At 60.3% G+C, this 109,171-nt stretch carries 118 protein-coding genes (1 of these 118 cut by a window edge); 48 read left to right on the top strand and 70 right to left on the bottom strand.

The features are described 5' to 3' along the window. Positions 1 to 123: 123 nt before the first annotated feature. The 8 genes from FBZ99_RS10040 to FBZ99_RS10075 all read right to left on the bottom strand — a co-directional run bounded on the left by FBZ99_RS10040 (position 124) and on the right by FBZ99_RS10075 (position 7,626). A complete protein-coding gene (locus tag FBZ99_RS10040; RefSeq protein ID WP_145632850.1) occupies positions 124 to 2,112 on the bottom strand; it encodes a heme lyase CcmF/NrfE family subunit in 1,989 nt (662 codons plus the stop codon). Next, a complete protein-coding gene (gene ccmE / locus FBZ99_RS10045) occupies positions 2,109 to 2,558 on the bottom strand; it encodes a cytochrome c maturation protein CcmE (RefSeq protein ID WP_095434308.1) in 450 nt (149 codons plus the stop codon). The genes FBZ99_RS10040 and ccmE overlap by 4 nt, the downstream gene beginning before the upstream one ends. Continuing rightward, positions 2,555 to 3,697, bottom strand: coding sequence for a c-type cytochrome biogenesis protein CcmI (gene ccmI, locus FBZ99_RS10050; RefSeq protein WP_145632853.1), 1,143 nt, complete (start codon positions 3,695 to 3,697; stop codon positions 2,555 to 2,557). Before ccmI ends, ccmE begins: the two co-directional genes overlap by 4 nt. 95 nt (positions 3,698 to 3,792) lie before the next feature. Next, complete coding sequence (locus tag FBZ99_RS10055) at positions 3,793 to 4,224, bottom strand: hypothetical protein (protein ID WP_069616086.1); 432 nt, start codon at positions 4,222 to 4,224, stop codon at positions 3,793 to 3,795. A gap of 91 nt (positions 4,225 to 4,315) precedes the next feature. After that, a complete protein-coding gene (locus tag FBZ99_RS10060; protein WP_113354024.1) occupies positions 4,316 to 5,713 on the bottom strand; it encodes an ATP-binding protein in 1,398 nt (465 codons plus the stop codon). Continuing rightward, entirely contained in the window at positions 5,703 to 6,374 is a 672-nt protein-coding gene (locus FBZ99_RS10065) for a response regulator transcription factor (RefSeq protein ID WP_069616084.1), read from the bottom strand. Before FBZ99_RS10065 ends, FBZ99_RS10060 begins: the two co-directional genes overlap by 11 nt. A gap of 123 nt (positions 6,375 to 6,497) precedes the next feature. After that, positions 6,498 to 6,752, bottom strand: a complete 255-nt coding sequence (locus tag FBZ99_RS10070; RefSeq protein ID WP_069616083.1) for a hypothetical protein — start codon at positions 6,750 to 6,752, stop codon at positions 6,498 to 6,500. 565 nt (positions 6,753 to 7,317) lie between these two features. Then, on the bottom strand, positions 7,318 to 7,626 hold the full coding sequence (locus tag FBZ99_RS10075) for a Dabb family protein (RefSeq protein ID WP_113354023.1): 309 nt from the start codon (positions 7,624 to 7,626) through the stop codon (positions 7,318 to 7,320). Positions 7,627 to 7,778: 152 nt separating this feature from the next. Here FBZ99_RS10075 and FBZ99_RS10080 point away from each other — a divergent pair, with 152 nt between their 5' ends. Continuing rightward, entirely contained in the window at positions 7,779 to 8,108 is a 330-nt protein-coding gene (locus FBZ99_RS10080; protein ID WP_145632856.1) for an MmcQ/YjbR family DNA-binding protein, read from the top strand. Here FBZ99_RS10080 and FBZ99_RS10085 read toward each other — a convergent pair. Further along, positions 8,086 to 8,574, bottom strand: a complete 489-nt coding sequence (locus FBZ99_RS10085) for a YcgN family cysteine cluster protein (RefSeq protein ID WP_069616308.1) — start codon at positions 8,572 to 8,574, stop codon at positions 8,086 to 8,088. The genes FBZ99_RS10080 and FBZ99_RS10085 overlap by 23 nt on opposite strands. Positions 8,575 to 8,740: 166 nt before the next feature. Here FBZ99_RS10085 and FBZ99_RS10090 point away from each other — a divergent pair, with 166 nt between their 5' ends. From FBZ99_RS10090 to FBZ99_RS10100, 3 genes are all read left to right on the top strand, one after another. Further along, entirely contained in the window at positions 8,741 to 10,960 is a 2,220-nt protein-coding gene (locus tag FBZ99_RS10090) for a transglycosylase domain-containing protein (RefSeq protein ID WP_145632859.1), read from the top strand. 215 nt (positions 10,961 to 11,175) lie between these two features. Then, positions 11,176 to 11,763, top strand: coding sequence for a DUF1214 domain-containing protein (locus FBZ99_RS10095; protein WP_113330798.1), 588 nt, complete (start codon positions 11,176 to 11,178; stop codon positions 11,761 to 11,763). After that, entirely contained in the window at positions 11,756 to 12,304 is a 549-nt protein-coding gene (locus FBZ99_RS10100) for a DUF1254 domain-containing protein (protein WP_113330797.1), read from the top strand. The genes FBZ99_RS10095 and FBZ99_RS10100 overlap by 8 nt, the downstream gene beginning before the upstream one ends. Positions 12,305 to 12,469: 165 nt before the next feature. Here FBZ99_RS10100 and FBZ99_RS33075 read toward each other — a convergent pair whose 3' ends face one another. Next, positions 12,470 to 12,637, bottom strand: a complete 168-nt coding sequence (locus FBZ99_RS33075) for a hypothetical protein (RefSeq protein WP_167459816.1) — start codon at positions 12,635 to 12,637, stop codon at positions 12,470 to 12,472. Positions 12,638 to 13,162: 525 nt separating this feature from the next. Here FBZ99_RS33075 and FBZ99_RS10105 point away from each other — a divergent pair. After that, on the top strand, positions 13,163 to 13,369 hold the full coding sequence (locus tag FBZ99_RS10105; protein WP_113330796.1) for a hypothetical protein: 207 nt from the start codon (positions 13,163 to 13,165) through the stop codon (positions 13,367 to 13,369). Between the two features lie 442 nt (positions 13,370 to 13,811). Then, positions 13,812 to 14,819: a DUF2336 domain-containing protein gene (locus FBZ99_RS10110; RefSeq protein WP_186450299.1), complete on the top strand. Its 1,008-nt coding sequence runs from the start codon at positions 13,812 to 13,814 to the stop codon at positions 14,817 to 14,819. A 7-nt stretch (positions 14,820 to 14,826) separates the two neighbouring features. Here FBZ99_RS10110 and FBZ99_RS10115 read toward each other — a convergent pair whose 3' ends face one another. The 3 genes from FBZ99_RS10115 to FBZ99_RS10125 form a co-directional block, all read right to left on the bottom strand. Beyond that, positions 14,827 to 15,186 (bottom strand): DUF1491 family protein, encoded by a 360-nt coding sequence (locus FBZ99_RS10115; RefSeq protein ID WP_069616307.1) that lies wholly within the window; start codon positions 15,184 to 15,186, stop codon positions 14,827 to 14,829. 97 nt (positions 15,187 to 15,283) lie between these two features. Then, positions 15,284 to 16,309, bottom strand: coding sequence for a peptidoglycan-binding domain-containing protein (locus tag FBZ99_RS10120; protein WP_113354019.1), 1,026 nt, complete (start codon positions 16,307 to 16,309; stop codon positions 15,284 to 15,286). Further along, the gene (locus FBZ99_RS10125; RefSeq protein ID WP_113354018.1) at positions 16,281 to 17,834 is read right to left on the bottom strand and encodes a sensor histidine kinase; all 1,554 of its coding nucleotides are present in this window, start codon (positions 17,832 to 17,834) and stop codon (positions 16,281 to 16,283) included. The genes FBZ99_RS10120 and FBZ99_RS10125 overlap by 29 nt, the downstream gene beginning before the upstream one ends. A gap of 453 nt (positions 17,835 to 18,287) precedes the next feature. Between FBZ99_RS10125 and FBZ99_RS10130 the strand changes: the two genes are divergently transcribed. Together FBZ99_RS10130 and FBZ99_RS10135 are read left to right on the top strand one after the other, a co-directional pair. Further along, positions 18,288 to 18,752, top strand: coding sequence for a DUF5330 domain-containing protein (locus FBZ99_RS10130; protein WP_113330793.1), 465 nt, complete (start codon positions 18,288 to 18,290; stop codon positions 18,750 to 18,752). Between the two features lie 129 nt (positions 18,753 to 18,881). Further along, complete coding sequence (locus FBZ99_RS10135) at positions 18,882 to 19,304, top strand: SufE family protein (RefSeq protein ID WP_092710230.1); 423 nt, start codon at positions 18,882 to 18,884, stop codon at positions 19,302 to 19,304. Positions 19,305 to 19,376: 72 nt separating this feature from the next. Here FBZ99_RS10135 and FBZ99_RS10140 read toward each other — a convergent pair whose 3' ends face one another. The 8 genes from FBZ99_RS10140 to FBZ99_RS10175 all read right to left on the bottom strand — a co-directional run bounded on the left by FBZ99_RS10140 (position 19,377) and on the right by FBZ99_RS10175 (position 26,302). Continuing rightward, a complete protein-coding gene (locus FBZ99_RS10140) occupies positions 19,377 to 19,805 on the bottom strand; it encodes a MucR family transcriptional regulator (RefSeq protein ID WP_069616071.1) in 429 nt (142 codons plus the stop codon). A 531-nt stretch (positions 19,806 to 20,336) separates the two neighbouring features. Continuing rightward, positions 20,337 to 20,702, bottom strand: coding sequence for a monovalent cation/H(+) antiporter subunit G (gene mnhG / locus FBZ99_RS10145; protein WP_145632864.1), 366 nt, complete (start codon positions 20,700 to 20,702; stop codon positions 20,337 to 20,339). Continuing rightward, a complete protein-coding gene (locus FBZ99_RS10150) occupies positions 20,702 to 21,076 on the bottom strand; it encodes a cation:proton antiporter (protein ID WP_145632869.1) in 375 nt (124 codons plus the stop codon). The genes mnhG and FBZ99_RS10150 overlap by 1 nt, the downstream gene beginning before the upstream one ends. Further along, positions 21,076 to 21,549, bottom strand: coding sequence for a Na+/H+ antiporter subunit E (locus FBZ99_RS10155; protein WP_145632872.1), 474 nt, complete (start codon positions 21,547 to 21,549; stop codon positions 21,076 to 21,078). Before FBZ99_RS10155 ends, FBZ99_RS10150 begins: the two co-directional genes overlap by 1 nt. After that, positions 21,546 to 23,108 (bottom strand): Na+/H+ antiporter subunit D, encoded by a 1,563-nt coding sequence (locus FBZ99_RS10160; RefSeq protein ID WP_145632875.1) that lies wholly within the window; start codon positions 23,106 to 23,108, stop codon positions 21,546 to 21,548. Before FBZ99_RS10160 ends, FBZ99_RS10155 begins: the two co-directional genes overlap by 4 nt. A gap of 4 nt (positions 23,109 to 23,112) precedes the next feature. Next, positions 23,113 to 23,490, bottom strand: coding sequence for a Na+/H+ antiporter subunit C (locus FBZ99_RS10165; RefSeq protein WP_145632878.1), 378 nt, complete (start codon positions 23,488 to 23,490; stop codon positions 23,113 to 23,115). Further along, a complete protein-coding gene (locus FBZ99_RS10170; RefSeq protein ID WP_069616065.1) occupies positions 23,490 to 23,909 on the bottom strand; it encodes a Na+/H+ antiporter subunit B in 420 nt (139 codons plus the stop codon). Before FBZ99_RS10170 ends, FBZ99_RS10165 begins: the two co-directional genes overlap by 1 nt. Continuing rightward, a complete protein-coding gene (locus FBZ99_RS10175; RefSeq protein WP_145632881.1) occupies positions 23,906 to 26,302 on the bottom strand; it encodes a putative monovalent cation/H+ antiporter subunit A in 2,397 nt (798 codons plus the stop codon). The genes FBZ99_RS10170 and FBZ99_RS10175 overlap by 4 nt, the downstream gene beginning before the upstream one ends. Positions 26,303 to 26,661: 359 nt before the next feature. Here FBZ99_RS10175 and FBZ99_RS10180 point away from each other — a divergent pair, with 359 nt between their 5' ends. Next, on the top strand, positions 26,662 to 27,177 hold the full coding sequence (locus FBZ99_RS10180; RefSeq protein ID WP_113330786.1) for a hypothetical protein: 516 nt from the start codon (positions 26,662 to 26,664) through the stop codon (positions 27,175 to 27,177). Here the strand turns inward: FBZ99_RS10180 and trhA are convergent. After that, the gene (gene trhA, locus FBZ99_RS10185) at positions 27,152 to 27,820 is read right to left on the bottom strand and encodes a PAQR family membrane homeostasis protein TrhA (protein ID WP_145632884.1); all 669 of its coding nucleotides are present in this window, start codon (positions 27,818 to 27,820) and stop codon (positions 27,152 to 27,154) included. The genes FBZ99_RS10180 and trhA overlap by 26 nt on opposite strands. Positions 27,821 to 28,146: 326 nt before the next feature. On the opposite strand from trhA, the gene FBZ99_RS10190 reads away from it, so the two are divergent. Then, positions 28,147 to 29,013 carry a VOC family protein gene (locus tag FBZ99_RS10190; RefSeq protein ID WP_145632886.1) on the top strand — a complete coding sequence of 289 codons (867 nt, stop codon included), beginning with the start codon at positions 28,147 to 28,149 and terminating at the stop codon, positions 29,011 to 29,013. Between the two features lie 103 nt (positions 29,014 to 29,116). Continuing rightward, positions 29,117 to 30,289 carry an AI-2E family transporter gene (locus tag FBZ99_RS10195; protein ID WP_145632889.1) on the top strand — a complete coding sequence of 391 codons (1,173 nt, stop codon included), beginning with the start codon at positions 29,117 to 29,119 and terminating at the stop codon, positions 30,287 to 30,289. 11 nt (positions 30,290 to 30,300) lie between these two features. Here the strand turns inward: FBZ99_RS10195 and FBZ99_RS10200 are convergent, their stop codons facing one another. Beyond that, positions 30,301 to 31,092: a polysaccharide deacetylase family protein gene (locus tag FBZ99_RS10200; protein ID WP_145632892.1), complete on the bottom strand. Its 792-nt coding sequence runs from the start codon at positions 31,090 to 31,092 to the stop codon at positions 30,301 to 30,303. Positions 31,093 to 31,352: 260 nt separating this feature from the next. Here FBZ99_RS10200 and FBZ99_RS10205 point away from each other — a divergent pair, with 260 nt between their 5' ends. Continuing rightward, positions 31,353 to 32,264, top strand: coding sequence for a DnaJ C-terminal domain-containing protein (locus FBZ99_RS10205; RefSeq protein ID WP_145632895.1), 912 nt, complete (start codon positions 31,353 to 31,355; stop codon positions 32,262 to 32,264). 3 nt (positions 32,265 to 32,267) lie between these two features. After that, a complete protein-coding gene (locus FBZ99_RS10210) occupies positions 32,268 to 32,600 on the top strand; it encodes a chaperone modulator CbpM (protein WP_145632898.1) in 333 nt (110 codons plus the stop codon). Positions 32,601 to 32,677: 77 nt separating this feature from the next. Here FBZ99_RS10210 and FBZ99_RS10215 read toward each other — a convergent pair whose 3' ends face one another. Further along, on the bottom strand, positions 32,678 to 33,067 hold the full coding sequence (locus FBZ99_RS10215; RefSeq protein ID WP_069616056.1) for a DUF930 domain-containing protein: 390 nt from the start codon (positions 33,065 to 33,067) through the stop codon (positions 32,678 to 32,680). Continuing rightward, positions 33,030 to 33,368: a hypothetical protein gene (locus FBZ99_RS33080; RefSeq protein ID WP_186450300.1), complete on the bottom strand. Its 339-nt coding sequence runs from the start codon at positions 33,366 to 33,368 to the stop codon at positions 33,030 to 33,032. The genes FBZ99_RS10215 and FBZ99_RS33080 overlap by 38 nt, the downstream gene beginning before the upstream one ends. Between FBZ99_RS33080 and FBZ99_RS10220 the strand changes: the two genes are divergently transcribed. Together FBZ99_RS10220 and FBZ99_RS10225 are read left to right on the top strand one after the other, a co-directional pair. Then, a complete protein-coding gene (locus FBZ99_RS10220) occupies positions 33,355 to 35,448 on the top strand; it encodes a S9 family peptidase (RefSeq protein ID WP_145632901.1) in 2,094 nt (697 codons plus the stop codon). The two genes, FBZ99_RS33080 and FBZ99_RS10220, sit on opposite strands and share 14 nt — an antisense overlap. A 21-nt stretch (positions 35,449 to 35,469) precedes the next feature. Beyond that, positions 35,470 to 35,991, top strand: coding sequence for a DUF1697 domain-containing protein (locus FBZ99_RS10225; protein ID WP_145632902.1), 522 nt, complete (start codon positions 35,470 to 35,472; stop codon positions 35,989 to 35,991). On the opposite strand, the gene FBZ99_RS10230 is transcribed toward FBZ99_RS10225, so the two are convergent. Further along, positions 35,988 to 36,299 (bottom strand): type II toxin-antitoxin system RelE/ParE family toxin, encoded by a 312-nt coding sequence (locus tag FBZ99_RS10230; protein ID WP_145632904.1) that lies wholly within the window; start codon positions 36,297 to 36,299, stop codon positions 35,988 to 35,990. The genes FBZ99_RS10225 and FBZ99_RS10230 overlap by 4 nt on opposite strands. A 2-nt stretch (positions 36,300 to 36,301) precedes the next feature. Then, on the bottom strand, positions 36,302 to 36,562 hold the full coding sequence (locus FBZ99_RS10235; RefSeq protein WP_113354008.1) for a ribbon-helix-helix domain-containing protein: 261 nt from the start codon (positions 36,560 to 36,562) through the stop codon (positions 36,302 to 36,304). Between the two features lie 95 nt (positions 36,563 to 36,657). Here FBZ99_RS10235 and FBZ99_RS10240 point away from each other — a divergent pair, with 95 nt between their 5' ends. After that, on the top strand, positions 36,658 to 38,163 hold the full coding sequence (locus tag FBZ99_RS10240; protein WP_145632907.1) for a protein adenylyltransferase SelO: 1,506 nt from the start codon (positions 36,658 to 36,660) through the stop codon (positions 38,161 to 38,163). Positions 38,164 to 38,230: 67 nt separating this feature from the next. Continuing rightward, positions 38,231 to 38,767 carry a hypothetical protein gene (locus FBZ99_RS10245; RefSeq protein WP_246661094.1) on the top strand — a complete coding sequence of 179 codons (537 nt, stop codon included), beginning with the start codon at positions 38,231 to 38,233 and terminating at the stop codon, positions 38,765 to 38,767. Positions 38,768 to 38,848: 81 nt separating this feature from the next. Here the strand turns inward: FBZ99_RS10245 and bla are convergent, their stop codons facing one another. From bla to dmeR, 3 genes are all read right to left on the bottom strand, one after another. Beyond that, a complete protein-coding gene (gene bla, locus FBZ99_RS10250; RefSeq protein ID WP_145632910.1) occupies positions 38,849 to 39,850 on the bottom strand; it encodes a class A beta-lactamase in 1,002 nt (333 codons plus the stop codon). Positions 39,851 to 39,935: 85 nt separating this feature from the next. Further along, positions 39,936 to 40,937 carry a CDF family Co(II)/Ni(II) efflux transporter DmeF gene (dmeF, locus tag FBZ99_RS10255; RefSeq protein WP_113330774.1) on the bottom strand — a complete coding sequence of 334 codons (1,002 nt, stop codon included), beginning with the start codon at positions 40,935 to 40,937 and terminating at the stop codon, positions 39,936 to 39,938. A gap of 31 nt (positions 40,938 to 40,968) precedes the next feature. Next, positions 40,969 to 41,241: a Ni(II)/Co(II)-sensing transcriptional repressor DmeR gene (gene dmeR / locus FBZ99_RS10260; protein WP_113330773.1), complete on the bottom strand. Its 273-nt coding sequence runs from the start codon at positions 41,239 to 41,241 to the stop codon at positions 40,969 to 40,971. Positions 41,242 to 41,433: 192 nt separating this feature from the next. Here dmeR and FBZ99_RS10265 point away from each other — a divergent pair, with 192 nt between their 5' ends. Beyond that, on the top strand, positions 41,434 to 41,847 hold the full coding sequence (locus tag FBZ99_RS10265; RefSeq protein ID WP_015339186.1) for a MerR family transcriptional regulator: 414 nt from the start codon (positions 41,434 to 41,436) through the stop codon (positions 41,845 to 41,847). Between the two features lie 198 nt (positions 41,848 to 42,045). Then, entirely contained in the window at positions 42,046 to 42,534 is a 489-nt protein-coding gene (locus tag FBZ99_RS10270; RefSeq protein ID WP_069616046.1) for a GNAT family N-acetyltransferase, read from the top strand. A gap of 98 nt (positions 42,535 to 42,632) precedes the next feature. Here FBZ99_RS10270 and FBZ99_RS10275 read toward each other — a convergent pair whose 3' ends face one another. Then, complete coding sequence (locus tag FBZ99_RS10275; RefSeq protein ID WP_145632913.1) at positions 42,633 to 43,283, bottom strand: C39 family peptidase; 651 nt, start codon at positions 43,281 to 43,283, stop codon at positions 42,633 to 42,635. Between the two features lie 75 nt (positions 43,284 to 43,358). On the opposite strand from FBZ99_RS10275, the gene FBZ99_RS10280 reads away from it, so the two are divergent. Further along, positions 43,359 to 44,138 (top strand): class I SAM-dependent methyltransferase, encoded by a 780-nt coding sequence (locus tag FBZ99_RS10280; RefSeq protein WP_113354002.1) that lies wholly within the window; start codon positions 43,359 to 43,361, stop codon positions 44,136 to 44,138. Positions 44,139 to 44,147: 9 nt separating this feature from the next. On the opposite strand, the gene FBZ99_RS10285 is transcribed toward FBZ99_RS10280, so the two are convergent. The 3 genes from FBZ99_RS10285 to FBZ99_RS10295 all read right to left on the bottom strand — a co-directional run bounded on the left by FBZ99_RS10285 (position 44,148) and on the right by FBZ99_RS10295 (position 46,393). Next, entirely contained in the window at positions 44,148 to 45,062 is a 915-nt protein-coding gene (locus tag FBZ99_RS10285; protein ID WP_145632916.1) for a cytochrome c, read from the bottom strand. A gap of 87 nt (positions 45,063 to 45,149) precedes the next feature. Then, on the bottom strand, positions 45,150 to 45,593 hold the full coding sequence (locus FBZ99_RS10290; protein ID WP_069616043.1) for a c-type cytochrome: 444 nt from the start codon (positions 45,591 to 45,593) through the stop codon (positions 45,150 to 45,152). 164 nt (positions 45,594 to 45,757) lie between these two features. Beyond that, entirely contained in the window at positions 45,758 to 46,393 is a 636-nt protein-coding gene (locus FBZ99_RS10295; protein WP_145632919.1) for a LysE family translocator, read from the bottom strand. Positions 46,394 to 46,521: 128 nt separating this feature from the next. Between FBZ99_RS10295 and FBZ99_RS10300 the strand changes: the two genes are divergently transcribed. Continuing rightward, a complete protein-coding gene (locus FBZ99_RS10300) occupies positions 46,522 to 47,223 on the top strand; it encodes a helix-turn-helix transcriptional regulator (RefSeq protein WP_145632922.1) in 702 nt (233 codons plus the stop codon). Between the two features lie 34 nt (positions 47,224 to 47,257). On the opposite strand, the gene FBZ99_RS10305 is transcribed toward FBZ99_RS10300, so the two are convergent. Further along, entirely contained in the window at positions 47,258 to 48,040 is a 783-nt protein-coding gene (locus tag FBZ99_RS10305; protein ID WP_145632925.1) for an SDR family NAD(P)-dependent oxidoreductase, read from the bottom strand. 161 nt (positions 48,041 to 48,201) lie between these two features. On the opposite strand from FBZ99_RS10305, the gene FBZ99_RS10310 reads away from it, so the two are divergent. After that, positions 48,202 to 49,098 (top strand): AraC family transcriptional regulator, encoded by an 897-nt coding sequence (locus FBZ99_RS10310; RefSeq protein ID WP_113353997.1) that lies wholly within the window; start codon positions 48,202 to 48,204, stop codon positions 49,096 to 49,098. A gap of 30 nt (positions 49,099 to 49,128) precedes the next feature. Here FBZ99_RS10310 and FBZ99_RS10315 read toward each other — a convergent pair whose 3' ends face one another. The 3 genes from FBZ99_RS10315 to FBZ99_RS10325 all read right to left on the bottom strand — a co-directional run bounded on the left by FBZ99_RS10315 (position 49,129) and on the right by FBZ99_RS10325 (position 51,294). Next, on the bottom strand, positions 49,129 to 49,635 hold the full coding sequence (locus FBZ99_RS10315; protein WP_113353996.1) for an anthrone oxygenase family protein: 507 nt from the start codon (positions 49,633 to 49,635) through the stop codon (positions 49,129 to 49,131). 82 nt (positions 49,636 to 49,717) lie between these two features. Beyond that, positions 49,718 to 50,566: a metallophosphoesterase gene (locus tag FBZ99_RS10320; RefSeq protein WP_145632928.1), complete on the bottom strand. Its 849-nt coding sequence runs from the start codon at positions 50,564 to 50,566 to the stop codon at positions 49,718 to 49,720. A gap of 125 nt (positions 50,567 to 50,691) precedes the next feature. Continuing rightward, entirely contained in the window at positions 50,692 to 51,294 is a 603-nt protein-coding gene (locus tag FBZ99_RS10325; protein ID WP_015339177.1) for a superoxide dismutase, read from the bottom strand. A gap of 265 nt (positions 51,295 to 51,559) precedes the next feature. Here FBZ99_RS10325 and FBZ99_RS10330 point away from each other — a divergent pair, with 265 nt between their 5' ends. Continuing rightward, complete coding sequence (locus FBZ99_RS10330) at positions 51,560 to 52,216, top strand: aspartate/glutamate racemase family protein (RefSeq protein ID WP_246661095.1); 657 nt, start codon at positions 51,560 to 51,562, stop codon at positions 52,214 to 52,216. Positions 52,217 to 52,220: 4 nt separating this feature from the next. Here the strand turns inward: FBZ99_RS10330 and FBZ99_RS10335 are convergent, their stop codons facing one another. Further along, the gene (locus FBZ99_RS10335; RefSeq protein WP_113390341.1) at positions 52,221 to 52,565 is read right to left on the bottom strand and encodes a nuclear transport factor 2 family protein; all 345 of its coding nucleotides are present in this window, start codon (positions 52,563 to 52,565) and stop codon (positions 52,221 to 52,223) included. A 179-nt stretch (positions 52,566 to 52,744) separates the two neighbouring features. Here FBZ99_RS10335 and FBZ99_RS10340 point away from each other — a divergent pair, with 179 nt between their 5' ends. From FBZ99_RS10340 to FBZ99_RS10355, 4 genes are all read left to right on the top strand, one after another. Continuing rightward, entirely contained in the window at positions 52,745 to 53,560 is an 816-nt protein-coding gene (locus tag FBZ99_RS10340) for a helix-turn-helix domain-containing protein (RefSeq protein ID WP_145632936.1), read from the top strand. A gap of 106 nt (positions 53,561 to 53,666) precedes the next feature. Further along, the gene (locus FBZ99_RS10345) at positions 53,667 to 54,353 is read left to right on the top strand and encodes a YbhB/YbcL family Raf kinase inhibitor-like protein (RefSeq protein ID WP_113330758.1); all 687 of its coding nucleotides are present in this window, start codon (positions 53,667 to 53,669) and stop codon (positions 54,351 to 54,353) included. After that, a complete protein-coding gene (locus FBZ99_RS10350; RefSeq protein ID WP_113353993.1) occupies positions 54,350 to 55,579 on the top strand; it encodes an MFS transporter in 1,230 nt (409 codons plus the stop codon). Before FBZ99_RS10345 ends, FBZ99_RS10350 begins: the two co-directional genes overlap by 4 nt. Positions 55,580 to 55,712: 133 nt before the next feature. Continuing rightward, entirely contained in the window at positions 55,713 to 56,252 is a 540-nt protein-coding gene (locus FBZ99_RS10355; protein ID WP_113353992.1) for a GNAT family N-acetyltransferase, read from the top strand. 14 nt (positions 56,253 to 56,266) lie between these two features. Here FBZ99_RS10355 and FBZ99_RS10360 read toward each other — a convergent pair whose 3' ends face one another. Next, positions 56,267 to 56,878, bottom strand: coding sequence for a TetR/AcrR family transcriptional regulator (locus FBZ99_RS10360; RefSeq protein ID WP_113353991.1), 612 nt, complete (start codon positions 56,876 to 56,878; stop codon positions 56,267 to 56,269). 116 nt (positions 56,879 to 56,994) lie between these two features. On the opposite strand from FBZ99_RS10360, the gene FBZ99_RS10365 reads away from it, so the two are divergent. After that, positions 56,995 to 57,678, top strand: coding sequence for a glutathione S-transferase N-terminal domain-containing protein (locus tag FBZ99_RS10365; protein ID WP_113353990.1), 684 nt, complete (start codon positions 56,995 to 56,997; stop codon positions 57,676 to 57,678). A gap of 43 nt (positions 57,679 to 57,721) precedes the next feature. Here FBZ99_RS10365 and FBZ99_RS10370 read toward each other — a convergent pair whose 3' ends face one another. Then, positions 57,722 to 58,609, bottom strand: coding sequence for a branched-chain amino acid aminotransferase (locus FBZ99_RS10370; protein WP_113330753.1), 888 nt, complete (start codon positions 58,607 to 58,609; stop codon positions 57,722 to 57,724). Positions 58,610 to 58,916: 307 nt separating this feature from the next. Here FBZ99_RS10370 and FBZ99_RS10380 point away from each other — a divergent pair, with 307 nt between their 5' ends. The 3 genes from FBZ99_RS10380 (at position 58,917) to zwf (ending at position 62,477) form a co-directional block, all read left to right on the top strand. After that, positions 58,917 to 59,957 carry a zinc-dependent alcohol dehydrogenase family protein gene (locus FBZ99_RS10380; protein ID WP_145632942.1) on the top strand — a complete coding sequence of 347 codons (1,041 nt, stop codon included), beginning with the start codon at positions 58,917 to 58,919 and terminating at the stop codon, positions 59,955 to 59,957. 56 nt (positions 59,958 to 60,013) lie between these two features. Beyond that, positions 60,014 to 60,784, top strand: coding sequence for a trans-aconitate 2-methyltransferase (gene tam, locus FBZ99_RS10385; RefSeq protein ID WP_145632945.1), 771 nt, complete (start codon positions 60,014 to 60,016; stop codon positions 60,782 to 60,784). A 172-nt stretch (positions 60,785 to 60,956) separates the two neighbouring features. Next, the gene (gene zwf, locus FBZ99_RS10390) at positions 60,957 to 62,477 is read left to right on the top strand and encodes a glucose-6-phosphate dehydrogenase (protein ID WP_113330750.1); all 1,521 of its coding nucleotides are present in this window, start codon (positions 60,957 to 60,959) and stop codon (positions 62,475 to 62,477) included. Between the two features lie 51 nt (positions 62,478 to 62,528). On the opposite strand, the gene FBZ99_RS10395 is transcribed toward zwf, so the two are convergent. Further along, positions 62,529 to 62,855 carry a hypothetical protein gene (locus FBZ99_RS10395; RefSeq protein ID WP_246661097.1) on the bottom strand — a complete coding sequence of 109 codons (327 nt, stop codon included), beginning with the start codon at positions 62,853 to 62,855 and terminating at the stop codon, positions 62,529 to 62,531. A gap of 315 nt (positions 62,856 to 63,170) precedes the next feature. Next, entirely contained in the window at positions 63,171 to 63,566 is a 396-nt protein-coding gene (locus tag FBZ99_RS10400; protein ID WP_113353985.1) for a hypothetical protein, read from the bottom strand. Positions 63,567 to 63,997: 431 nt separating this feature from the next. Here FBZ99_RS10400 and FBZ99_RS10405 point away from each other — a divergent pair, with 431 nt between their 5' ends. Then, positions 63,998 to 65,509, top strand: coding sequence for a helicase HerA-like C-terminal domain-containing protein (locus FBZ99_RS10405; RefSeq protein ID WP_145632948.1), 1,512 nt, complete (start codon positions 63,998 to 64,000; stop codon positions 65,507 to 65,509). A gap of 159 nt (positions 65,510 to 65,668) precedes the next feature. On the opposite strand, the gene FBZ99_RS10410 is transcribed toward FBZ99_RS10405, so the two are convergent. Further along, positions 65,669 to 66,445 (bottom strand): VOC family protein, encoded by a 777-nt coding sequence (locus FBZ99_RS10410; protein WP_113331877.1) that lies wholly within the window; start codon positions 66,443 to 66,445, stop codon positions 65,669 to 65,671. A 219-nt stretch (positions 66,446 to 66,664) separates the two neighbouring features. Beyond that, entirely contained in the window at positions 66,665 to 67,390 is a 726-nt protein-coding gene (locus FBZ99_RS10415; protein ID WP_145632951.1) for a DUF899 domain-containing protein, read from the bottom strand. Between the two features lie 71 nt (positions 67,391 to 67,461). Between FBZ99_RS10415 and FBZ99_RS10420 the strand changes: the two genes are divergently transcribed. Continuing rightward, positions 67,462 to 67,908: a MarR family winged helix-turn-helix transcriptional regulator gene (locus FBZ99_RS10420; protein ID WP_145632954.1), complete on the top strand. Its 447-nt coding sequence runs from the start codon at positions 67,462 to 67,464 to the stop codon at positions 67,906 to 67,908. On the opposite strand, the gene FBZ99_RS10425 is transcribed toward FBZ99_RS10420, so the two are convergent. The 5 genes from FBZ99_RS10425 to FBZ99_RS10445 form a co-directional block, all read right to left on the bottom strand. Next, positions 67,895 to 68,665, bottom strand: coding sequence for an RES family NAD+ phosphorylase (locus FBZ99_RS10425; protein WP_113331880.1), 771 nt, complete (start codon positions 68,663 to 68,665; stop codon positions 67,895 to 67,897). The two genes, FBZ99_RS10420 and FBZ99_RS10425, sit on opposite strands and share 14 nt — an antisense overlap. Next, positions 68,625 to 69,008 (bottom strand): MbcA/ParS/Xre antitoxin family protein, encoded by a 384-nt coding sequence (locus tag FBZ99_RS10430; protein WP_113353982.1) that lies wholly within the window; start codon positions 69,006 to 69,008, stop codon positions 68,625 to 68,627. Before FBZ99_RS10430 ends, FBZ99_RS10425 begins: the two co-directional genes overlap by 41 nt. Before the next feature lie 132 nt (positions 69,009 to 69,140). Further along, a complete protein-coding gene (locus FBZ99_RS10435) occupies positions 69,141 to 69,563 on the bottom strand; it encodes an organic hydroperoxide resistance protein (RefSeq protein ID WP_069613858.1) in 423 nt (140 codons plus the stop codon). A 273-nt stretch (positions 69,564 to 69,836) separates the two neighbouring features. Further along, positions 69,837 to 70,568 carry a L,D-transpeptidase family protein gene (locus tag FBZ99_RS10440; RefSeq protein WP_113331882.1) on the bottom strand — a complete coding sequence of 244 codons (732 nt, stop codon included), beginning with the start codon at positions 70,566 to 70,568 and terminating at the stop codon, positions 69,837 to 69,839. A gap of 161 nt (positions 70,569 to 70,729) precedes the next feature. Then, entirely contained in the window at positions 70,730 to 71,533 is an 804-nt protein-coding gene (locus FBZ99_RS10445; RefSeq protein ID WP_113353981.1) for a L,D-transpeptidase, read from the bottom strand. Positions 71,534 to 71,704: 171 nt separating this feature from the next. Between FBZ99_RS10445 and FBZ99_RS10450 the strand changes: the two genes are divergently transcribed. Together FBZ99_RS10450 and scpA are read left to right on the top strand one after the other, a co-directional pair. Further along, a complete protein-coding gene (locus tag FBZ99_RS10450) occupies positions 71,705 to 73,054 on the top strand; it encodes a methylmalonyl-CoA mutase family protein (protein ID WP_145632957.1) in 1,350 nt (449 codons plus the stop codon). Positions 73,055 to 73,307: 253 nt separating this feature from the next. Then, complete coding sequence (gene scpA / locus FBZ99_RS10455; RefSeq protein WP_145632960.1) at positions 73,308 to 75,440, top strand: methylmalonyl-CoA mutase; 2,133 nt, start codon at positions 73,308 to 73,310, stop codon at positions 75,438 to 75,440. A gap of 57 nt (positions 75,441 to 75,497) precedes the next feature. Here scpA and FBZ99_RS10460 read toward each other — a convergent pair whose 3' ends face one another. The 4 genes from FBZ99_RS10460 to FBZ99_RS10475 form a co-directional block, all read right to left on the bottom strand. Next, entirely contained in the window at positions 75,498 to 76,478 is a 981-nt protein-coding gene (locus tag FBZ99_RS10460; RefSeq protein WP_145632965.1) for an alpha/beta hydrolase family protein, read from the bottom strand. Between the two features lie 95 nt (positions 76,479 to 76,573). After that, on the bottom strand, positions 76,574 to 78,211 hold the full coding sequence (locus FBZ99_RS10465; RefSeq protein WP_145632968.1) for a cisplatin damage response ATP-dependent DNA ligase: 1,638 nt from the start codon (positions 78,209 to 78,211) through the stop codon (positions 76,574 to 76,576). A 227-nt stretch (positions 78,212 to 78,438) separates the two neighbouring features. Next, on the bottom strand, positions 78,439 to 79,449 hold the full coding sequence (locus FBZ99_RS10470) for a ligase-associated DNA damage response exonuclease (RefSeq protein WP_113353976.1): 1,011 nt from the start codon (positions 79,447 to 79,449) through the stop codon (positions 78,439 to 78,441). 29 nt (positions 79,450 to 79,478) lie between these two features. Continuing rightward, positions 79,479 to 80,249, bottom strand: a complete 771-nt coding sequence (locus FBZ99_RS10475; RefSeq protein WP_145632971.1) for a carbon-nitrogen hydrolase family protein — start codon at positions 80,247 to 80,249, stop codon at positions 79,479 to 79,481. Positions 80,250 to 80,456: 207 nt separating this feature from the next. Between FBZ99_RS10475 and FBZ99_RS10480 the strand changes: the two genes are divergently transcribed. Continuing rightward, positions 80,457 to 81,827 carry a TIGR03808 family TAT-translocated repetitive protein gene (locus FBZ99_RS10480; protein WP_145632974.1) on the top strand — a complete coding sequence of 457 codons (1,371 nt, stop codon included), beginning with the start codon at positions 80,457 to 80,459 and terminating at the stop codon, positions 81,825 to 81,827. On the opposite strand, the gene FBZ99_RS10485 is transcribed toward FBZ99_RS10480, so the two are convergent. From FBZ99_RS10485 to FBZ99_RS10505, 5 genes are read right to left on the bottom strand one after another with little or no spacing between them, the layout of a single operon-like run. Continuing rightward, on the bottom strand, positions 81,824 to 82,612 hold the full coding sequence (locus tag FBZ99_RS10485) for a crotonase/enoyl-CoA hydratase family protein (RefSeq protein WP_145632977.1): 789 nt from the start codon (positions 82,610 to 82,612) through the stop codon (positions 81,824 to 81,826). The genes FBZ99_RS10480 and FBZ99_RS10485 overlap by 4 nt on opposite strands. Continuing rightward, complete coding sequence (locus FBZ99_RS10490) at positions 82,609 to 83,478, bottom strand: hydroxymethylglutaryl-CoA lyase (protein ID WP_113353972.1); 870 nt, start codon at positions 83,476 to 83,478, stop codon at positions 82,609 to 82,611. Before FBZ99_RS10490 ends, FBZ99_RS10485 begins: the two co-directional genes overlap by 4 nt. Further along, the gene (locus tag FBZ99_RS10495; RefSeq protein WP_145632980.1) at positions 83,475 to 85,463 is read right to left on the bottom strand and encodes an acetyl/propionyl/methylcrotonyl-CoA carboxylase subunit alpha; all 1,989 of its coding nucleotides are present in this window, start codon (positions 85,461 to 85,463) and stop codon (positions 83,475 to 83,477) included. The genes FBZ99_RS10490 and FBZ99_RS10495 overlap by 4 nt, the downstream gene beginning before the upstream one ends. Before the next feature lie 9 nt (positions 85,464 to 85,472). Then, a complete protein-coding gene (locus FBZ99_RS10500) occupies positions 85,473 to 85,856 on the bottom strand; it encodes a RidA family protein (protein ID WP_113331893.1) in 384 nt (127 codons plus the stop codon). Positions 85,857 to 85,866: 10 nt separating this feature from the next. Next, positions 85,867 to 87,474: a carboxyl transferase domain-containing protein gene (locus FBZ99_RS10505; RefSeq protein WP_145632983.1), complete on the bottom strand. Its 1,608-nt coding sequence runs from the start codon at positions 87,472 to 87,474 to the stop codon at positions 85,867 to 85,869. A gap of 36 nt (positions 87,475 to 87,510) precedes the next feature. Between FBZ99_RS10505 and FBZ99_RS10510 the strand changes: the two genes are divergently transcribed. Together FBZ99_RS10510 and FBZ99_RS10515 are read left to right on the top strand one after the other, a co-directional pair. Further along, positions 87,511 to 87,789 (top strand): type II toxin-antitoxin system HicA family toxin, encoded by a 279-nt coding sequence (locus FBZ99_RS10510; protein ID WP_246661098.1) that lies wholly within the window; start codon positions 87,511 to 87,513, stop codon positions 87,787 to 87,789. A 26-nt stretch (positions 87,790 to 87,815) separates the two neighbouring features. Then, the gene (locus FBZ99_RS10515) at positions 87,816 to 88,145 is read left to right on the top strand and encodes a type II toxin-antitoxin system HicB family antitoxin (RefSeq protein ID WP_233789921.1); all 330 of its coding nucleotides are present in this window, start codon (positions 87,816 to 87,818) and stop codon (positions 88,143 to 88,145) included. Positions 88,146 to 88,184: 39 nt separating this feature from the next. On the opposite strand, the gene FBZ99_RS10520 is transcribed toward FBZ99_RS10515, so the two are convergent. Continuing rightward, complete coding sequence (locus FBZ99_RS10520) at positions 88,185 to 89,348, bottom strand: isovaleryl-CoA dehydrogenase (RefSeq protein ID WP_145632986.1); 1,164 nt, start codon at positions 89,346 to 89,348, stop codon at positions 88,185 to 88,187. Positions 89,349 to 89,433: 85 nt separating this feature from the next. Continuing rightward, entirely contained in the window at positions 89,434 to 92,907 is a 3,474-nt protein-coding gene (locus FBZ99_RS10525) for an indolepyruvate ferredoxin oxidoreductase family protein (protein WP_145632988.1), read from the bottom strand. Between the two features lie 304 nt (positions 92,908 to 93,211). On the opposite strand from FBZ99_RS10525, the gene FBZ99_RS10530 reads away from it, so the two are divergent. Beyond that, entirely contained in the window at positions 93,212 to 93,871 is a 660-nt protein-coding gene (locus FBZ99_RS10530) for a glutathione S-transferase family protein (protein WP_145632993.1), read from the top strand. 2 nt (positions 93,872 to 93,873) lie between these two features. On the opposite strand, the gene FBZ99_RS10535 is transcribed toward FBZ99_RS10530, so the two are convergent. Next, positions 93,874 to 94,770 carry a LysR substrate-binding domain-containing protein gene (locus FBZ99_RS10535; protein ID WP_145320797.1) on the bottom strand — a complete coding sequence of 299 codons (897 nt, stop codon included), beginning with the start codon at positions 94,768 to 94,770 and terminating at the stop codon, positions 93,874 to 93,876. Between the two features lie 150 nt (positions 94,771 to 94,920). Here FBZ99_RS10535 and FBZ99_RS10540 point away from each other — a divergent pair, with 150 nt between their 5' ends. Next, positions 94,921 to 95,106, top strand: coding sequence for a hypothetical protein (locus tag FBZ99_RS10540; RefSeq protein WP_145320799.1), 186 nt, complete (start codon positions 94,921 to 94,923; stop codon positions 95,104 to 95,106). 28 nt (positions 95,107 to 95,134) lie between these two features. Next, positions 95,135 to 95,491, top strand: coding sequence for an MmcQ/YjbR family DNA-binding protein (locus FBZ99_RS10545; protein WP_145632996.1), 357 nt, complete (start codon positions 95,135 to 95,137; stop codon positions 95,489 to 95,491). 4 nt (positions 95,492 to 95,495) lie between these two features. Here FBZ99_RS10545 and FBZ99_RS10550 read toward each other — a convergent pair whose 3' ends face one another. Continuing rightward, positions 95,496 to 96,116, bottom strand: a complete 621-nt coding sequence (locus FBZ99_RS10550; RefSeq protein ID WP_145632998.1) for a glutathione S-transferase family protein — start codon at positions 96,114 to 96,116, stop codon at positions 95,496 to 95,498. 153 nt (positions 96,117 to 96,269) lie between these two features. Next, positions 96,270 to 96,626: a DUF4406 domain-containing protein gene (locus FBZ99_RS10555; protein WP_145633001.1), complete on the bottom strand. Its 357-nt coding sequence runs from the start codon at positions 96,624 to 96,626 to the stop codon at positions 96,270 to 96,272. Positions 96,627 to 96,752: 126 nt separating this feature from the next. Here FBZ99_RS10555 and FBZ99_RS10560 point away from each other — a divergent pair, with 126 nt between their 5' ends. Next, on the top strand, positions 96,753 to 97,508 hold the full coding sequence (locus FBZ99_RS10560) for a DeoR/GlpR family DNA-binding transcription regulator (RefSeq protein WP_145633004.1): 756 nt from the start codon (positions 96,753 to 96,755) through the stop codon (positions 97,506 to 97,508). A gap of 80 nt (positions 97,509 to 97,588) precedes the next feature. Continuing rightward, positions 97,589 to 98,077 (top strand): DUF2127 domain-containing protein, encoded by a 489-nt coding sequence (locus FBZ99_RS10565; protein ID WP_145633007.1) that lies wholly within the window; start codon positions 97,589 to 97,591, stop codon positions 98,075 to 98,077. Positions 98,078 to 98,090: 13 nt separating this feature from the next. Here FBZ99_RS10565 and FBZ99_RS10570 read toward each other — a convergent pair whose 3' ends face one another. Continuing rightward, on the bottom strand, positions 98,091 to 99,098 hold the full coding sequence (locus FBZ99_RS10570) for an asparaginase (RefSeq protein ID WP_145633011.1): 1,008 nt from the start codon (positions 99,096 to 99,098) through the stop codon (positions 98,091 to 98,093). 100 nt (positions 99,099 to 99,198) lie between these two features. Then, complete coding sequence (locus FBZ99_RS10575; protein WP_113331905.1) at positions 99,199 to 99,825, bottom strand: helix-turn-helix transcriptional regulator; 627 nt, start codon at positions 99,823 to 99,825, stop codon at positions 99,199 to 99,201. Between the two features lie 101 nt (positions 99,826 to 99,926). On the opposite strand from FBZ99_RS10575, the gene FBZ99_RS10580 reads away from it, so the two are divergent. Further along, positions 99,927 to 101,351, top strand: a complete 1,425-nt coding sequence (locus tag FBZ99_RS10580) for an MFS transporter (RefSeq protein WP_145633015.1) — start codon at positions 99,927 to 99,929, stop codon at positions 101,349 to 101,351. On the opposite strand, the gene FBZ99_RS10585 is transcribed toward FBZ99_RS10580, so the two are convergent. From FBZ99_RS10585 to FBZ99_RS10600, 4 genes are all read right to left on the bottom strand, one after another. Beyond that, positions 101,332 to 102,330: an NAD(P)H-quinone oxidoreductase gene (locus tag FBZ99_RS10585; RefSeq protein WP_145633018.1), complete on the bottom strand. Its 999-nt coding sequence runs from the start codon at positions 102,328 to 102,330 to the stop codon at positions 101,332 to 101,334. The two genes, FBZ99_RS10580 and FBZ99_RS10585, sit on opposite strands and share 20 nt — an antisense overlap. A 79-nt stretch (positions 102,331 to 102,409) precedes the next feature. Further along, positions 102,410 to 104,215 carry a GGDEF domain-containing protein gene (locus FBZ99_RS10590; RefSeq protein ID WP_113353956.1) on the bottom strand — a complete coding sequence of 602 codons (1,806 nt, stop codon included), beginning with the start codon at positions 104,213 to 104,215 and terminating at the stop codon, positions 102,410 to 102,412. A gap of 204 nt (positions 104,216 to 104,419) precedes the next feature. Next, on the bottom strand, positions 104,420 to 104,677 hold the full coding sequence (locus FBZ99_RS10595; RefSeq protein ID WP_069613829.1) for a ribbon-helix-helix domain-containing protein: 258 nt from the start codon (positions 104,675 to 104,677) through the stop codon (positions 104,420 to 104,422). Positions 104,678 to 104,904: 227 nt separating this feature from the next. Further along, positions 104,905 to 105,453, bottom strand: a complete 549-nt coding sequence (locus FBZ99_RS10600) for an HdeD family acid-resistance protein (RefSeq protein ID WP_113353955.1) — start codon at positions 105,451 to 105,453, stop codon at positions 104,905 to 104,907. A gap of 154 nt (positions 105,454 to 105,607) precedes the next feature. Between FBZ99_RS10600 and betI the strand changes: the two genes are divergently transcribed. The 4 genes from betI to betA form a co-directional block, all read left to right on the top strand. After that, the gene (gene betI, locus FBZ99_RS10605; RefSeq protein WP_145633021.1) at positions 105,608 to 106,195 is read left to right on the top strand and encodes a transcriptional regulator BetI; all 588 of its coding nucleotides are present in this window, start codon (positions 105,608 to 105,610) and stop codon (positions 106,193 to 106,195) included. Positions 106,196 to 106,200: 5 nt separating this feature from the next. Beyond that, entirely contained in the window at positions 106,201 to 106,842 is a 642-nt protein-coding gene (locus tag FBZ99_RS10610) for a glutathione S-transferase family protein (protein WP_113353954.1), read from the top strand. After that, positions 106,842 to 108,305, top strand: coding sequence for a betaine-aldehyde dehydrogenase (betB, locus tag FBZ99_RS10615; RefSeq protein WP_113353953.1), 1,464 nt, complete (start codon positions 106,842 to 106,844; stop codon positions 108,303 to 108,305). Before FBZ99_RS10610 ends, betB begins: the two co-directional genes overlap by 1 nt. Positions 108,306 to 108,468: 163 nt before the next feature. Further along, on the top strand, positions 108,469 to 109,171 hold the 5' end (the start) of the coding sequence (betA, locus tag FBZ99_RS10620) for a choline dehydrogenase (protein WP_113353952.1). The gene runs 950 nt beyond the window's last position; 703 of the gene's 1,653 nt are visible here — the first part of the coding sequence; the start codon lies at positions 108,469 to 108,471; the stop codon falls past the right edge of the window.

Raw genomic sequence — 109,171 nt, forward strand, 5'->3', positions numbered from 1 at the left:
TGTCCCAAAGGTGCATCGGTCTTCCATCCACCACCGCAACAGGCACTACAGCGCCAATAGCGGAGAAAGGGAAGTTACAAAGGTGCCCCGTAGGGGCGGATGAGGGGGTATTGGTCAAACCTATCATTCTGCCGGCTCCATGGCCGGGCGAACTGGTTTCGCCTTGCGGCTCGGTGCACCGACGCGCAGGCGGCGGTCGCTGAGCGATACAAAGCCGCCGACTGCCATGATGAGCGCGCCAAGCCAGATGCAAAGAATGAACGGCTTCCACCAGATGCGCACGACAATGCCGCCATCCTTGCTGGCATCGCCGACCGACACGTAGAGCTGGTTGAGGCCGAGCGTGAGAATGCCCGATTCGGTGGTCGCCGTGCGGCTTGCGGTAAAGACGCGTTTGGCGGACGACATCTGGGCAAAGGCAACCCCGCCACGACTGACGGTGAAATGGGCACGATCCTCGGTAAAATTGGGGCCTACGCCCGGCTGCACTCCATCGAAACGCAAGCTGTAGCCGCCAAGCTCGGCGATCTCGCCCGGCTTCATGCTAGTGATGTGTTCTCCCTCGAAAGTCGTCACAGCGACGATGCCGAGTACGGTGATACCGAGGCCGGCATGGGCAAGCGCGGTGCCGAAGGCAGAGCGCGGCAGCCCGCTCAGGCGGCGCCAGGCGACACCAGCCGCCACCTTGCCGACGCCGGCGCGATACCAGAGATCGGCCAAGGCGCCGAAGGCCAGGAAGAAGCCGGCGGCAAGGCCGAGAGCGGCCAATACGGGGCCGCCATGCTCGATGTAAAACAGGGCGAGGCCGGCCAGGAAGGCTAGGCCCGCCACGACATAGAGCCTCTGCAGCGCGCCGAGCAGATCGCCGCGCTTCCAGGCGAGCAGCGGCCCGAACGGCACGGCGATGAGGATCGGCGTCATCAGCAATCCGAACGTCATGTTGAAGAAGGGCGGCCCAACGGAAATCTTGTCGCCTGTCAGCGTTTCGAGCGCCAGCGGATAGAGCGTGCCGGTCAATACCGTGCCGCAGGCGACCGTGAGGATCAGGTTGTTCAGCACAAGCGCGCCCTCGCGCGAGATCGGCGCGAACAATCCACCGGAAGCAAGCTTCGGCGCACGCAGCGCGAAAAGCGATAAAGCCCCGCCGATGAAGATCAGGAGAATGCAGAGAATGAAGATACCGCGCGTCGGATCGCTGGCGAAGGAATGGACAGAGGTCAGCACGCCGGAACGCACGAGGAAGGTGCCGAGCAGTGACAGCGAAAACGTCAGGATCGCCAGCAGCACCGTCCAGATCTTCAGGGCGTCGCGCTTTTCCATGACCAGTGCCGAATGCAGCAGGGCCGTGCCGGCAAGCCAGGGCATGAAGGAGGCATTTTCCACCGGATCCCAGAACCACCAGCCGCCCCAGCCGAGCTCGTAATAGGCCCAGTAGGAGCCCATGGCGATGCCGAGCGTCAGGAAGCTCCAGGCGGCGAGCGTCCAGGGGCGGACCCAACGCGCCCAGGCAGCATCGATGCGACCTTCCAGAAGCGCGGCGACGGCAAAGGAGAAGCAGACGGAGAAGCCGACATAGCCGAGATAGAGCAAGGGCGGATGGATCGCCAAACCGATATCCTGGAGGACGGGATTGAGATCCTTGCCCTCGGCCGGCGCCGGGTTGAGCCGAATGAAGGGATTGGAGGCGAGCAGAATGAAGACAAGGAAGGCCGAGGAGATCCACGACTGTACAGCCAGTACATTGGCGCGCAGTACATCCGGCAGATTGCGCCCGAAGAGCGCGACAAACGCGCTGAACAGGGCCAGGATCAAGAGCCAGAGCATCATCGATCCCTCGTGATTGCCCCAGACGCCGGAGATCTTGAAGATCAGCGGCATCAGCGAATGGGAATTGGCCCAGACATTGAGGACGGAGAAATCGGAGGCGACATAGGCGTAGGTCAGCACGCCGAAGGAGAAGGCGACGAGCAGGAACATGACGATGGAGCCGACCGGGGCGATATCCATCATCGACACGTCCCCGCGCCGGGCACCGACGACAGGCAGGATGGAGACGATCAGCGCGGTCGCGAGCGCCAGCACCAGGGCATAGTGTCCGAGCTCGATGATCATTGGCTGGCCTCCTCGCCTTTCCAGACGCCATCAGCCTTCAGCTTGTCGGCGACCTGCTTCGGCATGTAACGCTCATCATGCTTGGCGAGCACGCTGTCGGCAACGAAAACGTCACTGCCCGGCTCGAACTTGCCTTCGGTGACGACGCCCTGCCCTTCGCGGAACAGGTCCGGCAGGATGCCATCATACTTGACCTTGATCGTATCGGTGCCGTCGGTGACCGAGAATTGAACCTGCGTTCCCTGACCGCGCACGATCGAGCCTTCACCGACGAGGCCGCCGAGGCGGATCAGCGTCCCGGCATTGACCGGTGTCTTGGCGAGATCCGCCGGCATATAGAAATAGGCGACCGACTGGCTGAAGGCGAACAGCACGAGCAACACGGCGGCGGCGATGAAACCCATGCCGCCGGCGATCACGGCCAGACGTTTCTGCTTGCGGGTCATTGCTGCGTCACCTCCGTCGGCAGTCCCAATTCCTTCGCCAGCGCCAGAAGCTGCTGGCCCTCTCCTCCATCGGCCGGAAAGGCCGCAAGACCGCGCTTCAATGCATCCGCCGCGCGCTCCCGATCATTCAGCACGGCGTAGGAGCGGATCAACCGCATCCAGCCCTCGAAATTCTTCGGATCTTGCTTGAGCTTGGCATCGAGGCTGTTGACCATGCCGCGGATCATCTGCTGGCGGTCGCCGCTGCTCAGCGCATTGGCCGTAGCGACATCCTCCGCGGTCGGATTGCCGGGTGCATTGTCATTGGCGGATGCCATCGCCTGGCCGCCATTCTTGATGATATGCTCATTGACCGCGGCAAGCCAGGGTGCGTCGGGCGGCGATTGTTTTGCCAGGGCCTCAAAGGCCGTTTTCGCATCGGCCGCCTTGCCCTCCTGCTCCAGTGCCAGCGCCAGATAGAAAAGCGTGCGCGGATTGGTGGCATCGAGCGCCAGCGATTGCTGTAGCACCTCGCGCGCCTCCGCAGTCACAATGCCATTGGCCTTCACGACCAGCACCTCGCCCAGATCGCCAAGCCGAGCTGCGTTCGGTCCCAGCAGGCGGATGACATTGCGATAGGCAAGCTCGGCGTCGCCGATACGGTTGGTCTTGAAATAGATCGGTGCCAGGACCTCCCAGCCCTTGGCATCATCCGGATTCTTGGCCAGATGCTGCTCGATCTTGACGATCGAGATGGCGAGATCGCTTCCCGGCTTCTCCAGCCGCGCTTCCAGCGGCTGCGACGGCAGGCCGGGATCGCCATTGACGAGATAGAGACAGAGACCAACGGCCGGAAGAAGGATGATGATGAAGGCCTGGGCAAGACGGTAACTGCCATGTGCAGGCGATTTCACTACCGTCTTTTCGTCCTTGGCGGCAGCGATGAGACGCCGTCCGATTTCGGCGCGGGCATAGTCGGCCTCCTGCGCGGAGATGAGGCCGCTGGCAAGGTCCCGGTCCAGTTCGCTGAGCTGATCGCGATAGACCTCGGCCTCTCCGGAACGACGGTCCTCCGCCTCCTTCCCACCACGCAGAAGGGGATAGAGGAGCACAGCGCCGACAACCGCCGTAAGAACGGCCACGAGAATCCAGAACAGCATAGACGCCCAATACTTTAACGGGGCGCTTATTCCAACCGGGAAAGGCTATCTGACGAAGATTTGAGGCGTTTGGCCGCGCCTTTCAGTACAGCCGCCTATTCAAGCGGCGTCCAGGTGCCGTCGTCATTGCGGCAGGCCGCGCCCCTTGCTGTCGTCGGCTTGCCGTCGACCGTGACGGTGTGCGTATATTGCCGGCAATTCTGCGAGCCCACCTGGTAAGGCGCAGCGGGAACAACCTCGCCGCTTGCATTCCTGCCCTTCCATGCCACAGGTTGGCCGAGAGGCGAGGTTTCGAGGGCACGATATTCCGCTTCCAGCGCACGCTGTTTGTCGTTGTCGCTCAGCTTGATGCCGGTGCGCTCGACGATACCACCATCAAGAGCATTGATGAAGGTCGCTGAGGCCGGAGGCTTCGCGGACGAAAACAGGCTCTTGCTGCCCCCCAGGCCGCTTGTCGTCGAGCAACCAGAAAGCGCAAGCGCGGCAAAAAGAGAGGGAATGACCAGAAAAAAGGTACGAAGCTTCATACAACCGAACCAGTATCAAAAAGCAAAACCATAGGTACTGCGCTGCGGCATCATCATGACCCACAACGCCTTTTTGGCATCATGCCGTTCCTCACGCAACATCCTTCGTCAGGCCCGGCAAAATTAGGCTCGCGCGAAGCCCGCCCCAGCTGCCCCGGGAGAGCTCGAAACGGCCTTGATATTCATTCGTGATCTCGCTGACGATCGACAGGCCGAGACCGGTGCCGGGCTTGCTCTCGTCCAGTCTGCGCCCGCGTTTCATGGCTTCGCGGATCTGATCCGGCTCCAGCCCTGGGCCGTCGTCTTCAACCACCAGTTCCACCCAATGGCGCCGCGCCGGATCGATACCCTTGACTTCAGCGGGCGCTTCGTTTGCAACCAGACGCACCTTGTGTTCGGCAAAGCGAGCGGCATTTTCGAGGAGATTACCGACCGTCTCCTCGAGATCCTGCTGCTCCATGGCGAGCGCCAGATTGGGCGAGACGGAGAGTTCGAACTCCTTGTCGGCGTTCAGCCGCCGCATGACGCGGACCAGCCGCTCCAGCGCCGGCTCGGCTTCGGTGCGCGCCAGCACGGATTCGCGCTGGGCGGCGATGCGGGCACGATTGAGATAGGATTGCACTTGCCCCTGCATGACCTCGGCCTGGTTCTTCACCAGATCGCCATGCGATCGCTCAAGGACACGGGATTCATTCAGAAGAACCGCAATCGGCGTTTTCAGTGAGTGCGCGAGATTACCCACCTGCATGCGGGCGCGCTCGACGATACGCCGGTTGCTGTCGATCAGCGCATTGATCTCATTGGCAAGCGGCAGGATCTCACGCGGAAAATCGCCTTGCAGGCGTTCGCTTTCACCGGCGCGGATGCGTTCCAGCGCGGCTCGCGCCTTATCGAGCGGCTTCAGACCGTAGAGAATGGCAAGCGCATTGACGATCAAGCTTCCGACGCCGAAGCCGACGAGCGAGAAATAAAGGCTATGGGAGAAATTACGGACATCGTCCTCCACGACGGCAATATTACCGGTGACACGGAAGCGTGCAGCACGGCCATCCGTGTCGAGTACGACCTCGGTTTCGGCCACCTGCACGCGGTTTCCGAAGGCGTCGGTGACAATGTAAGAGCGCTGGTATTGCTTGTCGAAGGGCGCTTCCAGCACCGATAGCACCGGTAGGCTTGAAGCGCCGAGCGACGGCGAGACCAGCGGCGTCGCGGTATAGGTACCGAGCGGCTCGACCATCCAGTACCAGCCGGTCTTCGGCTGGGCGAAGCGCAGGTCACCGAGTCTCGGGTCACCCACTAGCGCGCCCTGGTCGCCGATCGTTACAGAGTTGATGACACTAGAGAGCTGCGCCCGCAACAGATCCTGAAAGCCGCGCTCGGCGTTCTTGCGGTAGATATCGGAGATGACAAGCCCGATCACCACCAGCGCCACCGCCGACCAAAGCGTGGTCAGCAGCAGGACGCGAGCGGTGAGCGACTTAATTCGCATTGGTTGGAGCTTGGATGCGGTAACCAAGGCCACGGACCGTTTCGATCAAATCGACGCCCATCTTCTTGCGAAGGCGTCCGACAAAAACTTCAATCGTATTGGAATCACGGTCGAAATCCTGATCGTACATATGCTCGACCAGTTCGGTGCGTGAGACGACCTCGCCCTTGTGATGCATGAGATAGGCAAGCAGCCGATATTCATGAGACGTAAGCTTGAGCGGCTTGCCGTCCACGGTCGCTTTCGAGCTCTTGGTGTCGAGCCGCACCGGGCCGCAAACGATTTCCGAAGAGGCGTGACCCGCGGCGCGGCGGATAAGAGCGCGGATGCGCGCAAGCACTTCCTCGACATGGAAGGGCTTAGCAACATAGTCGTCCGCGCCGGCGTCTATGCCTGCCACCTTGTCGCTCCAGCGGTCGCGGGCGGTCAGAATCAGCACCGGCACGGTGCGCCCGGCGCCGCGCCATTTTTCAAGCACGGTGATGCCATCCATTTCAGGCAAGCCGATATCGAGGATGATCGCGTCATAAGGTTCGGTGTCTCCGAGAAAATGCCCCTCTTCGCCATCAAAGGCCGTATCGACCACATAGCCCGCCTCCTTCAAGGCCTCGGCAAGCTGGCGGTTCAAGTTGATATCGTCTTCGACTATGAGAATGCGCATCTTTGAATCCAATTTCCCCGGTTCGAGAAACAGTACTGTAAATCACGCTGCAGTGGAATCACGGAAACAATAAGATTTTATGTGAGATTCAAGGCTTTAGGTTGGTGCCCACATGCGCTGGCATCACATCGGCACCTTCATCGTCACCTTGCGCGGGCGCTGCCCGTTGCCCTGAACGAGAACGGTGATGATGCAGCTGTCGCCGGACGGCTGTGCTGAAAGAAGCTGGCCACCGGTCTTGGCGACGACTTCCTCGGCTGCCGCACTGCAATCACTGTTGGCGCGCGCGACCAGGGTCGACGTCGGCGCTGGCGCCGGCAGAACAGACGAGCCGGCCAGGACGAGCGCCGCTGCTGCTATGCTTGAAAATGAGGCCATGCTTCGGACTTCCCGCAGGGATATGAACTTGGCCGATTATTTACCCAAACACGTCTGAATGGCAAATGAATGGGCTGTAATTTTCGGCCAGCCGGGCGCAGGGGTCGCCCAAAGGATTTTCTAAGCATTTGAAATTGTTGAATGTGGATTCACTGCAGCGTGATGACAGCAACCGTCTGCCGCTCCAGAGCGCGGCATCGATACAATCTATCGGCGATATGCGTCGATCGATGCATGCCTGGCTTCGCGCGTACTATGCGCGTAACCGCCGGCTCAGCCATTTTTAATCATTCTTGCTTATCATCGGTTCATGTCGGCGAGATGAACCGCGTCCTCCCGTGGCCAATGCAACTCGCCTGGAGACGCCTTATCGGCATAAGGCGTGATGATTTCCTTGAGTCCTTTGAATCGCTTGCCGCGATTTCCTCTTAAATTGAGTCCGGAGCTTCAAAAGTTGATTCAAGAACCTCAAGCCGAGAATCCGGTCGCGGACAATCCGATTCCGCTTGCATGCTCAATCCATTGAAAGGACTGGCGGGAAATAGTTCTACACCGCACCCGACATTCAGAAAGGTTCACGGACGGCCGTCGCCGTCTCGTAATCTGCGGCAATGCGCATTTCGCGCAGCGGCCGAACGCGCTCGATGGAGCGCTGGTAATTCGGATGGGCCTTGTAAGCCGCCAATGCCGCCTCGTCGTCGAATTCGCCGTAGACCACAAGATCGACTTCGGTTCCGAGCTGATCGGTCTTGACGTTCATGCCGATCTCCAAAAGCCGCGCATGCGGAATGGCCGTGAGGATCGAGAGGCCGGAACGGACCTCCTCAAGCTTGGCGCGATCGGGAACGGTAAAGAAGACGATATGACGGATCACGCGGCGGCTCCTTGTGCATATGCGAGGGCACCGCGCGATACCATGTGGACAGGCTCAATTCAATAAACTCACCATCTCGTCGTAGAACCGATTGATCGCACCCTTTTCAAGCCTCCATTTACTGCATGGAAGGAGATGATACTGTCGCGGCCATGACCGACGAGGAGCTTGCATCCCTCGCCCTCAGCTTGCCTGAAACGGCAGAGGGCTCGCATTTCGGCACCCGTGACTTTCGCGTGCGGGGCAAAATCTTCATGACACTTCGCGGATCGGATTTCTGCGTCGTCAAGCTGACGCCCGATCAGCAGCAGATGGCTTCGGCCATCATGCCAAGGCATGTCGCCGCTGTGCCCGGCAGCTGGGGCCTGAAAGGATGGACGCGACTTTTCCATCGCGATGCCGGAAACGAGGAGATCAAAAGGCTCTTGCGCCAGGCTTGGCGAAATGTAGCGCCGAAATCTATGGCTTTGCCGGAGGATTAGGCATCATGTCATCCTCGACGGTCAGCGGCCAATCGACGACATAATCCTCGAAATCGTCAAGATCGACATCGTTCTCGCTGACGGTGCGCCCTTGGGCGGAAACACCGGCGATATGCACCGTTTCCGGATCACCCGAGATCAGCGGATGCCACCAATAGAGATCGCGGCCCTCATTGACGAGGCGATAGGCGCAGGTGGGCGGCAGCCATTCCAGCTCCGGAACCTTCTCCGGCGTCAGTTGTACGCAGTCGGGCACGAAATCCCAGCGGTTCGGGTAGCTGGTGCAACGACAGCTTTCGCCGTCCATCAGCTTGCAGCGGATCGAGGTGAAATAGACGTCGCCGCTATCCCACTCCTCGAGCTTGTTGAGACAACAGAGGCCACAGCCGTCGCAAAGGCTTTCCCATTCCGACGGGCTCATTTCCGCCAGGGTCTTGCTTTTCCAGAAGGGTATCTCGTCTGTCATCATCGTCGTCCTCGCCACCCGGCAAAGGGAATTCGGGCTGCGGCATGCATGTCTCTTGTTCTTTTCTCTAAATCAACCAATTATTCAATTAGCCGTTCTATGAGATAATGGGCTTTGCGTGTGCCACAAGGAGACACGCGGCAGTAATGTGGTCGGGAAGTAGAGCGTGGAAGACCCATCCAATCCAGAAAACGGGCCGAAGATGGAGCCCGAGACGCCTAAGGATAACGGGGCCGAGAAGCCGCGGCGTCGCAAGCGCTATTTCTTTTTGCGCCTTGATTCATGGATCGACTCCACTTTGTGGAATGCCGGCTTCGGTCTCGCCGAGGCATGGGAGGAGATCACCATCTTCTTCCGCCGCTTCCGCGTTCGCGGCTGGAAACGCGTCTTTTTCGAACTGCTCGGTGAAGGCCTGACGCTGGGGACGGCCGGCTCCGTCGTCATGCTGATGCTCGCCATGCCGGCCTTCGAGGCGACGCAGGGCGACTGGCGCAACCGCGGCAATTTCGCCGTCACCTTCCTCGATCGCTACGGCAACGTCATCGGCCATCGCGGCATCATTCACGAGAATTCCGTGCCGGTAGACCAGCTGCCGGACTATTTCATCAAGGCGGTGCTGGCGACCGAGGACCGGCGCTTCTTCGACCATTTCGGCATCGACGTCATCGGCCTGTTCCGCGCGGTCACCGTCAATGCGCAGGCCGGCGGCGTCGTTCAGGGCGGCTCGACGCTGACGCAGCAGCTTGCCAAGAACATCTTCCTCAGCAATGAGCGCTCCATCGAACGCAAGGTCAAGGAAGCCTTCCTGGCGATCTGGCTCGAGGCCAATCTCTCCAAGAAGGAGATCCTGAGCCTCTATCTCGACCGCACCTATATGGGCGGCGGCACCTTCGGCGCAGCGGCGGCGGCGCAATTCTATTTCGGCAAGAGCATCACTGACGTCAATCTGGCGGAAGCCGCGATGCTCGCCGGCCTCTTCAAGGCGCCGGCAAAATATGCGCCGCACGTCAACCTGCCGGCGGCGCGCGCCCGCGCCAACGACGTGCTGTCCAATCTCGTGCAAAGCGGGCTGATGACCGAGGGACAAGTGATCGCCGCGCGACGCAACCCGGCTTCGGTGGTCGACCGAGCTCAGATCGAATCCCCGGATTATTTCCTCGATTGGGCCTTCGATGAAGTGCAGAGGCTTGCTACGCGGTTCCCCGAGCGCTCGCTGATCGTGCGCACCACCATCGATATGGGGCTGCAGAAGGCGGCGGAGGATTCGGTTCAATCCAGCCTGATGGAGTTCGGCGAGCGCTATAAGGCCAAACAGGGCGCCTCCGTCGTCATCGAAAATGGCGGCGCTGTGCGCGCCATGGTCGGCGGCAGCGACTATGGCGAAAGCCAGTTCAACCGCGCGACCAAGGCGCTGCGCCAGCCCGGTTCGTCCTTCAAGATCTATACCTATTCGGTCGCGATGGAAAACGGCATGACGCCGACCTCCACCATCGTCGATGCGCCGATCAGCTGGGGCAACTGGAGCCCGCATAATTACGAAAACCGCTACGAAGGCAAGGTGACGCTCACCCAGGCGCTGACGCAATCGATCAACACTATCCCCGTGCGGCTCGCCAAGGAGAAATTCGGCATTCAGCCGATCCGTAACATGGCCAAGGCCATGGGCGTGGAAACGCCGATCCGCAACGACAAGACCATTCCGATCGGCACATCGGAAGTAACCGTCCTCGATCAGGCGACAGCCTATGCGGTGTTTCCGGCCAACGGCATGCAGTCGCGCCGCCACGGCATCGAGCAGATCACCGGCTATGACGGCAAGGTGCTCTACGATTTCGGCCGGGACGAGGCGCCAGCCAAGCGGGTTTTGAGCGAAAAAGCCACGTCATACATGAACCAGATGCTGACGCAGGTTCCCGTGATCGGCACCGGCCGCAAAGCAGCCCTCGACAACGGCATCGTGGTCGGCGGCAAGACCGGCACCACGCAGGCCTATCGTGACGCCTGGTTCATCGGCTTTACCGGCAACTACACCTGCGCCGTCTGGTTCGGGAATGACGACTATACCTCTACGAACAATATGACGGGCGGCACGCTGCCGGCCATGACCTTCAAGAAGATCATGGATTACGCCAATCAGGGCATCGTGCTGAAGCCGATCCCGGGCATCACCAACCCCTTCCCCGTGCAGAAGCCGCAAACAGTTGCGGCCAAGAAGCCCGCCGACCCCGCCAGTAGCGCCCTGCCGCCGCTGGTGCGCCCGCGCTCGCTTTCGGTAGACTCCACGAATATCCTGCGCGATATCGGCGAAAGGCTGAAGGCGGCGACACCGCTCGGCGCGCAGAAGGTGGCGACGGCGGAGCATCGCAGCATGACTGCGCCTGAGTGACCAACCCTCCCGGAAACTGTACTGCAACGCGAGGCAGGTGACGGCGGCAAACCTGCCGTCGAATTGAAGGATGGAAGCCGGCGTTTTGGATGCCCACTGCCGTTCCCGATCTTGCCTATTGTTCCCAAGACAGCCGTAAATAGTGGCTTGCCCTTCCCCCTACCGCCAGAATCAGGAATAAATCGACACTGATTTGTCACGAGGACGATCCTAGGGTGTTCCGAGTTCCCCTTCTTGTTGCGCTTTCGCTTGTCATCGCCTTTGGCGGCGGTATCGTGTTCACGCTTCTGGCGTTGGATGCCACCTCCGGCTTCGGCGCGATCAAGCTTGGCGCCTGGCAGGCGTTCCCCGAAACGCAGACGGCGGATGCGGACCCTTATGCGAAATCGCATCGAGCACGCGCGGGGCGTTTGCTGTACGGCACAGCCGAGGGGCTGGTGTTTACCGCCTCCGACGATGACAGCAAAGCGCGGCTGACCGCAAATTGCACCTACCGCATCAGCGGCCAGACGCCACCGGCAAGGCTTTGGACCCTCTTTATCGCCGGCAATGACGGCCGGCCGATCGAAGATGCTGCCGGTCGCCCTTCCACCATCAATTCCTGGGTGGTGCTGCGCAAGCCGGATTCGACCTTCAACATCACGGTTTCATCCAGTCCCCAGGCGGGCAACTGGCTCGCCCTGCCGCCATCTGGCAATTTCCGCCTGGTATGGACGCTCCTGGATTCGCCGGCGGCCAGCAATTCCGGCCTGATCGATCTCGGCATGCCGAAACTCGAGAAGATCGGATGCGGCAATGTTTAGATTCGTCTTCGCGATCCTCACCGGCCTATTCGGCGCGGTGCTGCTGCATATCATCATCATTCTGTCGCTGCCGCATTTCTCCGATCGGGACGCCTATACGCGTGTATCGGACGAGGGTGACGAAAATCATTTCTACATGCTCGACAACAAAGATGACGATGCGGGGCTTTCCAATACCGATCCCTACATCCGCACGGCCGTCTGCGCCTTCGACATCGAGGATACGCCCGTTCATCTGACCGCGAAGGGCAAGGTGCCGTTCTGGTCGCTTGCCATCTATGACGCGGCATCCAATGAAGTGTTCAGCATGAGCGACCGCACGTCGGTCGGCGGAACGCTAGATTTGCTGCTTGCATCGCCTGTCCAGCTAACTGGCATACGCAAGGCACTGCCACCCGCGCTTGCCCAATCGATCCTGGTGGAAGTGCCGCGGGCTCAAGGCTATGCGGTGCTGCGCACCATGGCGCCGCAAGCAAGTTTCGACGATGCGGCGCAAGAATTTCTCTCCGAGGCCGGCTGTGACGAATTCGACAATGGCTGAGATCTTTTGGAGCTAAAATCTTTGGCTGAAAACCCCGGCTCCAGAATTGTACTGCGGGAAGCTGGCGGCTCGTGGCGAGTGGCGCCAGCAAGCGCTATTCGGCCGGATTGCGACGACAACTGGCAGGCGCGAGAACTCGCCACGCGCTTGCATATGTTGAAGCGCTTACTTTCCCTTTGCCCGCTTCGGGCCTGCCCCGGGGCGATGCGTTGGCGTATCAAGATGCTCGTAACGTACGCCGGTAAATAATAGTATCTTTGCCTCCACCGGTTCCTTCTGGGCGCGCGGCGGCAGGCGCAATCGCCAATCCGAAAGAGATATGATCTTTGCCATTCTCGTCTCCATTAACGTCTCGAGACGGATGAACCTGCGACTTGATTTCACCCTGCCCGCCACTGAAGCGGGCTAGCGCTCCCCTCCATTCCAGCCTTTGTTTTTGGGCTTCAATGGAGGCATCCGCGCCTTCTCACGGCATTTCCCTTACACCGTGGCATGAGTACCGATTTTTCGGCTTCCATGCTGTCTTTACACTCGATCACATTCTGCCAATGGCTGCTTTCAATCGGAATTCAGACATATCGCAGTTAACAGAATGCTAATTCTCGTCGTTCGTCATTCTCGGCATCACTCGTCATGCTCTATTAACGCCGTGACGGCGGCTTTGGTTTCATCGGCCGTTGAAAAATTGCGGAACGCGCTTTTGCCATGAAAACGAGCAATATCATGCTCTTAACTCAACAGATGACCCGGCGGGCACATGGAAAGCGCGAATACCTCGTTGCAGAAAAGCGTCACACAAATATTATTTGCGCTCACGAAAAATTAACGTAATGTAAGGTCGTAATTCGAGGGCAATCAATGTTTGCGGCGGGCAGTTCCGTCTTTTCACCGGAGGACGTCACCGTCCTGCGCGATGCGCTGGATGGGTGGTGCCTGGAAAAGCGGATCGATATTAGAAGCACGGAAGCCCAGTTCGCGGCCACGGCGGCAATCGGCCTTTTTCAATCCGGCTACAACACCTCGGAAAAGCTGCTCGCAGCCTTGCGCGAGCATAAGGGCATCTGAAGAATCCCACCTGCATCAAGAAGCCGGATCTCCGCTTTTGCAGCGGGTGACATCGCTTTTGACTATCTCCACAACAGAAGCACTCATAGGTTGAATTTGCCTATAAGCACCTATGCCCAGAAAGGTTTTCCACAGGTCCGCTTTCGCCCCAAACTGCCGTCCATGCGGACAAAATGCGGCTGCACTCCTCGCGCAAGCTTAACGCGCAATTTTTATTCGGATTTTAATAAAGTTTTCACGAACCATTAACCCTGCCGGCCTTAGTCTTTGGCGAAAGCCAGATAAGGACGACCGTGTCCATACCCGTTTCGACAGTCATCATCGAGGTCGCTCTCTTCATCGAAAGAGTCGTCCCGTTCGACTGGAGTGAAGCAAAGCGGAAGCCATGGTCGACCTTCGGGCTCCCTGCTTTTTTGTTCGGCGTATCAGTATGGGTGTTGGCGTGCGTGATCGGTTTAGAGACCTTGAAGAGCCTGCGACTGTCCGCAAGAAGGACGTGGTTCTGATGGCGACGATCACCAGCTTCGAAGGCATGGGCCATCCGTCCAAATCGGAACTTCGGCAATTTGCCGAGCTTTTCACCCCGGTTTTCCAGGCATCTTCGGACGAGGCGAAGCGGCAGGCGGTTGCCGCCCTCTCCCAATGTGAAACCGTGCCCCAGGCCGTTGCCCTGTTCATCGGCTGTCAGCCGATCGCCATCGCCGCTCCCTTCCTGACGAGCTCGCAAGCGATCGACGACGATACGCTCATTACCATCGCTCGCACACAAGGGGCTGCCCATGCCCGTGCAATCGTCCGCCGCTCATCCCTTTCCCCCAAAGTCATAGACGCACTTGTCGGTCTGCATCAGGCCGAGCCGGAACGCGGCATGACAGTACAGGAGCAGCCAGCTGATGTAATTTCATCGCAGGCCGAGGCGGCGGAAACCGAACGGCAGTCACGCGAAGAAATCCTGCGCCAGCAGATCAAACAGGCTGCGCACCATCTGACCCGTGACGATAGCGACCGGCTTGGGCTACGCAGCCTTAGCGAGACGCAGGAAGCGCTGCTCGTCCGCTTTGCGCGCGAGCGCGATGCGGTGCAATTTGCAACGACGCTCGCCGATGCCCTTTCCTCCAGCTACTGGCTTGCTGAACGCATCCTGCTCGACACCTCGGGGCAACAGCTCGCCGTCACGCTCGTCAGCCTCGGCATGGGCATCGCCGATGCCGTCTACTCGCTGGAGCGCTTCTATCCGCATCTGGCCGAACGGCATGGCAGCGTCAGCCGGGCATGGCTGGTGCTCGATGATATCGACTCGGAAGAGAGCCAGGCACGCGTCGAGGCATGGCGGCGCGCCGACAGTTACACCTATCTGCCGCAGGAAAAGCCGGCGCAGCGTCCTGCAGCGCCGTTGTTCGGGGCAAAATCAGGTCCTCTCCGCGAATTGCGTGTCGCAAACCGTCGGTAAAGACGGCTCAATCCAGCGGATTGGCGCGGAAACCGGCCAATGGGACGATATCGGCGATGTCGTCCGTTTCCAGTTCGACGATCCATAAATCAGGATCGAATTTCAGCTCGCGATCAAGGGTTTCGCGGATTTCCTGCGGTTCCTTCCGCTCGATGCGGATCTCGAAGAGCCGCGTCCCGCTCTCCTCCTCATCGAACAGGCTCTGCGGTGCCGGCGCATAAAGGGTTTCCGATCCATCGCGGAAGCGTTGGCGGATGAAGATCGCGCCAGCCTGCTCCTCGCCCTTGTGCTCGACAGCGGCAAAATCCCCACGCGCAAACAAGCGGCGGACAAGGGCGGAAACAAAGATGTCGCTGCGCAATCTCATGCCCGAGCTATAGCGATGCATGCTCGCCAAGGCAATTGAAGCCGCCTGCAGCGCGTAGTCGCCACCAGGTTTGCGGCAGAGGCTTGTACCGCGGGCTTCAGAGCGCGCCGATATCCTGCAGCTTCTTGAGGACCGCCATATTCGGCTCGCCAGTTTCCGGCAGGCGATAGTGCTTCTGGAAGCGGCGGATCGCTGCCTTCGTCTGCTCACCGGCTACGCCGTCGATGCTGACATTGCTATAGGCGATATTGCTCAGACCCTTCTGGATCTGCATGACCATATTGACCTTGTTGACCGCATCGCTTGGCGTTGCTTTGGCCGCTACCGCGCCGGTCTTCAAGTTCTTTTCGGCATTCTGTATGGCGGCAGCAACCGGGTCGATCGCATCCGCCGTGGCGGAAACGTTGACGGGGCGCTCGGCGGGGACGGCAGCCGTCGCATTCGCTCTGCCGCTAGCCGGCTGTGCAGCAGCGGCATTGCTGGCCTTGAGGGCGGCAAGAAGCTCCGGTGTCGGCGTACCGGTCTGCGGAAGACCAGACGCCTCCTGGAAGAAGAGGATGGCCGATGTCGTGCGCGATCCCGGCTTCCCATCGGCTGCGCCATCATAGAGGCCGTGACGGATGAGTTCAGCCTGTACATCGGCAATCAGTTTCGACGGCGCGCTGGACGATTGTGCCGCGACCTGGCCGGTTGACGACGGCGGGGCAAGATCGGCGGCCGAATCCTGCCTTTCTATCCGAAAGGTCGTTACATTGCCGGCATCGGCCTGCTGCGCGTGCAGGAAGGATTTGCGGCCGGGGATCTGGTAGGGAGACGCGGGATCGCGGGTGCGCAATATGGGCGATGGATGCGCGCCCGTCTGATACCAGAGCGCGTTGGCGGTGACGAAGCCAAAAACCCCGAAGAAAAGCGCCATGCCGCCGGCAATGGCTGGATGACGGCCGACTGCACTGCCGATCAGAGCGGCGAGCGCGCCCGCACCGCGAAGGCCAAGGCCGCCCAGCGCGGTGCTGCCGCGCAGGCTCAGGCTGCCAAGGGCAACCGCACCACGGGAGGCCAGGCCGGGCTGCTTGCGCTTGCCCCTTCCTCTTCCCTTAGGCGATTTTCGCTTTTGCGGGGCCATTCATCAGTTCCTTGTTTCGCCCTTCATCTATCTCCATAGTATGTTTCAGGCGCGGCGGAAAATCGACAGGGCGATTAACATCCACAGGCTGCTGCATCGTTACGGCACCGGAGCCGTCGAATGGAATGAGGATGGTGATGACCGTACCCTCGCCCGGCGCGCTGGCAATCGAGAAGTTTCCGCCATGCAGGCCGACGAGGCCCTTGACGAGCGACAGACCGAGGCCGGTGCCGGCATAACGGCGGGTGTAGTCGTTCTGGATCTGCACGAAGGGCTGGCCAAGCGACGCCAGCCGTTCGCTGGCAATGCCGATGCCCGTATCGCCGACCGACAGCTTCAACATGCCATCGGCCAAAGCAGCATCGATGGTGATCGCGCCGCCCGCATCTGTAAATTTGATGGCATTGCCGACGAGGTTGATGAGGATCTGCTGGATCGCCCGCTGGTCGGCGACGATCTCGCCGAGGCCGCGCTGGATGCGGCTTGTCAGCGTCAGCCCTTTTTCCTTCGCCTGCAGCCCGAGCATTGCTTCGCATGTCGCAATGGTGTCTTCGATCGCGAAGGATTCGAGCAGCAGTTCGTAGCGGCCGGCCTCGATCTTGCTCATATCGAGCATAGTGTTGACGACCGACAGAAGATGGGCACCCGACTGGCGGATCAGGCCGACATATTCGCGCTGGCGATCATTTTCCAGCTTGCCGAAATATTCGCCGCTCAGAATATCGGAAAAGCCGAGGATGGCGTTAAGCGGGGTACGCAGCTCATGGCTGACGGCAGCGAGGAAGCGCGACTTGGCATCATTGGCCGATTCCGCCTCGGCCGCCTTGCGCGCCGCATCCTCGCGGAGCTGCTGGTCCTGAGAAATATCGCGCAACTGGCTGACGATTGCCGTCAGGCGCCCCTCGCCATCGCGGCGCGCGGTCAGCTCCATGCGCACATGGACGAACTGGTCATCACCGCCGACAACCGCCGAGCGTTCCAGGCGCAAATCGGCGCTATGGGCATCCCTTCCCTGGCGCAGTACATCGATCGCCTGCAGGAAGACGATTCTGTCTGAGACGTGGATCTGCTCGACGAAGCCACGCCCGACGGGGTCGCGCATCCAGCTCAGAAATTCCGCACGATCGCGACCACCGACTGTGGTCACATTGCCCTGGGGGTCGAGCAGCAGGACGAGGCCGAAGGCCGACTCCAGCATCAGATCGTGGTGCTCGACGACGACGGCCTCTGCCGGGTGGAGGGCAGGCCGCTGACGCGACAGCGCGATGCTGCCCACGGCCGAAAAGAGGAAGGCGGCGCATACCGTGGCCACACCGGCAGGCAGCGCCACGGCCGGGCTTGTAACGAGGGAAAGACCGGCCGGAACGGCAAAGAGCGCGACGGAAGAAGCAAGCGCAAGCCGGCGCAGGATCGCCAATTCCTGCCCACGGACTTCGCCATCCCCGCTCGTCCGGGAAAGCCAGCTTCGGCCTACCCGGTCCACGAGGGCTACAGCCCCGACAGAAATGTCACTCAATACGCGCACACTACAACCCGTCAAAACGGTCACTTATCGGACTGCACAATAGGCCCCGCCGACTTAAGGAAAGAATAAAGAAGGAACGCTGAGGACGGCTGAAAAGGGCTCAAAATCCCGTTTTGACGCAGAATGAAGGACCTTTGTTTTTTGTGGTTAACAGCGGGTAAGCAACGGATTTTATTCGTATTTCTGCCGCGCGTTAACTTTTGCGGCAAGGCTTGCATCCGCAAACCCCTGCATATCAGGCGGATAGGGCGAGACATGCTTAACAGCAATCGCTACAATTTGAACCAAATGCTGGTCAAAGCCGGAAAGCTAAAATTTGAATCAAAATTGCAGAAAATGCTGCCGAGTTTTGAAAAGCGCTGTTGTCCTCTGCCAGATAGGGTTCGAACCAGATCGGACGGGCAAGTCCGAATCGGCGATCGAGCCGAGCGACAGAGAGGATGGGGCTAGGCGATGTGGTTTCTGATTAGAGCAGGGTTCTGGTTTTCGCTGGTTCTCATGTTCCTGCCGATCTTTGCAAAGCCCGAGGGTGCGCCGCGGCCGGCAGGTGAAGCGACGCTGCAGGTTTCCGATGCGATTTCGGCTGCATCGGGCGTCGTTCAATATGTCGGCGCCATGTGCAACGAGAAGCCGGATGTCTGTGCCAAGGGCGGCGAAACGCTGACGGCGCTCGGCTATCAGGTCGGCGACGGCGCTCGCGTCGCCTACGACATGCTCGGCCGTCACTTCAAGGATCAAGCCGCAAATCCGCAGGCAGCTGCCGCAACGGCTCACACGGGCACCGATCAGGTTGCCGCCATGGCGCAGCCGATGCCGGCCAAGCGCATCACGGGTACAGAAACGGCCGACGCCGTCGTTACCGGCACGGTCAAGCTGCCGTCCTCCATTCCGCTGCCGATGCCGCGCCCACATATCTGACATTTTTTCCATTGGCCCCAACTTCAGCGCCGCCGCCCCCTATGGTCGGTGGCGTTCTTTGTCGTCCCGGGTTCAAATCGGGCACCGTTTCGCCTATATCCAAGACAATGGACAATCTGGACTGCTGCAATGACACCGCTTGAGAAGATCATCGAAGACTTTTCCTTCCTGGACGAATGGGAGGATCGCTACCGCTTTGTGATCGAGCTCGGCAAGGCGCTGCCCGACCTGCCGGAGGAAAAGCGGACTCTGGAAAACAAGGTACAGGGCTGTGCGAGCCAGGTCTGGCTCGTCACGCATGCATCTGGCGATCCGGACAATCCGATATTGACCTTTGAAGGCGATTCGGACGCGCATATCGTGCGCGGGCTGGTGGCGATCGTGCTTGCCACCTATTCCGGCAAGCCAGCTTCGGAAATTGCGGCTCTCGACGCACTCGATGTCTTCGGGAAGATCGGGCTGGTGGAACATCTGTCCTCGCAGCGCGCCAACGGATTGCGCTCGATGATCAAACGCATTCGCGAAGAGGCTCGTGTCAGGGCCGCGGCATAGGCCGCTCCTGCAGCCAACATGGGGATAACCCGGCCCAAAAGCCGGGTTATCTTTAAGGTCGTTATGGAACTCTCAGCGGCCGCGCTTGCGACGTTGGCCGAGGCCCATTTCCTTTGCCAGGCGCGAACGGGCTTCCGCATAGGCTGGTGCCACCATCGGATAATCGGCAGCGAGGTCCCACTTTTCGCGATATTCTTCCGGCGAAAGACCATGATGGGTCATGAGATGGCGCTTCAAAGACTTGAAGCTGCCGCCACATTCGAGGCAGGTGATCTGGTCATCCTGCACGGATTTGCGAACGGATACGGCCGGCTTCTGCTTTTCGACCACGGTTACGGCAGGTGCCGGAGCCGAGGTGCTGCTCAAGGCGGAATGTACGTCGGAAATCAAATTCGGAAGGTCGCTGACCGGTACGACATGGTTGCTGACATAGGCCGCAACAATGTCGGCAGTCAGTTCAACCAGTAACTCCTGCCCGTTGCCAAGGGCCGCATCTGTCATTGTGTTCTCCTGTTCATCGGCTTGCCTGCTGCGTCCGCGCCTCCGGAGAGCACGCAGGGCACAACGTTGCTATATATTTTGCGCTCGGCTACGGAAATCTGTCGATTTCGCTATGTCCCAGCGCCGAACAATCCGCACAAACGCATTGCTCGTATTCGTAGCAGTCACCAGCAAGAAAACGGTGGATAAAACCAAATTTCTTTCCGCATGAAATCCACCCCTAGACCTCACGTGAGAGAAAACCGCCCCTTGCCGCCTGACATCAGAATTAGCGACCGCGATAGCGATCTTTAATCACTTACCGGAAGAAAGTTTTGCTCAGCTTTTCATCAAAGAAAGATAAAAGCATCGAGAGCTTAAACCCGGTCGAGACTAACTCAACATCAGAACTCTACTTGAATCTGAATTAGCACTCTTTATCCAAATGTCCAGTTTTTAATCCCTACATTTCTTCGCAAAAAATTCATCTACTAAAAAACAGATAACTAATAACGCGAACAGCTATTCCTTTCTGAACAATTTCCACGTTTGTTAGCCCTTCTTTCTATACGCGCCTTTGGTGATCTGCTCCCTCGCCAGCAGTTCATCCCGCACGGAAGGCGGCGTCAGCCGATGTCCAGCCCTGTGTGCCGCCCGCGCGAGAAGATGTGCTGCGATCGGTGCCGTCAGCACGAAAAAGACGAAACCCGCCAACGCTCTTGCCAGGACCGATATGTCCTGCGAGTGGATACCGACTGCAAGTAGCAGCAGGCCGGAGCCGACCGTACCCGCCTTCGACGCCGCATGCATACGGCTGTAGAGATCGGGAAGACGCACGATGCCAATCGCTGCGATGAGCGAGAACAGCGCACCCGAAAGTAGAAGCACGGTTACTATGACGGCCCAAAGCAAATCCACTATCGCCCTTCCTTCTTCCGCCCGCGGTGCTTACGACCCTTTTTGCCTTCGGCTGCGATATTCTCATCCGGTCCTGCGCCAGCCTGTTGCACGGCATCCGATTGCCCCTGTGTCAGGATGAACCGTGCGAAGGCGACGGTCGCGAGAAAGCCGACGAGACCGAGCGAGATGGCAATATCGATATAGAGCGTGAAACCCGTCTTGATGGCGATGATGGCGATGAAGCCGATGGCGATCGCCACCAGCATGTCGAGCGCGAGAACGCGGTCCGGCAAGGTCGGGCCGGCCACCACACGATAGACGGTCAACAGGAAGGCAATGCTCAGAATGCCCAGCGCCACCATCGCGGCGGCCGAAACGACGGACGCGGCCATCACCGGAAGGCCTCCATGATCCGGCGCTCGAAGCCATCGGCGATGCTGCGCCTGATGGCCTCCGGATCGGAGCAATCGAGCGCATGGACATAGAGCGTCTTGCGATCCTCGGAGACGTCGACGGACAGAGTTCCCGGCGTCAGCGTGATAAGATTGGCAAGCAGCGTGATTTCGAAATCGCGATCGACCGTCAAGGAAAAGGCGAAGATACCGGGCTTCACGTCCATCCTAGGGCTCATGACGGCGACGGCGACCGCCCAGACCGACTTGGCGAGCTCCCGGATGAACAGCAACAGTAATGCCAAAATACGGCGGACACGGCCAAGATAAAGCACGCCGCCATAGGACGAGCGGACGATCGCCAGCGCAATTGCCGCAAGGGCGAATCCGAAGACCTGATTGATGAAGGAAGCGCTGCCGGTGATGGCGGCCCAGACGATGGCGAGCAGCAGGTTGAAGACGAACAGGATCATTGCGCACCTCCTGCCGTGGGGAAGACCGAGCGCAGATAGGCCGACGGTTGCTCAAGGCCGGCAGCGGCGGCCTGCGTTAGGTGCAGGAGCCATTCCGGAAACAGGCCAAAACCGACGACAAGCAGAGAAAGAGCAAGGAGCGGCAGCGCCGCCTGCCATGCAATCGGCTCCGCTGCGATCCCATCTGCCGCCGCCGGGCGCCAATAGGCCAGGAGAAATACCCGCCCGAACACGATTGTCGTCAGGAAACCGGCCAAAAGGATTGTTGCGGCAAGCCACCATGCGCCCGTCGCGAACGCCGCCTTCACGAGCACGACCTTCGGCCAGAAGCCGGAAAAGGGCGGCAAGCCGCTGATGGCGAAGAACAGCACCAGCGAGATGCCGGCAAACCAGCCGTTGCGGCGATAGAGGCCACCGAGGGCGCTCAAGGAAAAGCTGCCGCCGAGCCGAGCCGCCTGCCCTGCAAGCAAGTAAAGTGCCGTCATCAGCACCATCGAATGCAGTGCATAGAAGATCGCGCCGCTGAGGCCGTCGGCACTGCCGAGAGCGACACCCGCAAGCATGGTTCCGATACCGGAGATGACGATATAGCCGAGCATGCGCCTGATATCGTTTGCCCCCAGCGCTCCGACGACGCCGACAAGCATGGTGGCAATAGCAACGACCGCGACGAGCGGACCAAGCTCCACCCGCTCGACAGGCAGTAGCATGACCAGAACCCGGATCAGCGCATAGACGCCGACCTTGGTCAGCAAGCCGGCAAAAATCGCCGAAACGGTGATGCGTGGCGTGTGATAGGAGGCCGGGAGCCAGAAATTGACCGGAAAGGCGGCAGCCTTCATGCCGAAGGCCAGCAGGAATAGGCCGACCAGCGTCATCAGCGGTGCGTTGCTATCACCCGCCCTCGCCTTCAGCGCGATATCGGCCATGTTGAGCGTGCCGAAGACGGCGTAGAGATAGCCCACGGAGACGAGAAAGAGCGTGGTGGCGATCAGGTTGAGGACAGCATATTTCAGCGCACCGTCGATCTGCTCCGGCTCCGAGCCAAGGATCAGCAGGCCAAAAGACGAGATCAGCAGCACCTCGAACCAGACGTAGAGGTTGAAGACATCGCCCGTCAGGAAGGCGCCGCTAACGCCGGCGAGCAGCAGCATCAGGAATGGAAAGAAGCCATATCGCCGACCACTCACCGTGATTTCGCCAAGAGAATAGAAACCCGCTGCGAGCGCAACCACCGCCGCCGTCAAAGCCATGAGCGCGCCAAAAATATCGACGGTGAAGGCGATGCCGAAGGGCGGCAGCCATCGCCCCATCACCATGGTCACGGCGCCGTCGCTGACGACCCGGTAGAGCAAGGCGGCATCGATCAGCACTAATAGCGCAAGGCCGGGAATGGCGATCGCGGCATGCCATTCGGTACGATTGCGCAGCATCAGAAGAAGCGCGCCGAGCCCGATACACAAGACGACCGGCAAAATGACGAGCCAATGTCCCATCGGTATCGGCGCTGCGACCAGCGCCTGGGAAAGATCAACTGCGGTATCCGTGGGTCCAGCCATGGCGTCAGTACCCCAGGGGCGGCAGCGGCCGCTCCTCCGGTTCAGCGAGCCGCATCTCGCCCGTATTGTCGGTCTTCAAGGCCTGATAGGCCCGATAGGTCAGGACAAGCAGAAAAGCGAGGAACGAGAAGGAGATGACAATCGCTGTCAGGATCAAGGCCTGCGGCAGCGGATTGGCCGCTGCAAGATCGAGCGTGGTCTTGCCTTTCTGAATGATGGGCGGCACTTCGGGCGTGACCCGGCCGGCCGTGAACAGCAGAAGGTTGACGGCGTTGCCGAGGATCGCGATGCCGAGCATGATGCGGATCGAGTATCGCGACAGCATCAGATAGATCGCAGCGGTGAAGAAGATGCCGACGACGACGGCGAAGACGGCCTCCATCAATCCACCTCCCGCTCTTCGAGCGCGAGCGCGATCGAGGTGATGGCGCCGACGACGACCAGATAGACGCCGGTGTCGAAGAGCATGACGGTGGAAAGCGGCACCTCGACACCGAAGAGATGCGGATAGATCCACAGCCCCGTCATGAACGGCACGCCGGCAAAGACGGACACCAAGCCGGCAAGGGTCGAGGCAAGCAGGCCGAAACCGGCAATCGCCAGCGGATGAAAGATGATCGCGCGGCGGACGGCCGTCACGCCGCAAGCAATGCCATAGATCGCGAGCGCCGAAGCCGCGATCAGGCCGCCGATAAAGCCGCCGCCGGGCTCGTTATGACCGCGCAGCAGCACAAAGATGGAGAAGAGCAACATCAGGGCCGTCAAAAACGGCGCCGCGGTGCGGAAGATCAGCGTGTTCATGAGCGCTCGGCCTCCATCCCTTCCTCGAAACCGGGCTTCCCCTCAAGATCGGGATCGTTGGCTGCAAGCTTGCGCTCGCCGCCGGCGCGGATGCGGATCAGCGCCAGGATGGCAAGCCCGGTCATGGCGACGACAGCGATTTCGCCGAGCGTATCCGTGCCGCGGAAGTCGACGATGATGACGTTGACCACATTGTCGCCATGCGCGATCAGCTTCGAATATTGATTGAAGAAGGCGGTCAGCGTCAGATCGAACGGCGCTTCGGTCGCCTTCAGCAGCAGGAGCGTAAAACCGCTGCCGCAGGCAATGGCGAGCACGGCATGGGCGATCCTGGCGAGCGGCGGCCGGCGATCGGACGGCGAAAGCCGCAGCCGCGTCATGACAAGCGCCAGAATCACCACCGCAAGCGTCTCGACCATGAACTGCGTGAAGGAAAGATCCGGTGCGCCGAACAGCAGGAAAATGACGGCGACGGCAAAGCCCTGGATGCCGAGCGAAACGATCGCCGTTAGCCGGTCCCGCGCAAAGACGACCGCAACAACGCCGATGACGGCAATCAAAAAGATCGTTGCCTCATGCCACTGCAGGTTCGGCCATGCCGGCATCGCGGGCAGCTCGCCATGAGCAGCGAGAGGAATCAGCAACATTGCCGCCAGGCAAAGGAAAGTGACGGTGACGTAGATTTCCAGCCGCCCTGGCTGCAGCAGCCGCGAGACGATGTGCGACAGCCGCACCAGACCGGAGATGAATCCATCGAAACCGCGATCCGGCCCCGGCCCGAGGGCACGCAGAACGACGGACATCAGGAAACGGGCGCGATCGAGCTGCCAGTAGACGATGACGCCGATCAGCACGGTCAGCAGAGAAAGCGCCAGAGGCAGACCAATATGGGGGATCAAGGAGACCGAAATCTCCAATCCCTTGTCGCCGACCGCGCTTGCCATCGGCGAAGAGACATACTCGTGCCAAAGGCCCGAGAACAAAGCCGAAGCGATGCCGAGTAAAGCAAGCGTGACCGGTCCGAGCCAGAGCAATGGGGGCGCCTCATGCGGCGGGCGAGGCGTCTCGGTCAGCGGGCCGACGAAGGGCTTCAGCGCCACGGCAAAGGCGATGGCAAACATCAGCGCATTGCCCGCCACGGCGATGAGGGTGAGGATGATGGCAGCCGGCGATGCCTGTGCCAGCGCGGCATAGATTTCCTCCTTCGCGAGGAACCCGAAAGCCGGGGGCAGCCCTCCCATCGATATGGCAGCGACAAAGGCAGCGACAAAGGTCAACGGCATGGCCGAGCGCAAGCCGCCCAGCCGGGTGATGTCGCGTGTTCCCGTTTCATGATCGACGATGCCGGCGACCATGAACAAGGCGCCCTTGAACAGGGAATGCGCGACCAGATAGAGGACGGCGGCTTCGACGGCATAATCGGTGCCGAAACCGGTGAGCATCACCAGCAGGCCGAGCGAGGAGACCGTCGTATAGGCGAGCTTCAGCTTCAAGTCGGTCTGGCGGATGGCAAGCAAAGTTCCGACAAGCAAGGTCGCCGCGCCGAAGACCGGCAGGATCGTCTGCCAGGCCATCGTCCCGCCCATGATCGGATTGAGCCGCATCAGCAGATAGACGCCTGCCTTCACCATGGTTGCCGAATGCAGATAGGCCGAGACCGGAGTCGGCGCCTCCATGGCATTCGGCAGCCAGAAATGAAAGGGAAACTGCGCCGATTTGGTGAAGGCCCCACCAAGCACCAGGATCAGGGCCGCCAGATAGAGCGGGCTTGCGCGCAGGACATCGCCAGCCTTCAGGAGATCGGACATCGCGCCGATGCCTGTGATCTGCCAGATCAACAACAGGCCCGCCAGGAACAGCAGCCCGCCGCCGCCGGTCACGACCAGCGCCTGCAGCGCCGCCCGTCGCGACGCTTCCCGATGATGATCGAAGCCGATCAGCAGGAAGGAAGTGATCGAGGTCAGTTCCCAGAAGACGAACAGCGTGAGGAAGCTGTCCGAGACGACGAGGCCGAGCATTGAGCCCATGAAGAGGAAGATGAAGGAGAAGAAGCGGCCGAGATCGACATGCCCCTTCAGATAGCCGCCGGCATAGAGGACGATCAGCGTGCCGATGCCGGTGATGAGCAGCGCAAAGGTCAGCGACAGGCCATCAATCAGCCAGGAGAACCGGAGATCAAGGCTCGGCACCCAATCGAAACCGCCAGTTTGGATGCCGCCGGCTGCAACGGCGGAAAGGAAGCTCGAAAAATGCAGAAAGGCAAGAGCGGGAAGCAGCGCCAGGAGCCACGCCGCATTGTGGCCCAAACGCCGAACGACAACCGGCGCGGTCAGCGCACCGAGAAAGGGCAGGCATAGAGCCAGGAATGTCAGGCCCGCGGTGGCGGCGGCCATGCTCCCCCCTTACTGAACGTTCATGCAGAATCCGGCAAAGCCGGAGCGGTCTTGAAGGGATAGGCGAAAGGACACATCGCCTCAAGCCCTGACAAGGGAAAACCGGACGTAAACCACCGAAATCGATTTTTGCTGCCAGCAACCGTGGAGGTTGCAGGATTCAATGATCGTCCGGAAGCCTGCGATGCCGGTTTGAACGTCGCAGCATTGCAGAATTCCTTGCTATTCCTGCATGGCTCGCAATGAAGTTGTAATGAATTTGCGCTAATTTATCGGTATTTTCCGAACCGCTATGGAAATTGCGCTCAAAAAAGCGCTAATCTTGATCGGTTTGCAGATCCCGCCTCCCGGAAACCGCAATGCTCGCCCGCCTGATCGCCCTCCTGCTTCTTTTCCCCGCCCCGGCCTTTGCCGCGGACTGGTGGTCCTATGACAATGCAGGCTTTGGCTACGCGATCGAGCTGCCGTCGGAATTCCATCTTGCCGCCTCTTCCGAGGATACCGATCGGCTGTCGCTATCGCCGGCAGATCGCTCCGCTTCGCTGCAGGTCTTCGGCACGATGGTTGCCAATGGCGATTTTGCATCGGAAGCGAATGGGCGCGTGGCGCTTGCCAGAGACCAAGGCTGGAAGATTTCCTATTCGAAATCGAATTCGCGCGGCATCAGCTTTTCCGGCACCAGGCAGGGGCGGATCGTCTACGTGCGTGGGGTCGCGCTCTGCAACGGTGCCGCGGCCTTCTTCCAGATGGATTACTCGAAGGCGGACATGCAGCGCTACGACGCCATCGTCATGCGCCTCGTGCGCAGCCTGCGCTCAACGAAGAAATGCACGCCGACGGCGGAGATCGTCAAAAGTTTTCCGGCGACAGGCTGAAGCAGGTCAGTACCGCCGAATAATGCACGGCGGCGGCGGCAACCACGAAGCCATGCCAGATCGCATTCTGGAAGCGCAGCTTTTCCCAGACGTGAAAGATCACGCCGAGCGAATAGATGACGCCGCCGATGATAATGAGCAGCATCGAGGCGAATGGGATATGCATGGAAACCGGCTTGGCGACGAGGATGCCGCTCCAGCCCATTGCAAGGTAAAGCAGGATCGCCAGCCGATCGAAGCGTCCTGGAAAAAGGACTTTCAGGACGATACCGAACGCCGCAAACACCCAGACGGCGATCAGCACGCCAAGCAGCAGCGGGTCCTCGGATCCGCGCTCCAGAAAGGGGGTGTAAGTAGCGGCGATCAGGACATAGATGAAAGAGTGGTCGAAGCGGCGCAGAAACCATTTCGTCCTGGATACGGGCCATAGATTATAGGTGAAGGACATTCCGAGCGTCAGCACCAGGCCGACGCCATAGATCCAGGCGGCGGCGATTTCGCCGTGGGAGCTCCAAACCGTCGCATAGAAGATCAGCACGGTGGCGCCGATCAGCGCGAGGACCACGCCGACACCATTGACGATACCGTCTGCGATGATCTCATAGCGATCATAGGCCCAGCGGATGCCTCTGTATTCAGTCATATCATCCGGTTCCGTTTTCGTTGGAGACCGATCCTTGCACTAGAAACAAGAGGAGACAACTGCGCCAAACGCGCACATCGATCAATCTTCGTGAACGGCTTGCCATAGGCCTACTGATCGCTTGTCAATGGAAAGCGAACGCTCAATCCGCAATTTATGGCCTTCTGTGAACAATCGAAATCCGCCATATGAATATGTAAGTACAGCGGACCAGAGGATCAAAAAGGCATATCAACCGGCGAAACCCTCCTGTCCGCCACCGGCGGCCCTTGCCGCCGACGCCGGTTGCCTTTTCGAGACCCCATCCCAAGGTTGGAACTGATACCATGACCGAAACTGCCTCCTCCTACGCCCTGACCCGTCCCGCCTATGTTGGCCAGTCGCACCTCGTCGTTACCGACGTGGCGCTGGTATCCCGCTTCTATCAGGACATGCTGGGTTTGAAGGTCATCGAGAAGACAGCGAGCGGCGAGGTCCTCGGTGTCGCCGGTCTTCCCCTTCTGACGCTGACAACCGATCGGGCTGCGGTGCGCGCACCGAAGACGGCGGCCGGCCTGTTCCATACCGCGTTCCTGCTGCCGAGCCGTGTCGAGCTTGCGCGCTGGCTTCGTCATGCCGCCCATAAGAATGTGGTGCTGGAAGGCGCTTCGGACCATATCGTCAGCGAAGCCATCTACCTGTCCGACCCCGAAGGCAACGGCATCGAAATCTACGCCGACCGCCCGCATGAGGAATGGACCTTCCACGATGACGGCACGGTCGAAATGGCGACGCTCCGGCTTGATCTGCAGAAGCTCTACGAAAGCGCCCCGCAGGATCGCTGGGACGGTATGGCCGAAGGATCGGCAATCGGCCATATCCATCTGCAGGTCGGCGATGTTGCCGAAGCCAACGCCTTCTATCGCGACGTCCTCGGCATGAAGGTCATGGCGGCGCGCTATCCCGGCGCGACCTTCCTTGCGACCGGCGGCTATCACCATCATCTCGGCGCCAATACCTGGAACAGCCGCGGCGCCGGCATACGCAGCGAACATATGACCGGTCTTTCCGACTATACGTTGCGCTTCAACGACAAGGCAGCCCTGGACAAGGCCGTAGCCGCCCTGGAGCAGCACGAAATCAAGACGGAGAAGCGCGACGGCGGCATATCGCTGCGCGATCCGTGGGGTATCGGACTTAATCTCATCGCCTGACTTTTCCGATCCGACCGCCATTCGACAAGCCCGTTGCGGAACCGCGGCGGGCTTTTCGCGTTGAAGTAGCGAGGCGATCCTGCCTTCGGGGAACTTTCTCGGGATGGAATTCGACAAAATCGCCGCCGGCCAATCGGATGCAGCAACCGCGTCGCAGGATGTCGGCCCGGGTATCGATCGCAACGCATCCCGTGCGAAAGACGACGAAACGGAGATTTTCGGTCTCTCCGACCAGCGAGGACGCGACAAGCTCAACATTGCCGCCTCCTGGGCAACGATCGGCATCTTCCTCATGTTGGCCTTCGCCGCCGTCTACACGATGTCACTGATCCTCATTCCGGTGACGCTTGCCGTCGTCGTGGGAATGATTCTCGGCTTGGCGGCCGAAAGGCTCAGCAAGCTCGGCATTCCCCGCGTTCTAAATGCCGTCATTCTTTCCTCCAGCGTTGCCCTGGTGATCTTCCTCATCATCAATGCGCTCGCCGAACCGATCGCCAAGCTCGCACAGCAGGCGCCCGACTTCTTCCAGCGCACATCCGACCGGCTGATGCCCTATCTCGACCGGTTTCAATGGCTGCACATTTCTTCCGAAACCTTTCAAGGCAGCCCGATGTCGATCAACACCCTGCTGGAGAACAGCGGCAACGTGTTGCATGTCGTGTCCACCAGCCTGACACCCGCCATCGTGCAGATCCTGATCTTCTTTGCAGCCCTGCTGCTATTCCTTGCCGGCAGGGTAAGCCTGCGCAAGACGATCATCATGACCTTTTCCAGCAGGGCATCTCGACTGAATGCCATCCGCATCATCAATGCCGTGGAGCGGGTGCTCGGCTTCTATTTTGCGACGGCTTCGCTGATTTATGCCGGGATCGGCCTCGCGATGACCCTGATTGCCTATGTCGGCGGAATGAGCGTGCCGGTGCTGTGGGGCGTTTTCGCGTTCTTATCCAGCTTCATCCCATTCCTCGGCGTCACCGCCATGACGATCGCGCTCGCGATCGCCGGCATCATCACGCATTCGGACATCATTTTCGGTCTGGCGCCGGCCGTCGCCTTCTTCGCAGTGCATCTAACCGTGGAAAACCTAGTCTTCCCGGCGATCATGGGCCGCCAATGGGAGCTCAATCCCTTCGTCGTCTTTCTGGCCATCATCTTCTGGACATGGATGTGGGGCGCGGTCGGCGCCATGCTGGCGCTGCCGCTGTCGCTGATCGTCATGACCGTCATTGACGAGCTTTTCATCGAGGAAAAAACGCAGCCGCAATTGCCGGGCTAGCACTCGACCGCTCAGTTGGTCGTGTCGTCGTCACCCTTTTCGGGGATATCCTGCAGACGAACGAAATCGACGCCCTTGGCCTTCAGCGCGAGGATGCTGGCCGCGACCCCCTCGCCTGCCGTATGCGTCGGCTGATTGATGTGGGAGATGATGACATCGCCGTCCTTGGCGGAGACATATTGCTTTTCCACCATCTTGGCCGGCAGAAGCGAACCGCTGTCGCCATTCACCGAGTAACCGGCGATCCGATAGCCCATGCCACGGATCTGCATGATGGCGGCAGGCGTGTATTTCGCGGTCGCGCCGCGGAACCAGCGCGGTTGCGGAATGCCGGCTGCGATCATGGCGTCCGCACCACCCTTCACCTCCTGGGCGACCGCCTGCGGCGAACCGGCGGCGGCAATGCCATAGACTTTGGTCGGGACATCGACGGCGGGGATATGGTTTTGACCGTGATTTTCCAGCTCGAAGAGATCCGGATGCGCAAGGAAGACCTTCAATGCATCCGGATTGGTACGCAGCCAGCGCGCGGTGACGAAGATCGTCGCCGGAATGCGCTGATCGACGAGGGTGCTCAAAATGCGTGGGTCGGTCTTGCCCATGCAGGCATCGAAGGTGAGCGCGATGCGGGGAGCCCCCTTGCCGGCACGATCGACATGCAGATGCGGCTCCACAAGCTTGATCTTCGAAACCGGCGCCTTCGGCGGCAGCTGCGGCCAACCGGCAGGCGGCTGCTCGGGCTGCGCGGCAAAGGCGGCCGCCGCGGCAAGAAGGAGTGAGGAAGCGAGCAACAGGCGTTTCATCGGACGGCCACCGGTGGATCAGGCAAACAAAATTCGGCGGGCGCTTGATTACCAGCCCAGCCACACCGCTCGCCATTATCCGGCAAGACGCCGGAAATATGGCAAAGCGGCGGCGGCAGCCCCCATTTCACATCACAATGGCGACGGACATGAAAGCTGCCAAGTCCGGGCTTCAACCTGACCGCGTCTATGATACGATTGATATGAGCCTACCCTAGCACTATCTGCGTATCTTTCCGTGCTCCCGAAGAGAGACATGTATGAGTCGCGATCCCTATGAAATTTTGGGCGTAAAGCAGGACGCCCCGCAAAAAGACATTCAAAGCGCCTATCGCAAGCTTGCCAAGAAGCTTCACCCAGATCTCAACCCGGGTGACAAGCAGGCCGAGGACAAATTCAAGGAAGTCTCGGCGGCCTATGGCATTCTCGGCGATGAGGAGAAACGCGGGCGGTTCGACCGTGGCGAGATCGACAGCAGCGGTGCCGAGCAGGCGCCGCGCAACTACTATCGCGATTATGCAGCGCAGGAAGGCCAGCGCGGCCGCTATCAGAATGCGGGCGGCTTTGCCGATTTCGGCGATGCCGACGATATATTTTCCAGCTTCTTCTCGCGGCGCAGCCGAGGCCAATCGCAAATGCAGGGTCAAGACCGTCACTATACGATGGAGGTCGATTTTCTCGACGCCATCAATGGCGCCAAGAAGCAGATCAGCCTGCCCGAGGGGCCGGCGCTCGACGTCCAAATTCCACCGGGGACACGCGATGGGCAGACGCTACGCCTGAAGGGCAAGGGCGATCCCGGCTTCAACGGCGGGAAACCCGGGGACGCGCTGATCGCCGTGCATGTTCGGCCGCACCGCTTCTACACGCGCGATGGCGACGATATCCGATTGGAAGTGCCGATCTCGCTGGCCGAAGCTGTGCTCGGTGGCAAGATTCGCGTCCCGACGCCGTCGGGAGCCGTCACCGTGACGCTGCCGCCGAACTCCAATACGGGCAAGGTGTTGCGCTTGAAGGGCAAGGGCGCACCCGTGCGTGGCAAGGACAATGGCGATGCCTATGTCTCGCTGAAGATCGTCCTGCCGGATACGCCGGACCCCGAGCTGACGCGCTTCGTTTCAGATTGGGAGGCAGGCAAGGCGCAAGATCCCAGAAAGACCATGGGAGGATAAGCGATGAACGAGAACGAGTTTCAACTTCACCTCCGGATCGAAACCACGGTGCTGGAAGTCTGGATATCTCAGGGCTGGGTCGTGCCCGAAGTCACCGATCAAGGCCGCAATTTCCGCGAAGCCGACATTGCGCGCGGCCGGCTCATTCTTGATCTCAGCAAATCGATGGGCGTCAACGAGCCCGGCGTCGATGTCGTCATGGATCTGGTGGATCAGCTTCACAGCCTCAGAGCGACACTGCGGGACCTGACGGATGCCGTGTGCCGGCAGCCGCCCGATGTGCAGGATCACATCCTGTCGGAGCTGACACGAGTGGAATCGCTGAGACGGCGATAAGGTTGGAAACTACCTCAGAATGGAGCGTGGCCGCCATGAAGTGATCTCCGGGGCGGCCCTTGATGCGTCATCGGCGCTCAATCGTAAAGATAATGCTCCTGCCAGGCGTCGCGCGGCACCTTGTCGCCGATCTGATAGCTCAGATCGCGGACATGAATATGCTGCGGCCCGGTCACGCACGTATAGGAGAGGTGATACCAGTCACCCTTACTGCGAAAGACCGCACCGGGGGCATTCATGGCATCCGGCTTCATATCCGGATCGCCGAATGTGTAGGCGATCACCTTGTCCGGCTTGAACCCCGTCTTGTCCGTACCGATCCGCTTCATGGCCTCTGCATCGCATGCCTGCTCCATTCGCTCCGACGGATCGAGCTTCTCCAACTGCTTCTTGATAGCCGCATCGACGGCGAAGGCGGAGGTGGCGACGCTAACCAATGGAATCAGGATGGCGAAGAGTTTCAGCATGAAGACCGGTCCCTTGCATTGTTTTGGATTTGAGTGCGTTCGCTCCATCAGAGAAGGCTTTGACCGCCTTCATGTCGACGCACTGTATGCCGACTTCGATAAAGAATGTGGTCTCATCAAGGCAGCGCCGCGATGCGGTCTCCCGCAAGCTGCCTGTTCGAGTAAAACTAATATCGGCTGCTTGCATGAAGCTTGAGGGACAGACTTGGCGCTTGAACCTCACCTCGCTGCCCTCTATTTCTCTCTTCACTTCACATCCGACTTTCACTCCAGAGAAAGCGCCCCTCGTGTCAGTTTTCAAGAATCTTCCCACCCCGCCCGCCGCTGCGAAAAAACCGTTTACGGATACACGCCACGGCATTACCCGCACCGACGATTATGCGTGGCTGCGGGCCGACAACTGGCAGGCCATGTTCAAGGACCCGTCGATCCTGGCGCCGGAAATCCGGTCGCATCTGGAAGCCGAGAACACTTACATGAACGCCGCGATGGCGGACACGAAGGAGCTGCAGAAGGTCCTCTTCGGCGAGATGAAGGGCCGTATCAAGGAAGACGACAGCTCGATACCGATGAAGGATGGCCCCTACGCTTACGGCACACTTTTCGTTACCGGCGGCGAACAGCCCCATTTCTTCCGCGAGCCGCGCAACGGCGGGGAACGCAAGCTGCTACTGAATGGCGACAAGGAGAATGAGGGGAAATCCTATTTCCGTCTTTCTGGCCTCGATCACTCCTCCGATCACAGCCATGGCATCTGGGGCTATGACGACAAAGGCTCAGAATATTTCACGCTGAAGATCCGCAATTTCGAGATCGGCGAGGATCTTGCCGACGTGATCGAGAACACCGGCGGCGACGCCGTCTGGGCGCCTGACGGCAAGAGCTTCTTCTATACGCTGCAGGATGAGAACCATCGCCCTTCGAAGATCTTCCATCACATCATCGGCACGCCGCAGTCCGACGACCGGCTCGTCTATGAGGAGGAGGATCCGGGCTTCTTCATGGGCGTGGGCGGCTCGCTGCTCGACGATTACATCTTCATCGACATCCACGATCACGAGACCAGCGAATATCGCATCATCCCGACCTCCGACCTCACCGCCGAACCCAAGATCGTGGCCGAGCGCGAAACCGAGATCGAATATGAGATCAGCGAAGGTGGCGACGTTTTCTACATTCTCACCAATGACGGCGGCGCCAAGGATTTCAAGATCATGGAAGCGCCGGCGGAGAACCCAGGCAAGGAAAACTGGCGCGAGGTCGTGCCCCACAAGCCAGGCACCTTGATCCTCAGCCATCTCGCCTATGCCCGCCATCTCCTCTGGCTGGAGCGCAAGGACGGCCTGCCGCGCATCATCGTCCGCGATCGTCGTACCGGCGAGGAGCATGCGATCGCCTTCGAAGAAGAGGCCTATGCGCTCGGCCTGCAAGGTGCGGCGGAATACGACACGGATGTCATCCGCTTCTCCTATTCCTCGATGACGACGCCAAGCCAGCTCTACGACTATAATATGGTGACGCGCGAGCGCACGCTGCTGAAGACGCAGGAAGTGCCCTCCGGCCACAATCCGGAAGATTATGTGACGCGCCGCGTCTTCGCGCCGGCCTGGGACGGCGAGACGGTACCGGTGACGTTGCTTTATCGCAAGGACACGCCGCTGGACGGCTCCGCCCCCTGCCTGCTCTATGGCTACGGCGCCTATGGCGTCACCATCCCGGCCGGCTTCAACACCAATTGCCTGTCGCTCGCCGATCGCGGCTTCGTCTATGCTATCGCCCATATCCGTGGCGGCAAGGACAAGGGCTTCGCCTGGTACGAAGACGGCAAGATGGAAAAAAAGACCAATACCTTCAAGGACTTCATCGCCGCAGCCGACTATTTAAATCAGCAGAAGTTCACCTCTTACGCGAAGATCATTGCCGAGGGCGGATCGGCCGGCGGCATGCTGATGGGGGCCGTCGCCAACATGGCGCCGGAAAAATTCGCCGGCATCATCGCCGCCGTGCCCTTCGTCGACGTGCTCAACACTATGCTTGACGACACTCTGCCGCTGACGCCGCCGGAATGGCCGGAATGGGGCAATCCGATCGAGAGCAAGGAAGAGTACGAGCAGATCGCCGCCTACAGCCCCTATGACAATGTCGGCGAGAAGCCCTATCCGCCGATCCTCGCACTTGGCGGCCTCACCGACCCGCGCGTCACCTATTGGGAACCGGCCAAGTGGGTGGCCAAGCTGCGCGACAAGACGACGAGCGACGCGCCCATCCTGCTGAAGACCAACATGGATGCCGGCCATGGCGGCGCTTCCGGCCGCTTCCAGCGCCTGGAGGAAGTCGCGTTCGAATACGCCTTCGCCGTCAAGGTCGCCGAGAAGATGTAAGCCGAACGGCGGGAGGAAGCCATGACCGTCTTCATCGCCCTGCTGCGTGCCGTCAACGTCGGCGGCACCGGCATGCTGTCCATGGCCGATCTCAAGGCACTGTGCGAAGAGATCGGCTTCCAGGATGTGCGCACTTACATCCAGAGCGGCAATGTGGTTTTCCGCGCCGAAGCGGATGAGGCAACGGTGCTGGCTCAACTTGAAAAGGCGCTGGCGACGAAGATGGGCAAGTCTCCCGGCGTAATCCTGCGCAGCCGCGAAGCTCTCGAAAGGGTCGCGGAACATTCGCCCTTTCCGCACGCCAAGCCGAACTATCTGCTGGTCACCTTCCTGCAGGAAGCGGCACCGGAGGATGCGCTGGAGAAACTCGTCGCACCCGGCAGCGAGGAAGTGCATATCGCCGGCAGGGAGATCTACGTGCATTATCCCGATGGCTCGGGACGCTCGAAGCTGAAGCTGCCGGCGCTGAAGGCGGGAACATCGAGAAATCTCAATACGGTGCGCAAGCTTGCGGAGACGGCGCGGGAGCTGGAGGAAGACTAGGGACGCGCCAACAGGGTCTCATAGTCTCTGCTTCCAAAGAAGACATTGGTGATCCAGACTGTATTTTCGGCAATGGTGTAAAGGATGACGACGCTCTTTTCGAAAACCGCCATGCGAATGCCGGTACCTAGGTCGTCTCGAGCAACGCCTCCGAACGGTGCATCACCGATCTTTTCACAGCGCGCGTAGATACGACCAATATATCCCTCCGCTGTTCTGATATTCTGACTTAGCTCGAACACGTAAGCTGCGACGTCAAGCAGATTTTCCACGGCCTCCGGGCGGTACTCGACCGCATATCGCTCCATGTCTACCGACGCTTGTCAAAAAAAGCATCAAGGCGCTGTTTTACGTCGTGTCCGCTCAAGTTTGGCCGAGGGTCATCCAAAGATGCGGCAACCTTTTGTCTGATCGCTACGATCCGCTGCTGATATTCCTCTTCTTCCCGCAACCAGACCCGGACTGCCGCCCGCAACACCTCGCTCGTAGAGGCATAGCTCCCCGCATCGACGCGCGCCTTGATCGCAGCTACCATTTCACTGGGGAGTGAAATGCTCAGTTTCTCGTTCATCGCAAAATCCTCTTATCCGGTAGGATAAAGTAGGATGATTTCCTACCTGGAGCAAGCGCCTTGCGCTGACTAACTGTCGGTCCTACCTTAGGAACATGAGCTCTCCTCTTCACGATGATACCGCCCTTCGGGCGCCGACGGTCGCCTTCGACAACAGTTACGCGCACCTGCCGCCGCAGTTTTTCACGGATCAGGCGCCGACCCCGGTTGCCGCGCCACAGCTGATCAAGTTCAACGAGGTGCTGGCGCGAGAACTCGGGCTGGATGTCGAAGCGTTGAAACAAAATGCGGCGGCAATCTTTTCGGGCAACGAGCTGCTGCCGGGATCGCAGCCGATCGCCATGGCCTATGCCGGCCACCAGTTCGGTAATTTCGTTCCGCAGCTCGGCGACGGACGCGCGATCCTGCTCGGCGAGGTGAAGGATCGGAATGGCAGGCGCCGGGACATCCAGCTCAAGGGGTCGGGGCCTACGCCGTTTTCCCGCCGCGGCGATGGGCGCGCCGCGCTCGGCCCGGTTCTGCGCGAGTATATCGTCAGCGAGGCCATGCACGCGCTCGGCATTCCGACGACGCGGGCACTTGCGGCCGTGATCACCGGAGAACCTGTCTATCGCGAGGAGGTGCTGCCGGGTGCAGTGTTTACGCGTGTCGCGGCAAGTCATATTCGCGTCGGCACCTTCCAATTCTTTGCGGCGCGGGGCGATACGGAGAGTGTGCGGACCCTGGCGGATTACGTCATTGCCCGGCACTACCCAGAGATCCGAGACCGTAAGAACCCCTATCTTGCACTGCTCGAAGCCGTGGCCGATCGGCAGGCGGCGCTGATTGCGCGCTGGCTGCATGTCGGTTTCATCCACGGCGTAATGAACACCGACAATATGACCGTATCGGGCGAAACGATCGATTTCGGTCCCTGCGCCTTCATGGATGCCTATGATCCGGCGACTGTCTTCTCGTCCATCGACCGCAATGGCCGCTATGCCTATGCCAACCAGCCGGCGATCGGCCAATGGAATCTCGCACGCCTCGGCGAGACGCTTATTCCGCTGATCGCCCCCTCCGTCGATGCGGCGATCGATTTGGCGAACACGGTCATCAAAGCCTATGGCGAACGCTTTCAGGCCTATTGGCTTGCCGGCATGCGCGCCAAGATCGGTCTTGCAAACGAGGAGGACGGCGATCTCGAGCTGATCCAGTCGCTTTTGGCGACGATGCAGCAGCAGGGCGCGGATTTCACCCTCGCCTTCCGCCGGCTTGCCGCACTCGCGGCAGACGGAGATGTGGCCGATTTCGCCGCTACGTTCAACGAGCCGCAATTAGCGGCATCTTGGCTCGAAAGCTGGCGCGAGCGGCTTGCTCGCGATCCGCAGACGCCGGCAGCGCGTGCGGCGGCGATGCGCAAGGTCAATCCCGCCTTCGTTCCCCGCAATCACCGGATCGAGCAGGCCATCGAGGCTGCTGTGGAGGACGGCGACTTTTCTCTATTCGAAGCATTGCTGAAGGTGCTCGCCACCCCATACGAGGATCAGCCAGGCTTTGCGCCCTATGCAGAACCACCATTGCCGACAGAACGGGTGCTTCAGACCTTTTGCGGCACCTGAGGACGCTTGAGCGCACAAGCCCCAGACAGGCTTGCAGAGTCATCGTCCCCACAACCTGTTGGGAGACATGATGATGAAAGTGCACAGCAGCGCCCAAAACTATTTCAGTGCGCCGATCCGCAGCCAGCAGAGCGGCGACAGCGACGACAGCGCGCCCTTTTCGCTGCCGGGCGACGGTGGCGGCGACCAGGACGATACGCAGGGGCCTTCCATTTCCTCCAGCGGCGTCCCCTCCTCCATTTCGTCCGGCCTCTGGCTCAGCCAGTTCGGTGATTCCTCGTCTTCGACATCAGGCTCCGCTGACGACCAGTCTGGCGCGAGTGCTTCCAGCAGCTCGGCATCGTCAAGCGGACAGTCCGATCAGGACATTCTCGACGAGTTTGCCAAATGGGCAAATATGACGCCGGCCCAAAAGATCCGCGCACAATATCTGGAAGCGCATGGCCTGACGGAAGATTCTTTCAAGTCCTTGCCGGCCGACCAACAGAAGGCGATCAACGACCAGATTGCCGATGAGATCAAACAGAAGCTCGGCGCCGGCAATGCCGATGGTGATGGCGATCAGGAAACGGACAGCGCAGCCTCAGCACTGGCGCTGGTCTAAACATGCTGACGGATTACATGAAGACGATACGAAGCTGATTCACATCTTGGTCGTATCGCCTTCTATTTATTATCAATCTCGCTATTGCCCGACCATGTCTACGATGATCTTGCTGACCTCGGCAAAAACGGCTTCCACGTCTTTTGCAGCCGCAGTTGCCTCGGCCACGAAAGTTGTGACCAGAACGGGACCGCGTTCCGGCGGCCAGATGACCGCGATGTCGGCATAGGTACCGTTATTGCCTGTACCGGTCTTATCGCCAACTTTCCACTCCTTCGGCAGACCGGCCCGCAGGCGATTGTTGCCCGTCGTGTTGGCGACCAGCCAGTTGACCAGCTGATCCCTCGATGTTTCCGACAGCGTATTGCCGAGGGTCAGAAGGCCGATCGAATCCAGCATCGCGTCCGGCGTCGTCGTATCGCGCGGGTCGTCCTTGACGGCCTGATTGACATCGGGCTCGTTGCGGTCGAGGCGGGTCTCGGTATCGCCCGTGGTGCGCAGCCATGAGGTCAACGCGGCAGGGCCGCCGAAGCTTTCGAGCAGAAGATTGCCGGCCGTATTATCGCTCAGCGTGATTGCGGCTGCGCAGAGCTCGGCAATGGTCATGCCATCGCCGTCGGCATGCTTTTCTGTTTCCGGCGAATAGGTGACGACCTTGTCCTTGCCATAGGTAACGCGGCGGTCGAGCTTTTCCGTGCCCTGATCGACGCGCGCCAGCACAAAGCCAACGGCAAGCGCCTTATAGGTGCTGCACAGGGGAAAATGCTCCTCCTCACGATGGCCGAGCGAAATATTGGTTTCGGTGTCAAGCACGGAGACGCCGAGACGACCACCGGTCTTCTTTTCCAGATCGGCCAGTTGCTTGTCGACATCGTCGGACAGTTGCGAATTGTCCTGAGCTCCGCTGTCGCCTTGCGGGCTCTGGCCGCCGGCGTCGGGCGTTGCCGGATTGTCCGTTGCGGGAGGCGTCTGCGCCGGCGTGCCGCTATCCTCAGCGAAAAGCCTATCGGGGCGGAGCGTCAGGACGGGAAGAAGCAGCGCCGAGCCAGCCATGAGGCGGCGGCGCGTGAGCAATGTGGGCATATGAGAGGCCTCCAGCGGAATCGGCAGGTCTTGGGCTATGCGAGGAATGTGGCAAGCCTCTGACCTGACCGATTGCTAACGGATTCTATGCCGCCTTGTCGACGGTAACTTCGACCGTCACGTGCGAGAGCTCGTGGATCTCGGCAAGCCGCGCCTTGTAGAAAGACGGATCGCGCAAGACGGGCGTTGCGACCGCGACGATGGCGGCATGATGCCCCGGGCCGACCTGCCATACGTGCAGATCCGTGATGCGATCCTCCTCCGTCTCGATCGCTTCGCGGATCTCCTCGGGCAGATCCTCGCCTTGCGGAATGAAATCGAGGAGAACGGCGCCGGAAGCGCGCAGCAGGCTCCATGCCCATTGCAGGATGACCAGGCCGCCGACGATGCCCATGACCGGATCGAGGAAGGTCCAGCCGAAACGGCTGCCGAGCAGCAGGGCAACAATGGCGAGAACCGAGGTCATCGCGTCGGCAATGACATGGACATAGACCGAGCGCAGATTGTTGTCCCTGCCACCTTTTTGGTCATGGTCGTGGTGGTGATGATCGTCGCCGTGCTCATGATGATGGTCATGATCGTGGGCATGGCCATGGCTGTGCCCGTGGCCGGCGTGGCCGTGGTGGTGATGGCTATGGTCGTCGCGCAGCAACCAGGCGCTGGCGAGATTGACGAGAAGACCAACTACCGCAATAGCAATTGCTTCGCGGAAATTGATTGCCACCGGATCGAGCAATCTCAGAATGCTCTCCCAGCCCATGATGAGCGCGATCAGCGCCAGCACGATGGCGCTGGCAAAGCCCGCGAGATCGCCGAACTTACCGGTGCCGAAGGTGAAGCGCGCATTGTGCGCATGCCGGCGCGCATAGAGATAGGCGAGCGCCGAGATCAGCATGGCGCTGACATGGGTCGACATATGCCAGCCGTCGGCGAGCAGTGCCATCGAGCCATAGATTGTGCCCGCGCCGATCTCGACCACCATCATGACGGCGGTCAGCGCGATGACGGCCCAGATGCGACGCTCGTTGCGCTGATGATCGGAGCCCAGAAAAACGTGGCTGTGGCCCATTTCGGAAGAAATACTCATGACATTAGTCTCTCTTTGAACGCTCGAATCGTCACCGCAGATAGGTCTTCAGCACGTCGGCAATCTCATCGACCGCCTGCCGGCGGCCCTCTTCACTTTCGGCATGCAGCACGTGCTCCTGCAGATGGTCTTCAAGAACCTCCCCGGTCAGCCCCGTTAGGGCACCCCGAATGGAAGCAAGCAGTTGCAAGATTTCCCCGCAGGGACGCTCGGCCTCGAGCGCCCGCTCCACCGCTTCCATCTGTCCTTTGAGACGGCGGACGCGTGAGAGGAGCTTGGCTTGCTGACGAATGGTATGGGACATCGTGGCCTCGATTATAATATAGGGGGGTATACTATTTGTGACGATGAATGGGAAGCCATACTTAGTCGCGACGATCGGACGATGAGGTGACCAGCAGAGTATCCCATCCACCTGTACAGCTACCTAGCCTTGCAATTTCCATGAACGGGCCTCATATGTTGCTCTAGAGACTAGAGGTATTGGGGACTCTGAATGCTAACCATCGGCGATCTATCCAAGCGGACGGGCGTGAAAGTGCCGACAATCCGTTATTATGAGCAGATGGGCCTGATATCGGAGCCCGAGCGCAGCGAAGGCAATCAGCGGCGTTACTCCAAAGCCGATCTCGAGCGTCTCGCCTTTATCCGTCATGGCCGCGACCTCGGACTGACGATCGATGCCATCAAGGAGCTGATTTCGCTCAGCCAGCATCCGGACCGCCCCTGCGTCGGCGCCGACCGTATCGCCAAGGAACATCTGGATGACGTTCGCACCAAGATTGCGCGGCTGAAGAAGCTGGAGCACGAACTGGAGCGCATCGTCTCGCACTGCGATGGCCACAGCATCGAAGACTGCTATGTGATCCGTGCACTCTCCGACCACGGCCTGTGCGAACACGAGCATTGAGGCCCCATTGACAAACGCGCTGAACCGGATCATTGATGCGCCCATGATCACGCACGCGCTCCACAACTGCTCGTATTTTTGGCTGTACCTGTAACGGGCGGCCAAGACAGATCATATTGTCAACAAGCCGCCGTCAGGCGGCTTTGTTGTATCGGCAGCGTCCTGACGGCTCATTGAAAAACAAGGACGCAAAATGCCATGCTAGACGATAGCGACATCTCACTTCTCCGCCCGCCGGTTCTCACCATCCGCAACGCGCAGCCGCGTGACCTGCCTGAGCTCAATGACATGATCCGGCTGCTGGCCGCCCACCACGGCGATCCCTCCGGCACGACGCCGGAGCAGCTTGAGCGCGATCTCTTCGGCCCCGTGCCCTGGATCACGGCGCTTGTCGCCGAAGGCGAGCAAGGGCTGATCGGATACGCCATCCTCGTGCCGCTCTACAAGGCGCAGGAAGGCCAGCGCGGCATGGACCTGCATCATCTCTTCGTGCGCGACGGCCATCGCGGCCATGGCGTTGGGCAGCATCTCGTCGACCGCGCCCGCGATATCGCCCGCAAGGCCGGCTGCAGCTACCTTTCGGTCGGCGCCGCAACAGGCAATTTCCAGGCCCACCGCTTCTACGAAAACATGGATTTCAAGCCGCGGCCGGTCACCGGCATGCGTTACCTGCAGGCTCTCGCCTGATGCCGGCCTTTAAGAGGATCGCCATCCGATATTGATTTTTAGAGTGTTTCTGGTTTTGCGCATTCCGGACGAAAAACCGATGCGTATTTGGAAATGCTTCAGTGATCGATGGCGATCCCGCGGCCTGCAAAGAACCTCTCGAACACCTCCAGCGGCATCTCCGCGTTCTCGCGCGTCGCATCGACGTGACCAGAGGGATTGTGGAAGCGGATGCTGTTTCCGTCGACGGCCGTCACCAGCACGAGATGGCCGCCTTTGGCCGGCGGCTCGGTCTCTGGCCAGCGAATCGAATGATGCACCGACGCGATTAAAAACTCCGACTGCAAGAGGATATCGGCGATATCAGCAACGGAAATCCCAGTGACGACACGGGCCTCGAGGCCGAAGCGATCGCGAACGAAGGGAACGAACGGCGCGTAGATCAGCCCCTTGATCCTGCCATCCACCTCCTCGACATAGCCGCCATACTCCCTGCAACCCATGGCCAGATCCATGATCGGGATGGTTTTGCCGGTGCGGGCGGCGAGCACCATCTTCAGGCACGCCATGCCGCAAAGATTGCCGGCCCAGCGGGCATAATCCTCGACGGTGCTTGCGCCGGATGACGCCCAGAGCGGGTCCTTCAGCAAGGCCGATTGCGCGCCCTCGGCGACGACCGCCAACGTCATGTCAGGCGTTTCCCATTGGCTGAAATAAGGAACCTTCCGCGCCACCCTTGCGTCCACGACCACCCTCTCCCGTTGCCGAATCCCGTAGCTACAAGCTTGACCGGAAATGCGCTAGAAAAATGGCCGTCGACTTCGATCTGCAACTGGAGGTGCGCCTTGGAACAACGGTTCACATTTGACGGCGTCGCCAGCCTCTACAATACTTCCCGCCCGCTCTATCCCGATGCGCTTTTTGCCGATGTCATCGATTTTGCCGGGCTGGAAGCCAAGGATCAGGTCCTCGAAATCGGCTGCGGCACCGGACAGGCGACAGAGGGCTTTGCCCGCCGTGGCCTCTCCATTCTCGCGCTTGATCCCGGCGCGGAACTGATTGCAGTTGCCCGGGAAAGATTGGCGGAATTTCCGCGAGTGCGATTCGAGCAAACCACCTTCGAAGCATGGCCGGGCAAGCCGGAGAGCTTCAGGCTGATATTCGCGGCACAATCCTTCCATTGGGTTTCGCCGGAACTGCGCTTCGCTGCGACGGCCGCCCTCCTGGCGCCGGAAGGAACACTCGCCGTCTTCGGCAATGTACCGATGAAGCCGGAACCGCCACTATCCGACAAGTTCGCGGGGATCTACGCCGGCCATGCTCCGCAGCTTGCCGGCCCGCCCGTGGAGGCATGGTATCTGCCTGATGGTCCTTTTGCTCGGGAGCTGCAGCAGTCCGACCACTTCGAAGCTGCGGTGCACCACTCTTATTCCTGGAGCCGGTCGCACACGGCGCAGAGCTATACTGATCTTTTGCGGACGCTTTCAAGCTACCGACTTTTGAGCGAGGATCGGAGAGAAGCGCTGCTTTTCGAACTTGCCGATGCCATCAACGCGCATGGCGGCGTATTCGAATTGCATTATGAAACCCATCTCTATCTCGCCAAGCGCTCGGGCGCGACCTGAACACCAGGCCTATTTCGCCGGCAGCGCCTTCAGGTAGGCCGCGATCGCCTCGCGGTCGCTTGCCGGCAGATGGGCGATGTTCTGCTGGACTTCGGCCATCGAGCCGCCGGCGGAGTCGTAGTCCGGGGTGAAGCCGGTTTCCAGGTAGTTGGCGATGTCGCCGGCGCTCCAGCTGCCGATGGCCTTCGAGCCGGGCGTGATATCGGGGATCTGTCCCTTGCCTTCCGGATTGGGTGCACCCGCCAGCCATTGGCCGCTCACAAAGCCGCCGAGGCTATCGCGCGGCGTGTGGCATTCGCCGCAATGGCCTGGCCCTTCGACGAGATATTGCCCGCGCTTGACCTTCTCGTCGGCACTGGCGAGCACGATACGCGGCTGGTCGTTGAGATAGAGGAACTTCCAGCCGCCCAGCGCCAGCCGGATGTTGAAGGGAAAGGGCAGCTCATGCGGCGGGGCGACATTGTCGCTCTTCGGCAGCGTCTTCAGGAAGGCCCAGAGATCGTTGATGTCCTTGTCGCTCATGCGGGTATAGGAGCCGTAGGGAAAGGACGGGTAGAGGTGCTCGCCGTTTTTACCGACGCCGCGCTTCATGGCGTTGCCGAAATCGGCAAGCGTCCAGCTGCCGAGCCCGGCTTTCTCATCCGGCGAGATATTCGGCACATGGAAAGTACCGAAGGGGCTCGTCAGCGCGAGACCGCCTGAAAGCACCAGCTTGGCATCACCCTGCGCGCCCGGAGCCGCATGACAGCTCGTGCAGCCGCCTGCCCAGAAAACCATCTGACCGTTCTTGACGTCAGGATCGCCGAGATTGGCCCAATGGCTCGCCGGCAAAGGCGATGGCGCGGTGATGACGTAAAATGCGCCGCCGCCGAGGATGATCACGCCGAAAAGGCAAAGCAACCATCGAATAAACCGCGCCATCACGCCACCCCAAGCCTTAGCTCTAAAACCAAAAGGCTCCGCACCGGCAGAACCGGTGCAGATGCCAAGATCGATTTCTAGACCTACCGCTTAATCCTTCTTGATGCGATAGGCCTGATGACAGGCGCCACAGCTGGCGCCGAGGGTCTTCAGCGTCGCGCCGACGCCCGCCTTGTCGGCAGGAAGCTGGGCGAGCGCTGTCTCGGCATCGGTCGAAAGCTTGGCGGCATGCGCCTTGAAGTCATCGAGATTGTCCCAGATCTTCGGATTGACCTCGGGATCGGTCTTGTCGCTCTGCGGGTTGAACTGATCCGGGAAGGCCTTGGCAGTTTCGGCGATCGTCGTCAGCGACGCCTTGACGATATCGGCGTCATAGGGCTTGTCCCCCTTGGCGATCGCGCCGAGAGCTCCGGTGGCGCCGCCGATCTTCTTCATCATCCCGATGCGGGAGTCATGCGTGCCGTCGGCTGCGACGACCGAACCTAGTGCGATGCCGGCCAAAGCCGTCGCCATCACAATCGCTTTCCACTTCATTTCGTTCTCCTACCTCTCGGGTGTTCAAGACCGCGCATGCGGCCCGGCGCATGATTACGGCGACATGTTTGCCGGTTTCCTTTCCGGCAATGAAGTCACAAAGTGGTGAGAGCTGAGTGAAATCAGTGTCATGCCATCGACATACACATTCGCGGCGGCAACCCTTACCCCAATTTCAGGCCCTCCCAGACAGTAAACACGGAAACCACGACAAGCATCAGCCCGGCTGCGCGGCCCGCAAAGGCGGTTGCTCTGGGATTGGCGACCAGTAGCTCGCGGCTGCGCCCGGCAGTGATGGCAAGTCCGCCATAGACGGCAAATTGCGTTGCGATGGTCATGGCTCCCATGATGACGGCCTGTATCCACATCGGCCCGTAATCCGGCTTTAGGAATTGCGGATAGACGGCGAAGATGAAGAGATAGGCCTTGGGATTGATGAGGCAAGTCACCGCTCCCTGCCGGAAGGCTTTCCAGGCGGAACGGCTGCCGGCAGGCCCCTCGCCTCCCACGGTGATGGAACTGCGCATCAGCGTATAGCCGATGAAAGCCATATAGGCGCCGCCAGCGATCAGCAGCGGATTGAAGAGGATCGGCACAAAATGCATCAGCAAGCCGATGCCGACGGCACCGTTCAACGAATGCACCGCACCGCCGAGCATAATGCCGCCCGTCGCGGCGAGGCCGCGATTGCTGCCGCCAGTCAGCGAATTGGCAAGCACGAACAGCATGTCCATACCCGGTACGATGATGATGCCCAAGAGAAGTATGAAGAAGAGCCAGAGATTTTCTGCGCAACCCATGTCAGTTGCCTATCGCCCTCTCCAGAGAGACAGGAGAGGAAATGGTTGATTTTCAAGTCGATAGGCAGTCTTATAAAATGAACCAACTGACGGGGTGTTGTCAGTAGCCTTCTTCTTTGGGGCAAGAAATGCGCAAGGCATCGCGCCTGTTCGAGATCATCCAGATCCTGCGGCTGGCCAAGCGGCCGGTGACAGGGGCCGATATCGCCGCCCGGCTGGAGGTGACGGTCCGCTCGGTCTATCGCGATATCGCGGCACTTCAGGCGATGCGGGTGCCGATCGAGGGCGAGCGAGGCATCGGCTATATCCTGCGGCCCGGCTTCGACCTGCCGCCGCTGATGTTTTCGATCGAGGAAATGGAAGCGATCGTGCTGTCGCTGGCGCTTTTGGAGCGCACCGGTGATGCCGAGCTGAAGCAGGCGGCCAAGCGCGTCACCGCGAAAATTGCCGGTGCCGTACCGCCGCCGCTGCGCCAGACGCTCGACGCCAATGCGCTGCATGCCTGGGGCTTTGCCGCACCTTCCGCCTCGGCGATCGATCTCTCGCTGGTGCGCCGCGCCATTCGCGACGAGGAAAAGCTGGATCTTGCCTATCGCGACGAGTTGGGCCGCGCCACGGAACGCATCATCCGGCCGATCGCCCTCATCTATTATTCGGAGACCGCCAACATCGTCGCCTGGTGCGAATTGCGCCAGGCCATCCGCAACTTCCGTAGCGATCGGATCGAAGGCTGCGAGGCGACGGGATTGTGGTTCAAGGGCGAAGGTGATGGTTTGAGGCAAATCTGGGTGAACCGCTGGCAGATAAACACCTCAACCGCTGCCGGCTGAGGTGCTGCAGATCCCACAGATCTAACGTTGCGAATTAAAGGACCATGCCACCCGAGGCTTCGATGCGCTGCCCGTTGACCCAGCGATTGTCGTCCGACAGCAGCGAGGCGATCATCGGGCCGATATCGTCAGGCAGGCCTGCGCGGCCGAGTGCTGTCATGGAAGCGACCATCCTGTTGACCTCGGGATTGTCGCGGACCATGCCGCCGCTGAAATCGGTCTGGATCGCGCCCGGCGCCACCGTGTTGACCGTGATGCCGCGCGGGCCGAGCTCCTTGGCAAAATAGCGCGTCAGTACCTCGACCGCACCCTTCATCGCCGCATAGGCCGACGAGCCCGGATAGCTGACACGAGCAAGGCCGGAGGAAATATTGACGATACGGCCGCCGTCGTTGATGTGCGACAGCAGCTTCTGCGTCAGGAAGAAGACGCCCTTGAGATGGATGTTGTAGAGCTTGTCGAACTCGGCTTCCGTCGTTTCAGCGATGGAGGCGTGATAGGACGTGCCGGCATTGTTGACGAGGAAATCGAAACGATCGCGCGCCCAGCCCTTCTGCAGCACACGGCCAACTTCGGCAACAAAAGCGTCGAAGGATGCGACATCGCCAGTGTCGAGCCGCAAGGCTACAGCCTTTTGACCGAGCGCTTCGATCTCGGCAACGGCGTTATCGGCTTCTGCCTTATTTGCGTTATAGGTCAGGATGCTATCGACACCGCGCTGGGCAAGATGAATGGCGCTATTGCGGCCGAGGCCACGGCTGCCGCCGGTAATGATCGCAATCTTTGTCTTTGATTTATCGGAATTTTCAGTCGTCATTGCCGTTCTCCAGGGAATGGTTGGTGACCGGAATCTACGCCTGCGGAACCATTTCCCTGAATGCCGGAACTCGCGAATTTCTTGCCTATTCCTCCAACTGCCTTGTTCGCTGCTGCCCCGCTGCTATGATGCCGCAGTGGCACTTTCCCCGGAGACCACCAATGTCCTCAGCCCTTAAAGATGCGATCACACAATTTATCGAAGCCAATGACGGCGGCGACAATGGCGTCTTTCCCACGGGCATCGATGGCCTGCTGATCATGCGCTCGACCGAGCCGAAAATGCCGCATGCGATGATCTACCGACCGGCGCTCTGCGTCATTCTGCAGGGTGCGAAGCAATTGATGCTGAATGACAGAGTGATCGACTATGCCGAGATGCAGGCGCTCATCATCAGCATCGAGCTGCCTGCAGCCGGTAGAGTGGTCCAGGCGAGTGTCGAAAAACCCTATATGGCCATCTCCCTGGAATTCGATGTGGGCATGATGCGTGAGGTGATGGGACAGCTCGACAAGCCGCCGAAACCAGCAGGCGGCGCGCAGCTTGGCATCTTCGTCGAGAATCTCGGCGATGAGCTTGCCGATTGCCTGGTACGATTGACCCGATTGCTGTCGAACCCGGGTGCCATTCCGGTGCTCTATCCGGCGATCATGCGCGAAATCTGCTTCTGGCTGCTCACCGGCCCGAATGGCGGCGAGGTCTGCAAGCTGGTGCTGCCCGATGGCCAGACGCGGCGCATTGCCGACGCCATCCGCCTGTTGCGCGATAACTTTGCAGAACCGGTACGCATCGAGCAGCTTGCCGCTGTCGCACGCATGAGCTCCTCCTCCTTCCACCAGCATTTCAAGACGCTGACCTCGATGACGCCGCTGCAATATCAGAAGCAGATGCGGCTGCTGGAAGCACGCCGCCTGATGGTCGCCGGCCACGCCAATGTGGAGAGTGCTGCCTATCGCGTCGGCTACGAAAGTGCCTCGCAGTTCAGCCGCGAATATACCCGCATGTTCGGCACGCCGCCGAAAAGGGACGTGACCGAGATGCGGATGGCGGCGGAATAATAACAGGTCAACTCTCGGTTTTGCGCGCCGCTAAAGAGCAATCGCGGTCACCAACAGAATAAAAGCCAGTAATCCCAAGACCGCTCGCGCGGCATGCGACCATTCCCAGAGATCACGCAGCATGGTCCAGTCCGCCTCGGCATCAGCCTCGATCCGTTGACCGCCGACTGGAACGTGGGAAAAGAAGCCTGCGCCCAACCCTTTCAGATCGGCATCCTTGAGCCAGAAATTGTTTACGGGCTGTATCAGCAACCAAAAGACTGCATGCATGGCAGCCATGGCAGCAAAAGCCGCGGCAAACAGCCAGAACGCGATAATGTTGGCTGGCGTCAGGAACAGGAGAAGCAGAAGCAAAAGAGTGCCGATCGGCTCGGCAACGCCGCCGATCGTGAATCCGGGATAATAAATTCGCTGAACCGTCATATAGTCTTCTTTCGACAGTCGCATTTTACCCGGCAGCTCCAGCAGATGTGCCAGCGCCAGTGCCATGGCAACTGCCACGACCATGATTGTCAGAATTTGCAATACCGGAAACATCGGCTCCGCCTCACAGCAGCCTCGGTTCCTAAACTTTCAACGTTGCGGATCGTTCCCCCTGTCAAATCATCCAAGGGATTCATCAAGCGCCCGACAGCGCCAGCACCCGGCTATCCTCGCGTCCGAAGCCTATAACCTCCAGCCGATCATTGTGGACGGCGACGATCGCATAGGCGCTCGTATCTTCGGTATCGACCATGCCCTTAAAGTTGACGAAGTATGTGCCACCCGACACTCCGAAGTTGCCGGCGTGATTGTGGCCATTGAGGTAGGCGACGACATGCTCGTTCTCCGCCAGAAGCGCCAGCAAGCGGTCGCTGTTCAGGGCGTTATGGGCATTATCCGGGAAGATCGGATAGTGGTTCATGACTATGACCTTCTCGCCCGCCGCCTTTGCTTCCCTGAGCTTTGCAGCAAGCCAGTCATATTGTGTGTCGCCTATCGCTCCGTTCCATCGCTGGCCATTGAGCGCGCCAGTGCTCTCCAGCACCCGCATCATTTCCTTTGCCTCCTGCCGTCGAGGATCGCCTTCCGGCGGGGCAAAGACGCTGATTTCATTGCCATCGAGCGCGATGAAGCGATAGCCGGAATGGCCGAAATCATAATAGGCCGACGGCATGCCCACGCGTGCCGGCACCGTGCCGAGATGTTCCGATGCCACGGCGAAATCGTGATTGCCGAGGAGGAGGTGCTTGGGATGACGCAAGGCTTCGTAGACAGGCAGAATGGCGTCGAAGCTCTTCCATTCACGATCGATAATATCGCCGAGGGTCACCACGAAGGCGAGATCATGCCGATTGAACTCCTCAATGGCCTCCCGAAGCTTGTCGAGGCTCTTCGCCGGATAGCGATTGAGGGTGAGATTGGGCGCGAGATCGGCATATTGCGGATCGGCGATGACACCGAAGCGGAAAAGCGGCGCTGATGGCATTCAGCCTCCTGTGGCGATCTCCTGAGCCGTCATGCGGCACACAGATATATCAACAAGGCTGCTCATAAGAAAACACCCGACGCCAGGAAGACGCCGGGTGCGAAAGCCAGCCTATGCGGCGAACCTTACTTCGTAGCGGCTTCGTAGCGCTCCAGAACGTAGTCCCAGTTGATCAGGCTGTCGATGAAGGCTTCGAGGTACTTCGGACGCAGGTTGCGGTAATCGATGTAGTAGGAGTGCTCCCAAACGTCGACGCCGAGGATCGGGTCGGCGCCGTGGACGAGCGGGTTTTCGCCGTTCGGGGTCTTGGAGATTTCGAGCTTGCCGTTCTTGACGGAAACCCATGCCCAGCCGGAGCCGAACTGAGTGGCGCCGGCAGCGGCAAAATCGGCCTTGAACTTGTCATAGCCGCCGAGATCGGAGGCAAAAGCCGCTTCGAGCTTGCCCGGCAGCTTGTTGCCGCCGCCGCCCTTCTTCATCCACTTCCAGAAATGGATGTGGTTGTAGTGCTGGGCTGCATTGTTGAAGAGGCCTGCATTGGTGCCGAAGGACTTCTTCACGATTTCCTCGAGCGACAGATCGGCAAGACCTGCTTCCGCGGCGAGCTTGTTGCCATTGTCGACATAAGCCTTGTGGTGCTTGTCGTGGTGATACTCAAGGGTTTCACGCGACATGAAGGGCGAAAGGGCGTCGTAATCATATGGAAGTTCAGGCAATTCGAAAGCCATGGTCATATCTCCTCTTGGCAAAAAATTGCGTCGGCAGGTGAACCGGAACATAGGAGCGGTCGCCTGGAAGGGCAACCGGCGACATGCCAAAAAAGTTGCACTCGGGAGTAAAAATTGCCCTATTTTTGAATTAGATATAGCATAGACTTAGAAATGAACCTTGCTGTATATGATGATGCCCGAATACAGGGCGAACTGCTGCACCGAAATGTCGACAGGGCAGGTTGCCGAGACTAGGTTTGCGGAGCTCATTCGCTGATGAGGAATGTCGGTGACGATCGCCTGTTTGCACACAGCCGAAAGCAACATCGCCGTCTATGAAACGGCGGCGAAGGGACTTGGATTGCCCGAGGGGATGCTGCGTCATCACATCCGCGCGGATCTTCTACTTGCCGCCGAAAAAGTGGGGCGCCTGACGGATGAGATCTCTGCCGAAACGGCGGCCCTCCTCTGGCATCTGGCAGAGGATGCCGATGCCGTCGTGCTCAATTGCTCGACACTCGGTCCGGCAGCATTGAAGGTCGCTGCCGGTGCCGAGGCACCGATCATCCGAGCCGATGCGATGCTGGCCGAGCAAGCGGTCAAGGCAGGCGGCAAGGTTATCGTGTTGTGCACCGTCGAAACGACCATCGCCCCGACGACCGCACTTTTCGAAACAGCGGCTAAGGCGACGGGTGCTGAAATCGAGGTTCGGCTGGTGCCGGGCGCATGGGCGCACTTCCGCGAGGGGGATCTCCGGGCCTATCTCACCTCGATTGCCGAGGCGGTGAAAGCGGTCAGCGGCGAAGGCGCTGTTACGATCGCTTTCGCTCAAGCCTCGATGACCGATGCTGTTCATCTTCTTCCGGCAAACTGCCCGCAACCTATGACCGGTCCGGCGGCCGCACTTGCCGCGGCAATGGCGAAGACCACGGATAGCTGAAGCGTTACAGGTTGCGCCCGAAATAGACGTTGACCTCAGCAATGCGGTCGCCGGCAAAGCGGATGAGCTCCACATTGCGAAAGCTGGCACCATCCATCTTCTCGGCGCGATAGCCGACGATCACGTCGTCACCATCCGCGACCAGATGTTCGATATGAATGTCGCGGAACACCTTCTCCTTCGGCCAGCAGTGCTCGAAATAGCGTTTTCGGTCGATGTGATCGTCGCGCGGGCTGGAAAAGGTGAAATCCTGGGTCAGCATCGGGTCGACGATATCGGGATGCTGAGCGACATAGGCTGCAAACAGCCGTTTGACCGTATCGCAACGGGCATTTTCGAGAGAGTTCATAATCTGCTTCCTCCTTTGCATCAGCGCAGCTTTTGATCCGCCAACCATTAACTGATTGCGTAACGCAATCAGTTTTATAATATCAGTCGGGCGAACCGACAAGGCGCTTTGCAGACTTGGCATTGCCGCCTGTGTGGTCCAAACTCTGCCGCACTCCCAATCAGCAGAAAGCCATCGCAGTGCCCGAGGCTCATCACTCCATGTTGGAAAAGCTGCGCCGCCTGGCGGCAAAGGACAATCGTCCGGCGGGCGAACCGACCGGCATCGGCAGCTATTCCACACTTTTCACCTTCGTCACGCGCGAACGCGAGCGCATTGCCGGCTCGGCCTTTTCACAGGTTTCAATCGTCGCCATCCTCGAAGGTTCCAAGGAAATCGTCAGCATGGGACGACAGCGACATTTTGCGGCCGGTACGGTGCTCGTGCTGCCGGCAGGCTGGAGCGGCGATGTCGTCAACGACCCCGATCCGCAGACAGGCTTCTATCGGGCAATCTTCATCACCTTCCCCGAGGAATTGACACGCCGTGCAGCAAAAGCCTTTCCGCCTGCGCAGCCCGCATCGCAGATAGACTTGCCGCTCGATCCGCTGCTGGCTGCCGCGATCAACCATGCCGGCGAAGGCATCGCCGGCGGCAATATGCCGATCCCGCTGATCGAGCACAGGCTTCTCGAAATCCTTATGGTGCTCGGCATGCGCGGTGCCCTGCCCGGTTCGCCGGAGACCACAGCCGAGGCGGTGCGGGCGCTGGTGCGCTGGCAGCCGGATCGAGCTTGGACAGCCGATCTCATCGCCGCCGAGCTCGGCACCAGCAACGCCACGCTGCGCCGCCGCCTGTCGCGCGAGGGCGCCTCCCTGCGAGAGGTGCTGGTAAGCGAGCGCGTGGCGCTGGCCACGACCCTTCTCGCCGAGGACGGGCTATCGCTGCGGGAAGCCGCGCTTGCGACAGGCTATCGCTCGCCCCGACGCTTTGCCGATCGACTTCGCAGCGCGTGAGCGTTTGCGACAGCATTTTGAGCGTTTGCGTGCGCCGACGCTCGGCACGAATTTGTTAGACCCTGCCCTCGAAGCTCACAGGAGCGAACCGCGAAAGGGCAACATCATGAAAACCATGCTCAACCTTCTGAACGCCACCGTCATCGCAGCAGTTGTCGCCACCCCGGCCCTATCGGCCGATCTCAAGGTGACGTTTCCAAAGAGCAATGACCGGACGCTGCTGCCGGAAAACGCCTCCTGCATTTCGACATCTTCAGACAAGTCGGCACCCGGCCCCAACAAGAGCCTTGCCGTTTCCTGGTCGAAAGGGCCGAAGGGCACGCGATCCTATGCGTTGACGATGGTCGACCCTGACGTGCCCACCGATTTCTCGCTGTTCAACAAGGCGGACAAGACCATCCCGAAGGATTTCAAGCGGATGGAATTCGTTCACTGGGTGCTGGCCGATATTCCTGCGTCGCGCACCAGCCTTGCCGAAGGCGCGGACGGAAACGGTCCTTCAGCCAATGGCCTGCCGCTCGAACGCACGGCCTATGGACGCCGCGGCCAGAATGGTGCCGGCGGCGGCAATTTGAAGGATGGGCCGCATGGCGGTTATATGGGCGCCTGCCCACCCTGGAATGACGCGCGCATTCACAGCTATCACGTCACCGTCTATGCGCTCGATGTCGACCGACTGAACCTGCCGGATCTCTTCACCCGCGCCGATCTGCTTGCCGCCGCGAAAGGCCATATCCTGGCATCGGGCAGCAAGGAACTGTTTTACACATTGAATGCAAAGGCCGAGAAATGACCGAGACGAGATGGGATGCAGCAGCACCGGCCGAGCCGGAAACCGCCCATTGGATGCGGAACCTGATCATCTGCCTCGTCGGCTCGTTCACGACGATCGTGGCGATGACGCTGCTGCTCCCCTTCCTGCCGCTTTATGTCGAGGAACTCGGCGTCAGCGACAAAGCCGCGATCGTGCAATGGTCCGGTATCGCCTATGGCGCCACCTTCTTTGCCGCCGCCTTCGTCGCGCCGCTCTGGGGACGGCTGGGCGATATATACGGCCGCAAGCTGATGCTGATCCGCGCCAGTCTTGGCATGACGGTCGCCATCTCGCTGATGGGCATGGCCGGCAATGTCTGGCAGCTGGTGGCGCTGCGCCTCTTCACCGGCCTTGCCGGTGGCTATGCCTCGGGTTCGATGGTGCTGGTGGCAGCGCAAACGCCGAAGCATCGCTCCGCCTGGGCGTTGGGCACGCTGTCGGCGGGCATCATGGCCGGCAATCTCGTCGGACCACTGATCGGCGGCGCGCTGCCGCCCGTTATCGGCATCCGCGGCACCTTCCTGCTGGCCGGCGGCGTAATCTTCCTGACGTTCCTGGCGACGACCTTCCTGATCAAGGAGGAAAAATCCACGGCGCGCAAGAAGGCTGCAAAGGCCAGCGGCAGCTGGGCCTCGATTCCGGACAAACGCCCCGTCGTCGCCATGCTGTCGCTCGGCCTCTTGCTGATGCTCGCCAATATGTCGATCGAGCCGATCATCACAGTCTATGTCGCGCAGTTCGTAACGGACGCCAATGTGACGATGGTCTCCGGCGTCGTCATGGCGGCCGCTGCGCTCGGCAGCATCCTGTCGTCCTCCTGGCTCGGCAAGCTAGCCGACCGCATCGGCTACTGGAGCGTCATCATGGCGGCGCTTGCTGTTGCGGCGCTGCTGCTGATACCGCAGGCTTTCGTGAGCTCGGCCTGGCAGTTGATCGGCCTGCGTTTCCTGATGGGCGTGGCGCTCGGCGGCCTTCTGCCCTGCATCACCGCCGTTATCCGGCATAATGTTCCCGATGCGGCGACGGGCAGCATTCTCGGGCTCTCCATCTCCTCGCAATATGTCGGCCAGGTGGCAGGCCCAGTCCTGGGCGGCTTCGTCGGCGGCCATATCGGCATGCGCGCCGTGTTCCTCGGAACCTGCGTGCTGCTGGCGATCGGCGCTGCCTATTGCTGGTGGGTCAGCCCGAAGAAGGAAGCGGAATAACTCAGCCGCTACCTGCAAACACGGGCATTGAAGATCAGAATTGCCGCGTGATCGTCGCGATTCTGACCGAGCCAGATTGAGCTCAAATGTGCTTTTGCTATTCTCCCGTGATTGACAGTTGTGGAGATCCGCCATGGCGCTTCCAAGCTTCGAAACCGAGAGACTGATCCTTCTGCCTCGCGTCATGGCCGATCTTGACGATTGCATCGCCATGGATCGCGACCCAGAGGTAACGCGCTTCATTCCCGGCCCGTGGCACGATGCCGTGGCACATCGAACCTTCGTGAAAGGTCGGATCGAGGCGAGTTTCGGTGATGGTCTCGGATATTGGTCAATCCGCGCCAAAGAAAGGCCTAAGCAATTCCTCGGCTGGATATTGCTGATACCCGCCGACGCCGTCGGGCCTGATATCGAGATCGGATGGCGGCTGAACAGGCGTGCCTGGGGCAAGGGTTATGCGACGGAGGCGGCAAGGCCGGTTCTCGCCCATGCCTTCCAGACACTCGAACTCGATCGCGTGATTGCCGATATCGCCCCTGGAAATGCGGCGTCCGTCCGCGTTGCGCAAAAGCTCGGTCTGTCGCAGCCGCGCCAGACCACCTATCACGATGAGCCCTTTGCTTCGTACAGCGTGACGAGAGCCACCTTCGAGGCTGAGCTTACGAGGCAGTGACCCCATGCCTCGCGTCAAGGCCGACCGCAGATAAAATCGACCCCAGAACGCGCTATCGCCTCCAGCGTTTCGCGCTTATCGCCTGCACGCGCTCGAACGGCAAGCGAATGCATGACAGCGGATGCCAGCTTTGCGAGAGTTGCAGCATCCGCTTCAGCCGGAAGCTCGCCCCGCTCAACCGCAAGCTCCATGCGTTCCTTGATCGCATCGTCGAATTCATTCAAGCTGCGGCGCAATACCTCCCGTACTCGATCATGCTGAATAGCCTCTGCCGTGGCCGTGCTGATCAGGAAGCAGCCACGCGCCGCGGTCTCGCCATGCAGGTATATTTTCAGAGCCTCGGCATAGATGCGCGCGAGATTCTCCCGCAGCGTGAGGGCCGGGTTGAGCGCCTCAGACAATATATCGAGACTGTCCTCGCGATAACCTTCCAAGGTGTCAAGATAGAGGTCCTCCTTGTCCCCGAATGCTCCGTAGAGGCTCGGCCGATTGAGTTTCGTCGCAGCGCTCAAATTATCCAATGAGGCCGCCGAGAATCCTCTGTCCCAGAAAACCTCCCGTGCCTGCCCAATGACAGCTTTCGCGTCAAAAGCGCGTGGACGGCCCTGCTTCTTCTCGCTCTTCATATTTTATACTACTTCGCACAAAAATCTTGACCGGATGCATTTTATGCGAAATGGTACAAATATTCAATGGATGCCGACGCCATACCTCGCGCCTGCATCGAAAAGGAGAGAGACCCATGAAACTCTACATGCACGCCGCCGCTTGCTCTTTGTCGCCGCACATCGTTTGTCGGGAGTTGGGGCTGGATGTTGAACTGGTCGAAGTTGATCGAAAGACTCATCGGACGAGTTCGGGCGAGGACTACTTTGCCATCAACGGGAATGGCTACGTGCCGGCATTGATGCTCGATGATGGGAGAGTGCTGACCGAAGGTCCTGCCATTGTGCAATTCCTCGCGGAGTGTTCACCGGAGGGATCGCGCCTCCTGCCGGAGGCCGGAACCTATGCCAGAAGCCAGGTTCAATCCTATCTGAATTTCATCACTGCCGAACTTCACAAGCCAATGGCGATGCTCTTCAACGCCGCTTATGAAGGTGCTCATGCCGGCATTCATGAACTGGTATGCAAGCGACTTGATTGGCTAAACAGCCAGCTCGTCGGCCCCTATCTGACCGGTGACGATTTCACGGTCGCCGACGCCTATCTCTTCGTCTGCTTGAACTGGTCGCCGTGGATCAAGATCGACATCGCACGGAGGCCAGCGTTACAGGAATTCATGGCTCGCGTCAGCGCAAGACCGAGCGTCCGCCACGCGCTCCACGCCGAAGACCTTGAGGCTTTCGAGACTGATGGCGTTTTCTTCGCGCCGCGATCCTACCTTGCTTCGGCAGGTCGTGTAGGAACACCCGTGCGGCCATGAACGGCCGCACTCTTCTGCATGCCCTTCTCCTTGCCAGAAGGGTTTATTCCTCGCTGGCGCTACGGCCGTGTGCCCAATCCATATAGAGTTCCAGCGCCTTGCGGGCGACCGGCCCCTCCTGAAATTCGCGGTCGTCCAGGCGGTTGACGCTGACGACCTTGGAATAGTTGCCGGTCGTGAAGATCTCATCGGCCGTCATGAACTGTTCGACGGACAGAGTTTCCTCGCGCACATCGAAGCCCTCCTGGCGTAGCAGGCTGATGACGCGGGCGCGGGTGATGCCAGCAAGGAAGGTGCGGTTGGCAACCGGCGTATAGACGATACCATCCTTGACCATGAAGACGTTGGACGATGCCGTTTCGACGACATTGCCGTTCATGTCGCGCACCAGCGCATTGTTGAAGCCGCGACCCCTCGCCTCCAGGATCATGCGGCCGCTATTCGGATAGAGCGAGCCGGCCTTGGCGTCGGTCATCGCCGTTTCCGGCGACGGACGGCGGAAGGGCGAGACAGTCAGCGTGATGCCGCCGGTGCCGCCGAGCGGCGCCTCGAACAGGCAGAGGGCGAAGCGCGTCGATTCCGCATCGACGGCGACGACGCTGCCCGGCGAGCCGTGCTCACCCCAATACATGGGCTTGATGTAGATCGGCGTCTTGCCGTCGAATCTTTTGATGCCTTCCCAGGCGAGCGCTTCGATCTCCTGCGAGGTCTTGACCGGCTTCAGCCCCATGGCTACGGCCGAGCGATTGATGCGCTGGCAATGGAGATCGAGATCGGGCGCGATGCCATCGAACCAGCGGGCGCCATCGAACACGGTCGAGCCGAGCCACATGGCGTGCGAGGTCGGCCCGATCAGCGGCGGATTGCCGGAAAGCCATTCTCCTTCGACATAGGTCCAGGTGGCGGTGCGGGGTGACGTATCGACGGACATGGGGGGTTCCTCTCCTAAAACAGTTCAGCTCACGGGATCTCTGAACCGCTCTACCTTTTTGTTTTCTCGCAATTCCGGGCGCAAAACGGCTTCGTACTTTTGCTGGAATTGCTCCGGGTGGCGGAGAGCAAATAACCGTGCAACCCAAGGGTCAAGCAGAAACTGCGCGGCAAAATCCATTTGCAACAAAGCGCTTGATATCGCATTCATAACGCAATTTTCATGCGTCGAAACAACAACTTGACGAATGGGTCCATCAGCAAAAGTGATGAACCATAGGGATCGTCAGGAGAGAGGGAGAACTCCCATGAAAGCGATGTATTACGAGGCCTTCGAGGCAACACCCGAAATCCGCACCCTGCCCGACCCGACACCCGGTGAAGATGGCGTGGTCATCGCCGTCGGCGCAACCGGCCTTTGCCGCAGCGACTGGCATGGCTGGATGGGTCATGATCCAGATATCAAGCTGCCGCACGTGCCGGGCCACGAGCTCGCCGGCAAGGTCGTGGCAACCGGGCGCGGCGTCGTCCGTTTCAAGGTCGGCGATCGCGTCACCGTTCCTTTTGTCTCCGGCTGTGGCCATTGCGCCGAGTGTCACTCCGGAAACCAGCAGGTCTGCCCGAGCCAGTTCCAGCCAGGCTTCACCCATTGGGGTTCCTTTGCCGAATATGTCGCAATCGACTATGCCGACACCAATCTCGTGCACCTGCCAGAATCTGTCGATGACGCGACGGCGGCAAGCCTCGGCTGCCGTTTCGCCACCTCCTTCCGTGCCGTTGCCGATCAGGCCAAGACGCGCCCCGGCGAATGGATCGCTGTCCATGGCTGCGGCGGCGTCGGGCTGTCGGCGATCATGATCGCCAGCGCGCTCGGCGCCAATGCCATCGCCGTCGACATTTCCGACGAAAAGCTCGCCTTTGCCCGCGAATGCGGCGCGGTCGCGACGATCAATGCGGCTGAGGTCGCTGATGTGGCGGAGGCGGTGCGCGAGATCACCAAGGGCGGCGCCCATATCTCGATCGACGCGCTCGGCCACCCTGCCACCTGCTTCAACTCCATCAAGAACCTGAGACGGCGCGGCCGGCATGTGCAGGTCGGCCTCATGCTCGGTGACTATGCGACTCCGCAGATCCCGATGGCGCAAGTCATCGGCCATGAACTCGAGATCTACGGCAGCCACGGCATGCAGGCCTGGCGCTACGATGCCATGCTCGACATGCTCGCCGCCGGCAAGATCGCGCCGCAGAAGCTCATTGGCCGCAGGATCAGCCTGGAAGACGCCGTTCCGGCGCTGATGACGCTTGATAAGGCCGAGGGCAAGGGCATCAGCGTCATTACACGGTTCTGATACATCCCGGTGCTATGCGCATCGGGAAAACGGCAATCCAGGAAGAGGGTATGCCCATGGCATGGTCTGCTGGCCAATATGTGAAATTCGAGGATGAACGCACGCGTCCGGCGCGCGACCTCTTGGCGCAGGTGCCGCTGCAGCATGTCGAGCGAGCGATCGACCTCGGTTGCGGCCCTGGCAATTCGACCGAGCTGATCGTGGAGCGTTATGGCGCCGCCGGCGTTTCCGGCCTCGACAGCGACGACAACATGCTGGAGGCCGCCCGCAAGCGCATGCCCGGTACGAGCTTCGTCAAGGCGGATCTCGCCAGATGGCGGCCGGAGGAGCCGGTTGATCTGCTCTTTGCGAACGCGGTCTTCCAATGGCTGCCCGATCATCTCGATATTCTCGATCATCTGATGGACGGTCTGAAGCCTGGCGGCGTGCTTGCCGTGCAGATGCCCGACAATCTGACGGAGCCCAGCCATCTGATGATGGAGGAGACGGCCAAGAGCGGCCCGTGGAGCGAGGCCTTTGCGAAGAAGAGCGTACGCCGCAATCCCCTGCCCGCGCCCTCGGTCTATTACAACAGGCTAATCGGCAAGTCGGCTCGCGTCGAGATCTGGCACACGAACTATAACCACGTGCTGGAAAACGCGGCAGCCATTGTCGAATGGGTGAAGGGCACGGGCTTGCGCCCCTATCTCGACTATGCCGGCGACGAGCATCGCGATGCCTTTGCCGCCGAATATCTGAAGCATATCGAGCATGCCTATCCGCCGCTTGTCGACGGCAAGGTGCTGTTGCGCTTTCCGCGGCTCTTCCTGGTCGCGGTGAAGAAATAGGATATTTATCAGCCGCGAAATGCTGACTGACGGCGGTGCGTCGATCCCATCGACAACCGGCATCGGCCCGCGCTAGAACACGACAAGCCAAAGCTGAAACAGCAATAGCTCCGAGGAGATAGTCGATGTCGTCCAGAAGCCCCGAATATGGCCGCCAGAAGGAGATGCGCGCATGACCACCCCCGACGTCGCACCGGCTCCGCCGCTGACATTCGTGATCTTCGGTGCTGCCGGCGACCTTACGCGGCGCCTGCTGATCCCAACGCTGATCAACATGACCCGCAGCGGGCTTGTCGGCGAAGACCTGCATATTCTCGGCATCGGCATCGAGACCGGCGGCGTCGACATGCTGCTGGATCGGCTGGAATCATTTCTGAAGACCTCCGGCGATATGGACGATCCGGAGCGGCAGGCCGCATGGCAGAGCCTGCGCAAGCGCATTAGCTACATCTCTGGCGATTTCACCCAGAACGGCGTCTACAAGGAGATTTCGGATTATCTCTCGCATGCGCCGACCGCCAATGCAGCCTTCTATTTCGCCGTGCCGCCGCGCTTCTTCGGCGATATCGCCGAGAAACTCTCCGAAAACGGGCTGATGAACGAGGCGACCGGCGCCTTCCGCCGCATCGCGATCGAAAAGCCCTTCGGTCACGATCTTGCCTCGGCACAGGCTTTGAATGCGCGGCTGCTGAACCATGTGTCCGAAAGCCAGATCTATCGCATCGACCATTTCCTCGGCAAGGAAACGGTGCAGAACATCATGACGACGCGCTTCGCCAACATGATGATCGAGGCGCTGTGGAACAACAACTATATCGACCACGTGCAGATCACGGCGGCAGAGCTTGTGGATGTCGGCACGCGCGGTAAATTCTACGATGCGACCGGCGCGCTTCGCGACATGGTGCCGAACCATCTTTTCCAGCTGCTGGCGATGGTGGCGATGGAACCGCCGAACAGCTTCGATGCCGAATCCATCCGTAATGAAAAGGGCAAGGTGCTGAAAGCCCTGCGCGTCTATTCGCGGGAGGAGGCAATCAAGAACGGCGTGCGCGGCGCCTATACGGCCGGCCCGATTGCCGGTAGGGATCTGCCGGCCTTTACCCAGACACCCGATGTGGCCCCCGACAGCAACACCGAAACCTTCGTGGCACTGAAACTCCTAGTCGATACATGGCGCTGGGCGGGCGTGCCCTTCTACCTGCGAACGGGCAAGGCGATGAAGGCGCGGGATACGGAAGTGGTCATCACCTTCCGGCCGGTGCCTTTCGCGCAGTTCCCGCGCCACGAATCTCGCCCCGAGCTGCCGCCGAACAGGCTCATCATCCAGGTGCAGCCCGACGAAGGCCTCGATATGGAAATCTCGATCAAATCGCCGGGGCTGGTGCTGAAAACCGCGCCGGTTTCACTCGATTTCCGCTATGCCGACAGTTTCGACATCGGCAAGCAGACCGGCTACGAAAGCCTGTTCTACGAACTCTTCGTCGGCGACCAGACGCTCTTCCAGCGCGCCGACGGCATCGAAGCCGGCTGGGCCGCCGTGCAGCCCTTCCTCGACCTCTGGGCAGAGGGCGGCAAACCCGATCCTTACGCCCCCGGCAGCACAGGCCCGGCCTGCGCCGACGAACTCATCGAACGCGACGGCCGCAAATGGCATGAGATCGATGGGACGCCGAAGGGCAGAAAGGTTTGAAGTTGAAAGGGCCGGTGTCCATGGATATCGGCCTATACAGCCGCAACCTTATCAGTTCTTCGCCGTCGATTTTGAACAATCCACTGCGGCGATGGTGAAATTGTCCGAATTTTGAACCGTCTCTCTAAGGACGGCACAACCAGTCGCCGCTTCCATTGCTTTCACGTTGCCAGCGTAGATGGTCGGATCAATAACAAGCAGCGATGCTCCGGTAGGGTGATTCAGGCCCGCTTGCCAGGAGTTCTTGCTCGAAAGCGGCCTCACTGAATATTCAACGCCATCAATTTTGACCACTTTTGAGCCTGGGAAATAGCTTGAAACGCCACCTTGGCAACCAGCCAATCCAATAAGTGCAAATACTGCAAAAAACCGTTTCATCTTATACTTTTACCCCGAGAAGAACTTTGATATCGATTATAATGTGCGCGCATGAGTTGCAAGCCCGCTTCGGGTTGGCGACGTATATACATTTGAGCGAGCAATGCCCCAGCGACTATATTAGCTGGCAAATCGTCATGCCTTACAGTCCATCGAATCTGCCTCCTCAAAAACGACGGCCCTCGCCCAAGGGCGAAGGCCGAGATCGAAGTAATCAATACTTAAACTGCGGAACGTACCCATGAAGTCAACGGATGAAACCGATGGCTATCGGCCAGTCGGCTCTCTCGTCATCAGGAGAACGCTTCTTCAGCCTCAAATGAACTGGTGCAGGCCCGGGACGGAATTGACGACCTGGTCGACCACCTCGTCGCCGGCATGCTGGCGAGCGGTTGCAATCGTTTCCTTGGCGAGCGAGCCGATTTCACCCATGCTGAGACCGCTGCTCATCAGCTGCTGGCCGAGCGCCATCAGGCCGCCGCCACCGCCGACTGCGCTAAGCAAGCCGCCGAGCAGGCCGCCGCCGCCCGTTTCCTCGCCATTATATTGTGCAACGAGATCGGTGGCGCCGGGAATAGATTCGATCATTTTGGTGACGGGGCCATCCGGAGCTTCGCGCTGCAGGAAGCCGAGAATCATGCCGACGGCCTTTTCCGCGAGGTCGGGAGCGATGCCGGCTTTGGTCGCGATCTGATCAATAACTTCGTTCACTGTGGCCTCCTGCCTTTATAACGTTAACGTCAACGTAACTGAATGCGGCAACCGGCACAAGACGCCCCGGCGGCTATCATTCTACCAGAAGCGGAACCTCGACGCGAATGGTTGTCCCTCTTCACGCGAGTTCTTATAACAGTGTCAGGACAAATCGATGAATGGCCCTTGCAGCTTTCTGAAGCTGCTGTGCCGCCGCCCTAGAACCGGATGATTTCGGATCCAATCGATCCGAAATCATCCGGTTCTAGAATCATATAGGTAGAGCATGATGTCGTCTGAAAACCGGTGACATTTTTCGGCAGCATGCTCTGGAGCATTTCCGCTTTTCTTCGAATCGCGAAAACGTTCTATCTTTTTTGTTTTTACGCAGTTCCGGACGCAAAACCGCTTCGCACTTTTGCTGGAAGTGCTTTAAGGGAGACGACACCATGCCGCAGCAGGATGGACAGATTTTCGTCGGCGCGAGCCGCAATCCGGATGACAGCATCAACAAGGACGAGTTCCTGACGCTGAAATTCGGCAACCGTCACGGCCTCGTCACAGGTGCCACCGGCACCGGCAAGACCGTGACGCTGCAGGTTCTGGCGGAAGGATTTTCCAAGGCCGGCGTGCCCGTCTTCTGTGCCGACATCAAGGGCGATCTTTCAGGCATCGCCGCCAAGGGCGAGCCGAAGGACTTCCTGCTGAAGCGCGCGGAGGAAATCGGCCTGTCGCCCTATGAGTTCGACCAGTTCCCGGTGATCTTCTGGGACCTCTATGGCGAAAAGGGCCACCGCGTGCGCACTACCATCGCCGAGATGGGACCGCTGCTGCTGGCGCGCTTGATGGATGCGTCCGAGGCGCAGGAGGGCGTGCTCAACATTGCCTTCAAGGTCGCCGATGAGAACGGCCTGGCACTGCTCGACCTCAAGGACCTGCAGGCGCTGCTGAACTATATGGGCGAAAACGCCAGCGAGCTCTCCACGAAATACGGCCTGATCTCGAAATCGTCAGTCGGCTCGATCCAGCGCGCAATGCTCGTGCTGGAGCAGCAGGGCGCGGAAAACTTCTTCGGCGAGCCGGCGCTGAAAATCTCCGACATCATGCGGGTCAGCAATGACGGCTACGGGCAGGTCTCGGTGCTTGCGGCTGACAAGCTGATGATGAACCCGCGGCTCTATGCCACCTTCTTGCTGTGGCTGCTCTCCGAGCTATTCGAGGAACTGCCCGAAGTCGGCGATCCGGACAAGCCGAAGCTGGTCTTCTTCTTCGATGAGGCGCACCTGCTTTTCAACGACGCGCCGAAGGTGCTGATCGAACGCGTGGAGCAAGTGGTGCGACTGATCCGCTCAAAGGGCGTCGGCGTCTATTTCGTGACGCAGAACCCGCTCGACGTGCCGGAAACGGTGCTGGCACAGCTTGGCAATCGCGTGCAGCATGCGCTTCGCGCCTATACGCCGCGCGAACAGAAGGCCGTGCAGACGGCGGCCTCGACATTCCGGCCCAATCCGGCCTTCGATTGCGCTACCGTCATCACGACCCTCGGTACCGGCGAGGCGCTCGTGTCGATGCTGGAGGGCAAGGGTGCACCGTCCGTCGTCGAGCGCACACTGATCCGCCCACCATCCGGCCGTATCGGCCCCGTCACGGATGGCGAGCGTCAAGCCATCATCAACGGCAGTCCGGTTGCAGGCGTCTATGACCAGACGATCGACCGCGAATCCGCTTACGAGATCCTGACGGAGCGTGCGCGCAAGGCGGCCGTACCGCAGAACGACAGTGCCGGCGATGGCTGGACCTTGCCGGGGTTCGGTGGCGACAGCAGTAAGCCAGCCGGTCGCCGTTCGGGCTATCAGCGCGAGACGATCCTGGAAGCGACGATGAAAAGCATGGCGCGCACGGTGGCAACGCAAGTCGGGCGGGCGCTGGTGCGCGGTATTCTTGGCAGCCTGAAGCGATAGAAGATTACCCTCCCTGGAGGGGGAGGGTCGGAGCGAAGCTCTGGGGTGGGGTGATCCGCGGAGACCTTTCCGGTTCCGACTATCACCCCCACCCGCCGCTTTGCGGCGACCTCCCCCATCAAAGGGAGGTGTTACTTCCCTCAAGGGAGAAGGTGAAGATCAGCGCACCGGTGCGACCAGCGAGAAGAATGCGCCTTGCGGATCGGTTGCCTGGACGATCCAGCTGCCGCCGGGCACTTCCATCGGGCCGTTGGCGATCCTGCCGCCGCCCTCCGTGATGCGGGCGATCGCGGCGTCGATCGCCGGAACGTTGATGTAGAAATTCCAGGCCGCCATCGGCATTTCCGCCGGCTTGGTCATGATGCCGCCGAAGTCGCGATCGCCGATCTTGAAGATCTTGTATTTACCCATCGGCCCCATGTCGAAATCGGAGCTCAGTTCCCAGCCGAACATCTCGCTATAGAAATCGAAGGCCTTCGGGCCGTCGTTGGAATAGAGTTCGTGCCAGCCGAAATAGCCCGGTGTCGCAGGCGCAGGCGGCTCCCAATCCTGGCCCGGCAGCGGGGTGAACAGGCAGAATGCAGCGCCATAGGGATCGGAGACGACGGAGAACCGGCCGACGCCTGGAATATCCGTGGGCTCGCGATAGGTCTTGCCGCCCTTGGCGACAACGGTCTTGGTGGCTTCATCGACATTGGGAACGCCGATATAGCCGGTCCAGCAGGGCGGCGTGCCCATGGCCTTCGCCTCGTCAGGCAGGATCATCAAACCGGCAACAGGGCCTGCACCGGCGCTGAACAGCGTATAGTCCATGCCGACATCAGGCATGCCGGCATCCGCCGCATCCCAGCCGACGACCTTGGTATAGAAGGCTTCCGCCGCTTTCATGTCTGTCGTCATCAGCTCGTACCAGACAAAATATCCCTTCTCAGCCATAACATCGCTCCCTATTGTGATTGTTGCGGTCATCCGTCTCATCCTGAGCCTGATGTCGGCGCAAGCACATCATGGCCGATGAAAGTGACGGCCGAACGATGGTCAATCGGTTGATCCGTCGTTCCCCGGCGAGCAGGCTCCAGGTCTTAACTAGGCGCAAGGCGTAATAATTCGACCCCTTGTGCCGCATGGCATGAATTTGGCGGTCTCGCCACGCCCTCAATGGCAGCAGGAGCCCGCCTTCTCCGCCTCCTGATATTCGTCATGTCGGCGCACGAAATCCATGGTGTGGCCTTCATTTCGGCCCTTCGGTGCGTTGTCGAGGATCATCAGCGTGCCGATCATTTCCTCGCCGCCGCGGGCATAGCTGGAATAGGTGTGGAAGATATTGCCGGCTTCATCCTTGTAGAAGGCGCTGAGTCCAGGCAACTCGTCGTTGCCGTTGGCGGCGTCCATATCATTGAAATTATAGAACACCTTTTCACCGGCGAGCTGCTCTTTGGTGAAAGAGACGTGATAGTCGAAATTGAAATCGTTGGAGAAGGACGACACCCAGGGGAATTTCCAGCCCATGCGCTTCTTATAGGCCTCTATCTTTTCGATCGGCGCGCGCGACACTGCGACCAGCGTGACATCGTGATGATTGAGATGCGGAAGCGTTCCATCGAAATGATCGGCGAGGAAGGAGCAACCGGTGCATCCGGCATCCCAATCCGGGCCGAGCATGAAATGATAGATGATCAGCTGGCTGCGGCCGTCGAAGAGATCGGCAAGCGTCCTCTTGCCGGCCGGCGTGTCGAAAACATAATCCTTATCGACCTTTACCCAGGGCAAGGCTAGGCGTTCCGCATTGACGCGATCGCGAAGATGCGTAGCTTCCTTTTCCTTGGCAAGCAGTTGACGGCGGGCCTCGAGCCACACTTCTCTGGAAACGACCTGGTTCATTGTCCGCGCCCTCCTCCGGCGTTTTCATTTCCAAATCTTGACAAATATATTGATATCAATATTAATGAATCATGTCAAACGCAGTCCAAATCCCCTTTGAAACCACGCTGTTAGTCCGCGATACCTGCCTGTGCCTGCATGTTCAACGCGCGGCGCGCGCGCTGGCCCGCCGTTTTGACGAGGCACTGCGGCCATTCGGACTCACCAACGGCCAGTTCTCCCTGATGATGTCTCTGAACAGGCCGGCGGCGGCATCCATGGGATCGGTCACAGCGCTCCTGGCAATAGACCAGACGACGCTGACGGCGGCCTTAAAGCCACTGGAACGGCGGGGATGGGTGAGCATCGTGCCCAATCCAAAAGATCGCCGCGCCCGCCTGCTCAGCCTCACGCCATCGGGAAAGGCGGCGCTCGCCGCCGCCGTGCCGATCTGGAAGACGACACATGCCGCCCTCGAAGAGCGGCTGCCCGACGGCAATGGCGACCGCCTGCGTAGCGATCTCGCTATTCTGCTCTGAATTGCGGTTCAGACAATCGCGGATCGCCCTCGAAATCCTGCCTTTCGAAGCCGATGCGGCGCCGTGGGAATTCGCACAGCGCCTGCACGCCGACGCGAGACAGCCGGATGCGCCAGGTCTGGCGTTCGACGGGTTCGCGGGCGGAGAAGGCCCTGGCCGTGAGCAGCGCGATGTTCATGCCTCCGCGGGGATCCCGGACGGAACGATAGAGGATCGCCTCGATACCGCCGGCTCGCGCCGCCTCGGCAAGCGATTGGCAGGCTTCGTAGTTGACCGGATCTGTCCACAATTGCCGATCGCGATCCAAGGGAGGCACTGTCAGATCGATCCCAGCCTTCGTTGCAATCGCAGCAGAAAAGGCTGTATATTCTGCGGCATTGGCAGGCAACGGCGTGTCAGGGGAATCACGGAAGAAGAGCAGCCGATAGAAGCTCATTTCAGCCAGCGCCGTCTCCACCTGCTCCGAGGCGTAGAAAACGCCGAGCGTGCGGCCGGCGCGTCTGAAACGGGAACCGTGGGGATAGATCGCTCCGTAACGGAAGGGTGTGGCGAGCAGATAATCCAGCCCTGCGCATTCCGGCGGCAGCGCCGGCTTGGTTTCCTCGAGCACGCTTTCGAGAAGCGCTTGCTCCTCCAGCGTATCGACAAGCTTCAGCGTCGAGACCTGATGCTGCGATTCCACCAGCCGCCAATATTGGCCGGAGATGACCTTTGCCTCAGACGAGAGCGCGGCGGGCGTCCAGATAGGCAAGGACATCGGTCAAACCGGAAATCGAGATGATCTTGTCGATCGGCGCTGCGCCAAAGGCGATATTGCCGTTACGCAGCCATTGCCGCGCCACAGCCTCGTCGCCGCCGACGATGGCATCGAGCGAACGGAAGAGACGAACGAAAAGCACGGCAAGTTCGAAAGGCTTGCTATCGCGCTCCAGCAGATGATCCTGCCGCTTCATGCGCGATACCGTCGCCTCCGACACGCCGATGATGGCCGCAAGGATGCGGGCGTTCAATCCCAGCCTCTCGGCGGCATTGACGACGGCCTTGGTGATGACCAGCGCTTCACCGGGCATCGGCTGGCCTATTACCTGGGCTTTTATCATGGCTACTTCCTTTCCTAAGAAAAGATATAGCATTTTTCTTGCAAAAGAAAAGGAGCGACAGATAAAACTGCCGCTCCTTTTCAATATATTCCCACATATCCGGTCCTCAATCGACCGGCGGCGCGTTTCCCGTCAGACAACAGCAACCGGCACTTCGGTCGAGGTGCGCATGGCATGGCTGTAGGGGCATACGATATGGGCGGCAGCGGCGAGCTTTTCAGCCTCGGCCTTGTCCATGCCGGGAATGTGGACAGCCAACGAAACTTCGATGCCGAAACCGGTGCCATCCGCGCGAGGACCAATCCCGACAGTCGCCGTGACCTTGGCGTCTTCCGGAATCTTGACCTTCTGCTGGCCTGCGACAAATTTCAAAGCGCCCAGGAAGCAGGCGGAATAGCCGGCTGCAAAGAGCTGCTCCGGATTGGTGCCGGTAGCGCCATCGCCACCGAGCTCCTTCGGTACGGTCAGCGTGACGTCGAGGACGCCATTTTCGGAAACTGCATGGCCGGCGCGGCCACCGGTGGCGGAAGCTTTGGTCGTATAAAGAATAGGCATGTCATGTCTCCTTCGGTTGGATGGATTTTATATACATCACGATTTAATCGCGCGCAACATATATTTCGCAATGGTTTTGAGAAAGTGAATTGCGATAAGGCCGTCAATACGAGGATAGTGACGACTGCGATATGGCGGAGAGCCAATCAGCGCGACCAGCGCCGGCAGTCGAAAATCAATCTGACAATCGTTTGAGATCGGCTTCCGGGTACTTCCGGTCAGGACCGCAAACAAAAAGGGCGCCAGCGGCGCCCCTTTTTCAATGATGCGGTATCAGGCCGTGACCAGGATCGGCGCGCGCTCGGGAACGCGATCATAGAGATCGATGACATCCTGGTTGAGCAGACGGACGCAGCCGGAGGACACAGCCTTGCCGATCGAGCGCCAGTCGGGATTGCCGTGCAGGCGATAGAGCGAGTCCTGCTTGTCCTCGAAGATATAGAGAGCACGTGCTCCCAGCGGGTTCTTCAGACCCGGGTCCATGCCACCATTGGCGATGGAATATTTCACGAGTTCCGGCTGGCGGGCGACCATTTCATCCGGCGGATTCCAGCGCGGCCATTTCTTGCGCCACTGGATGACGCCTCGGCCCTGCCAGGCAAATCCTTCGCGGCCGACGCCGATGCCATAGCGCATCGCCGTTCCGCCCTGCTCGGTCACATAGAGCATGCGCTGGGTTGTATTGACGACCACGCTGCCGGGTGCCTCGCCTGTTGGGTCGATCACCCGTTGACGATAGAAGCGGGGATCGATCTGCTGGTAGGGAACCGCCGGAATGATGAAGCCGCCATCCTCGACGGAGGCATAGATTACGGCCGGATCAGGCTGCTCGCCATCATAGCTGGAGAACCAGGTTCGGAACGGCCGCGGGGAGCCGGTATATTGAACCGGGCTGACGACGGGGCCGTTATCGATGGTGGAGGCGCAGCTGGCAAGCGTCGAAACGGCGCCGAGACCCGCCAGAGCGAGGAAGTTACGTCGCGATAGGGATGAAGGAAGGCTCATGTCGACAGCATAGTTCCTTTTGTGGAGGAAGCGAAAACCCGTACCAACAGGCTGATTCGGCTCCCCGAGAGGTTCGCAGAGACAGACGCAAAACTAAAGAGCGCAAACCACCCCGACTATCGCACTTATGCAACATCACGAAAATTTGTGGTAAAATACCGCTACAGAACGACGATTTCCGCCTTATCGGGCACCCGGTTGTAAAGATCTATCACGTCCTGGTTGAGCATGCGAACACATCCGGAAGATGCAGCCTTGCCGATCGACTGCCAATCCGGCGTGCCGTGAACTCGATAAAGCGTATCCCGGCCGTTCTGATAGATATAGAGCGCACGCGCGCCGAGCGGATTGGTCGGCCCGGGATTCATGCCGCCGCGCTCGGCCGATAGCGGCCTCATCTGCGGGTCGCGCGCGACCATTTCTGCGGGCGGGGTCCATCGCGGCCATTTCTGCTTCCATTGGATCAGGCCCCTGCCGTGCCAGGCATATCCTGCCGCGCCGAGGCCGACGCCATAGCGCATCGCCTTGCCGCCCGGTTCGATGAAATAGAGGAAGTGGTCGCGCGTATCGACAACAATGGTGCCGGGGCGTTCCCTGGTCTGGTAATCCACCTCCTGGCGCAGGAAGCGCGGATCGATGCGCTTGTAGGGGATGGCCGGCAACGTGAAGTCGTCTTCACTGCGCTGCGCATACATGGCCTGGTGCACTGGATTGAAGGTCGGCAGGCCATAGGTCTGGTGGAATTGGGTGCGGAAGAGATCGCGCGATTGCGGCACGGGCTGCACCGGCAGGCGCCTTACCCTGTTCGGCTCGATCCCCTCCGGACGATAGAAGACGGGCGTCGTCTCCTGCACGAAGCGATCCGGATCGGTGGCGCCCGTATCGGGAATGATGCTGCAGGCGGACAATGTCGTCAGTGCGGCAGCGGCAAACAGATGACGGGAAACGGGCAGCAGGTCGGCCATTATCGGAAACCAGTTGGGACACATCGGATCGGCCGCATAATGACTGCCGCGGCTGGAGCGAGGCTGGCGTCGATCGCCAGACGGTTCCAACGAAGATATTGCACCGATCGGCCAAACTCCTGTTTTCCCTTGCGACATCATGGGCTAGACCAATGCAGTACGGAGGAGCGCATGAATATCGACAGTCTCGACCCGGGCATCTTCGGCCAGACCGACCAAAAGACTTGGCTGAAGCTGGTGGAACGGGCGCTGAAAGGCAAGAATTTCCAGGAAGCACTGGTCTCGCGAACCGATGACGGCATCGCGATAGAGCCGCTTTACCAGCGACGGCGCGACGGCAAGCCGCTATTTCGTCAGCGGGCCGAGTTGCCATGGACGGTGATGCAGCGCATGGACGATCCGGACACCGAGCGGGCAATGGTGCAGCTCGGCGACGATCTTGCCAATGGAGCAAGCGGTATCAGCCTCGTTTCCAACAATTCCGCTTCGGCCTTCGGCATCGGCATGGATGCTCAGTCGCCAAACTTTTCCGAAGTGCTGGCAGCAGCATCCGCCAAGACTGCAACTCTGCGCCTCGATGGCTTTTCTTCCAGCGTCGCGAAAACGGTAGCAGCCTCAATTGTGGATGGTGGTGCCCAAAGATTGCACCTTGGACTCGACGCTTTCTTGACAGCCGTGCATTTCGCCAATTTTACCAGCGACATCAAATACTTCAAAGAGTTGAAGTCGGTTGGTACGATCGTCAATGCGGACGGCCGTGCCGTGCATAATGCCGGCGGGACCGAGGCGCAGGAACTGGCGGTGATGGCGGCAAGCCTCGTCGGCCATTTACGACTGCTTGAGGAGGCGGGACTGTCACCGGAAGCAGCGCTTGCGGCAATCAGCCTCTGCCTTTCGGCCGATCAGAATCAGTTCATCACAACCGCGAAGATGCGCGCCGCGCGGCTGATCTTCACCCGGATCGCCGAGGCCTGCGGCGTTACCGACCCACGACCGGCACATCTCTTTGCTGAGACCAGCTATCGCATGCTGACCCGCCTCGATCCGGAGACGAACATCCTGCGCAACACGATCGCGGTCTTTTCAGCCGGCGTTGGCGGCGCCGACGAGATCGGTGTTCTGCCGCACAGCCTGACGCACGGCATTCCTGATCCGCTGGCGCGGCGCCTAGCGCGCAACACGCAGACGATTCTGATCGCCGAAAGCCACCTCGATCATGTCGCCGATCCAGCTGCCGGAGCAGGCGGCATCGAGGCACTGACCGATGCGCTGGCCGAGCGAGCATGGGAGATTTTCACCGGGATTGAAGGCAAGGGAGGATTGGCGAAGGTCATCTCCAGCGGCGAGCTGGCGGCGATGATCGCAGAGGCGCGTGAGAGCCGTGCCGCAAGGCCGATCGTGGGGACGACGCTGTTTGCCATGAAGACCGAGCGGCCGGTGAGGGTTTTGGGGCCTTTGGGTCCGATTGTTGGCGGGATGGGGTTGGTGCCGATACGATTGGATGAGGGGGTGGAGGCATGAGGATGGACATCGGGTTCGAGGAGATTGGGCACCCCCCTCTGTCACTTCGTGACATCTCCCCCACAAGGGGGGAGATCGTTCCGTGCCAGAATTTAACCCCAGCGAGAATGACAACCTATGCTGCCGCAGATGCGGTATCTATTTGGGGCAGAAAGACTCCACCAGTTTCCAATCTCCCCCCCTGTGGGGGAGATGTCGCGAAAGCGACAGAGGGGGGTACCGCAATCTCCACATCCACGGAGGCATCGGCTCCATGACCAATATCCCCGACTTCGCCACCATCCCCTGGGCCAAGCCGCAGGCAACGACGCCAACAATCGGCGCCCCAGCCTGGGAAACTCCCGAAGGCATCAGCGTCAAGCGCAGCTATGGCGAAAGCGACCTCGCCCGCCTGAAGTTTTTGGATACCTATCCCGGTGCTGCGCCGTTCGTGCGTGGCCCCTACCCCACAATGTATGTCCAGCAGCCCTGGACCATCCGCCAATATGCCGGCTTCTCCACTGCCGAGGAGTCCAACGCCTTCTATCGCCGCAATCTTGCCGCCGGCCAGAAGGGCCTCTCCGTCGCCTTCGATCTTGCCACTCACCGCGGCTATGACAGCGATCATCCGCGAGTGGCCGGCGATGTCGGCATGGCGGGGGTGGCGATCGATTCCATCCTCGATATGCGCCAGCTCTTCGACGGCATTCCGCTTGACGAGATGAGCGTATCGATGACCATGAACGGCGCTGTGCTGCCGGTCATGGCGCTCTATATCGTCGCGGCGGAGGAACAGGGCGTTTCCGAGGACAAGCTGTCGGGCACGATCCAGAACGACATTCTCAAGGAGTTCATGGTTCGCAACACCTACATTTATCCGCCGCAGCCCTCGATGCGCATCGTCTCGGACATTTTCAGCTATACCAGCCAGCGGATGCCGAAGTTCAACTCCATCTCGATCTCCGGCTACCACATGCAGGAGGCCGGCGCGACGGCGGATCTGGAGCTCGCCTACACGATCGCCGACGGCATCGAATATGCGCGGGCAGGCGTGGCAGCCGGGCTCGATATAGACAGCTTCGCCCCTCGCCTCTCCTTCTTCTGGGCCGTCGGCATGAACTTTTTCATGGAGGTTGCCAAGATGCGCGCGGGACGGCTGATCTGGGCCGCGCTGATGCAGAAGAATTTCGCACCGAAAGACCAGAAATCCCTGGCACTCAGGACCCACAGCCAGACCTCCGGCTGGTCGCTGACGGCGCAGGATCCGATGAACAACATCATCCGCACCATGGTCGAGGCGATGGCGGCAACGCAGGGACATACCCAGTCGCTGCACACCAATTCCTTCGACGAAGCGCTGGCGCTGCCGACCGACCATTCCGCCCGCATTGCGCGCAACACGCAAATCCTGCTGCAGAAGGAATCCGGCACGACAGGGATCATCGACCCCTGGGGCGGCTCGGCCTATGTCGAACGGCTGACCTACGATCTTGCGGCCCGCGCCCTTGCCCATATCGAGGAGGTAGAGGCGCTCGGCGGCATGGCGAAGGCGATCGAGAAAGGCATCCCCAAGCTTCGCATCGAAGAGGCGGCCGCACGCACGCAGGCGCGCATCGACAGCGGCCACCAGACCGTCGTCGGCGTCAATTTTTCCAAGCCGGAAAAGGATATCGAAGTCGATGTCCTGAGGGTCGAGAATTCCGAGGTGCGGGCAAGGCAGCTTTCCAAGCTGCAGCAGCTGAAGGGCACGCGCGAAACGGCGGCGGTGGAAGCCGCCCTCGACGCCCTGACGGATGCCGCGCGCAACGGCACCGGCAACCTACTCGATTTTGCCGTCAAGGCGGCAAGGGCGAGAGCGACGGTCGGCGAAATCTCGCTGGCTCTGGAAAAAGCCTATGGCCGGCATGTTGCGGAGATCAGGACCATCTCGGGTGTGTACCGCAAGGAAGTCGGGGATGCCGACCCCACCTTCAACAAGGCCGTCGCCAAAGTCGAAGCCTTCCGCAGGGCGCGGGGCGAAAAGCCGCGCATCCTGATTGCCAAAATGGGCCAGGACGGCCATGATCGCGGACAGAAGGTGATTGCGACGGCCTTTGCCGATCTCGGCTTCGATGTCGTCGTCGGCGCCATGTTCCAGACTCCGGAAGAAGTGGCCGAAGTCGCCGTTCGCGAAGGCGTCGACATCCTCGGCGCTTCATCGCTTGCCGCCGGCCATCTGACGCTGGTGCCGGAACTGAAGGAAGCGCTTGCGCGCCGTCATGCTGGCAATGTGCTGATCGCCGTCGGCGGCGTCATCCCGCCACAGGATTTCGCGGCGCTGGAAGCGGCCGGTGCGGACGCAATCTTCCCGCCCGGCACGGTGATTGCGGAAGCGGCAACGGCGCTGATCGAGAAGCTGATGGCGTAAGCATCGACTCGCAGAGCGGTTCGGATTATCTCCCGTGCCGCTCTTGCGGGCGCTGGTTCAGACAGCCACGCTCTTGAAGAACTCGATACTTTGAGCGATTTCGCCCGGCAAAGCCGAATTGTGGCTGCCCGGCACCGTCGCCATTTCGATCTTCACGCCGGCGGCCGTTGCCCGTTTGGAGAGCAGCGACAGGCGCGAGTCGAAATGTGCCTCTTCGGTTCCGTGAAACAGCTTTATCGGGCTTTTGAAGCTGTGCGCGTAGCAGAGCGGCGAGCGCATCTGGTATTCACGCGGGTTCCTGGTGTTGAAGCGGATGTCCTGCGGGTAACGGCTGAAGAAGGCGTAAGCGTCGGGGTTGCCGGATATCGGCGCGACCGCACGGAAGCGCTTCGTCGACATGGCGGCGAGCATGGCGAGCGTACCGCCGATGCTGTGGCCAGCCAGGAACATACGATGCGGATCGACACCAGGCAGATGCCGCAGCCGGTTGGACGCGGCCAGCACATCGGCAACTTCGTCGTAAAAGCCGGAAAAATTGCCCTTCTGGCCGTTTTCGCCGCGCATGGAAGGGATCATGACGACGTAGCCGGCCTCGACATAGGGCTTCATCAGCTGCCAATGTCCCTGGCCGATGGCGTTGCCACCATGCAGGAACAATACGGCCGGCTTCGGTTTCTCCGAACGCGTGTAGCGGGAAACCCAGGCGACGAGCTCCAGCTCCTCGCCGACGCCGCTGCGATAGAAAAGCCGTTCGGCGGTCGATGGCGTCACCAGCGGTTCGTAGATATCGGGAGCAGGTCCCTTGCTCACGAGATCAGTGCGAAACAGATGGCGCTCCTTGGCATAGTCGCCCGAAAGCAGCGGCGGCGCATCCTCGGCCTTCTCGTCGCTCCGTGTGGCGACACTCTTGTTCTCGGCAGGCTTGTTTGCAGTCGTACTGTCATCGGCAGCTCTGACGATGTTGGGCGCAAAGAGCGTGAAGGCAATACCGGCTAGAAGGCTGCGGCGATTGGGACGAAATGCGTGGTCGTCGGACATGGTCGTGAGCTCTGTCGAAATATCCCGGCGCAGATCAAATCTGCACGGGTTGGAAGGCTAGGCCAACTCACTTTGTGGTGAGGAATCGCCCTCGCCTATTCATCGACAACCGGAGCCTTGGCGTCAATCATCGCGATCAAAGTTTCCAGCCTGTCGGCCTCGTAGGGCGGTTTGTCGGGCCGCAGTCGGGCAATGCGTGGAAAGCGCATGGCGACACCCGATTTATGGCGGGTCGAGCGGTTGATGCCCTCGAAAGCGACCTCGAGCACGAAACCGAAATCGCGATCGGCACGTACGGCGCGCACGGGACCGAAACGGTCGACGGTATTGTTGCGCACGAACTTGTCGAGCACTTCAAGCTCCGCATCGGTAAAGCCGAAATAGGCCTTGCCGACAGGCACGAGCTGCTCGCCCTCCGGAGTCGTCGCCCAGACGCCGAAGGTGAAATCGGAATAGTAACTGGAGCGCTTGCCGTGGCCGCGCTGGGCATACATCAGCACCGCATCGACATTATAGGGATCGCGCTTCCACTTGAACCAGGGCCCTTTGGCGCGGCCTGCGAGATAGGCGCTGTCCCTGCGCTTGATCATCACGCCTTCGATCACCGGATCGGGCGGCGAGGAGCGCAGGCGGTCGAGCTCCTCCCAGGAAGAGAAATCGACGAGCGGCGACAGATCAAAGCGGTCGTGGGGCGCGGCATCGATAATCTCCGTCAGCCGCTCCCGCCGATCGAGGAACCCGCGGGCGCGCACGTCCTCCGCGCCGTCAAAAAGAAGATCATAGGCGCGGATGAAGGCCGGAAACTCGTCCAGCATCTTTGCCGTCACGGTCTTGCGGTTGAGGCGCTGCTGCAGATCGGAGAAGCTGCGTGTCGGGCTGTTGGAGCGAACAGTGCCGCCAACCAGCAGCTCACCGTCCATGACGCCCTCGAAATTCATGGCGTCCACAACGTCTGGAAAGGCGCCGGATATGTCATCGCCGGAGCGCGAATAGAGCTTGCTCGTCTCCCCGGAGCGCGAAAGCTGGACGCGGATGCCATCCCACTTCCATTCGGCGGCGAAATCGCGGGGGTCGAGGCCCTCAAGATCACCCGGCTCGACGGGATTGGCGAGCATGACGGAATGAAAGATCGCCGGTGTTGCCAATACCGGTTTCTCCGCCTTGCCTTCCAGCCAGCGGAACAGGCTTTCATAGGGCGGTTGCAGGCCATGCCACAGCGTTTCGATTTCTGTCACATCCTTGCCGCTCAGCTCGGCCAGCGCCTGCTTGGCGAGGCGAGCCGAAACACCGATGCGCATGGCGCCGGTCGCAAGCTTCAGGAAGGCAAAGCGGCCCGATGTATCCAGCCGGTCCAGCAGATCACGCACGAAGCTGCGCACCTCGGTCCGCCCAAGTGCATTCATGCGCCTGATAACCTCACCGAGCTTCGGCTGCTCGCCGGCAGGACGCTCGATATCGCTCTCCTTGTCCCAGACCAGCGAGATCGTTTCGGCAAGATCGCCGACATAATCGTAGGAATAGCGGAACAGCACCTCGTCCATACGCTCGAGAACGAGCTCGCGCAGCATGGCGGGCTTGACGTTGCGCACCTCGAGCGTGCCGGCAATGGCGGCCAGACCATAGCCGCGGTCCGGATCGGGCGTATCGCGGAAATAATCGGTCAGCAGCTTCAGCTTGCCGTTGCGGCTCGGCGTCAGCACCAGGCGGTCGAGGAGGTCGGCAAAGGCTTTCATCTGAGCACCTCCTTCTCTCCACTGGGGAGAAGGTAATCGCATATGAGATGAAATAGTTGCCGCGCACCTCCTTCTCCCCTCGGGGGGGAAGGTGCCGACAGGCGGATGAGGGGGATACCACGAGCGGAAAAGTCAATCGATCCGAGGCAGTTGCCCCCCTCATCCGACCCTTCGGGCCACCTTCTCCCCGCTGGGGAGAAGGTGAGACAGTGGACGACCCTCATCATCTAGTCTCCCTCGTCTTCATAGCCGATGAGATGCAGCGGCTTGGCGGCGATGCCCTGCAGCTCGCACCAGCGCACCAATGCCTCTTCGCGGCCGTGGGTGACCCAAACCTCGCTCGGCTTCAAATCGGAGATCGTCTCGGTCAGTTCGGGCCAGTCGCAATGATCCGATATGACCAGCGGCAGCTCGACGCCAAGCTGCTTGGCACGCTGGCGCACCATCATCCAGCCGGAGGCGAAAGCCGGCAGCGGATCGTTAAATCGTCTCGCCCAGCGATCCTGAAACGCGGAGGGCGGACCGACGACGACGGCGCCCTGAAAGATCGACTGATCGCGGCTTTCGATGGTGGCTGGCTTGAGTTCGCCAAGCGCGATGCCCTGGCTGACATAGTAGTCGCACAGGGTTTCGAGCGCGCCATGGATATAGATCGGTTTGTCATAGCCGGCATCGCGCAGCAGGCGGACGACGCGCTGCGCCTTGCCGAGCGCATAGGCGCCGATCAGATGCGTTCGTTCCGGAAACTGCCGAAGCGAAGCCAGGAGCTTGCGCGTCTCAGCCATGGGATCGGGATGATGGAAGACCGGCAGCCCGAAGGTTGCCTCGGTGATGAAGACATCACAGGGGACCGGCACATAGGCTTCACAGGTCGGATCGGGCCGGCGCTTGTAATCGCCTGAGACCACGATGCGCAGTCCATCCTTCTCCACTGCGATCTGAGCCGAACCCAGGACGTGGCCGGCAGGATGGAACTGCACCTTGACGCCATTGATCGTCACTTCCTCGCCGAAGGCAACCGCCTGCTCCGATCCGGCAAAGCCATCGCCGTAGCGGATGCGCATGATATCGAGGGTCTGGCGCGTGGCGAGCACATTGGCATGGCCGGAACGAGCGTGGTCCGAATGACCATGCGTGACGAGCGCTCGCTCGACCGGCTGCACGGGATCGATATAGAAGCCGCCGATCGGGCAGAACAGGCCCGCAGGCGCCGGATAAAGCAGTTGATCGGGTCTCATGACTTGTGAGGATAGCGCGATTTGCACAATTAGGTAGCGATATCAGCTGCTTTTCGCGCGAATCCGCGTTCGGGTTGCCGATCCGGCAGATCGAAGACGAGGACATCCTCGCTATGCGGCTTGGCCTTTGCCACGACGGCGCCGTTCGGATCGACGATTGCGCTGGTGCCGTAGCTCACCCAGCCATCCTCGTTGCTGCCGACCACATCGGACGCCATGACCCAGCAGCCCGTATGCCTGGCGCATATCTGCAGGCTCGAAATGCCCGGCCTATGCCATTTCTCCGCCTTGTGGGGCCGAAGCATCAGGTTGACGGGATTGCAGATGAGGCCCGCTCCCTTTCGGGCCAAACGAGCTGCGGTATAGGGATATCGGAGATCGGCGCAGATATTGATGCCAAAGCGCCAATGGCCCTCCTGCCAGATCGGAAAATCCTTTCCCGGCCTGCAGCCGCTTTCGAGCGGGTGAGCCTTGGCATAGACGCCGGCTATCCGGCCGGACTTGACGACCATGGCGCTGTTGTAGAGCGCATCGCCTCTCTTCTCGAAGAGGCCAATAATCGCTGTCGTCCTGCTCGAGGCGAAGCGAGCGACAAGCGCGTCCAAACCGGGATCGTCGAGGGAAAGCGCGCGGCGTCTGGCGATGGCTTCGTTGTAGCTGTGTCCCTGCAGATAGCATTCTGGAAAGAGGGCGAGATCGATGCCCTGCCTTTCCGCCCAGGCGAGATCGCGCGCCAAAGCCTGGGCCGCCTGCTCGACGGCATCGAAAAGTGCCAGACGTTGAAAGGCCGCGATCCGCATGCGGCAGAGGTAACATGCGCGGCGAGTCGCCCCTAGCACAAATGGATCAGGTGCGGGTCATCGCCTCTACCGGACTGGTAAATGAAATAGAAAGAGGTCGAGGCTCTTGGCCGATCGAAAGCGTTTGAAGAACAGCTTCTGTATCAAAACGGCACAGATGGGCCTGGCACGATTTCTGCTTCGTAAGTGACGTTCCAGGAGTTCATAATGATCCAACGCCGCGCCTTTATCGCTTCCCTCGCCGCCTCGGCAGCGGCTGGCCTGCTTGCACGGCGCGGTTTCGCGGCACCACTTGCCAAGATGGCCGGTGCCGAGCTGCGCGGTCCGATCGACGCCATTGCGCTGAAGACGACACCGGGCGCCAGCGATTTCAAGAGCGGCAAGCTGCAGGCGATGATCGACAATGCGGCGCGAAGCAACATGCCGCTTTTCCTACCACCGGGCACCTACAACATCTCAAACCTGACACTCCCCAATAATACGCGCATCACAGGCGTTCCTGGCGCCTCGCGGCTCATCTATAGCGGCGACGGCCATCTGATGAATGCAGATAAAGCCAGGCGTATCGAGCTTTCCGGCCTCGTGCTCGATGGCGGCAATCGCTGGCTTGCCGATTATGCGGGTGGCCTTCTGCAATTTACCGGCGTCGACGAAGTGCTGATCGACAATTGCGAAATAATCGGCAGCCGCAAGCACGGACTGCAGCTGGAGCGCTGTGGCGGTCGGATCGAGCGCAGCCACATCTCCGGAGCGGCCGAGACGGGGATCTATTCCGTGCAATCCACCGGCTTGGCGGTGACAGGCAATCGCGTCGAGGATTGCGGCAATGGCGGTATTCTGATCCATCGCTGGGACAAGGCCGAGGATGGCAGCAGCGTCACCAACAACCGTATCGCCCGCATTCGCGCCAACGACGGGGGCACCGGCCAGAACGGAAACGGCATCAATATCTTCCGCGCGGATGGCGTCACGGTTTCCGGCAATCAGATCGCCGATTGCGCCTTTACGGCCATTCGCGCCAACTCGGCATCGAATGTGCAGATCTCGAACAATCAGTGCCTGCGCTCCGGCGAAACCGCCATCTACTGCGAATTCGATTTTGTCGGCGCCACGATCAGCAACAATCTGGTCGATGGCGCCGCCAACGGCATTTCAGTTACCAATTTCGACAAGGGCGGAAGGCTCGCTTCGGTGACGGGCAACGTCATCCGCAGCCTGTCGCTTACCGCACCCTATGCGCAGGACGGCGGTTTCGGCATCGGCATCTCGGCGGAAGCCGATACGCTTGTTGCCGATAATGTTATCGAGAATGCACCGCTCTGGGGCCTGCGGCTCGGCTGGGGGCAATATCTCCGTAATGTCGTTGCGACCGGCAATATCGTCAGACATGCCGGCATCGGCTGCGTCGTCTCCGTCGCCGATGGCGCCGGCTCGGCGGTGATTGCAGGCAATCTCTTCCAGGAAATGCAGCAAGCCGCGATCATGGGCTTCCGCTGGGACAAGCCGGCATCGGGAGAGCTGGTCAGGGGAAGCATGCAGTTTCCGCAGCTGACCATCGAAAACAACAGACTCGTTTAGGCCGATCGCCAGTTCGGCTGCCGCTTTTCGAAGAAGGCGGTGATGCCTTCCTTCGCCTCGTCGGTCTCCCAGGCATCTGCCAATTGTTCGACGACGTGATCGATCATGCCATCGGTAATCGGCCTGCCGACGGAGCGCGCCAGGGCCTTAGCGCGGGCCGCTGCCTGCGGTGACGCTCCCAGGAAATGGCGGACTTCGGCTTCTACGGCCTCATCCAGTGCCTCCTCCGCCACGACCCGTGACAGGAGCCCGAGGGCATGCGCCTGCCAGGCATCGATGATTTTGCCGGAGAGAAACAACGGGCGCGCATTCGCTTCGCCGATGCGCGCGACGACATAGGGACTGATCGTGGCCGGAATGATGCCGAGGCGCACCTCCGTCAGGCCGAAACGGGCCGTCGATGCCGATATCACCATGTCGCAGACGCTGAGGATGCCGATACCGCCGCCGAAAGCATTGCCCTGGACGCGGGCGATCAGCGGCTTCGGCAATTCGTTCAACGCCTTGAACAGCATGGCAAGTCGCCGCGCCTCGGCCATACGCCCATCCCGCGTAGCATCGAACTGGGCACGCATCCAACCGAGATCGCCGCCGGCACAGAAACTGGCGCCCTCGCCGGTCAGCACGACGACCCGGACTGCGCTGTCGTGAGCAAGGTCGTCCGTTGCCGCTGTCAAGTCATCGATCATCTCCGCCGAAAGGGCATTGTGCTTTTCCGGGCGCGCCAGCGTCACATGGGCAACACCGCGCTCGTCGGTGGCGATGCGGATCGTCTGCGATATCATGAGGCACTCCTGAGGCTGCGGGCAAAGGCGGCGGCGCGGGCAAGCTTGTCCTCGTCGAGACCGGTCTCGAAGCCCCGCGCCGATAGATAATCTTGAACAGAAACGGTATCGACATTGCCCTTGGCGCCGGGAGCGAAGGGACAACCGCCAAGGCCGCCGGCTGACGCATCGAATACCCGCAGGCCGCGCTCCAACGCGACGCCGATATTGTCGAGCGCACGGCCGGACGTGTCATGAAAATGGCCGGCAAGGACTGCCGCGGGGAGTTCTCCGAGCACTGCGCCAAGCATCCGGTCGACGGCCTCGGGCGTGCCTTTGCCGATCGTGTCGCCAAGGCTGATCTCATAGCAACCAAGCGCACGCAACTGCCACGCGACGCTGACGACATTTTGCGGCAGCACTGCGCCCTCATAGGGGCACTCGACGACGCAGCTGACATAGCCGCGCAACGGAACGCCGCGATCCCGACTGGCGGCCGCCACCGGCCGAAAGCGCTCGATGCTCTCGGCGATCGAGCAGTTGATGTTTTGCATGGAGAAGGTTTCCGAGGCGGAAGCGAAGATCGCCACTTCATCGGCGGCCGCCGCAAGGGCCGCCTCGAAGCCCTGCATGTTGGGCGCCAGCGCTGCGTAACGAACGCCTGGACGCCGCTCTATGCCGGCCATGACCGAAGCAGCATCCGCAAGCTGCGGCACCCATTTCGGGCTGACGAAGCTGGTGACTTCAATTCGCTCGAAACCACAATCCGAAAGCAGATTGACCAGCTCGATCTTGTGTTCGGTATCGACCTGCCGCTTCTCGTTCTGCAGCCCGTCACGTGGTGCCATCTCGACGATGGTGACGTGGTTGGAAGGCTTGTCGCTCATGCCGCATCCTCCGGGCGAAGTGACAGAAGCACGGCGCTTTCGCTGGTCTGATCCCCCTCGCCGACATACAGACCTTCGACGATGCCGCCGCGTGCCGCCGTCAGCGTCAGCTCCATCTTCATGGCCTCCATGACGATCAGCGCCTGGCCCCTCGCCACCGCGTCGCCCTCGCGCACACGTACGATCTTGACGAGGCCCGGCATCGGCGCGATGACGCGATCGCCACCGCCGGCCGCCTCTTCTCCACCGTCGAGCAGATCGAGTCGATGGAAATGATGCGTCTGTCCATCGAGGAATAAAGTCATACCTGCCGATGTCTCGAAGATATCGACATGGGACTGCCGGCCGTCGATCTCGACGTGGCGGGAAAGGCCCTCGCCTGCGAGCAAGCGAACGAGAATGATGCGATCGTCAAAGGTGACGCTGAACAGCGACCGACTCTTTGCAGCCAAGCGGCAATTCTGATGACCACCGGCAAAATGCAGTGTGACGGGACGGCTTGCTTCGCCCCAGAGCTGCCAAGGACCGAGCGACAGCCAAGGATCGCTGCCAGTGGCTTCTGCGAACCCACCCGCCTCCACAATGGCAGCAATGGCGAGGGCAGCATTGTCTGGCGGTTGCACCGAGGTCAGCGCCTCCACGTCACGGTCGATCAATCCCGTGTCCGGTCGGCCGGCGGCGAAATCCGGCTGGCGGCTCAATCGGATGAGAAAATCGAGGTTAGTGGTGGTTCCGGCAACCTGCATCTGCTCCAGCCCGTGCGTGAGCTTGGCAAGCGCCGCCGCCCGATCGGGCGCATGCACGGTCAGCTTGGCGATCAGCGGGTCGTAATACGGGGTGATGCTGTCGCCCTCGCGCACGCCGGCATCGATGCGGACATCGCCTTCGGGAAAGCGCAGGTGGGAAAGCGTGCCGGTTGCCGGCAGGAAGCCGCGCGATGGGTCTTCGGCATAAATGCGGGCTTCGAAGGCCCAGCCGTTTATGGTGAGCTCAGCTTGCGTTTTCGGCAGCGGCTCGCCGCTCGCAACGCGCAATTGCCATTCGACAAGATCGACGCCGGCGATTGCCTCTGTGACGGGATGCTCGACCTGCAGGCGGGTGTTCATCTCCATGAAGAAGAAGCGATCCGGCGACAGGCCGTCGGAGACATCGGCGATGAACTCAACGGTGCCGGCGCCGCGATAATCGATGGCGCGGGCGGCACGAACCGCCGCTTCGCCCATGGCGCTGCGCATCTCCTCCGTCATGCCGGGCGCCGGGGCCTCCTCGATCACCTTCTGGTGCCGGCGCTGCAGGGAGCAATCGCGCTCGAAGAGGTGCACGGCATTGCCCTGGCTGTCACCGAACACCTGAATCTCGATATGGCGCGGCTTGACGAGATATTTTTCGATGAGCACGGCATCGTCGCCGAAAGCGGATTTCGCCTCGCGCTTCGCCGCCTCCAGCGAAGCCTCGAAATCCTCCGGACGGTCGACGCGGCGCATGCCCTTGCCGCCGCCGCCGGCCCTCGCCTTGATAAGAACGGGAAAGCCGATGCCGTCGGCCTGCTCGGCAAGAAAGCCGGGCTCTTGCCTATCGCCATGATAGCCGGGAACAACGGGCACGCCGGCCCGCTCCATCAGCGCCTTGGCCGCATCCTTGAGCCCCATCGCTCGAATGGAGGCCGGCGACGGGCCGATGAAAACCAGGCCGGCAGCTTCGACGGCCTCGGCAAAAGCTGCATTTTCCGAGAGAAAGCCGTAGCCCGGATGGATGGCCTCCGCGCCGGTTCGCTTTGCGGCTGCGATAATCTTTTCCTTCGAAAGATAGCTTTCGCTCGCCGCCGCCGGGCCGATATGGGCGGCTTCGTCGGCCAGGGTCACATGCAGGGCATTCCGATCGGCGTCGGAATAGACGGCGACCGTGCGGATGCCGAGGCGCCTTGCGGTGTAGATGACCCGGCAGGCGATTTCGCCGCGATTGGCGATCAGTATCTTCGAAAACATCGGCAGACCCTATTGCGCGGCAATGACTTCGACTTCGAGCAGCCAGGCCGTATCGAAAATACCGGCGATCACGACAGTCATGGCCGGCGTAAGCGAGCCCAGATATTCGCTACGGATCTCGCGGTTCTCGATCGTATGATGTCGATCGGCGAGAAAGGTGGTGACCTTGACGATATCGTCCTTCGTCATGCCGGCCGCCTTCAGCTGCGCATCGATGTTGTGCCAGACCTGGCGAGCCTGCGCCTTAAAACCCTCCGGCAAGGCATCGTCGACGTCGGTCGGTATCTGTCCGCTGATAAAAAGCAATCGTTCGAAATTCTCGAGCTTTACGGCTTGAGCATAACCGCCGCGGGGCTGCGGCGCATTCTTGGCATTGATGGCATCGCGTTTCATCTCCGTCTCCTCACATCCTGAACAGACCGAAGCGTGTGTCTTCGATCGGTGCGTTGAGTGCTGCTGAAAGCGACAGAGCCAGCACGTCGCGGCTCTTGCGCGGATCGATGATGCCATCGTCCCATAGGCGGGCCGAGGCGTAGAGCGGATGGCTCTGGGTTTCGAACATCTTGAGCGTCGGCGCCTTGAAGGCGGCCTCTTCTTCCGGCGTCCAAGGCTTGCCGGCACGCGCCAGCGCCTCGCCGCGTACGGTGGCGAGCACGCCTGCCGCCTGCTCTCCGCCCATAACGGATATGCGGCTGTTGGGCCAGGTCCAGAGAAAACGCGGCGAATAGGCCCGGCCGCCCATGCCGTAATTGCCGGCGCCGAAGGAACCGCCGATCAGCATGGTGATCTTCGGGACCTTGGTCGTCGCCACAGCCGTCACCAGCTTGGCGCCATTCTTGGCGATCCCTTCCGTCTCGTATTTGCGGCCGACCATGAAGCCGGTGATATTCTGCAGGAAGACCAGCGGGATCTTGCGTTGCGAACAAAGCTCGACGAAATGCGTGCCCTTCAGCGCCGACTCCGAGAAGAGAACGCCGTTGTTGGCGATGATGCCGACTGGGACGCCGTGGACGTGGGCAAAGCCGCAGACTAGCGTCGTGCCGTAGCGCCCCTTGAACTCATCAAGGCGGGAGCCGTCTACCATGCGGGCGATGACCTCGCGCACGTCATAGGGCGTGCGCAGATCCGAGGGGACGATGCCGAGAATATCCTCGGGATCGTAGAGCGGCGCCTCGGGCGTGCGACGCTCGACACTCTCGGGCTTGCGGCGATTGAGATTGGCGACCGCTTGCCGGGCGAGTGCGAGCGCATGGGCATCGTCGCGCGCCAGATGATCGGCAACACCGGAAAGGCGCGTATGGACATCGCCGCCGCCTAGATCTTCGGCAGAGACAACCTCCCCCGTCGCCGCCTTGACGAGCGGCGGACCGGCGAGAAAGATCGTTCCCTGTTTCTCGACGATGATGGTTTCGTCCGACATGGCCGGCACATAGGCGCCACCCGCCGTGCAGGAACCCATGACGACGGCGATCTGCGGAATGCCGGCCGCCGACATATTGGCTTGATTGTAGAAGATGCGCCCGAAATGATCGCGGTCGGGAAATACCTCGTCCTGGTTCGGCAAGTTGGCACCACCGGAATCGACGAGGTAGATGCAGGGGAGATTGTTTTCCGCTGCAATCTCCTGCGCGCGCAGATGCTTCTTCACCGTGATCGGATAATAAGTGCCACCTTTGACGGTGGCATCATTGCAGACGATCATGCAATCGCGGCCGGAAACGCGGCCGATGCCGGCGATCAACCCGGCGCCCGGTGCCTCGCCGCCATAGAGACCGTGGGCTGCCGTCGTCCCGATCTCCAGAAACGGCGTGGCGGGATCGATCAGCCCGGCGACACGATCGCGCGGCAGCATCTTGCCGCGGCCGACATGGCGCTCACGCGCCTGCGCGCCGCCGCCTTCCGCCGCCTGCGACGCCGCAGCCTCAGCGACGCCGATCGCCTCCAGCATGGCGGCGCGATTGCCGCGGAAGCGATCCGTATGCGTCGATATCTCTGATTTCAGGACGGTCATTGACTTGGCCTATTTGCTACCATATTTTGATACCACTTGTTTGCCATTGCGGAACAATCCATGAATTCAAAGCAGCGGCAGACGCTGGAAGCCATTTTCAGCAACCCGGTGAAGGCCACGATCAAATGGCAAGACATTGAGGCCCTGCTGGTGGCAATTGGCTGCGAGATGTCGGAAGGAAGCGGCTCGCGCGTTCGTTTTACGCAAAGCGGCCGAACATTGTTCATCCATCGGCCACATCCGAAGCCTGATACGAAGCAATATGTGGTGCGCACGGTCAGGGAGTTTCTGACAGATTTGGGAATAAAGCCATGAGATCTTACAAGGGATATACCGGTTCGGTGGAATTCGATGAGGACGACATGGTTTTTCATGGCAGAATCGTCGGCATCAGAGACATCGTGACTTTTGAAGCGGAAACGGCGCAAGAACTGGTGCAGGCCTTCCGCGACAGCGTCGATGACTACCTCGCATTTTGCGCGGAAAGATCGCAGGAACCCGATCGACCATTTTCGGGGAATCTTTCCCTGCGCATGACTCCGCGCCTGCATGAGCAGGTCGTTCGCGCCGCAGGAAACAAGGCTCAGTCCGTCAATCAATGGATCACCGATACGTTGACGGAAGCCGCCTCTCGAGATGCAGAGTCGGCTTCCATGGTTGTGAAGGCATAGGCACGCGTCTTTAAATTCGTTGATGTCTCGATCTCGCAGTCAGGCCGTTTCGCCAAACAGCTCACGGCCGATCAGCATGCGCCGGATTTCGGATGTGCCGGCACCGATCTCATAGAGCTTGGCGTCGCGCAGCAGCCGTCCAGCGGGATAATCATTGGTGTAGCCGTTGCCACCGAGCGCCTGGATGCATTCGAGCGCCAGCGCCGTCGCCTTTTCTGCGGAGTAGAGAATGCAGCCGGCTGCATCCTTGCGCGTCGTCTCGCCGCGATCGCAGGCGGCGGCCACGGCATAGACATAGGCGCGGCAGGCATTCATGGTGACATACATATCGGCCAGCTTGCCCTGCATCAGCTGGAACTCGCCGATCGACTGGCCGAACTGCTTGCGCTCATGCATGTAAGGCAGCACCACATCCATGCAGGCCGCCATGATGCCGACGGGGCCACCGGAAAGGACCACACGCTCGTAATCGAGACCTGACATCAGCACGCGGACACCGCCATCCACCTGACCGAGAACATTCTCCTCGGGCACTTCGCAATCGAGGAAGATCAGCTCCGAGGTGTTCGAGCCGCGCATACCGAGCTTGTCGAGCTTCTGGCCGACGGAGAAGCCGGGAAAGCCTTTTTCGACGAGGAAGGCGGTAATCCCGCGCGGACCGGCATCCGGAGAGGTCTTGGCGTAGACCACGAGCACATCGGCATCCGGGCCATTGGTGATCCACATCTTGCTACCGTTCAGCACATAGCGATGGCCGCGCTTTTCGGCATGCAGCTTCATGGAGACGACATCGGAGCCTGCACTCGGCTCCGACATGGCGAGAGCCCCCACATGCTCGCCTGAAATCAGCTTCGGCAGGTAGCGCTCCTTCTGTGCCGCCGTGCCGTTGCGGTAGATCTGGTTGACGCAGAGGTTGGAATGAGCGCCGTAGCTCAGACCCACGGAAGCCGAAGCACGGCTGATCTCTTCCATGGCAACCGTGTGGGCGAGATAGCCGAGGCCGGCGCCGCCATAGGCTTCGTCAACCGTGATCCCGAGTACGCCGAGATCGCCCATCTCCCGCCACAGATGCATCGGGAAGCTGTTGTTGCGATCGATCTCGTCTGCAAAGGGTGCAATGCGATTGCTGGCAAAGCGGCGCACCTGCTCGCGCAGCGCATCGATGTCCTCGCCCAGCGCGAAGTTCAATCCCCCAGAAAACATCCGGCTTCTCCTCCCGACCTCCCGAACGTCCAATTTCTTTGAACGTATGTCTCGTTATGCCTGCTTCAAGTTTCCGCCGCCGGCGTCATGCCGCATCTGCGGGTACATGCTGCGCCTCCCGCGGCATCTCATAGGCTTTCAGTCTGTCCGCTATCCTCACCATGATCTTCCGGCGAGCCTCCTCCTTGACCGGGCCGAAGCCTCTTATCTCATCAAACAGCGAGAGAATGGCAAGGGCTTCTGTCTCGTTGTCGTGGCGCAGACTGGAAAGCACACGCCCGGCGATCTCTTCGTATTCGGCAATCAGGCGGCGTTCCATTTGCCGCTCCGCCATATAGCCGAAGGGATCGAAAGCGGTGCCTCGTAGCCGTTTCATTGGTGCAAGCATCCGCAGCAGCGGCAGGATCCAGGCGCCGAACTCGCGCTTCCTTGGTCGGCCGTTCGGGTCCCTGCCGCCGAGGATGGGTGGGGCAAGATTGAGGGCCAGCTTGAAATCTCCCTCCATCTCCTCACGCAATTGTGCTTCGAAAGCCGGATCGGTGAGCAGCCGGGCAACCTCATATTCGTCCTTGTAGGCCAGGATCCGCGCATAAGTGACGGCGACGGCAAAGGGCACCTTGTCCGAAAGCCGCTCTTTCGTCGCCAGAGCATTGGCGTGGGCGACGAAAGCACCATAGCGCTCGGCAAGGGCCGCATCCTGATAGGCGGTCAGATGCGCCTTGCGATGCCTGATGAGATCATCGAGACTCATGTCAGCCAGCGTCTTGCCGGCATCGGGCGCGACCATCAGGGCATGCACGGCCTGCGGATCATGCGCGAGAAGCCGGCCCCAATGAAACGCGGAGAGGCTCGCCTTGACGGCGACGCCGTTGAGCTCGATCGCCTTTTCGATCGCCTCCAACGACAGCGGCAGCAGACCGCGCTGCCAGGCAAAGCCGGTTAGCAGGATATTGGTCGAGATCGCATCGCCGGTGACCTCGGTCGCGACCTGACCGAAATCGAGGAAGACGGACTTATCGCTGACGGTCTTTGCAATCGTATGCTGGATCGAACCGGTCCTGAAGTCGAAATCGCGGTTGCGAACGAAATCGGCGACCGGCATGAGCCCGGTGTTGACGATGGCGGTCGTACGCGTCGTTGAGCAGAGCGTGACCGCATCCTTGGAGGCCCCAACCACTTCGTCCGCCGACAACAGCAAGTCCGCGCCGCCATTAACTATGCGCGAGGAGGTGACGTCTGCCTGGTTGAGACCGATGCGCAGATGGCTCATGACGGCGCCGCCCTTCTGGGCGAGGCCTGCCATGTCAAGGATCATCGGCACCTTGCCATCCAGATGCGCGGCCATGCCAAGGATGGCCCCGATGGTCAGGATGCCCGTGCCGCCGACGCCGGCTATCGCGATGTTCCAGGGACGATCGGCGATGGCAGGGATTTCCGGCATCGGCACGTCGATGTCGGCGTGGCCCAGTGCCTTCCGCTTGCGGCGCTTGCCGCCATGAACCGTGACGAAGGACGGACAAAAGCCTTTGACGCAGGAGAAATCCTTGTTGCAGCTCGATTGGTTGATCTGGCGCTTGCGGCCGAATTCCGTTTCCAGCGGCTCGACGGAGATGCAGTTCGACTGTACCGAGCAATCACCGCATCCCTCGCAGACAGCCTTGTTGATGAAGATGCGCTTGGCCGGATCTTCCATCAGGCCGCGGCTGCGGCGACGGCGCTTCTCGGCGGCGCAGGTCTGGACATAGACGATCGCCGAGCATCCTTCGGTCTCGCGCAGCGTCAGCATCACCTGATCGATATGGTCGCGATGCAGGACCTTAACGCCGGGCGCCAGCTCCGAAGCGCGATAGGCATCGGGATTGTCCGACAGCAGATAGATCGGCTTGACGCCCTCCTCATGCAGCTGCTTGGTGACCAGCTGCGGCGTCAGGTAGCCATCGATCGGCTGCCCGCCTGTCATGGCGACGGCATCATTATAAAGCAGTTTGTAGGTGACGTTGACCTTGGCGGCGACGGACTGGCGGACGGCAAGAATGCCGGAGTGGAAATAGGTGCCGTCACCGAGATTGACGAACATATGCTTTTCGTCGGTGTAACGCGCAATCGCCGTCCACGGCACGCCTTCACCGCCCATCTGGGTGAAGGTCTCGGTGTTGCGGTCCATCCAGGTGGCCATGTAATGGCAGCCGATGCCGGCGATGGCGCGGCTGCCTTCGGGAACGCGGGTGGACGTATTGTGCGGACAGCCCGAGCAGAAGAACGGCGTACGGTTCAGTGGCGCCACATGGCTGCGGCTGATCTGGCCGCGCTCGGCAAGATAGGCAAGCTTGGCGGCAATGCGATCATGCAGGCCCTGATCGAGATCGAGCTTGACGATGCGCCCGGCGATGGCTCTCGCAACCGCGCCGACGGTCAGCGCCGAAGACAGGCTGAGATAGGGTTTGTCATGCTCGTCGAACTTGCCGACGATGCGCGGGCGCACATCGGCTCGCCAGTTGAAGAGCTGCTGCTTGATCTGGTTTTCGATGATTTCGCGACGCTCCTCGACGACAAGAACTTCGTCCAGCCCTTCCGAGAAATGGCGCACGGCCTCCGGCTCCAACGGCCAGGGCATGCGCACCTTCAAGATACGCAGGCCGATATCGGCCATTTCCCGCGGGCCGATCTCCAGCTCGCGCAACGCCTGCAGCACATCCTCATAGGCCTTGCCGGAGGAGATTATGCCGAAGCGGGCATTGGGAACATCATGCGTGATTTCGTCGACGCGATTGGCGCGGGCGAAAGCGATGGCCGCATAGGCCTTGTAATTCTGCAGGCGATCGTCCTGCACCAGCGGCGGATCGGGCCAGCGCAGGTTGAGGCCGCCGGGAGGCAGTTCGAAATCCGTCGGCAAGACGAACTGCCGCTTTTCTCCTGATAGATCGACGGCCGCCGTCGTCTCGACCGTATCGGCAATGAATTTCATGCCGACCCAGCAGCCGGAATAACGCGACATGGCAATGCCGAGCAGGCCGTATTCTATGAATTCGTGGATCGAAGAAGGATAGATGACCGGCATGACCGCCGACATGAATTCATGGTCGGTCTGGTGCGGAATGGTCGAGGATTTGGCGGAATGATCGTCGCCGGCAAAACAGAGGACCCCACCATGCCTGGAGGTACCGGCAGCATTGCCGTGCTTCAGCACGTCACCGGAGCGGTCAACGCCGGGGCCTTTGCCGTACCAGATGCCGAGCACGCCGTCCTTGCGGGCGCCGGGAGAAAGGCCGACCTGCTGCGAGCCCCAGACCGCCGTGGCTGCAAGGTCTTCATTGATTCCGGGCTGGAAGGTGACGTCATGCGCGTCGAGGTAAGTCCGGGCCTTCAGAAGCTGCTGGTCGTAGCCGCCGAGGGGCGAGCCGCGATAGCCTGAAATGAACGTTGCCGTATTGAGTCCTGCGGCGCGATCACGCCGCATCTGCGTCATGGGCAGCCGCACCAGCGCCTGCAGGCCGGTCATGAAAACGCGGCCATCCTCAGCGGTATATTTGTCGTCTAGCGAAACGCCGGTCGCAAGCATCTGCTCTCCTCCCGAGATCGCAGTTACCGATTGCCCATGTACCTTTCACCGGATGCCTCCTACCGCATCCGACGAAAGCCATAACCGAACGGTAACATGCAGCGACGCTAATTTCTGAACGAAGGCTAGGCCTCGGCAGCATGATTTGCAAAGATTTAGACGGGCTGGCGGATATTTTCGTGCTTGCTCGGCGCTGGCCATCCGCCATCCATCACGAGCTTTCATCGCAGATATCAGCGGCAGGGTCTTTTACTCGCCCAAGCTGCCCAATAAGGTCGCGCCGACTCGAATCTGGGAGACCCATATGCTGACGATCTACGGTGTCTATCGCTCGCGCGCCTCGCGAAATTACTGGATGGCGGAGGAGCTCGGCATCGAGTTCAAATCCGTGCCTGTCATCCAGGCCAGCCGGCTTGCCAATCCGCTCGCTGCCGACGCGCCAATCAACACGATGTCGCCGGAGTTTCTGGCGGTCAATCCGATGGGCATGATCCCCTGCATCAAGGATGGCGATCTCGCGATGCATGAGTCGCTCGCCATCAACCTCTATCTCGCACGCAAATATGGCGGCCCGCTGGCTGGCAAGACGGTAGAGGAAGAAGGGCTAATGTCTATGTGGACGATGTGGGCGGCGACGGAAGTCGAACCCTATAGCGTCGCGCTCGTGCGCATCTATGACAATGCGCAGGAAAATAGCGATGCCGGCAAGGCCGGGATCGCAGTCGCCTGCCGCTCGCTGAAGAAACCGCTCGACGTGCTCGAAAAGCACCTGCAAAACCAGGACTATCTCGTCGGCAATCGCTTTACCGCCGCCGACCTCAACCTGGCCGAAGTGCTGCGCTATGCCCAAACCGAGCAGGACTTGTTCGACGCTCGCCCGAGGATGAAGGCCTGGATCGAGCACTGCCAGTCGCGCGATGCCTACAAGGCCATGCAGGCGACCCGCGGCAAGGAGCCGGTCTGACATTATTGGAAGAGACGCATGCTCTCTTCCATTTCCTCACGGATCCAGGCCTTGAAGGCGGTGACCTTCTTCGGCTCCCGCACGCCTTCGGCGGTGACGAAATAATGGCCGAAACCGGTTTTGGCGCGGATGCCGAAGGGATCGACGAGGCATTTCTGCTGGAGGGCATAAGCCGCCAGCGTCTGCCAGGCGAGCATCACCCCTTGCCCCGCTATGGCCGCATCCAGACAGAGCGATGCGTCGTTGAAGATGTGACGCTCTTCCATGCAATGGCCCGGGAGCCCGGCCTCGCGCAGCCACACCTCCCAGCCGAACATCGCATGTCCGTCGATGACGGCGGGGACTTTCAGTATATCGGCAGGCTCCCGAAGCGTTGCGGCAATCTGCGGCGTAACGACCGGGAACACCTCCTGGGCCAGCAGCAGCTCGGCCTTGACGCCGGGCCATTGCCCATTGCCGACCCGAATGCCGATATCGACATCAGACGTCGCCGGATTGATCAGCCGTGTCGTGGCATCGATGCGCAGGCGGATATCCGGATGGCGGCCGGCGAAGCGGTCCAGCCGATAGACTAGCCAGCGGGCCGCAAAAACCGGTGCCACCGAAATGGTGAGGATATTCTCATCCTTGTGCTGCGCAAGCGCAATTGCCGCCGAAAGCGCCTGAAATCCCTCGCCCAGCCTTGCCAGCACCGCCAGTCCCGATGCCGTCACCGTCATCCCCTTAGGCGTCCGCTCGAACAGCGGCCGACCGAGTTGCGCCTCGGCCTTGATGACCTGCTGGCTGACCGCACCGACCGTCACGCCGAGTTCATCGGCCGCTGCCTGCAGCGAACCGAGGCGCCCGACCGCCTCCAGCGCACGCAAGCCATTCAAATGAACGTTGTTGAGGTTTCTCATTATAGAATATCTATATCAGCATCCCCGCATTCTCAATTGCATCGAGCGCATATTCGCGCGATTATTGCACCATGAAATTGAAGACCGTCGCCGCTCGCTCGGCTGATACCCTCATGGTTGCATCGATGCGAGCATCCAAGGAGGCATGCCATGTCGATCTTGAAGCTTTTCTTCAGTCATCTTCTCGAAGAGGATCGCAAATCGGATAGCGATCCGTTGCAGCATCCCATGCTTGCGGCCATGTCGCTGGAAGAATTGGCTGATCTGCCGCTGATGCCGGAAAACCTGGGGCGGCCTATGGACAAGCGGACCATTCAGCCGGAAGAATGCGCATAAGAGAGTTAATCATGGCACTCAAACGCGCATGACATCGAACCTAGGCATGGACGCCATAGCAGAACGATTGCAGCGGCTGGTGGCGCAAGCCAGGCTGCTCGAGGTCGAGCCTGGCCTTCATTATGGACTGCCGGCCTTCAAAGTCGGCGGCAAGGCGTTCGTGACCGTCAAGGACAACGAGACCATCGTGCTGTCGCTGCCCGTCGACCGCAAGGAGCAGCTGATGGAAATGGCGCCGGAGATCTATTTCCAGACGGATCACTATGTCGGCTGGCCATCACTACCGCTGCGCATCGCCGCGATCGGCGACGAGGAACTGGAGCTGCGCTTAGTCGAGGCGTGGCGATACCGCGCCCCGAAAAAACTTCTAGCAATGTTCGGCTGATCGATCAGCCCTCTTCGACGGCGAGCGCCTTCTGAACGGCCGGGCGCTCGAGCATACGCTGATAATGCGCGCTGACCTTGGGGAACTGCTTGATATCGACATTGTCTCCCGGCAGCCACTTCTCCATGGTGAAGAGATAGCCGTCTGCGACGGTATATTGCTCGCCCATCACCCAGGGACCCTTCAGCATCTTATCCTCGATCAAGGCGAAGCTTTCGGTCATGGTCTGCGGCACCTTGGCCTTCATCGTCTCGATGGCTGCCGCATCGTCGGTCCAGCGGTAGCCGCGTCCCTTGTGCGAATGGTTCACATGAACGGTGGAGACGATGTAACTGTTGAAGGACTGCATCTGCGCGAACTCGAAGGGGTCGTCGAGCGGTGCCAGCTTCGCGGCCGGTGCGATCTGGGCGAGATAGGCCATGATCGCGATATTCTCGGTGAGGATGCCGCGATCGGTCACCAGCGCCGGAACGCGGCCTTTGGGATTGATGGCCAGATAATCCGGCTGGCGCTGATCACCATTGGCGAGGTTGAGGCGTCGGGGCTCGTAGGCAAGGCCCGATTCTTCCAGGGCGATGAGACTGGCGAGCGCGCAGCTTCCGGGCGCATAATAGAATGTCAGCATGTTCCGTTCCTCAATTGAATTCTGCAAGGAAGCTAAAACGAACCCGGCCGATACGGAAGTGGCTGATGCTGATGGGCGCCACAAAAGGTTTTGATCGATTAAGCCGATATCCCCATCCCCATTGGCTGGCTCAATGGGGATGGGCGGTTGATCTCAGGCGCAGCCTGGCACGTCTTCCAGCCTGTACCAGACGGGAATGCCGCGCTCGCGGGCAATGCGGACATCATTATCGGCGCCCTTGGAATCACCCGGCAACCTGAGAACACCCTCGCAAAGCTGCAGCAGGCGGTCGGCTGTCGGGTGGAAGATCTCTTCATAGAGATCGTCGCCGATGCTCTTGCCGCCGGCGGCATGCCAGACCGGCAGGGCGACCCATTCGCCGATCATGGGGAGATGACCTGCCTTGAACAGGGCATAGGACGGCTCCTCAAGGCGCTTGAGGTTTTCGGCCATCTTCTTCGGATCATCGCCGGTGCCGGAGCGATAGGGCCCCGCAATCAGGATCAACATGTCATGCCTCCATTCTGAATACCTGCTTCCTGCAGGAATTTGCACGAATATGCGCATATTTTCTTGAATGTCGAATCGATTCTGATAAATTCATGACTATTCGTGATATATCGTGCAGAGATCAACATGCTGACCAGCCAACGGAAAACCCTCATCCTCGACAGATTGCGCCGGGACGGCCAGGTGATCGCCAAGGCGCTGGCTGATGATCTCGGGCTATCCGAGGACACGATCCGCAGGGATCTACGGGAGATGGCAGCGGAGAAGCTGCTGAAGCGCGTGCATGGCGGCGCACTGCCGCTGTCACCTGAGCTACCCGACTTCTCAGCGCGGCAGGCAGTCTCCTCCGACGAGAAACGCCGGCTTGGTGCCTATGCAGCCAAGATGATCCAGCCGAGCCAGACCGTATTTCTGGACGGCGGCACGACCAATGCCGAGATCGCCCGACAACTTCCGAAAGACCTTCCCGTCACCGTCGTCACCCACAGCCCGACGATTGCTGATGAGCTGGAGCATCATGCTCTGGCCGAGGTGATCCTGATCGGCGGCAAGCTCTACAAGCATTCGATGGTGGCGACGGGTGCTGCCGCCGTGGCGGCGATCGCCTCCATAAGGGCCGACATCTTCTTTCTGGGCGTCACCGCCATCCATCCCGCCCGCGGCTTTTCGACCGGCGATTTCGAGGAAGCGGCCATCAAGCGGCATATCGCGCGGTGTTCGGCCGAAACCTATGTGCTGGCGACGGCTGAGAAGCTCGACGCAGCCTCACCATGCCAAATCCTGCCATTGACAGGAGTCTCCGGCATGATCGTGCCGTCAGATATTCCGGAGGAGAACCTGACCCCCTATCGAGATATGGACGTGCCGATCTTCCTGACTTGACCGACAGCCGGAGATCGGCATGCCTTGTCGCCGCCGCCGATCAAGCCTACCTGAATAGGCCCCAGAGGTTGTGATCGCCCATGAACGAACGACGCATTCATCAGCTCTTCGAAATCAGCGTCCTGTTGAAGGGCGCGCATGCCCTGATCGAATGCCTCGGCGGCCTTGTGCTCGCGCTCGTCAGCACCGAATCGATCCTTCGGCTGGCTAACCGGATCACACAGCCCGAGCTGCTCAACGACCCGCATGATTTTATCGCGACCCATCTGCTCACATGGGCACAAGATTTTTCGGTCGGTACCAAGAATTTCTATGCCTATTACCTCTTGAGCCATGGGCTGGTGAAGGTGTTGCTGGTCATCGGCCTGCTCCGGGGCAAGATGTGGGCCTATCCAGCCTCGCTGGCGGCCTTGGGCCTTTTCATCGTCTACCAGCTTTATCGCTTCACCGACACGCACGGTATCGGGCTCATCATCCTCACCATCTTCGACCTCGTGGTCATGGTTCTCATCTGGCAGGAATACAAGGTCGTCCGGCACCATGTACCGGCTCAGAAAACGAGCGGCTGAGGCGAAGAGTTACCTATGCCGTCAGAGCAGCCGTCGGCCTGATATCGCCGACATGGATGCCGTTCCAGTTCTTGAAGGATCGGCCGGCCATAGCCATCAGGCCGGCATGAACAGCGCCGTCCTTCTCGAAGAAGCGGGCCAATGTTGCGGCCACCATGACCTCTGCCGCGCGAGTGGTGCCATCGTCGCATTTGAGCGCGATGGCGATGCCCTGTTCGGGGATTGCAGCGCAGAACACGCCCTCGGCGCCGGTCTTGGCGAAAATGCGGCCAGGAGCGATCTGCATCAGCCTGGTGCAGGCGCGGTCGGTGCCAGCAACGTAAAAGGGTTCGGCCATGCAGGCCTCGAACAGCCGGCGTGATGCCTTGGCACGCAGGGGCTCCAGGCCGACACCGGTCGCCATCTTGGCAAAGCCATGCGCCAGTCCCTTGAGCGGCACGGCATAGGTCGGGATCGAGCAGCCATCCGTGCCGCAATTGTCGTGCGCCAGAATAGCGCCGGTCAGGCTCTGCATCATCTCGCGGATCTGCTGCTGCAGCGGATGGTCATAGCCGATATAGCCCTTGGGATCGATGTCCTGATGGCAGCAGGCGCAAACGAAGCCGGCATGCTTACCGGAGCAATTGTTATGCAGCGCCGTCGGCGTCTCAATGGTGCGGGCCTGATGGATAAGGGTCTTCTGGTCGAAGGACCAATGGGCGCCGCATTCGAGCGTGCCGACATCGCGACCGGCGCGCGCCAGCATCGAGGCGGCAAGTGCGACGTGTTCATCCTCGCCATTGTGGGAGGAGCAGGCGAGCGCCAATTCCTTGTAGCCGAAGCCATAAGCGTCGGCAGCACCACTTTCGACCAATGGCAGGGCCTGCATCGCCTTACAGGCCGAGCGCGGAAAGACGCCGCTTTCTATATCACCGAGCGAGAAGACCAACTTGCCATCGCCATCGACCACAACGATGGAACCACGATGGCGGCTCTCGACCAGAGAGCCACGGGTGACTTCGACGCAAACAGGATTGGACATGGGGGAACGCAGCCTTTGATTTGCTTGACGGCCAGTGATAGCCGCTGCCCCCTGAATTGCCAATCGCCGATATTAGCGAGCAGCATCAAAAAGCAATCTCTCAGGCTGCGTCACGGATCCTGTAGGCGCAACGCCGGGCGCCGAGCAGGATATGCTCCTCCCGTTCGACATCAGCGCCGAGCACCATACGGAAAGTCTCCAGCTCGGATCGACAGAAGCCGGCACAGGCAGATGCGGCGGCGCAGATGGGACAATGGTTCTCCACCAGCACCAACGAACCGTCATCGTCCTGCCAGTGATCGGCCATATAACCTTCCCGCGTGCGGATGGCAGCAAGGCTTGCGACCCGTGAGGGCAGATCGGCCGTCAAATCGATTTCGCTGCGATAGCGCCGAAGCGTCTCCGTTTCGCGTGCCGAGATGACAGCATCGACGGCCCCCTGCCCCAGCTGGCTGGCCATGGTGGCAAGCAGGGTGGCGGTCAGATCTGCATGGCCATCGGGAAACTGCCGATTGCCGGCCGCCGTCAGATGCCAGAACTGGCGCGGTCTGCCTCTGCCGGCGGAAGCTTCCGCTACAGGCTCGACCAACCCTTCCTCCGCCATCTTCGTCAGCTGCTGACGGGCTGCTTCCGACGATATGCCGAGCGCATCGCCGACAGCCGCTGCCAGCTGCGGCCCGTCGGTTTTCAACAGGATCAGAATTCGATTGGCAGGTGACTGACGCATTTTTCCAAGTTTTCTCTTGTTTTAATCCGACAAGGATGTAATTTTCCAAATTATAACTTGGAAAATAATCAACCGCTAGGGAAAATACCGAGGATTGCCCGATGTCCAGCATCGAAACCACAGCTCCCCTCAAATCAGCCTCCATCTTCACGCTGTTCTCGCCAAGACTTCTGCCTGCGACACTGATGCTGGGCGGAGGCGTCACGCTTTATGCCGTCGAATCCTACATCACCGCCACGATTGCGCCCTCGATCGTCCGCGATATCGGCGGCCTCGAATTGTTCTCGTGGATGACGACGCTTTTCGTCGCCGCAGGCGTGCTCGGCTCGATCACGGTTGCGACCCGGCCGAAAGGAATAGGCTTGCGTGCCGTCTATGTTGCAGCGGCGCTCACCTTCGGCGTCGGCAGCCTAGCTTGCGCCATCGCGCCGACCATGCCCGTGCTGCTGATCGGTCGCGCCGTTCAGGGATACGGCTCCGGCATGCTGTCCGGCCTCGCCTATGCCTTCATTCGTTTCATCTATCCGGAACCCCTGTGGCGCAGGGCCTCTACGCTCTACGCTGCCATCTGGGGTGTAGCGACCGTACTCGGGCCGACGCTCGGCGGCCTCTTCGCCGCAGGGAGCGCCTGGCGAGAGGCCTTTCTCATCCTCGTCCCGGTGGCTGTCCTCATGGCGCTCTCGGGGCGCTGGCTGCTGCCCGATGTCGCGGACGATCGGATCGACACCAGAACGCCGCTGATCCAGATCGTACTTCTGCTTACCGCAGTTCTATTCGTGAGCATTGCCGGCACGATCGAAGATGGATCCTACAAGATGGTGCTGATCGCAGCTTCGATCGTGCTCGTCGCAACGATGGTGCTGATCGAGCGCAAGAGCGAAGTGCGCCTCCTGCCCTATGGCGCCGTCATGCTCAGCAACCCCATCGCGCGGCTCTATTTGACGATATTTACGATGATGCTGGTGCTGACGAGCGACATCTATATCCCCTACTTCCTGCAGACGCTCCATGGCGTAACGCCGCTGGTCTCAGGCTATCTCGTGGCGCTGGTAGCGCTCGGCTGGACCATCGCGGCGTTCTTCAGCGCCTCGCTTTCCGGCAAACAGGCCGTTGTGGTCATCATCAGCGGCTGCATTTTGGAGACCGTCGCGACCGCATCGCTAATCCCGTTCCTGGCAACGAATACACCCTTCAACACCATCGTCAGGTTCGCGCCGGCCGTGATCGCCATGTTCCTGATGGGATTCGGCGTCGGTCTCGGCTGGGCGCATCTTGTAACCAGGATCATTGGCATCGCCCGCAGGACCGAACAAGACAAAGCCTCGGCGGCGATCTCGATGACACAGTCGCTGGGCGGCGCATTCGGTGCCGCGCTCGCGGGCGTCATCGTCAATGGAGCAGGCCTGACCCATCCAGGCGGCATTGCCGGCGGCCTCTCTGCCGCAACATGGCTCTATGCGCTGATGGCCATACCCGGCCTTATCGCCGTCGTCCTGTCGCTGACGATCAAGCCAGCTGCAGCATGATCTTGCCGATGTGATCGCTGGTTTCCATCAATCGATGTGCCTCGACCACATCGTCGAAAGAGAAGGTCCGATAGATAACGGGGGCAACCGTGCCCTCGTCCAGCAGCGGCCAGACTTGGGACAGCAGGTCGTCGCGGATGGCCCGCTTTTCCTCAGCCGTGCGCGGGCGCATGGTCGAACCGGTCACGGTCAGCCGCTTGACCATGATCGGCGCAAGGTTTGCCCTATCCGCCACCGCGCCGCCAAGGAAAGCAATGATGGAAAGGCAGCCATCGCGGGCAAGCGAAGCGAGGTTCTTTTCCAGATAGGCGGCGCCGATCATGTCGAGGATGATATCGACGCCATGTTCCGTCTCGGCCTTGATGACCTCGGCGAAATCCTCTTCTTTATAATTGATCGCCCGCTTGGCGCCGAGCTTCTCGCAAGCCTCGCATTTTTCTTTCGATCCGGCGGTCGCATAAACGGTCGCGCCGAAAGCGCGGGCAAGCTGGATCGCCGTCGTGCCGATGCCGCTGGAGCCGCCGTGGATCAGCACACTTTCGCCTTCGGTGAGGCCCGCCATCTGGAAGAGATTGGCCCAGACCGTGAAGAACGTCTCAGGCAATGCCGCTGCGCGCACCGCATCATAGCCGTTCGGAAATCGGAGCGCCTGGCCGGCGGGCAGGACGCAATATTCGGCATAGCCACCGCCATTGGCGAGGCCGCAAACCTTGTTGCCGATCGAAAACTCCGTCACGCCGGGCGCGACATCGACCACTTCGCCCGATATTTCGAGACCGAGGATTGGACTTGCCTCCTTCGGTGGGGGATAGGTGCCCTGCCGTTGCGCCACATCCGGCCGATTGACGCCGGCGGCCTCGACACGGACCAGGATCTCGCCCGGCTTCAAGACCGGCAGAGGCTTTCGGGCGATGGTCATGACCTCTGGTCCGCCAAAGGACGGCAAATCCACGAAACGCATTTCAGACGGCAAGGGCATGGCGCTATCTCCTCTCCCAGCAAAGCAGTGGAGATAGTTTAGCGCAAAGCGCTTGAAAAGGACCGAGTGCCGGAGGGCGTCAATTCGTCTCGGCCAAGCCGAGGAATGCCACGCCCATGGCGCTTTCCTTTGCCTTCGCCTTGATACCCGCAATGGAGGTGCTGACCCGGCTGATATTGTCGATCACCAGCCCCTCCGGCAGTTGCAGGATGCCGATCGAGCAGCGCATCAGCGGGAACTCTGTCTCGGCGCCACTGCGGTCGTGGCCGCGAATGCGGCCCGCGACACGATCCTCCACCGAATAGAGCTCGCGGACGTCGGCGTGGAAATCGGCAAGCAGCCGGTCCAGAACCTCGCGAAGCTCCTGCATATTCCAGCCGGTGACACCGATGAAGAAATCGTCGCCGCCGACATGACCGAGGAAATGGCGCTCCGCAAAGAAATAGCGGCGCATCAATGCAGCGAACAGCGAGATGGCATGGTCGCCGAGATGGAAGCCATAGGCATCGTTGAACGGCTTGAAATTATCGAAGTCGCAATAGCAGAAATGCCTGATTTCATCGCCATCGCGGCCGGCGTTCTGCATGAAATCATGGATCGCCCTGTTGCCGGGAAGGCCAGTCAGCGGGTTCTGGTCCTGGGCGATCTTCAGCTGCTTTTCGTTGATGACCTTGATGAGGGAGGCAGCGGAGACGATGCCGGCATAATGTGTGCCTTCGGTGACGATCAGGCAATCGCTGCTTTCCATGTTGGCGAAGATCGTCATCAGCGTGTCGGCATCGGAATCGAGCCCGACGATCGGCGCCATTTCGACGAAATGCGAGATCGACCGTTTATAGACCTTGTTCTTCAACAGGTCGCGGCCGAAAGGCTGATAGATATATTCCTTCAGCTGGTACTCGTGGATGATCCCGCGCGGCTCGTCATTGGCATTGACGACCGGGAAATAGGCCCGGCGCGGATTGCGGCGAAAGAGCTCGAAGACACTGTCGATGCTGTCGCTTTCGCGGATGGTCGGCAGCACTTCGATCTGCTTGCGGATGAGGATTTCATCAAGCGACTGGCTGTTGCGCGCCGTCTTGCCGAGATCCTGCAGATGCGGAAAGCTCTGCTTCAGCTCGTTGACCAGGACCGTCGGACGGGCAATGAACCAGCCCTGGACGAGGTCGACGCCGAATTCGCGGCAGGTCACGAACTCCGCCTCAGTCTCGATGCCCTCGGCGATCACGCGCGTCCCGAGAACATGGGCGATATTGACGAGGTTCCTCAGGATATGGCGCTTGCGGGCGCTGCGGTCGATATCGACGATGAAATGCCGGTCTATCTTGAGATAGTCGACCGGATAATCGGACAGCAACTTCATCTCGCCACGGCCGACGCCGAAATCATCGATCGCGAGCTTGAAGCCGGCATTGCGCATCTTGGCAACCAGCGCCGAAAACTCCGGCACGATGGTATTGTCGAAACGTTCGGAGAATTCGAAGCAGACGGAGGACGGCGCGATGCCGGCCTTTCTCATGTGCTGCAGCAGGCTGTCGACCAAGGCCGTGCCCTGCGCAATCAGCCGGACATCCAGATTGAGGAAAAGTGTCGTGGTGGCGATATTGGGCAGGGTGGCAAACTTCGCCAGCGCGCGGCTCGTGACCATTTGCTCCAGCCCGAGAAGCTGACCGGTGCGCTCGGCCTCATCGAGAATGTCAACCGGGCTGTCGAAACCGATGCGTTCCTGGCCGCGCATCAGGGACTCATAGCCGAAAACGGCACCCGTACCGGCCTCCACGATCGGCTGGAATGCATTTTCGATGACGAGTTTGGCGAGAGTGACGATCTGGTCGCTGGCATATCGGCGCAATACGCCCGGTTCGACTGCGGCAGTCAGGGACATGCCCATCTCCACTTGCGGATTCTAATCTAATTTATTTAAGTAAAACTTTGGATTTACCGCGTTTTCGACCCAAGATTGCGCCATAAAGCGTCAACGAAACCTTTCCCCTATGTGAAAGTTTCATGAATGGTAAAGCAATATTAACCATTCGCCGGGAGGCAGACCCGGCACACGGCAGCCGAGGGCTGCCGTGACGAGTGGGGTTCAGTGCTGATTGCTCGAGTGCCGCTCTGCCTCGTAATCGGCAAACATATCGGCGACGCAACGGCCGCTCTTTGCCGTCTCGCCGCCATCGTTGGCGGCACGTGGCACCTCGCAAATGTCACCGCGCTTGCGCGCCGCATCCCACATGCGAAGAGCTTCCCGCACGACTTCGCTGCTCGAGGCATAGGTGCCGGTGTCGACCGCTGCCCGGATGCCGGCAGCCTGAAGCGGAGAGATGGAAACCGTTACCATTGGCATGATATTCCTCCCTTGACGTTATCTAGCGGAAATTTGTCTGGAACTATGTTCCGCGGCTTCGACTAGTTTCTTCGAGCATGTCCCTCGACATGCGGACTTCCAGATGAAGATACTGCCGTTACATCAACGCAACGCCGTTCTGCCTGATATGGCAGAGGCACGAAGAGTAACGCCGCTCACGCTTCTTGTCAAAAAGTAGCAGTGCGTTACCCCTTTTGGGAGATGCACTACCGCCTGAGCACGAGGCCGAAGACCACCAGCGTCCAGCCCTGGAAGATCAGATCGAAGGCCAGGAAAAGGCCGAGGATCCAAAGGCTGTTGACTGGCCAGCCGAGAGCGATGGCGATGCCTGCAACGGCAGTCGCAAGACCGCTGATGACGATCCAAACCCAGCCGCGCTCAGGTTTCAGCTTGCGGCCGACCCAGACGCGGAACGTGCCGGCTATGAGGAGCGCGATGGCAAGGAACAGCGTCAATGCCTCGGAAGCCAATAGCGGATTGGCGAAGGCAAGGATACCGGCAACCGTATAGAGCAGGCCGCTCAACGCCCAGAACAGGATATGCTCCCAGCCCCTCACCTGAAAGGCATGGGCCAGATGCACGATACCGCCGATCAGCATCAGCATGCCGACATAATAGACCGAAGCCACCGTGGCGATGAACAGATTGCCAAGGGCGATGCCACCACAGATCAGCAGCAATATGCCAAGTCCGACAAACCAACCCCATTTGTCGCGCATCGCGGATGGGGGAACTTCATCAAGAATATCAACCATGACTGCACCTCCTCCTATGAGGAAGTATGGCACAGAAATGCTCTGCGGAAAGAGGTTGCGGATTTTTCGTCAGGGAATACCGGCCACCTGATTTTTTTATTGATTGATCAGTCAATCAAAAATACACTCATCTTCAATCTTGAGGATTGACGCAATGCCGAAAGTCGGAATGGAGCCGGTGCGCCGCAAGGCGCTGGTGGATGCTGCGATGCGCGTGATCGGCGATCACGGCTCGCTAACCGTCACCATGTCCGAAATCGCCAAGCAGGCGGGCGTTTCGCCTGCCCTTGCGCATCATTACTTCGGCAGCAAGGAACAGCTGCTGATCGAAACCGTCCGCGTGCATCTACAGCGGCTGCGCGACAGCGTCGTGACGGCGCTCCGCGAGGCGAAAACGCCGCGCGAAAAGCTCTCCGCCGTCATCCGCGTCAGCTTCCAGGCCGATCAGTTCGCGCTGGAAACGATCGCTGCTTGGCTCGCCTTCTACGCCGAAGCGCAACGCTCGGAAGAGACGCGGCGCTTTCTCGTCATCTACGCACGCCGCCTGCACTCAAATCTCGTTGCCAATCTCAAGGCTCTGTGCCCGGCCGGCGATGCCGGGCGGATCGCCGAGGGTGCGGCTGCCATGATCGACGGGCTCTATATCCGCCAGGGCCTCAGATCCGCGCCGATCAGCACTGAGGCGTCGATCGCGCTGACGGAAGATTATCTGACGACCCACCTCAACGCCTTGAAAGGCTGAAGACCATGCTGACCGTCTGGGGCCGCAAATCGTCATCCAACGTGCAGGCGCTGATGTGGTGCATCGGCGAGCTCGGTCTTGCCTATGAGCGCATCGATGCGGGCTTTACCTATGGCGTCAACAACACGCCCGAATTCCTGGCGATGAACCCGAACGGCACCGTTCCGGTGTTGCGCGATGGTGATGACGAGCCGCTGTGGGAGACAGGCGCCATCCTGCGCTATCTCGCGACGCAATATGGCGAGGATGCCTTCTGGCCGAAGGGCGAGCGGCGGCGCGCCCAGATCGATAAATGGGCCGAATGGGCGAAGATCAATATCGCCTTGAATTTCACTGGCCCGGTGTTCTGGCGCGCGGTGCGGACTGCCCCTGCCCTGCGTGATGAGAAGGCGATTGTTGCGGCTGTCGCAGCACTCGCTGCGAAGCTAGACATCGCCGAGTCGCAGTTCGGACGGCATCGCTTCCTTGCGGGCGATACTCTGACGCTGGCCGACATACAATTCGGGCATGTTCTCTATCGCTATTTCGACATCGACATCCAGCGCCCAGCCCATCCACGGCTGCAGCGCTACTATGAAAACCTCACCGAGCGACCTGCTTTCCAAGAGCATGTCATGGTGTCCTACGAAGAATTGAGGGTTCTATAATGCGCGCACAACCGAAAGCCTCGCATTTCATCGACGGGGAATATGTCGAGGACACCGACGGCACTCTTATCGAAAGCATCTATCCGGCGACCGGCGAAGTCATCGCCCGCCTGCACGCGGCAACGCCAACCATCGTCGAAAAGGCGATCGCTAGCGCCAAGCGAGCACAGCCGGAATGGGCTGCTATGAGCCCAACGGCGCGCGGCCGCATCCTGAAGCGGGCAGCTGACATCATGCGCGAACGTAACCGCGAGCTTTCCGAGCTGGAGACGCTGGATACGGGCAAGCCGATCCAGGAAACCATTGTCGCAGACCCGACCTCCGGTGCCGACAGTTTCGAATTCTTCGGCGGCGTCGCGGCGGTCGGCCTCAATGGCTCCTATATCCCGCTCGGCGGTGACTTCGCCTATACCAAGCGCGTGCCGCTCGGCGTGTGCGTCGGCATCGGCGCGTGGAACTACCCGCAGCAGATCGCCTGCTGGAAGGGTGCGCCGGCGCTGGTCGCCGGCAACGCCATGGTGTTCAAGCCTTCGGAAAACACGCCGCTCGGCGCGCTTAAGATCGCCGAAATCCTTATTGAGGCAGGCCTGCCGAAGGGCCTTTACAATGTCATCCAGGGCGACCGCGAAACCGGGCCTCTGCTCATCAACCATCCCGCTGTGGCGAAGGTCTCACTGACCGGCTCGGTACCGACGGGCCGCAAGGTGGCGGCTTCTGCCGCCGGCAACCTCAAGCATGTCACCATGGAACTCGGTGGTAAGTCGCCGCTGATCGTCTTCGACGATGCCGATATCGACAGCGCCATCGGCGGCGCGATGCTCGGCAATTTCTATTCGACGGGTCAGGTCTGCTCGAACGGCACGCGCGTCTTCGTCAACAGCAAGATCAAGTCCGAATTCCTGAAGCGCCTGAAGGCCCGCACCGAGGCCATGCTCATCGGCGACCCGATGGATGAGGCAACACAGATCGGCCCAATGGTCTCCTGGGCGCAGCGTGAGAAGGTGCTGTCTTACATCGAAAAAGGCAAGGCCGAAGGCGCGACGCTGCTGACCGGCGGCGGCATCCCGAACAATGTCTCCGGCGAAGGCTATTACATTCAGCCGACCGTGTTTTCTGACGTCACCGACGACATGACGATCGCGCGCGAGGAAATTTTCGGGCCAGTTATGTGCGTGCTCGATTTCGATGACGAGGCCGAGGTGATAGCCCGCGCCAATGCCACCGAATTCGGCCTTTCCGGCGGCGTCTTTACCGCCGACCTCACCCGTGCCCACCGCGTCGTCGATCAGCTCGAAGCCGGTACGCTCTGGATCAACACCTACAATCTCTGCCCGGTCGAAATTCCCTTCGGCGGCTCCAAGCAATCCGGCTTCGGCCGCGAGAATTCACTGGCGGCGCTGGAGCATTATTCGGAACTGAAGACCGTCTATGTCGGCATGGGGCCGGTACAGGCGCCTTATTGATGCAACCTCGGGGCTCGACCTCGCCCTTCGAGGCCGCCTATGGCGGCACCTCAGGGTGAGGTCGAGAGCTACCGACCGCAAGCACAGACGATGATCCGCCTCATCCTGAGGTGCTCGCCAAAGGCGGGCCTCGAAGGATCGGGGCGGCCACAGGGAGATAAATATGCAGCAAGCAGATTTCGTCATCGTTGGCTCGGGTTCGGCCGGCTCCGCCATGGCCTACCGCCTGTCGGAAGATGGCAAGCATTCGGTCATCGTTCTGGAATTCGGCGGCAGCGACTTCGGCCCATTCATCCAGATGCCGGCAGCGCTCGCCTGGCCGATGAGCATGGACCGCTACAATTGGGGCTATCTCTCCGAGCCGGAACCTCAGCTCAACAATCGCCGCATCACGGCGCCGCGGGGCAAGGTGATCGGCGGGTCTTCCTCGATCAACGGCATGGTCTATGTGCGCGGCCATGCGGAAGACTTCAATCGCTGGGAGGAGCTGGGCGCGCAAGGCTGGGCCTATGCCGATGTTCTGCCCTATTTCAAGCGGATGGAGCATTCGCACGGCGGCGAGGAGGGATGGCGCGGCAAGGATGGCCCGCTGCATGTGCGCCGTGGCGATGCCCGCAATCCGCTCTTTCACGCCTTCATCGAAGCCGGCAAGCAGGCAGGCTTCGAGACAACGGAAGATTATAACGGCAGCAAGCAGGAAGGCTTCGGCCTAATGGAGCAGACGACGTGGATGGGCCGGCGCTGGTCTGCGGCGACAGCCTATCTCAAGCCTGCGCTGAAGCGGCCGAACGTGACGCTCATCCGCTGCTTCGCCCGCAAGATCGTCATCGAAAATGGCCGTGCGACGGGTGTCGAAGTCGAGCGGG

The sequence above is a fragment of the Rhizobium sp. ERR 1071 genome (assembly GCF_007828675.1).
Taxonomy (GTDB): domain Bacteria; phylum Pseudomonadota; class Alphaproteobacteria; order Rhizobiales; family Rhizobiaceae; genus Rhizobium; species Rhizobium dioscoreae.

What these genes read in the sequence shown, in the direction of transcription:
- FBZ99_RS10040 (WP_145632850.1), bottom strand. Translation starts at nt 2,112, where the DNA reads ATGATCATCGAGCTCGGACACTATGCCCTGGTGCTGGCGCTCGCGACC.
- ccmE (WP_095434308.1), bottom strand. Translation starts at nt 2,558, where the DNA reads ATGACCCGCAAGCAGAAACGTCTGGCCGTGATCGCCGGCGGCATGGGT.
- ccmI (WP_145632853.1), bottom strand. Translation starts at nt 3,697, where the DNA reads ATGCTGTTCTGGATTCTCGTGGCCGTTCTTACGGCGGTTGTCGGCGCT.
- FBZ99_RS10055 (WP_069616086.1), bottom strand. Translation starts at nt 4,224, where the DNA reads ATGAAGCTTCGTACCTTTTTTCTGGTCATTCCCTCTCTTTTTGCCGCG.
- FBZ99_RS10060 (WP_113354024.1), bottom strand. Translation starts at nt 5,713, where the DNA reads ATGCGAATTAAGTCGCTCACCGCTCGCGTCCTGCTGCTGACCACGCTT.
- FBZ99_RS10065 (WP_069616084.1), bottom strand. Translation starts at nt 6,374, where the DNA reads ATGCGCATTCTCATAGTCGAAGACGATATCAACTTGAACCGCCAGCTT.
- FBZ99_RS10070 (WP_069616083.1), bottom strand. Translation starts at nt 6,752, where the DNA reads ATGGCCTCATTTTCAAGCATAGCAGCAGCGGCGCTCGTCCTGGCCGGC.
- FBZ99_RS10080 (WP_145632856.1), top strand. Translation starts at nt 7,779, where the DNA reads ATGACCGACGAGGAGCTTGCATCCCTCGCCCTCAGCTTGCCTGAAACG.
- FBZ99_RS10085 (WP_069616308.1), bottom strand. Translation starts at nt 8,574, where the DNA reads ATGACAGACGAGATACCCTTCTGGAAAAGCAAGACCCTGGCGGAAATG.
- FBZ99_RS10100 (WP_113330797.1), top strand. Translation starts at nt 11,756, where the DNA reads ATGTTTAGATTCGTCTTCGCGATCCTCACCGGCCTATTCGGCGCGGTG.
- FBZ99_RS33075 (WP_167459816.1), bottom strand. Translation starts at nt 12,637, where the DNA reads ATGGCAAAGATCATATCTCTTTCGGATTGGCGATTGCGCCTGCCGCCG.
- FBZ99_RS10105 (WP_113330796.1), top strand. Translation starts at nt 13,163, where the DNA reads ATGTTTGCGGCGGGCAGTTCCGTCTTTTCACCGGAGGACGTCACCGTC.
- FBZ99_RS10115 (WP_069616307.1), bottom strand. Translation starts at nt 15,186, where the DNA reads ATGAGATTGCGCAGCGACATCTTTGTTTCCGCCCTTGTCCGCCGCTTG.
- FBZ99_RS10120 (WP_113354019.1), bottom strand. Translation starts at nt 16,309, where the DNA reads ATGGCCCCGCAAAAGCGAAAATCGCCTAAGGGAAGAGGAAGGGGCAAG.
- FBZ99_RS10130 (WP_113330793.1), top strand. Translation starts at nt 18,288, where the DNA reads ATGTGGTTTCTGATTAGAGCAGGGTTCTGGTTTTCGCTGGTTCTCATG.
- FBZ99_RS10135 (WP_092710230.1), top strand. Translation starts at nt 18,882, where the DNA reads ATGACACCGCTTGAGAAGATCATCGAAGACTTTTCCTTCCTGGACGAA.
- FBZ99_RS10140 (WP_069616071.1), bottom strand. Translation starts at nt 19,805, where the DNA reads ATGACAGATGCGGCCCTTGGCAACGGGCAGGAGTTACTGGTTGAACTG.
- FBZ99_RS10150 (WP_145632869.1), bottom strand. Translation starts at nt 21,076, where the DNA reads ATGGCCGCGTCCGTCGTTTCGGCCGCCGCGATGGTGGCGCTGGGCATT.
- FBZ99_RS10155 (WP_145632872.1), bottom strand. Translation starts at nt 21,549, where the DNA reads ATGATCCTGTTCGTCTTCAACCTGCTGCTCGCCATCGTCTGGGCCGCC.
- FBZ99_RS10160 (WP_145632875.1), bottom strand. Translation starts at nt 23,108, where the DNA reads ATGGCTGGACCCACGGATACCGCAGTTGATCTTTCCCAGGCGCTGGTC.
- FBZ99_RS10165 (WP_145632878.1), bottom strand. Translation starts at nt 23,490, where the DNA reads ATGGAGGCCGTCTTCGCCGTCGTCGTCGGCATCTTCTTCACCGCTGCG.
- FBZ99_RS10170 (WP_069616065.1), bottom strand. Translation starts at nt 23,909, where the DNA reads ATGAACACGCTGATCTTCCGCACCGCGGCGCCGTTTTTGACGGCCCTG.
- FBZ99_RS10175 (WP_145632881.1), bottom strand. Translation starts at nt 26,302, where the DNA reads ATGGCCGCCGCCACCGCGGGCCTGACATTCCTGGCTCTATGCCTGCCC.
- FBZ99_RS10180 (WP_113330786.1), top strand. Translation starts at nt 26,662, where the DNA reads ATGCTCGCCCGCCTGATCGCCCTCCTGCTTCTTTTCCCCGCCCCGGCC.
- trhA (WP_145632884.1), bottom strand. Translation starts at nt 27,820, where the DNA reads ATGACTGAATACAGAGGCATCCGCTGGGCCTATGATCGCTATGAGATC.
- FBZ99_RS10190 (WP_145632886.1), top strand. Translation starts at nt 28,147, where the DNA reads ATGACCGAAACTGCCTCCTCCTACGCCCTGACCCGTCCCGCCTATGTT.
- FBZ99_RS10195 (WP_145632889.1), top strand. Translation starts at nt 29,117, where the DNA reads ATGGAATTCGACAAAATCGCCGCCGGCCAATCGGATGCAGCAACCGCG.
- FBZ99_RS10200 (WP_145632892.1), bottom strand. Translation starts at nt 31,092, where the DNA reads ATGAAACGCCTGTTGCTCGCTTCCTCACTCCTTCTTGCCGCGGCGGCC.
- FBZ99_RS10205 (WP_145632895.1), top strand. Translation starts at nt 31,353, where the DNA reads ATGAGTCGCGATCCCTATGAAATTTTGGGCGTAAAGCAGGACGCCCCG.
- FBZ99_RS10210 (WP_145632898.1), top strand. Translation starts at nt 32,268, where the DNA reads ATGAACGAGAACGAGTTTCAACTTCACCTCCGGATCGAAACCACGGTG.
- FBZ99_RS10215 (WP_069616056.1), bottom strand. Translation starts at nt 33,067, where the DNA reads ATGCTGAAACTCTTCGCCATCCTGATTCCATTGGTTAGCGTCGCCACC.
- FBZ99_RS10225 (WP_145632902.1), top strand. Translation starts at nt 35,470, where the DNA reads ATGACCGTCTTCATCGCCCTGCTGCGTGCCGTCAACGTCGGCGGCACC.
- FBZ99_RS10230 (WP_145632904.1), bottom strand. Translation starts at nt 36,299, where the DNA reads ATGGAGCGATATGCGGTCGAGTACCGCCCGGAGGCCGTGGAAAATCTG.
- FBZ99_RS10235 (WP_113354008.1), bottom strand. Translation starts at nt 36,562, where the DNA reads ATGAACGAGAAACTGAGCATTTCACTCCCCAGTGAAATGGTAGCTGCG.
- FBZ99_RS10240 (WP_145632907.1), top strand. Translation starts at nt 36,658, where the DNA reads ATGAGCTCTCCTCTTCACGATGATACCGCCCTTCGGGCGCCGACGGTC.
- FBZ99_RS10245 (WP_246661094.1), top strand. Translation starts at nt 38,231, where the DNA reads ATGATGATGAAAGTGCACAGCAGCGCCCAAAACTATTTCAGTGCGCCG.
- bla (WP_145632910.1), bottom strand. Translation starts at nt 39,850, where the DNA reads ATGCCCACATTGCTCACGCGCCGCCGCCTCATGGCTGGCTCGGCGCTG.
- dmeF (WP_113330774.1), bottom strand. Translation starts at nt 40,937, where the DNA reads ATGAGTATTTCTTCCGAAATGGGCCACAGCCACGTTTTTCTGGGCTCC.
- dmeR (WP_113330773.1), bottom strand. Translation starts at nt 41,241, where the DNA reads ATGTCCCATACCATTCGTCAGCAAGCCAAGCTCCTCTCACGCGTCCGC.
- FBZ99_RS10265 (WP_015339186.1), top strand. Translation starts at nt 41,434, where the DNA reads ATGCTAACCATCGGCGATCTATCCAAGCGGACGGGCGTGAAAGTGCCG.
- FBZ99_RS10270 (WP_069616046.1), top strand. Translation starts at nt 42,046, where the DNA reads ATGCTAGACGATAGCGACATCTCACTTCTCCGCCCGCCGGTTCTCACC.
- FBZ99_RS10290 (WP_069616043.1), bottom strand. Translation starts at nt 45,593, where the DNA reads ATGAAGTGGAAAGCGATTGTGATGGCGACGGCTTTGGCCGGCATCGCA.
- FBZ99_RS10295 (WP_145632919.1), bottom strand. Translation starts at nt 46,393, where the DNA reads ATGGGTTGCGCAGAAAATCTCTGGCTCTTCTTCATACTTCTCTTGGGC.
- FBZ99_RS10300 (WP_145632922.1), top strand. Translation starts at nt 46,522, where the DNA reads ATGCGCAAGGCATCGCGCCTGTTCGAGATCATCCAGATCCTGCGGCTG.
- FBZ99_RS10305 (WP_145632925.1), bottom strand. Translation starts at nt 48,040, where the DNA reads ATGACGACTGAAAATTCCGATAAATCAAAGACAAAGATTGCGATCATT.
- FBZ99_RS10310 (WP_113353997.1), top strand. Translation starts at nt 48,202, where the DNA reads ATGTCCTCAGCCCTTAAAGATGCGATCACACAATTTATCGAAGCCAAT.
- FBZ99_RS10315 (WP_113353996.1), bottom strand. Translation starts at nt 49,635, where the DNA reads ATGTTTCCGGTATTGCAAATTCTGACAATCATGGTCGTGGCAGTTGCC.
- FBZ99_RS10320 (WP_145632928.1), bottom strand. Translation starts at nt 50,566, where the DNA reads ATGCCATCAGCGCCGCTTTTCCGCTTCGGTGTCATCGCCGATCCGCAA.
- FBZ99_RS10325 (WP_015339177.1), bottom strand. Translation starts at nt 51,294, where the DNA reads ATGGCTTTCGAATTGCCTGAACTTCCATATGATTACGACGCCCTTTCG.
- FBZ99_RS10330 (WP_246661095.1), top strand. Translation starts at nt 51,560, where the DNA reads ATGTCGGTGACGATCGCCTGTTTGCACACAGCCGAAAGCAACATCGCC.
- FBZ99_RS10335 (WP_113390341.1), bottom strand. Translation starts at nt 52,565, where the DNA reads ATGAACTCTCTCGAAAATGCCCGTTGCGATACGGTCAAACGGCTGTTT.
- FBZ99_RS10345 (WP_113330758.1), top strand. Translation starts at nt 53,667, where the DNA reads ATGAAAACCATGCTCAACCTTCTGAACGCCACCGTCATCGCAGCAGTT.
- FBZ99_RS10350 (WP_113353993.1), top strand. Translation starts at nt 54,350, where the DNA reads ATGACCGAGACGAGATGGGATGCAGCAGCACCGGCCGAGCCGGAAACC.
- FBZ99_RS10355 (WP_113353992.1), top strand. Translation starts at nt 55,713, where the DNA reads ATGGCGCTTCCAAGCTTCGAAACCGAGAGACTGATCCTTCTGCCTCGC.
- FBZ99_RS10360 (WP_113353991.1), bottom strand. Translation starts at nt 56,878, where the DNA reads ATGAAGAGCGAGAAGAAGCAGGGCCGTCCACGCGCTTTTGACGCGAAA.
- FBZ99_RS10365 (WP_113353990.1), top strand. Translation starts at nt 56,995, where the DNA reads ATGAAACTCTACATGCACGCCGCCGCTTGCTCTTTGTCGCCGCACATC.
- FBZ99_RS10370 (WP_113330753.1), bottom strand. Translation starts at nt 58,609, where the DNA reads ATGTCCGTCGATACGTCACCCCGCACCGCCACCTGGACCTATGTCGAA.
- FBZ99_RS10380 (WP_145632942.1), top strand. Translation starts at nt 58,917, where the DNA reads ATGAAAGCGATGTATTACGAGGCCTTCGAGGCAACACCCGAAATCCGC.
- tam (WP_145632945.1), top strand. Translation starts at nt 60,014, where the DNA reads ATGGCATGGTCTGCTGGCCAATATGTGAAATTCGAGGATGAACGCACG.
- zwf (WP_113330750.1), top strand. Translation starts at nt 60,957, where the DNA reads ATGACCACCCCCGACGTCGCACCGGCTCCGCCGCTGACATTCGTGATC.
- FBZ99_RS10395 (WP_246661097.1), bottom strand. Translation starts at nt 62,855, where the DNA reads ATGAAACGGTTTTTTGCAGTATTTGCACTTATTGGATTGGCTGGTTGC.
- FBZ99_RS10405 (WP_145632948.1), top strand. Translation starts at nt 63,998, where the DNA reads ATGCCGCAGCAGGATGGACAGATTTTCGTCGGCGCGAGCCGCAATCCG.
- FBZ99_RS10410 (WP_113331877.1), bottom strand. Translation starts at nt 66,445, where the DNA reads ATGGCTGAGAAGGGATATTTTGTCTGGTACGAGCTGATGACGACAGAC.
- FBZ99_RS10415 (WP_145632951.1), bottom strand. Translation starts at nt 67,390, where the DNA reads ATGAACCAGGTCGTTTCCAGAGAAGTGTGGCTCGAGGCCCGCCGTCAA.
- FBZ99_RS10420 (WP_145632954.1), top strand. Translation starts at nt 67,462, where the DNA reads ATGTCAAACGCAGTCCAAATCCCCTTTGAAACCACGCTGTTAGTCCGC.
- FBZ99_RS10425 (WP_113331880.1), bottom strand. Translation starts at nt 68,665, where the DNA reads ATGTCCTTGCCTATCTGGACGCCCGCCGCGCTCTCGTCTGAGGCAAAG.
- FBZ99_RS10430 (WP_113353982.1), bottom strand. Translation starts at nt 69,008, where the DNA reads ATGATAAAAGCCCAGGTAATAGGCCAGCCGATGCCCGGTGAAGCGCTG.
- FBZ99_RS10435 (WP_069613858.1), bottom strand. Translation starts at nt 69,563, where the DNA reads ATGCCTATTCTTTATACGACCAAAGCTTCCGCCACCGGTGGCCGCGCC.
- FBZ99_RS10440 (WP_113331882.1), bottom strand. Translation starts at nt 70,568, where the DNA reads ATGAGCCTTCCTTCATCCCTATCGCGACGTAACTTCCTCGCTCTGGCG.
- FBZ99_RS10445 (WP_113353981.1), bottom strand. Translation starts at nt 71,533, where the DNA reads ATGGCCGACCTGCTGCCCGTTTCCCGTCATCTGTTTGCCGCTGCCGCA.
- FBZ99_RS10450 (WP_145632957.1), top strand. Translation starts at nt 71,705, where the DNA reads ATGAATATCGACAGTCTCGACCCGGGCATCTTCGGCCAGACCGACCAA.
- scpA (WP_145632960.1), top strand. Translation starts at nt 73,308, where the DNA reads ATGACCAATATCCCCGACTTCGCCACCATCCCCTGGGCCAAGCCGCAG.
- FBZ99_RS10460 (WP_145632965.1), bottom strand. Translation starts at nt 76,478, where the DNA reads ATGTCCGACGACCACGCATTTCGTCCCAATCGCCGCAGCCTTCTAGCC.
- FBZ99_RS10465 (WP_145632968.1), bottom strand. Translation starts at nt 78,211, where the DNA reads ATGAAAGCCTTTGCCGACCTCCTCGACCGCCTGGTGCTGACGCCGAGC.
- FBZ99_RS10470 (WP_113353976.1), bottom strand. Translation starts at nt 79,449, where the DNA reads ATGAGACCCGATCAACTGCTTTATCCGGCGCCTGCGGGCCTGTTCTGC.
- FBZ99_RS10475 (WP_145632971.1), bottom strand. Translation starts at nt 80,249, where the DNA reads ATGCGGATCGCGGCCTTTCAACGTCTGGCACTTTTCGATGCCGTCGAG.
- FBZ99_RS10480 (WP_145632974.1), top strand. Translation starts at nt 80,457, where the DNA reads ATGATCCAACGCCGCGCCTTTATCGCTTCCCTCGCCGCCTCGGCAGCG.
- FBZ99_RS10485 (WP_145632977.1), bottom strand. Translation starts at nt 82,612, where the DNA reads ATGATATCGCAGACGATCCGCATCGCCACCGACGAGCGCGGTGTTGCC.
- FBZ99_RS10490 (WP_113353972.1), bottom strand. Translation starts at nt 83,478, where the DNA reads ATGAGCGACAAGCCTTCCAACCACGTCACCATCGTCGAGATGGCACCA.
- FBZ99_RS10495 (WP_145632980.1), bottom strand. Translation starts at nt 85,463, where the DNA reads ATGTTTTCGAAGATACTGATCGCCAATCGCGGCGAAATCGCCTGCCGG.
- FBZ99_RS10500 (WP_113331893.1), bottom strand. Translation starts at nt 85,856, where the DNA reads ATGAAACGCGATGCCATCAATGCCAAGAATGCGCCGCAGCCCCGCGGC.
- FBZ99_RS10505 (WP_145632983.1), bottom strand. Translation starts at nt 87,474, where the DNA reads ATGACCGTCCTGAAATCAGAGATATCGACGCATACGGATCGCTTCCGC.
- FBZ99_RS10520 (WP_145632986.1), bottom strand. Translation starts at nt 89,348, where the DNA reads ATGTTTTCTGGGGGATTGAACTTCGCGCTGGGCGAGGACATCGATGCG.
- FBZ99_RS10525 (WP_145632988.1), bottom strand. Translation starts at nt 92,907, where the DNA reads ATGCTTGCGACCGGCGTTTCGCTAGACGACAAATATACCGCTGAGGAT.
- FBZ99_RS10530 (WP_145632993.1), top strand. Translation starts at nt 93,212, where the DNA reads ATGCTGACGATCTACGGTGTCTATCGCTCGCGCGCCTCGCGAAATTAC.
- FBZ99_RS10535 (WP_145320797.1), bottom strand. Translation starts at nt 94,770, where the DNA reads ATGAGAAACCTCAACAACGTTCATTTGAATGGCTTGCGTGCGCTGGAG.
- FBZ99_RS10540 (WP_145320799.1), top strand. Translation starts at nt 94,921, where the DNA reads ATGTCGATCTTGAAGCTTTTCTTCAGTCATCTTCTCGAAGAGGATCGC.
- FBZ99_RS10545 (WP_145632996.1), top strand. Translation starts at nt 95,135, where the DNA reads ATGACATCGAACCTAGGCATGGACGCCATAGCAGAACGATTGCAGCGG.
- FBZ99_RS10550 (WP_145632998.1), bottom strand. Translation starts at nt 96,116, where the DNA reads ATGCTGACATTCTATTATGCGCCCGGAAGCTGCGCGCTCGCCAGTCTC.
- FBZ99_RS10555 (WP_145633001.1), bottom strand. Translation starts at nt 96,626, where the DNA reads ATGTTGATCCTGATTGCGGGGCCCTATCGCTCCGGCACCGGCGATGAT.
- FBZ99_RS10560 (WP_145633004.1), top strand. Translation starts at nt 96,753, where the DNA reads ATGCTGACCAGCCAACGGAAAACCCTCATCCTCGACAGATTGCGCCGG.
- FBZ99_RS10565 (WP_145633007.1), top strand. Translation starts at nt 97,589, where the DNA reads ATGAACGAACGACGCATTCATCAGCTCTTCGAAATCAGCGTCCTGTTG.
- FBZ99_RS10570 (WP_145633011.1), bottom strand. Translation starts at nt 99,098, where the DNA reads ATGTCCAATCCTGTTTGCGTCGAAGTCACCCGTGGCTCTCTGGTCGAG.
- FBZ99_RS10575 (WP_113331905.1), bottom strand. Translation starts at nt 99,825, where the DNA reads ATGCGTCAGTCACCTGCCAATCGAATTCTGATCCTGTTGAAAACCGAC.
- FBZ99_RS10580 (WP_145633015.1), top strand. Translation starts at nt 99,927, where the DNA reads ATGTCCAGCATCGAAACCACAGCTCCCCTCAAATCAGCCTCCATCTTC.
- FBZ99_RS10585 (WP_145633018.1), bottom strand. Translation starts at nt 102,330, where the DNA reads ATGCCCTTGCCGTCTGAAATGCGTTTCGTGGATTTGCCGTCCTTTGGC.
- FBZ99_RS10590 (WP_113353956.1), bottom strand. Translation starts at nt 104,215, where the DNA reads ATGTCCCTGACTGCCGCAGTCGAACCGGGCGTATTGCGCCGATATGCC.
- FBZ99_RS10595 (WP_069613829.1), bottom strand. Translation starts at nt 104,677, where the DNA reads ATGCCAATGGTAACGGTTTCCATCTCTCCGCTTCAGGCTGCCGGCATC.
- FBZ99_RS10600 (WP_113353955.1), bottom strand. Translation starts at nt 105,453, where the DNA reads ATGGTTGATATTCTTGATGAAGTTCCCCCATCCGCGATGCGCGACAAA.
- betI (WP_145633021.1), top strand. Translation starts at nt 105,608, where the DNA reads ATGCCGAAAGTCGGAATGGAGCCGGTGCGCCGCAAGGCGCTGGTGGAT.
- FBZ99_RS10610 (WP_113353954.1), top strand. Translation starts at nt 106,201, where the DNA reads ATGCTGACCGTCTGGGGCCGCAAATCGTCATCCAACGTGCAGGCGCTG.
- betB (WP_113353953.1), top strand. Translation starts at nt 106,842, where the DNA reads ATGCGCGCACAACCGAAAGCCTCGCATTTCATCGACGGGGAATATGTC.